Genomic DNA, 115,343 nt, shown 5'->3' on the forward strand with positions numbered 1-115,343 from the left:
AGCCGGTCGCTATCAAGTTATTATGGATACTGATGATACGCACTACACTGGCAGTGGTTATGCTCAAATTAAAGAGTACAGCACCGAGTTTTCTGTTAGCCACGGTCGTAATCAAAGCATTGAGCTGCAAGTACCACCACTTTCTGGTGTACTGTTAAAATGGCTGGGCGAATCTTAAAAGCAACACTAAGCAACCGTAACCCGAATAGCATCTAGAGGTCTTCATGAACCAAGCGTACCAAGTTTCCAATGGCTCTTCTTTTCCTTTAGGTGCAACGGTCACTGAGCATGGCATTAATTTCGCTGTTGTGTCTGAAGATGCTCATCAACTGTATCTATGCTTATTTGCCCCAGACGGCAAAGAACAAGAACCACTACCATTTATCAATAAGCACAAAGGCATTTGGCACATGGAAGTACTTGGTTTAAAGGAAGGTCAACAGTATGGGCTAAGAGCCAAAGGTGACTTCAAACCAGAACAGCAGCTGCTATACAATGAACAAAAGCTACTGATTGATCCTTATGCAAAAGAGCTTAGCGCAAAGCTCATCTGGCACGAAGACCAAGCCGCGATCACCAAAGAGGGCCAAGTACACCAAAGCGATTCCGCCCATTGCGTACCTAAATCCATTGTACGAGATATCAAACCTCTGTCGGAGCGCCCTGCTCGCGTCAATGTCACCCCTTCTAGCCGCGCCTTGTATGAATTGCATGTCAAAGGATTCAGCAAAAACCTGCCGATTGAAAGCGAACTACAAGGGACTTATTTAGGCGTTATCTCCTCGGCTGGTATTGAGCATTTAAAAAAGCTAAATATCACCACCATCCAGCTGATGCCGTGCTTTAGCTTTATGACAGAGCGTCACCTTCAGCAATTAGGGCTCAACAATTATTGGGGATATAACCCGATTAGTTTTTTTGCAGTGGAGCCCAGTTACGCAATAAAAGACCCTATTACTGAATTCCAACAAATGATAGACGGACTTAGACAAGCGGGTTTTGAAGTGATTTTAGACGTGGTTTACAACCACACAGCGGAAAGCGAACTTGACCAATCTAGCGTATGCTATCGCGGTTTAGACAATGCTCGGTATTATCGACATAAAGACGGGCAATATCTGAATTACACCGGCTGTGGCAATTGTGTTGATACTTATAGCCCCACAAGCATCCGTTTGATTTGCGACAGTATGCGTTATTGGGTTGAGATAATGGGTGTGGATGGTTTCCGCTTTGATCTAGGCGTTGACCTGGGCCGAACTGACCATGAATTTTCAGCAAAATCCCCCTTGCTACAAGCCATTCTGCAAGACCCTGTTTTAAGCGAAACCTGCTTGGTAATGGAACCTTGGGATATTGGTCCAAATGGCTATCAAGTAGGGCAATTTCCACGAGGTTTTCTGGAATGTAACGATCAATATCGGGATTCTGTTCGCCGTTTTTGGCGTGGTGACCGTGGCTCCGTTCCTGAATTCGCTACTCGCCTAATGGGATCAAGAGACTACTTTCATAAAGGCCAAAAAAGCGCGCTTAATTCGGTCAATTACATCACCTACCATGACGGCTATACAATGAAAGATTTAGTGTCTTATCATCACCGTCGCAACCTCGCCAATATGGAAGAAAACCGTGATGGTCATGGCGATAATATTAGCCAGAACTTTGGCGCGGAAGGCGAAACAGATGATAAAGAGATTCAAGAAAAACGCCTAAATCAGCAGCTTTGCTATATGGCAACATTATTGTTGAGCCAAGGCACTCCGCATATTTTGGGTGGTGACGAGTTATCTCATACGCAGCAAGGCAATAACAACGCTTATTGCCAAGATAACGAGATCACTTGGCAACATTGGCAGGACGCTAACAGCGAAATAACGGATGCTAGAAAAGTGATTCAAGACACCATATCAACCTTAATGACCTTGCGCAAAACCTACCCAATCTTGGCGGAAATACGCTTAGAAGACGACCCACTTTATCAGCATACATCAGCAGACAAGATTCACTGGCTCAACGAACACAGCGAAGCAATGTCGATCGAAAACTGGGCTGACGATCAGCGTCGCTTTATTGCGCTCACACTGACACCTTCTGATCACTCAAATACATTCTGGATCGTATTCTATAATGATGATTCACCGCTTAGCGTGCCATTCCCAGACGCAAACAGCGACCTAAAAGTGCTTTATCAGACACCGGGGTTATCCATCGCGAGCAATGAACTTCATTGCGCCTATCGCGGTGTATTTATCGGCCGATTTTAAAGAGCCTATAAGCCTCAAGGCTCAGGCTTAAATCCCATTCTAAAACCACCCCAGTGTTTTCCATTTACAAAAATAGGCACAGAGAGGTCGTGGAGGATTTCACCGGTATCGCGTTTATAGGTTTGCAGTAAGAAGCTGTCTGTATGAGCGCCGCATCGACTGCCAGTCGCATCATTAAAAATACGCTTAGAACGGTTGTTCACTAAATCTTTTTCATAATCACCGGTTAATGGCTGATTGAACTTTTGATTATGAGTTGGAAAATAGCCATTCACATCCACCGCTCCTGCAAACATAACGTGCTGATATTTTTCTAATAAGGCCTCTTGCACCGTAGGGAAAAACTGATCACTAAATGCATCATAAGGTGTACTGTACTTTTGTGGGTTCGTATTACTAATAGGTTGATAATCTCTGGAAAACACGGCTTGCTGAGTCAATTCACCTTTTTCAATCGCCTCTTCAAATAGACGGCCAATGGCTTGCGCTGCTGCTTTGGCTTCATTAAGCAATGTGGAAAAAAACAAAGATTGATCCACTTTATCTAATTCCCGAAAAACCACTTCTGCGCCATTACTTAAACTTGAAGCTTCTTTAGATAATCGATCACTGCGTTCTGAAATATCATGCAAGGAGGCACTAATACGGGAAATAGATCCATTAATTTGCGTACTGGTCGCTCCCAACTCTTCACCTGCACTTTCCACTTCAGATAGCACTAAAGAGGCATGCTGTACTTCTTCTGTTAACGAAATAAAGCGCTGAGTTTCCCCTAAGAGCGTTGTAGATAATGATTCAGTCAGTTCTTTTAATGAAGACATTTCATTGTTTGTTAATTGGCTATTTTGACGAACATCGCTCAATAATCGTGATATTTGCTCTGAAGCATCGGCACTTTTACCCGCCAATGCTCGTACTTCATCTGCCACAACAGCGAAACCTCGACCTTGCTCGCCTGCCCGAGCTGCTTCAATTGCGGCGTTAAGCGCCAACAAATTGGTTTGCTCTGAAACCGCTTTTATAACAGCTGTAATACTGTCTATGTCATCGGCGCTTTTAGTTAAAAGAGCCAGCTGCTCACTGGCTGTTTGTACTTTTTCAGTAAGCTCATGAATCTGTTCGGCACTTTGCGACAAGGCATTTTGGGCTATATGGCTGGATTTAGCGGTTTCAGTCATGGTGACAGCCAGCTGCCCCAGATTGGTTGATAAGGTTAATCCGGTTTCTGAAAGAGTGACTACGGCTTGTGTGATCTGTTCGCTGTCATCGCTAGTAAGATGGATGTCTTTACTTAAAGTATCAACAAAGTAAGAAACTTCAGCGGCTCCCATCGCCATTTTAGAGGTGGCATGAGTTACTTTTTGGCTCATATCTGAAAATACTACCTCAGATGTATTTACCTCTTCGCCCGATTCATTAGCATGACGATTAGACATTTTACGACCACGCACAAGATTCGGGACAAACACAAAAATGGATAAAATAATTCCAACTAGAGCTAAGTCTTGCGGTATAGAGCCTTGTGAATAGCCGAAAACAAACAGAACCAAAAGCCCCAATGCTCCGCCAAATTGGAAATAAATCATTATCTTCCCTTATTCTAATTTTTATATTATCTAGTGTTTAACGGCAGCAAATTAAGGTCAACACAAAACAAGGATCATAAGACTAAAGTCGTAGCCTAAAATTCAGCATAAATAGCTACCCTTTTCGCACGTTAGAGCTAAACTTAAAAAGTCGCCCACAAAGCGGTCTTACAATAATAACGTTGCGCACGATCTGCCAACGACTGTAATGAGGACAACACTATGATGACTAATAAATTCATTACTGAGCCTTTCTATCTTGAGCTTGGGCAGCTTAGCCCTGATAGCGTTAACCACCTCACTCCTTCTTTTGAACGGTTACCACCCAATCCATACGCAGATGGCGAGTTTCGCCTACGTCGTTATTCACGCTTTACCGTTGAAAAAGGTTCTCTACAGCGCCTTCCTGCACAAGCGTTTGTCCAAGATGAAAGTATTAATCACTTTCAGGGCAATGTTGTGCGTCAATATGAAGAGATAGACGACAAGACCGTAGTCGATCCTGCATTTATTGAGTTGTTTCACTATTTTCAGAAAATGGCCAGTGTTTCCGATAGTACGCCAATTGAGGTTCACCAGTTACGTATTTTTGCCGACCATAAAAGCGCAGAAGTTGCCCCTGAAGGTATCCACCAAGATGGCTTTGACAGAATTGGTATTTACGTCATGCAGCGCCACAACATTAAAGGTGGAAACATCAATGTTCACCTAAAGAAAAACAGCCCAGCATTGATAAGTCATAGCTTTGATCATGGCGAATTTGTAGTCCTGAACGACCGTAAATTCTTCCATAGCGCGCAAGCTATTCAACCAATTAATGGCGAATTGGGGTATATGGATATCTTCGTCCTAACGGCAAACCTAGTTCATTAGACAGTACTTCTTTTTTAATAGCCCTCCAAACACTGGCTTTTTTGCTCTATAAAGTCAGTGTTTTTCTAATGCATTCTAAAAGACGATTAATTATCCTCTACTAGCTAACTCTTTACATCTATTTGATAAGTAAGGGGAATATTAGCATTTTTCTAAACTGGTTAAATTTGATACAAAAAATAAGACTTACTACTCAGAAATCCTTCATGCTATAACTGAAGACAGGTTAAGTGACTATTCACTATATAGCGTAAGGATGTCGTGTTGTCAGATGTAGCAACCTTAGATTCCAAAAATACAAATGCCATTCCCCATGATCGGATCGATAAGTCTCATAAACGCGTATTGATCATAGAAGATCTTGGTGAAATGAGGCTTATGCTGAAGTCTTACATGACTTCTTTAGGATTTAACAATATTGATGTAGAACCTTCTGGGCAATCGGCTATAAAGCGTATTTTAGAAAAGCACTATGATGTTGTGTTATCTGACTACAATTTAGGTGGCAGTATTGATGGACAACAGATCCTAGAAACCTCCCGTAAAAATCACTCCCAAGACCATTCAACTATTTTCATCATGATCACTGCTGACACAGCCTATGAAAGTGTTGTTAATGTTTTGGAATATCAACCTGACAGCTACCTAGTAAAACCCTTTCCTCCTGCCGCTTTTTTCCGACGTTTTGAACGAGTTCAAAAGCAAAAGGAAGTGTTTGAAGGTATAAATGCTGCACGAAAAAATAAAGACTTCGATGGTATGGAGTTACAAGCCAAAGCCATCATGCAACAGTCCCCAAACCTTGCGAGCCAATGTTTAAAAATCATTGGAGAGTCACTCTACGCAAAAGGTCGTTACAAAGACGCTAAAAGTCACTACATGCTTATCGTACAGAAAAACAAAAAGCTGGCTTGGGCACATTATGGTATTGCTTTATGTGAGTTAAAAATAGGAGCAATCACTGCAGCAATAACTAAGCTAGAACAAACAATTGATTTAAGTCGACACTTCTTATCCGCTTATGACCTACTCACAGACGCTCACGAAGAGCTGGGAAACCTAAATGATGCTCAATTAGTAATGAGTAAAGTATTAGAAGTGTCTCCCCGATCTACGGATCGCGCCGTTCGACTTGCACAAATCAGTATGCAACTAAATGACTGGGGAACCGCTGAACAAGCTTATTCTCGTGTTATTCGACTCACTCGCGACACAAGCTACGAGAAAGTAGAACATTATTACGAATATTTAAAATGCCTAACGAATCTTATGTCGAGCGGTGCCGATAATTCAAAATATGCAGACAAATTTAAACGCGCTCTGATTCGCCTTCGATCATTCGGGAAAACCAACCCATCCGCCTTATCAAACTCATTCCGTATCGAAATACAGCAATATTTAACTCGAGATCATACAGGTGAAGCCATCAAATCTTGGAAGCAATGGAACCGCCTAATTAAATCTGGACAAGCCTCAGCGCTTTCAAATGCACAAAAACACACGCTAAAAAAACGCCTCGGCTTGCTATAATTCGAACACATCGTTATGGTCATCGACATTTCTTTTTTTAGCATTAGAGTACTCCTTTATGACGGCAACCCATTCTTTCTCGACTCTTGTTCCGGATGCCATTTTAGATGCAGTGGAATCCACTGGCTTGTGGAGTGATTCGCGCATTTACCCACTAAATAGTTACGAGAACCGCGTCTACCAAATTGGTATCGAAGATAGCTCCCCCGTCATTGCAAAATTTTATCGGCCTGAACGATGGAACGAAGCACAAATTCAGGAAGAACACCAAACCCTACTCAAACTGAAAGCGGCCGGTGTTCCAGTAGTGGCGCCACTAGAGTTTAATGGTGCCAGCTTATTTCAACATAATGACATGCATTTTTGCTTATACCCAAGATTGGTTGGACAACACCCTGAAGCAGACAATCTAGATCAGCTATACCAACTTGGCGAACTGATTGGACAACTACATCAAACGCTATCAACAAGGCCATTTCTAGAGCGAATAAACGTTTCTCCTCTATCTCAAATGGATGCAGCAACCAATCAAATTTTAACAGGCAACACGCTTCTCAAAGCCCCTTTACCAAAAGCGCTGCAGTTACCTGAAAAGCTTAAGCCCCTGTATATAAAACAAATAGCCAAACTAAGAGAATTAAGCGAGGCCAGAATCCAAACATATTGGCCAACTCAGCTTAGGCCAATACATGGCGACAGCCACCGCAGCAACCTCATGCTTCATGAAGGACAATTTCACCTATTGGATTTTGATGATTGCCAAAATGGCGTTGCAGTACAAGACCTCTGGCTACACATCACGCAAACTGAAAACCCCAGACAGCAGTTAAGCGAAATAATTGAAGGTTATGAATCTTATCTACCTTTTGAAACGCGCGAATTGGATTTGATTGATGTCTTTAAAAGTGTACGTGTAATCAGCTATGCTGCCTGGCTACAGAGCCGCTGGCATGATCCGGCATTCGTCAAAGCGTTTTCATGGTTTGGTTCTGAAGAGTATTGGATAAATCATTTAAACGAATTAAAAAGTTGCGAATTAGAATGGGGGCAAATTTCTCGATGATCTCTCTAGAACAAAACCTACATTCACTTTTTGGCTTTGGTGAGTTCCGTGAGGGACAACAGCAAACAATAGAGCAGCTCCTATCTGGGCACTCTTCTCTGGCGGTTTTTCCGACAGGATCAGGTAAATCCTTATGCTACCAATTTACAGCGACACAACTACCTAACTTAACCTTGGTTATCTCACCATTAATTGCCCTAATGCATGATCAATTGGCTTTTCTAACATCAAAAGGTATCAATGCTGCCTGTTTAGATTCCAGCCAAAACAAAGACGAAAGCCAGGCTGTCATGTCCGGCGTTCAAGACGGATCGATTAAAATTTTAATGATCTCTGTGGAACGCTTTAAGAATGAGCGTTTTCGCCGCTTTATTAAACATATCCCTATTTCTATGTTGGTTGTTGATGAAGCACACTGTATTTCTGAATGGGGTCATAACTTTAGACCGGATTATCTAAAGCTGCCCTCTTACCAACAAGAGCTAGCGATTCCTCTGGTGCTTTTATTGACCGCAACCGCAACACGTCGAGTTCAACGAGATATGGCACAAAAATTTGCCATCCGACCGGAACACATAGTGCAAACGGGGTTCTACCGTCCAAATTTAGATATCGATCTAATTCCTATCCAAAGAAGCAATAAGCTTGATACCTTAAAAAACCTAATCGACGATACCCAAGGCGCAGGGATAGTTTATGTGACCCAACAGAAAACGGCAGAAGATGTAGCTCGCCATTTACAAGCCAGCGGTTACTCTGCCACGGCTTATCATGCAGGGTTAGACAGTGATACGCGACGCATTATTCAAGCCGATTTTATGGCTGACAGAACTCGCATCATTGTCGCAACCATCGCGTTTGGTATGGGCATAGACAAAGCGGATATCCGGCTCGTTGTGCATTTTGATTTACCAAAATCCATTGAAAACTACAGCCAAGAAATTGGCCGTGCTGGTCGAGATCGCCAGCCTAGCCGCTGCGCACTACTCGCCAGTCTTGAAGGCCTAAGTACACTCGAAAACTTTGTCTATGGAGATACACCAGAACCACAAGACATAGACAAACTCCTCAGCAGTATTACAGAACAGACCACCCAACCCACGTCTTCATACAATGATGTGAACTCACTATGGGAAACTCAGTCTTATAGTTTATCTATGCAGACCAACATCAGAGCTTTGCCATTAAAAACACTATTGGTACAGCTAGAGCTGCTCAATGTCCTTACTGCAAAATACACCTATTACTCTGACGTCCGACTAAAATGGGAAGGCGATCGAACCGCGTTTGCTAACCGTATTCCCGATGAATGGCAAGCCGCCTACCAAGCATTATTGAAAGGGGTTCAATATAAAAAAATCTGGGGCACACCTGATTTTGACAAGCTATTTAACGAAGCGGGATTATCTCGAGACGATGTACTAGAAATATTAGAATTTGCGGCAGATAACAACGTCCTTACTCTAGAAAGTAAAGGCTTAACCGACGTCTATGAAGTGCATACAGAGCATTTTCATCACCAGACTTTGGCTAACCAGTTGCATCAATATGTTGATGAAAAACAAAACACGGAAGTAGAGCGAATCGCCACCATGATTCGCTTTTTCCAACTAGATCGCTGTTTGAATAACAATTTGGCTCGATACTTTGGTGATCAGCATTCACCCGAGCACTGCGGCCATTGTTCGGTTTGCAGAGGAAAGGTTCTGGTGTTTGCACAACCAACGGATGAGCAAGACTCAACCGCTTGGCAAAGTGATATCGCAGAATACGCCAGAGAATTTGCCCAACAACTTAGTAGCAAAAGTCCAACGACACAGATTACTGCTGTGTTAATCACTCGTTTTCTAACAGGATTAACACAACCTATTTTTACTAAGATGAAAGCTCGCCAACTAAGTGGATTTGGCATTTATGAGGAAAGGAGTTATTCATCGGTTCTAGAGGCGGTTACTCAGCTTCTTGATCATCGCTAAGTGGCTCTTCATAGACACTAACTTCAATCAGGTTGTTATCTAGATCGTTAAAATAAACAGACTGGATTGGCCCTTGTGCACCGGATTTAGACACAGGGCCTTCAAGAATCATGACCTTATTGGCTTTTAGATGAGCAACCACCTCTTCCAACGTCCAGCTTGTTATAAGGCACACATCACCAGCACCTTCCATTGCATGATTTCTTAGCTCTTGACCGAGCACTTGAAAATTAATTTTTTGCTGACCAAAACGCACAGCCTTTCTGCCATTGGCGAAGGTGAATGACTCAAGCTTAAGCACGGATTCGTAAAAAGCGACCGCTCTATCTATATCTGCAACGGTTAATACTATGTGGTCAATGTGACTAATCATAGTCCCTTGCCTCCCTATGAAAGCACTACAAATGACATAACATGCTACGAATGATCCCTTAGAAAAACAAGCTAAGAAAACACGCTTTATTCATCTGTTTTGGGCTGTAAAGCAGCAAGCTCGATACCACCATCAATTAGACTTAATTTTTGCCGGCGATTCAGCTTTTTGACTCGACATTCTAGAATCAATGCCTCGCTCTTAGAACCTACGGACTGGGACCAAACTAGTTCTAGCGGCCCCTTTCCTCTAAGATACCGAGCAGCACGTTTACTGCTGCCAGAATGCTCTTTAAAGCGACGCTCCACATCGGTACTGATACCAGTATAAAGCGTGTTTAAACGAGTCTTTATCATATAAAGACTCCATTGAGATTCTCTCAAAGACGCTTTCTGCTCTTGATTTTCTATCACCTTAATACCTTTTCAGCACTTAATAACCCACAATTAAAAACAGTGTTGATGCTGTCGCTATGCCCATCGTCAGATTAAATAATCGCTGCCGTTTTCCATCTGTCAGCCATTGGCGAATTTTTATACCTGCCCAAGCCCACACAGAAATAGCCGGAAAACCTACTGCTGCAAACAGAACAATAATCCAAAAGCCGGACAAAGCATACAAATCACCTGCTATGGCAAAGGTGCTTACACAGCCAATTGCCATCATCCAAGCCTTAGGGTTCACATATTGGAACAACAAAGCTTGCCACCAGCGCATTGGTATCGCTTTAGGCTTTTTATCTTCTTGCTTACTTTCTAGGCTCCCAACCGGCGCACTGCCTATTTTCCATGACAACCACAACAGATACGCACAGCCGACCCATTTGAGCACACCGTAAAGCGGAGGATATAAGGTAAACAATGCCCCTAACCCCAACAATGTAGAAAGCAATAAGCAGGCTACACCCAATACAATACCAAACATATGCGGGAGCGTTCGACGAAAACCGAAGTTCGCGCCAGACGCCAGCAACATTATGTTATTAGGCCCTGGCGTAACAGAAGTAACAAACGCAAACATGGCAAGCGCCAAGAAAAAAGAGGAATCAATCATTGGGCCCTCCTGTTGCTTTTCATCAACAAAACAATATCACGTAGTAGCTTTAGAACGGTTGCCTGAGACACTTCTACTTGTTGACGTTCTTTGGTCATGCCAATGTCATTCAGTTGCTCTGCAGTGAGTTTTGCAAGTGTTTTACGTGTTTGAAAGCGTTCGACACTTTGCTGAATACAAACAAATAAGCTAACGATTAACATAACCTTCTCCTTCTAAATCGCACCATGATTTGTTTCATGAGTGCTGTGTGTATGAATAACTACTTTAAGAGAAGGGAGAAAACCAATACAGCCTCAGAAAACCACTTTAATAAACATACAGATCTCCATTCAATCCACCTGTATGGCAAAATAAACTCAAATCTGTATGGTAATCTACGGCTATTTATCCTTATATAATCCATACAGACACAGCTAAAAAGACAAAAAAGAGCCTCAAAGGAAAGACAATGACCCTGTATCAAAAGCTTGCGACCCGCTTACGCGAACACATACAGCATGACTTTTATAAGTCTGGCGATAAATTACCTTCGGTACGACAATTGGCGCAAGAACATGGCGTCAGCATTTCTACCGTACAAGAAGCGTATCGACAGCTTGAGCAAGAACAGCTAGTGGAAGCACGTCCAAAGTCTGGCTACTTTGTCTGCGTGCCCAAAAAGGACAATTTACCCAGTATTTCTCGACCACCTCAGCGCCCTTTGGAAGTCTCCCAATGGGAAGAAGTACTCAACATGTTAATGAATCGTAGCGGCAACAAAGGCGTACAACTGCAGCACGCCATGCCAGATATGAAAGCCTCGACCTTAAAACCTTTGCTAAAAACATTATCTGACTTAACAAAACAGAAACCAGAACTGGGGTTAGGTTATGCGGACGTTCGAGGATCAGAGGAACTGCGCGTACAACTTTGCCGCCTTGCTGTAGCCTCTGGCTGCCAACTTCACCCAGACGATATTGTTGTCACATCTGGCTGCCAAGAGGCGCTGTCTGTCTGTCTACGAGCTGTCACACAACCTGGCGATATTATTGCCATAGAATCACCAAGCTTTTACGGCTCCATGCAGGCGATCAAAGCGGCAAATCTTAAAGCGATGGAGATCCCAACACACCCAGAAACAGGCATTAGTTTAGAAGCCCTAGAGTTGGCACTCGATCAATGGCCCATTAAGGCAATTTTTGTAACTCCAACTTGTAATAATCCAATGGGTTACACAATGCCAGAAGACAAAAAAGAACAGCTCTATAGGCTAGCCCAAAGCTACGATATTGCCATCATTGAAGACGATATTTATGGCGACATTTCTTATCAGTTCCCTCGCCCAAAAACGATCAAATCCTTTGATACTGACGGGCGTGTTTTACTGTGTTCATCCTTTTCCAAAAGTATTGCCCCAGGCATGCGCGTCGGCTGGATTGCACCTGGACGCTATCGGGATAAAGTCACCCATATAAAATACGTCAGCAGTTCTATGTGTCCTGTACTTCCGCAACTAGCGATCGCAAAATTTATCCGCTTAGGTGGCTATGCCAAACACATACGTCAAATGAGACATAACTACGAGCAACAACGTGACCACTTGCTCAATGCAATCAAAATACATCTCCCCAATGACACCAGAGTCAGCTTCCCTGTTGGTAGTTTTATTTTGTGGGTTGAACTCCATCCAAGTATCGATACGATGAAATTAGTCGAACGTTGTCGCGAAGAAGGTGTGGGCTTTGCCCCAGGGCCGTTATTTTCAGCAACTGGCAAATATCGAAACTGCTTTAGGTTGAATTTCAGCGAGCAAAATCAGGAAAAAAGAGAATGGGCAATCAAGGCATTAGCGGCTATTTTGCGTAGTTTCGACAGTAGGATAAAACGCAGTGAATCAGAGATCTCTGTTTTGACATAAGATCCAATGTAAAGAAACGCAAATACTCTTAAGGCATTAATTTAAAGACGACATAATCCTAAAACGCATTCACTGGATATATCAAACTAGCGTATAAATACAACACCAACTAGTCCCTTTTCACTAGGATAACTTTAATGCTCAAACGGTCTTTCTTAAACATCACAATACTAAGCCTCAGCTTGGTATTAGCAGCCTGTAGCAGTTCACAGCAACGTGAAGATTATGCTGACAGAGCGCAGCAAGAACTAGACTCAGTGAGCAAATCGACAAGCTCTCAATGGCAATCAATGGACAACGTCGCTCCAACCAGTTATTTGACCGATTTGATAACCGATACACAACTCGACGAGCTAATAAACAAAGCACTAGAGGCAAATCCAAGTTTGCAGAAAACCCAACTCACTTTACAAGCCAGCTTATGGAGTATAAAAAGCCAGCAAGGCAATTCACTTCCTAGCGTCGAAGCTGGTTTTTCAGGCAACAGAGCTGAAGGCAGTGACACCTCATATAAAGCCAACATAGGGATAAGTTGGGAAGTAGATTTATGGCAAAAGCTCGCTCAGTCAGAGCAAGCTGCTGAAAAATCTCTCGCCAGTGATGAAGCACTCTATCAAGCCAGCCGCGATACATTAGTGGCGAATGTTATTAAGTCTTGGCTCTCAATTACCGCCAAACAGCATGCAATAGATATCGAACAAAAACGCTTGGCCTTATTGGAGTCAAATGAAAAACTGATTTTAAAACGCTTTCGAAATGGTTTAGGCACGCTAGAAGAAATGGATGAATCCCGCACTTCTACTTCTCAATCCAAAGCAGATTTAGCCGAATACAAAGAAGACCTTGCAATTGAAAAGCGTAATTTGCAGCTGTATTTGGGAGAAAGCAGCCTTCCAAGCTTTGTAGCCAATTCACAATATCTCAACGTTATAATGAGCCTAAGCGAACTCCCACAGCAGAATTTGCAGCGTCGTCCAGACTTGAAAGCCGCCTACCTGGCCATTGAAGCCGCTGATTTAAACACTTCGGTAGCGTATAAAGACATGCTTCCTAGCATCAGCTTGAGCGCGACATTAAGTGACACAGCATCATCACCCAGTGCCGCTTTATTTGGCTCTCCCATTTGGTCTTTACTCGCTCAAATTACCCAACCACTCTATCAGGGGGGTCAACTTAAAGCCGCGGCAGAAATTGCTAAGTTGGAAACAGCTCAAGCTTATCAAGATTACCGCGAAACACTGCTTACCGCAGTCAATGAAATTGAAAATACCCTAGGGCAAGAACGCGTGTTAGCGCAACAAGTACTGCACATAAAAGATGCCCTGAGTAGTGGCAAAAAGAACTTAACTCAGTATGAAAAAAAATACCGCTCAGGCTTAGTTGAACTAAGTGATTTAATCAATGCCCAAACCACAGCATTTAATTTAGAAGCGCAGTTAGACAACTTAATTTATCAGCAACTATCAAATAGAGTCGATTTAGGGCTCGCACTCGGGCTTGGAGTAAAACCTTAATGAAACATCTTTCACAGTGGATCACGTTATTATTAGCTGGCGCTGCGATTGCTGGCGTGTATCTGTATGTCACCAGCGCCATGGATGCACAAAAAAATAGAGTACAAACACCGAGACCTGCCACACCAGAGCAAGCCCTTGAGATCACCACCCTCACGGCCAAAGCAGACAGCTACGCTGCCACTATTAAGGCTTCAGGCATCGTAAAACCAAGATATGCGTTGATGATGACCAGTCAAGTCAGCGGCGAAATCACCCGCTTATCAAATCAATTTGAAGCAGGGCAAGTCATTAGTAAAGGCCATGTGTTAGCTCAACTGCAAAACACGGAACTAAACAGCAATGTTGCCAGCGCAGAAAATTCGCTAGCGGCCGCGAATCTGGCGTTGAAAGAAGAAATGCGTCAAGGCGAGCAAGCCAGAGCTGAATGGGAAGCCGCTGGCTTTAATGGTGACCCCGATTCTGACCTCGTTTTAAGAATGCCACAACTTGCTGCAGCAGAAACTGAGCTTGATGCAGCAAAAGCCGAATTAAACAATGCAAAATCTAAACTGCAACACACAAAACTGACTGCTCCCTTTAATGCCTTAGTCGTAGCTCGCGAAGTTTCACTTGGCTCATTCATTAGTTCTGGCAGTGAAATAGGTACGCTTTACAGCACCGACCGAGCAGACATAAAAATCGACTTATCCAATAACGATTGGATGAAACTCCCCGACATGCAAACTCTGTTAAACAATAACTGGCCCGTACAAATTTCAAGTATGGATAAACAAGACTCTTGGCAAGGCAGGATTCTTAGTGTCAATCAACATATTGATGAAACCACTCGGATGCGAAGCCTATTAGTTAGTCTTGATAACCCTTTGAGCCAAACACCTATTTTACTGCCAGGGGCGTTTGTTGAAGTTTCTATTCAAGGAAAACAACTCGATAACCTGTGGAAATTACCCAACACCGCACTTAGCCAAAAAAGTGAAATCTGGTATATCGACGAAAACAGTCGCCTTGCCGCTTTTGAAACCACGCCACGTTTTGTCGATTCAAAATACGTTTATATCCAAGTTCCGACCAATATGCTTAGCAACGCTTACCAAGTGATTGTTCAGCCCTACAACAGCTATTTAAAAGGCACCCTCGTCAAGTCATTGACCGTACCAGTAAATAAAGGCGCGAAACAATGACTCCTATTGATCAACCCAAAGGGATTATTCCATGGTTTGCCAATAACCCTGTTGCTGCCAATTTACTACTCATTTTAGTCATTAGCCTAGGCGTTCTAAACATGGGCTCCATCAATAAAGAGGCCTTTCCCAGCTTAACGCCAAACAGAATTGCTATTTCGGTGAGTAACGACAGTGGCTCAGCAAAAGAAAACGAAGAAGGCATCGCCATTCCCTTAGAAACAGCCTTGCAAGGTGTATCTGGCATTAAAAACATCACCACATCTTCCACCGCCAGCGCCACCAGCACCACTGTAGAAATGCTAGATGGCTATGACATCGACACACTGTTTGACGATGTAAAAGACAAAGTCGCCCAAATTTCATCCTTCCCTGATGAAGCGGATCCAGCTGTTGTCAGTAAGGCGACTCGAGAAGAGCACGCTATTTGGATTCAACTATATGGTGACGCGGATCGTCGCACGCTCCAAAAACTGATTGACGAGCTGGAATCGGATTTATTGGCGAACGAGAACATTAGCTCAACGTCTATTTCTGGTTGGTTAGACCCAACCATCATGATTGATCTCGACAAGAACGCCTTAGAAGCCTATGGGCTTACTTTGTCTGATATAGCGACAGCCATCAATGCAGAATCATCACCAGCCCAAGTAGCCACACTACGTGATGAAGAAATCTACCTCACCATTAGCGCTTCCGAGCAAGCCTATATGAAAAGCGAATTTGCTCGTATTCCAGTGCAATATAATAGCTCGGGTGGGAAGCTATTATTAGGAGATATTGCCACTATACGCGATGCTTTCGATGAAGATGAATACGTACTATCGCGTTTTAACCGTCAAAACAGCTTAGGCATTCAGGTTTTAACCACGGGAAAAAACGACATATCCAATTCGGTTATCGGTGCCAAGGCGGTTATTCAGGATTGGGAAGACAGCGGACGATTACCGGCCAATGTAACGCTTGGCACTTGGTATGATCGCAGTAAATCCATTAATCAACGTCTTGACTTAATGATAGGAAACGCCGTCACCGGCGTATTGCTAGTATTCATTTTATTAGCAATTTTTCTAAATGTTACCGTGGCATTTTGGGTTGCTATGGGGCTGCCTTTTATTTTCTTCGGTACTCTATTTTTCATGGGAACAGAGAATGTCGGCCTAACGTTAAACATGTTCACCACGTTCGGTTTTATTATGGCATTGGGCATAGTCGTCGATGATGCTGTTGTCGTGGGGGAAAGCGTGTATACCGTTCGCTCCAAAGAAGGCGACACTATAGGCAACACGATTAAAGGCACCATGATGGTAGCGGTGCCCACACTTTTTGGGGTTTTTACCACCGTTGCTGCTTTTTGGGCGTTGTCCAATATCGAAGGTCGTTTAGGCCAACTCTATGCTCAGTTCGCAACCGTGGTGGCTATTTGTTTAATCCTATCAGTCATTGAATCCAAGCTTATTTTGCCTGCTCACCTTGCCCACATAAACACCCAAAAATCGACTAAAACCAATCCACTATCTAGAGCATGGGCCATGGTTCAACATGGAGCAGATTCCGGCTTACAGTGGTTCAGTAATCGCATTTATAGCCCAACCATAGAACTAGCGCTCAATTATAGATACGCGGTGTGCCTGCTTTTTATAGCTGTCTTTATATTGGTCATTTCTATGCCATTTACTGGCGCGATTCGTATGAGCTTCTTCCCTCAAATTCCAGGAGATACAGTTCGCGGTACATTGACCATGTACAACGATGTCAGCTATGGGCAGACTAACAAAACCTTATTCGAACTAGAGCAAAAAGCCTATCAAGCAGACATTGCCTTACGCAGTACGCCAAAAAACACAAAACCAAGCAACTCAGAAATAAGCAAAGAAGCCCAAAAAACCAAGGGCGATGTTGCTATCAAGAACATCCAAGTCACCGCAAGCGATGATCAGTCCGGTAACATTCGCATAGAGCTCGACGAAAATAGGCCCTATACCTCAGCGCAATTCGCCAGCAAATGGCAGCAGTTTGCAGGCATGCCTGAAGGCGTAAAAAACCTCCGTATTCGCAGCGCTCGTGAAACCGTCGATGCATTGAAAATTGAGCTGCGTGGCAATGATACCAGTGTCCTAGATGGCGCTATGGAAGAATTATTAAAGCAGCTAGCCGCTCTTCCTGCCGTCACTGGAATTGAGCAAAATAACACCCCTACCGAATCTAGGCTAATTTTAAATCTGACAGATCAAGGGCGCTTATTAGGTTTATCCACCAGTGGCCTCGCCACTCAAGTCGCACGGAATTTTGATGGTCAAGTCGTACAAAAATACCAGCGAGATAACTCAGAGGTAGAGGTTCGCCTTGGTTATCCCAACGACCAAAAAGAATCCCCCGCTGCGGTCATGAATACCAAGATTGTTTTGGATGACGGTACGCGGGTTCCTCTTTCTGCTGTCGCCACATTGTCTCAACAAGATGCTGAAACACGTATTATTCGCATTGATGGTAAACGCTCTTTGTATTTATCTGCCGAAGTCGATAAAGACACCATGTCATCAACTGAAGTAGTTGAGTACTTGCGAAGTGCCGTGGTGCCACAGATGAAGCGTCAATTTGCCGGTGTTTCTATCTTTTTCTCTGGTGAAGCAGAGCAAAGAGAAAAAACACAATCATCTATGTCTGAAATGTTCCTTATCGCACTTTTAATTATATATGGGCTATTGGCGATACCATTAAAATCTTACTCGCAGCCACTTATCATTATGATGGCGATTCCATTTGGGATAATTGGTGCCTTGTTAGGCCACTGGATGAACAACTTAGCTCTGGGAATTTTTTCTCTGAATGGCATACTTGCGCTAAGCGGTGTTGTGGTAAATGATAGTCTATTATTAGTGTCGCGATTCAACGACCTACGCTACGAAACGAGTCACGTTAAAAAAGCCATTAGCCTTGCCTGTCGAAGCCGCTTGCGCGCAGTATTGCTGACATCTTTTACCACTTTTGCGGGCTTGATTCCCATTCTGTGGGAAACCTCAAGGCAAGCACAGATGCTGATTCCTGCCGCAGTTTCTCTCGCTTACGGCATCATGTTTGCCACTGTCATTACACTGATTTTGATCCCTGTTTTATTGATGATCAAAGAAGATATTCATCTGCTCATTTATCGACTAAAAAATAAGGCTGTAGAAGTGTTAGAGCCGATTAGAGAAAACTAAGAATAGTAAAAAAAGACTCCCTATCTTAATAAGACAGGGAGTCTTTACGTTTATTTAATGAAATATGATCCTAAGCAACTTCATCCCACTCAGGAAAAGGGTCAGGTAATGTAGCCCATACTGCCTTACCTGCGAGAAGCTCTTGTTCGCTTAACAAACACGCATCCAGCGCTTCTATCACAGCTTCTTTATTCAGATTCTGACCAATAAACACCAGCTCCTGACGCATGTCACCGAAAGGCTCGACCCATTGATTGGCTATCGATTCAAGGTATTCTGGATCTTGTGGCCATTTGTCTTTGGGAACCGCCTTCCAAAACATGCCAGCAAAACCATAATGCGCAATACCACCCGCCTGACTCCATTGCCCAGCAAACTCGGGACGAGTTGCTAACCAAAAGAATCCTTTCGAACGCAACAGCTTTCCATAAGCTTCTGTTCCATGAAGAAAGTCAAAAAATCGCTGGGGATGAAAAGGTCGTCGAGCCAAGTAGGAAAAACTGCCAATGCCATACTCTTCTGTTTCGGGCACATGCTCACCACGCATTTCTTTTAGCCAGCCAGCTGCTTGCTGTGCTTTTTCAAAGCTAAATTTACCCGTGCCTAACAAGCGCTTAGGCTCTATTTTGCCTTGATCAATGGGGATAATTTCCGCTTCTGTATTGAAACTACGGAGGATGGATTCTAATTGTCGCAATTCTGCTTCGCTTACCAAATCGGTTTTACTGATCAAAATCATGTCAGCGAACTCGACTTGATCAATCAGCAAATCCGCCACACTACGCTCATCTTCCTCGCCAAGCGATTCACCTGTTTTCTGCAAGGAAATAGCCGCTTCATAATCCTTCATGAAATTCACCGCGTCCACGACGGTAACCATGGTATCTAGGCGAGCAATATCCGATAAGCTCACGCCATCCTCATCCGCAAAAGTAAAGGTTTCTGCCACAGGTAAAGGTTCAGAAATACCGGTTGATTCAATAACTAAATAATCAAAGCTATTCGCCTCGGCAAGCTTTCGAACCTCTATTAATAAGTCTTCTCTTAGCGTGCAGCAGATGCAGCCGTTGCTCATTTCTACTAATTTTTCTTCACTGCGGTTTAACGATACTTCTTGTTTAATTGTCGCTGCATCGATATTGATTTCACTCATATCATTCACAATCACCGCGACTCTCAAACCATCGCGATTATTTAATATGTGACTTAATACCGTCGTCTTTCCTGCACCTAAAAAACCAGATAACACCGTCACCGGCAATTTGCTTTGTATAGCTGTCATGAATCTCTCCCACAAGAATCTATTGAAATGTTATGATATAACATCTCAATAGATTGAGATAGATGCCTTTTTAATGGAACATTCACAATAAAATAATGAACTAAGAAATAGACTTAAAACAGTCCTCTATTAGAGGGCTTACATAGAGGGTCAGAGCGATACACAGGAATAGATAATAAGCCGTTCAATCAGCGGTATTTGAAAGTAAATCAGGGTTGGTTATTAAATTTCTCACACCGTGTGCGTGATCTTCTTTGTAGACATTTTCACTGTCGCACCAATCACCTACAGATTGAATATCAACCTTCGCGATTTTAGGACGAACATTCCATGTAACTTGAAAGGGTGAGGCTTTTGTACTGTAACTAGGACCTGTCGTTGACCCTGCATAAGTGACAGGGTCACCAGTATTATTAGGAACTCCCGTTGCTTGATACAAACTATTTCGAACATCGTGGGCTGTCAAAGCATTAAATTTCAGTGCCTGATCATCATTGACCACAACATACACTTGAGCTTCTACTCGCAACTTAGGCACAGCTTCCCCCTTGACGACACAAGCAGCTAAAGTCGGCCCAGGTTGAACCTCAGCGCTGGAATACACATAGTGCACCTCAAGAGTATCACCGGGAAAAAGCTCACTATGTTTGCCTTTGCAGATAGTACTGCCCTTAACTGGCTTCAGCTCTTCCTGAGTAAGCTGACCAGAATAAACATAACCCGTTTGAAACCCTTGCCCGTCACCATTCCCAGCATACTGAGTAAAGTCTCCGCCCTTGTGTTCAGCATTTTTGTGAAAATGAATATTACATAGATTCATCTTGTTCGATGCTGATGCTTGCGCGAAGGTTTGAGGGTTGCGTCCGAAGAGCTTATCTATATCCCTTGGAGATTGTGGCCCAACATCTCGTCCTATTGCGCTTTCTTGTAGTGCTTGGCGCTGCTTCAAAATAACGTCATCTGGCACAGCACCTTGATACGCAGCAAAGACAACACCTGAAACTAAAGTTAAACCGATACCGCGAACAACATTAATCGCTTTCATAAATATCCTTAAATAGAAAATCCCTAATACATTTTTAACGCAGCGTTGAGACCACAAAGCCCAAAGAACATTCAATCCAAGCCTTTCATTGCTAATTTTTTGCACTTAACACCGCCTTAATTTACTTTCTCCTTAAATAATTCAAATTAATACGATATTTTTTCGCACCAAATAAAAAATGAGATTCCGCTATCTAGCATGGCGAAAGGATGAGATTGCAGATGACAAGAAAAAACACGACAATAAGAAATATTTTTCTAAAAACAAAACAAAAAAGAGAACAAAATGCACTTAGATGATATAGATTTGCAACTGCTTGCCTTAATTCAAAGTGATGATAGTATTTCCACAGAGTCTATGGCTCAGCAAGTTGGCTTATCCAAAACCCCTTGCTGGCGACGCGTTCAAAAGCTAGAAAACGCTGGTTTTATCAAACGCCGTGTCGCGCTGTTAGACGCAGACAAACTTGGGCTTGGCGTATCCGTTTTTGTACAAGTGAAAACCAACCAACACGATGCAAGTTGGGCAGAAGAATTTGCCCGCGTCGTGGCAGAATTTCCTGAGGTGGTTGAGTTTTACCGCATGGCGGGAGAGTACGATTACTTATTACGAGTGCTGGTCAAAGACATTCCAGCGTATGACAAATTTTATAAACGATTAATTAGTGCCACCGCATTAACCGACGTCACCTCAAACTTCGCCATGGAGCAGATCAAGTGGACAACTCAGTTGCCCTTGCCTAACCCAAAAGAGTAAGCGGTGAACGAAAAAGTGTATTGATGCGACCAGCCAAATGAGGAAAGAGTTATGTCCATTGCTGCCGCGGAAAAAAGCGTAATACCAAAGACTAAAGAACAAACTGATGCAGAGGCCCTACTTGCCCATATTCGCGACGGCATCATAGGTAAAGACACGCAAATAGACACGCCATTTGGCAAAAGAACACTCACTTACGCCGACTACACGGCATCGGGTCGCAGTCTCGATTTTATCGAAGACGCCATTCGCAATCATGTGTTGCCGCTTTACGCCAACACGCATACAGAAGCCAACGCTACCGGCCAGCAGACCACCACTTTTCGTGAACAAGCTCGTCAGCAAATTCGAGAGGCGGTTAACGCATCGGTAGACGACTTGGTGATATTCTGCGGCAGCGGTGCCACCAGTGCGATTAACACCTTAATTAGCCAATTAGGCTTACGCCAACTTAGTACCGAAGAAAAAGCCCAAGCGACGGTCTTCATTGGACCTTATGAACATCACTCCAATGAACTGCCTTGGCGCGAATTAGGTATTGAAGTGATTAGAATTCCTGAATCAAAAGACGGCGGCGTATGCTTAGTCACCCTAGAAAATCAATTACAGGCGAATCAAGATAAACGTCTGATTGGTAGCTTCAGTGCTGCTTCTAACGTCACTGGTATTTTATGCGATCAAGATGCCATCACAACCTTGTTGCATCGTTATAGCGCGCTGGCTTTTTGGGATTTTGCGGCCGCTGCGCCTTACGTCAAATTGGATATGAACCCAAGTTCAGACCCAGCACGAGCCAAAGATGCGATATTTTTCTCTACTCATAAATTCATCGGTGGCCCTGGTACACCTGGAATTCTAGTCGTCAAAAAAGCCATCATCGACAACCAAACACCAAGCATCGTGGGCGGTGGAACCGTGTCTTTTGTGACACCGGACGATCATACATTTTTGCCCGTTGGCGAGCGCAGAGAAGAAGGCGGTACGCCAAGTATCATTGAATCGATTCGCGCTGGATTAGTTTTCCAACTCAAACAAGCGGTTGGCGAAAAAACCATCGAAGCACGTGAGCACGAACTCGTGCAACTGATCGATAAACATTGGCACCAGCATCCAAGTATAGAACGTCTTGGTCACGCTGAAGCAGAACGCTTATCGATCACTGCGTTTCGTATCAAAACCGAATTGGGTTATTTACATCATGGCTTTGTCACAGCCCTATTAAATGACATATTTGGTATTCAAGTTCGCGGCGGTTGCTCCTGTGCTGGCCCATATGGTCACCAGCTTTTAGGCATAGACAAAACCGAATCTGAGCGCATTCAATTAGCATTGAAACAAGGTGAAAAACTTGTAAAACCGGGTTGGGTTCGCTTCAATTTGAATTATTTCTTAGACGATGCTGAAGCGACATTCATTCTAGACGCTATCGATTTTGTCGCCAAACACGGCACCACACTGTTGCCTTACTACGCTTATGATCAAACTACGGATTTATGGCGCTTCCAAGGACAATCCAACACGCCTAAGTCGCTTAACGAGCTATTGTTCTCGCAAACAAAAGTGCAACAACCAACAGCAGAACACAGCACAAGTTCAACTGAAGATAGAGATACTTATTTAACGAAAGCAAAAGAGATAGTCAAAGACTGCATGGCTGGAAAATACACCGCGCAACCACAACCTTTTGATAAAGAGTTTAGTGATATTAAACGCTTTGTATTAGCTGAGGATTTTGTCTAACTAGTACGGACTAGACATAGATATAAAAAGATCCAGATAAAGGACTATTTAGAATTTTCCTATTTAGTGCTTTTCTGGATCAAATTAAATTGCATGCCTGTTCTTAATATTCCAGTACTTAAAACATTGGCTCTTAAACCACCACGATGCAGCCAGGCTCTTACCACTTGCGGTGATGATATAGAATCGTTGGTAAGAGACTTTCCTAACGAGCCACAGGGCTCACACAATTCGACACCATAAAAGCGAACATCGCCAATAGAGAATTCTTGCCCAACCAACTGGTTCAATCGTACTCCTTGGGTCACTATGTTTCTTCTGGTCGCTGAAAGGCCAATATTTTGTGCGAAGTTAGCATTAAAGGCGGCTATCTCTTCACTTTCGACAAAAGTAATATTTGGACCATCTGTGCCTTTCTTACCGTAGTATCGGTCACCTACTATGCCTTTACCGGCATCCACTTTGACGGCATCAATCCCTATCTGTGATTGTTTGGACTTTTTCGATACGAAAATTGCTTGAATCACCCATTGTCTCCTAAGACAAGTCTGCCATTGGTCGATTATGACATACCAATGATTAAAAACCTTCCCCAAAAGATCGGTTATTAAGAAGGTTACTCTTCTTGAATTAGGCTATGCACTACAAATTTAATTGAGCCACTCCAATCCGCCATAGGGTTTGACTTTTAATGAATCCAGACGCGAAGCAAGAGAACCGGAATGCAATTCTAATTTATGACCGTCTGGGTCTTCAATGTACAAGGAATCGCCTTCACTGCTGTTAAGTTGCCACTGTCTCGCAGCCTTAAAAGCCGTTTTTTGTTGAATCTGAGTCATAGCGTCTAAATCATAAGTAAACGCGAAATGCGTGTAATCCTGACTGGGTTTTGCTTTACCTAAAGATAAACAAAGCCAGCAGTTTCCGTATGACAAATAGGCGCCAGTATTCCAACGCACTTCGCCTTGAAAGCCCAGCAGGCCACCATAGAATTCAAGTGATGCGTCAAGATTAGACACACTCAAGGTCAGATGGTTAAAGCCATTATGCTGTGCTGCTGTCGAATTCGGGTAAGCTGAAGTATCGTCTAATGAAGCCACCATAGCGTAAATCTTAGTCGCTTTTTCGAAGTGATTAAGTTGGTGTTCTTCTATCCACCAGCGCGCAACGGTCATCAAGGTAACAGGGTCATCGTTTTTATTCGCAAAGAACGCATAAAAGGACACCTGCACACCATCGCCTTTTTGTTTTATTTTCTCGGAACAAACCGAAAGAATCTTTTGTTTGATATTGGCATTCACGTTTCTTCATCTCTTTTGGTAAACAATCGTGCAAGAATCCCGCACAAGCATATATCGATTAAAAAGCAGGCTATGCGACTAAAGTCTGACTTCTTATCTATCGACTGCCTGCTAAATTAACAGGGCGTATAAAAATAATTATAAGGAGATCTACCATGTCAGATCATAACATTAATGCAGAAAAATACTGGCAAGCAAACCTCAGGCTGATACTAGGCAGCTTGGTGGTTTGGGCATTGGCGTCTTACGGTTGTGCCATCCTACTTCGTCCTATGCTCTCAGGCATCCATATCGGAGGAACAGATTTAGGGTTCTGGTTTGCTCAGCAAGGTTCCATTCTCGTATTCATCGCTTTGACTTTCCACTACGCGTGGAAAATGAACAAGCTTGATGAAGAATTTGGCCTTCAGGAGTAAGTCGTATGGATCAGTTTACTATCAATTTACTTTTCGTCGGCGGTTCTTTCGCGCTTTACTTCGGTATTGCCTTCTGGGCACGCGCTGGATCAACGAAAGAGTTTTATGTCGCAGGTGGTGGTGTTCACCCAGTATTAAACGGGATGGCAACAGCAGCAGACTGGATGTCAGCGGCATCCTTCATTTCTATGGCGGGTTTGATCGCAGCAGGCGGTTACGCTAACTCTACCTTCTTAATGGGTTGGACTGGTGGTTACGTATTGCTTGCAATGCTTCTCGCACCTTATCTACGTAAGTTCGGTAAGTTCACTGTGCCTGACTTTATCGGTGACCGCTTTTATAGCAAAACGGCTCGATTAGTTGCAGTAGCATGTTTGATCATTGCGTCTGTTACTTACGTTATCGGTCAAATGACAGGTGCTGGCGTTGCCTTCTCCCGCTTCTTAGAAGTAGAAAGCAATACTGGCCTAATGATTGCTGCGGTTGTTGTATTCTTCTATGCGGTATTGGGTGGTATGAAAGGCATCACTTATACGCAAGTTGCACAGTACGTTGTATTGATCATTGCATATACTATCCCTGCTATTTTCATCTCGTTGCAATTAACGGATACCTTCATACCGGCTATAGGTCTTTTCTCAACTCACACCGAATCTGGTATGCCATTGTTGCAAAAACTGGATGAAGTAGTACGAGAACTGGGCTTCCAAGATTACACCGCGGACGTAGATAACAAACTAAACATGGTTCTGTTCACACTGTCATTGATGATAGGTACAGCAGGTCTACCACACGTTATCATTCGCTTCTTCACCGTTCCTAAAGTAGCGGATGCACGTTGGTCTGCTGGTTGGGCATTAGTTTTTATCGCTTTGCTATATCTAACAGCGCCTGCTGTTGCGTCTATGGCTCGTTTAAATCTAATGACCACTATCTATCCTTCAGGTCCAACAGAAGCGCCTATTGAGTACGCTGAGCGTCCTGATTGGGTACAAACTTGGGAAACAACAGGTTTAATCAAGTTTGAAGATAAAAACGGTGACGGTCGAGTTCAATTCTACAACGATGTGCCTGCATTCCAAGAAGAAGCAACAGCACGTGGTTGGGAAGGTAATGAGTTAGTCGTTAACCGAGACATTCTAGTCTTGGCAAACCCAGAAATTGCAAACCTTCCAGGTTGGGTTATTGGTCTGATTGCTGCTGGTGGTCTTGCCGCTGCACTATCAACCGCAGCCGGTCTGCTCTTAGCAATCTCATCTGCAATAAGTCATGACTTAATAAAAGGGTCGATAAACCCTAATATTAGTGACAAAGGAGAACTAACCGTTGCAAGGATATCCATGTTCGTTGCGATTATTGTTGCCACCTATCTCGGTATGAATCCACCCGGATTCGCCGCGCAGGTAGTAGCATTGGCCTTTGGTATTGCGGCAGCATCTATCTTCCCTGCACTCATGATGGGTATCTTCTCTAAGCGCGTGAACAGCACAGGCGCGGTTGCTGGCATGTTGGCTGGGTTAATCTCAACCTTGGTTTACATCTTCTTATTCCTTGGTTGGTTCTTTATTCCAGGCACAGCTTCTTTAGCAAATACGCCAGACAATTGGTTGTTCGGGATCTCACCATTGTCATTCGGTGCCATTGGCGCGGTGATTAACTTTGTGGTTGCATTCACTGTGTCTTCAATGACAGCACCACCACCAAAAGAAATCCAAGACCTTGTTGAAAGCGTTCGTTACCCTCAAGGTGCTGGCGGTGCAGTTGACCACTAAGGTTTAACAAAGCACTTGCTATCAAGTGGGCCTCACTTCTTTGTGAGGCCCACTTTCCCTATAATAAGATTCCATACAAAATCAAAAAAGAGAGCACTTATGTTTTGGGAACTCATAGCTACCGTTTTTGCCGGTATTGGCGGCGCAGGTATTGCACTGTTGTTAAGAAAGATAACCAAGCAAATCGCTCCGAAATGGCTGGTTCCTGTATTTGCCGGTGTTGCCATGCTTGGCTTTCAAATCCAAGGAGAATACGATTGGTACGACCATCAAACTAGCTTGTTACCAGAGGGTGTTGTCGTTGTAAAAACCGTCCAAGAAGAAGCCCCATGGCGTCCTTGGAGCTACGTATTTCCACAAACGCTTCGTTTTATCGCTGCCGACGTAGCCAACTCTGCAAAAAATAAAATAGACCCGAATCTTGTTCTCGTTGACTTATACTTTTTCGAACGTCGCAGCATGGCGAAGCGTGTCCCACAAATAGTCGATTGTGTGCAAGGCGCCAGAACCGACTTTACTCAATCATTTAGCGCTTCATCAAGCTCGAAAAAACAATCCTCTTCAACGTGGTATCCGCTTGAAAACGATGACTTATTACTAAAAGCGGTTTGCAGTGATCAAGTCTAAAAAAGTCTCTTTAACCTAAATTTTCCTCATTAGCATAAAACACTATAACGCCTCATAATATCGATTTACCCAATAGCGAAAGTCGATATTATGAACATCACTCCAGCAGAACGCGACGCGGTTTACAAAACCATATTTTCCCGCCGAGATGTGCGACGAGAATTCAAACCAGATCCAATTCCAAATGATGTTTTAGAACGCGTTTTACTGGCTGCACACCATGCACCGAGTGTCGGTTTTATGCAGCCTTGGGACTTCATTCTTGTCTCTAAGCCAGAATCCAAAACACAAATTAAACAAGGTTTTCTAAAAGCACACGCAGAAGCCGCCGAGCTATTTGAAGGCGAACGCAAGGAGCAATACAAAAGCTTCAAACTAGAAGGCATTGAAGAAGCACCATTGGGTATTTGCGTGACTTGTGATCGCAGTCGAACAGGTTCCGTCGTACTAGGACGCACAGCCAAACCAGAAATGGATTTATTCAGCTCTGTTTGCGCGGTACAAAACCTATGGCTAGCCGCAAGAGCAGAAAACCTCGGCGTTGGCTGGGTCAGTATTGTTCATGACAAGGTAATACGCGATACGCTCAACATTCCTGAATCCATCGATATCATTGCCTATTTATGCGTGGGTTATGTCGAAGAATTTCATGACACACCAGATCTTGAAAGAGCTGGCTGGTTACCAAGACGAGATGCTAGTTCTGCAATCCATTATGATTCCTGGCCGGAGCCAACTAAAGAATAATTCACTCTAAAAAACCAGCGAGAGCAGAGACTAAACCTGCCCTCGCACTCGCTCTATGAGAGCGCTTTATCTAAAGCCTCGATCAACTGATCCATTTCTTCGTCATTGGTATAATGTACAAATGACAAACGAACTACGCCCGTATTTACATCCACTCCCATGGCTTCTAACAAACGTACGGCGTAAAAGTGCCCTGCGCCACAAATAATGCCTTGATCCACCAACTTCTGCGCCAGCTCTTGAGGCGTTTGTCCTTTAGGAATAATAGATACCGTTGCCGCTTTATTGGCAGGATCGGCCGTTCCAAGTAAGGTCAATTTGGGATGTTGGTCAACAAAATTAAGTAACCTAGCCAATAAGACTTGCTCGGCATCATGCAACAAATTTCGCACACGTTGGGCTTTTTCGGTAACAGAATCCGTCGCATCAAAGTGATGATCGTGCAAGGCATCAAAATAATCCAATACTCCACGGCTCGCTGCCACTTGAGCATGATCAGGCCCAGCTGGCACAAACCATTTTTGACGATAAGCTTTGTTAAAATAATGCGCTTGATTGCCCAATTCATCCGCCATAGCATCGCGAATAACCATGACACCAAGATGTGTTCCGTAGGCTTTATAAAGCGAGAACAAGTAAATGTCAGCGCCAAGAGAACCCACATCTGGCAAGCCATGGCCCGCAAAGGACACACCATCCACCAAAGTTGCCACACCCGCTGCTTTCGCTCGTGCGCAAATATCCGCTACTGGATTAATTTCTGCCACAATATTTGAGCAATGAGTAAAGGCTAAAAGCTTGGTTCGCTCAGTAAAAAGCGTTTCTAAATCTTTTATATCTAACGACCCTGTCTTTGCATTCACTTGCCATTCTTTAATCACGACCCCACGCGATTCCAGCGCACGCCAAACACCAATATTTGCTTCATGGTCTTGATTGGTCACTATGATTTCATCACCAGCTTCTAAGATCTTGCCGAAGGCTTGTGCCAAAACATAAGTATTCTGAGACGTCGAAGGACCAAGGTGCACTTCACTAGTATCTACATTCAAATAAGACGCTAAGCGTTCATACGTTAGGTCCATCTGAGCTCCCGCTTTTTGTGCCGCAGGATGAAGATGATAAGGTTGTAGTTTCGTCTCTCGATAATATTGATCTAAATGATCAATCACCGCCTGACAAGCATAAGACCCACCAGCATTATCAAAAAAGGCCTGACCCGCTAAAGAAGGTTCGTTAAAAGCTGGGAATTGGGAGCGAGCAAACGCTAAATCTAATCTAGGTGCCATCACTTTATCTCCATATTAAAAGCTATTCACTGTCTTTATTAATCACACATTATCTTAGTCAAAGGTATAGCTAACCAACATAGCAGCCCTAACTGCCTCTGTGAATAGGCTGACAGAAAGCACAACACTCATTGATTAGTTTTTTTCACCTATGGCTGTATTTTTTATCGTTTGTCTTATTTACACAGAGTTTCTACTATATAAGCATCAAAACGAAGTTTGTTTTGGCCCTAATTTAAACAACGAACTGATAAGGATTACATCATGAAAAACACTCAAACTATTGCAGACCTTCTACAAAACGTTAACACTTCTTATTTAACTGACGCTGAAAAATACGAAGCTATTGCTCGTGCTGAACGCGCTGAATACATCGTTGCTGGTTTTTCATCTGCAGTTCAAGCGGTTAAAAAAGCAGTACTAAAATTGAAAACGACATTCGTTTCATCTTCTGCTCAGCACGCTTAATAAAACAAAGAGTCGAACTATTTTGGAGAAGCATCCACTTTCATAAGTAGATACTTTGGCTTACTCCAACAGACTTTTTGAACAGGAAATGGCGCTAGAATAAAAACATTAAGCGCTTCCCCTGCTCACACCTCTCTTTATATCTCCTTTTCTTCTTGAATAAACACTTTCCTTTTACTTCCTCACACTAGTATGCCGAAATGCTATTTGATTAAGACAATTTGCTTCTCATTCGACTATCGCTTAAACATTATGCACTTTAGCGTTAGAATATTGCGATTTTCAACAGGGCAAGAAGCAGCATGAAACTATTTATCAAACTTATTCGTAATTTACTGGGCCTTATCATTGCAACACTGGATGTTTTAACACGAGGAACAAAGCTCAAGCGATCACTAGAAGAACAGCAGCAAGTAAATGTTCAGGCTGCTAATTTAGCGCTTTATCAGTTTTTTGCTTGTCCATTCTGCATTAAAACACGTCGAGCTATCTACAAGCTGAACCTTCCTATTGAAAAACGCAATGCCCAAGAAGGATCACCGCATCGTGAAGCCTTATTGCAAGGTGGAGGAAAGGTAAAAGTTCCCTGCCTACGCATAGAAGAAGAAGGCAAAGTCGAATGGCTGTACGAATCATCTGAGATCATTCGATACCTTGAAAAGCGCTTTGCTTAGTACATAAGCCAATTGAATTTTTCCATTAATAAAACATAGGAAACAATATGATCTGGCATTGCCAAGCGTTTAATGAGCTAACCACTCACACCTTATACGCTATTCTCAAGCTTCGTAGTGACGTCTTTGTTGTCGAACAAAATTGTGTTTTTCCGGATTTGGATGATGTCGATACCCTGCCAGATACCCGACATATTTACGCCCTAAAAGACAATCAAATCGTCGCATATGCTCGACTGCTAGCAAAAGACGTTTCTTACTCTGGCTACACCAGCATAGGACGAGTCGTTGTCGCACAAGAAAGCCGTAAAGATAAAATTGGCCACGTACTAATGACAAATGCGATTAAAGCCACTCTGAAACTTTGGCCAGACAGCCCGATTAAAATTGGGGCGCAGTCTCACCTTGAGCGCTTCTACCAATCCCACGGTTTTATTACTGTGTCCGATCCCTATATGGAAGATGGCATAGAACATTACCTCATGACGAGGATGACTGACGTAAACAGTTAACCCGCGATTTTAGCTCAGGCAAAACTTCTGCTTCAAACCAAGGGTTTTGCTTGAGCCAGCGGTTATTCCTTGGGCTTGGGTGAGGTAATACTAATTTACCTTGCTCCATCCAATACTGCCACTGCCTCACCTGCTCCGTCACGTTTCCTGACTTACCTAAATGATACGTTTGCGCATAAGCTCCCAGTACAATAGTTAATTCAATATGCTTCAGCTGACTAAGTACAGCCTCTCGCCATTTAATAGCGCATTCAGGGAGTGGTGGTAAATCACCGGACTTTCTCCCAGCTGATGGTCCATTTTTATGAAAGCTATTCCCAGGAAAGCAAAAACCCATGGGAACAATAGCCACTTGCTGCTCATCGTAAAATTCATCTACTGACAATCCAAGCCAATCACGCAAGCGGTCTCCACTTAAATCATCAAAGGGACGACCAATATCATGGGTCTTTTGACCTGGCGCTTGCCCGGCAATTAATAGCTTAGCGTTTGGGTGAATTTGCAGAATAGGCTTCGGGGGATAAGGCAAAACATCGGCACAGTACTGACAGCCAAGAATGTCCTGCTTCAATTTGATAAAGGCATCTGCCATTGTTATTTATCCGTTATATAATTAATCTGAAATCAAATCCTCAGTTAAATTAATCCACTCTTCAAGCTTAGCATCGAGCTTTAATTTTTGTTTTTGGGTAAAAGTGCGGTTGAGCTCTGCCAACATGTGAGCATACAAACGTACGTTATGATCTAACTTTTCTTGATATGAAGAGGTTTTGAACTGGTCTGGGTTGCGAATAACTTGGGTAAGTTGCTGCTTAAACTCTAGACTATCTGGATTCGCAAAAATGTCTCTTACCACATCTTGTAAGCGAGTTTGATAGGCCGTTTGCTCACTAGATATTGAGATAAATGTCGGTGCATACTGCTTGATAACATTATTCTGTTGCTGGCTTAGCTTACCTACATTATCTTCAACGAACTCAGTTAAACGCTTCTCTCGACGAGTTAACCGCTCCTTCTCTGTTCGCTTTTCAAATTCAGACTGGCGTTCTTGTATTTTCTTATGCCATGAAGTTAGTAAGCCTTCTACCTGCTCTGTAGATAATTTTTGCGCAATATCTGCCAGCTCTGGTGCAATTTTCGTTCGAAAGCGATTCAGGTGTTGCTGTGCTTCATCGAATTCACTCAGCCATTGCTCTCCAGTGAGAATCCCAGAATTTAACTTAGCTCTCAGGCTTTTGAGCTGAATTTGATACCTTTCAAGTTCTGTAGAACGATGCCAGCTTTGCCATGAAGCAATGCGCTCGTCCAACGCAGACTCTTGATCCGCCGATAAATCTATATAGTCGTCGACATACCAATAAAGCAGCCAATCAATATTGTTGTACACAAAAGATGATGAACAGGCGCTCAAAAGAAAACTAAACAATACTACTATAGGAAACTTAGCCTTCTTCATTTGCGATCCCACTCCTTAAGTCACGTAATATAAATTAATTTTATATTTATCCTGTACGAGCACATCAATCAAACGGATTACTTTAATAGGGGTAAGGAAGAATTTATATGATAATAAAGCCTTCCCTACCATTTCTAACACATAAAAAAGCGGCTTCTGCTTGTCATTATAACAGTCAGAAGCCGCTTACTTTATATTCTGCTATTTCTAAGAAATAGGCTTAGTGCTGATGACCGCCTTCACCGTGGACATGTCCGTGCTCTAGCTCTTCTTCAGAAGCAGCACGTACATCGATGATCTCTACATCAAAGCTCAATGTTTTGCCTGCTAAAGGATGGTTACCATCTAGCATAACGCCATCTTCTTCAACTGCGATAACAGTTACTGGCTGTTGACCACCAGGAGTCTGAGCCATGAATTGCATGCCAACTTGGATTTCATCAACGCCTTGGAAATTTTCAGTTGGTACTTTTTGGATCAACTCTTGATGAACTGCACCGTAACCATCTTCAGGTGCAACAGACACAGCAAGTTTATCACCAGCTGCTTTACCTTGAAGGGCTTTGTCTAGACCATCAATGATATTTTGCGCGCCACTTAGAAATACTAAAGGGTCTTGACCTACAGAAGAATCAAGCTCTTGGCCTTGTTCATCAGTTAATGTGTAGTGCATGCTAACAACGGCGTTTTCTGTGATTTGCATTGTATTCTCCTAATGAGTAAATAATTAATAATGAGGGAACGAGAGCTTGATACAAGCAAACCTTACATTTCAACAATAAGCGTTACACCGCCACAACACGAACCCAAACAATAGTTGCTGACATTATGATAACGTCCCATAAACGCAATAACTACCGTATAAGCGTAGAAGTTTGGTACGTTCGACGATTTTTAAAGGGATGTTTACCCAATAATTAGAAAAAAAATCAAAAAAATTTCATATTGATCAATTTTAAAACAATATTTGAGCTCTTTTTCAGGTATGCAAAGCTAGTTGAGTGATTATACAAAGTGCTCGATTTGAAAAACTGATTGCGTTTTTGCGCTAGAGAAACCTAATGCAGAATAAAAAGTTTTTGCACCTTCACGGATATCATTAGTGCGAACTCGTAAACAAACCTGCTCATCTGTCGCCCACTCTTTCGCCATTTCTACCAAAGAGCGCCCTACACCTTTTAGCCGTGCTTGATCAGATACAGACAAACCAAGAATTTCAATAAAATCTGTCGAAGCCGCTCGAAAAGCGTGCTGGGCATGGAGCCAGCCAATCAACTGGCCATTCAACTCCGCCACCCAAACTTGGTCATTACAGGAGTTTATCAATCGATTAAGACGTTTTACGGCTAAGGTTTCTGAACTGCTACTTTGATAACCCAAAGCCGAAGCGATATCGGCTATCGCCTTAGCATCTTGTAACTGAGCCTTTCGAATTTTCATACTTTCCAGCCCCCACCCACTCATTAACTATTTTAAAAACACTACTGTCTAGAGGAAGTAAATTGAGAGATATCAAGCTCATAAGCGTTTCCTAGCCAGCTAATACCCTGCGTATGATCCACATACTCATCCCCAGTAATAGGGTGCACAAAAACATCCAGTGATTGGCGATTAAGCATTAACCATGGAATTATCTTACCAAAAGTCTCAGCTGTGAATGAAAGCTGACAACTCCATACAGGATGTGGGCCGACCGGTTTCAGATGAAAACGTCCAATACGAATTTCAAATAATTCGTCTGCTTGCTCTGCTACCTGTTTAGCGATTTCAACGCCCGCTTCATCATTGTAATAAAGGTGAGCATGAAACGCCTTGATGTTCTTATATGAAGGAAGTGTGCTCATTTTTACTCCAAACCTTGTAGGTATATATCGTTAATTTCTTGATATTGATTCTAGCATTAGTCAGCATTTCAAAAGAGCTTGTTGTAGTAAAAGCAGTATTTCTAGATCAGAAACAATGCTCCCATACATTACGCTACCTTAGTCGTAGAGGATTCTTTAAGAAGCTGTGTTACATTTAATTCATACAACAATAATCTCTCAGCCTATATTCAGGTATCGAATTAAATGACTGTTTTCTGGGTTCTGTTAGCTATCCTTTATGTTTTAGGTCTGTTCTGGATCGCTATTTGGGGCGATAAAGAAAGTCCAACGGCCAAAAAGCTGACTCGCCACCCCTTGGTCTACAGCCTTTCTCTAGCTATTTATTGTACGGCATGGACATTCTATGGATCGATTGGTGAGGCCTCTCGCTCTGGCTGGAGTTACCTGCCCATTTTGCTAGGACCAATTCTCTTATATTTGCTTGCTTTCCCGATGCTGCGAAAAATGATCACTGTAAGCCGCAAGCAAAACATTACTTCAATCGCAGATTTTATCTCTTCTCGATATGGCAAACGCCCAATGACGGCCCCTTTAGTCATATTAATCAGTATGCTTGCTGTAATTCCTTATATTGCCTTGCAACTAAAAGCCATCGGTTCAAATTTTGCTCTATTTGTTAACCAAGACGAATCCTCTACGGGATTTGTCGTTTTGTTCGCGACGATATTAATTGGTATCTTTGCGATGTTATTTGGTACACGTAAAGTTGAAGTGACGGAATATCGTTCAGGTATGATGCTCGCCATAGGAACAGAATCATTATTCAAGCTCATTGCCATTGTTGCGGTTGGTTTAGTCGCCATATTAATGACACAAGAACTTTCACTCGATGAAATGAGTCAGAATGTCGACTTTACTGTGTGGCACCCAGAGCAATTTTTGTCGTTTCCGTTTCTAATGCAAACCTTCATGTCTGCTGCTGCCGTTATCTGTTTACCGCGCCAATTCCATGTCACCGTGGTTGATCATCAAAATGATAAACAATCCAATACAGCACGCTGGCTCTTTCCTCTTTATCTATTAATTTTTGCCGCTATTATTCCCCCCATCGCCATTGCCGGACAAAGCCTTTTTTCTGCCGACATTAATCCAGACACTTACGTTATTCAGTTTGCACTAGTCTCAGACAACTTACCGCTGCAGATGTTGATATTTCTGGGCGGAATGTCAGCCACCACCGCGATGATCATTATTGCCACCTTCGCTCTAAGTATAATGATCAGTAATGATGTAATTTTGCCTCTAATGCTGGCGCGTGCCAGCGCTCAGCAACAAGCGCTACCACTTTATCGGCGCCGTATATTAATGATCCGTCGCTTGGCGATGATAGGAATTTTAGCGCTATCTTTTTTGTATTATCAGAACATGGCCAATGCAGAGTCATTAGCGAGCACTGGTATACTGGCCTTTTCGCTAGTTTTACAACTTATGCCCGCGGTGCTTGGCGGTCTATATTGGAAACGCGCTCACGCCCATGGCGTTTATGCGGGCCTAACATTGGGATTTCTATCCTGGATGTTACTAATGATGCTGCCACTAACAGGCAACATGGATTGGACTCTCTACAGTGCGCAATCACGCTCTGAACTTATCAGCTACGGGGCTTTTATCAGCCTACTCGCTAATATTTTTGGCTATATCACCGGTTCTTTATTATCCACAGAGCGCCTAATTGACCGCATTCAAGCAACAGCTTTTGTCAGCCCAACAACCGAACTAGAAAAAGGCTTCTTTAAACCTAAAAGCAAAGCGACTAACAGTGATTTTTTTGTTTTGTTAGAAACTTTTTTAGGAAAGCAAAAATGCCAACAAGTCCTATCCAGTTTTGAACAAGATTACAGCCAAACACTGCAAAATAATGCATCACCAAATCGACTTTTTGTTGATTACTGTGAACGTATTTTAGGTGGTGTCTTAGGAGGCTCTTCGGCACGCACCATTATCAATTCCATCCTAGTTGATAAACAAATCAAAGTAGAAGAAATGGTAACCTACCTGGATGAAACAACCCAAGCCATTCAGTTCAGCCAAAACCTCTTATTTGTTTCCATGGACAATTTAGACCAAGGCATCAGCGTCGTCGATAAAGAACTACGAATAGTCGCTTGGAACAAGACTTATCTATCGCTCTACCCATACCCAGAAGGCATGCTGACCGTCGGATTGCCTGTTGAAGAATTGATTCGCTTTAATGCCGAACGTGGAGAGTGTGGCGTTGGCGAGATAGAAGAGCTCGTTAATAAGCGATTAGAACATCTAAGGAAAGGCACAACGCACCGCTTTTTACGTCGTCGTGGCAGTGGTCGCGTTATCGAAATGGTGGGCAATCCACTCCCTGACGGTGGCTTTGTCACCAGTTTTACCGACGTCACCGAGCATATTGAAAGTCAGCAAGCGCTCAAAGAAGCCAACATAGATTTAGAAAAACGCGTTGAAGCTCGTACAGAAGAAGTTCAAGGCGTCAACAATGAGTTAATGCAAGAAATTGAGCGCCGTAATCAAGCTGAAAAAGCACTAATTAGTGCCAAAGCCGAAGCCGAAAAAGCCAACGCCTCAAAAACCGAGTTTCTTGCACTTGCTAGCCACGATATCCTACAGCCATTAAACGCGGCCAAGCTTTACATGGGGATTTTACAGTCCACCCAGCTACCAAATGATACCAACCAAGTCATTGGTAAATTATCCGACTCCTTAGAGTCCACAGAAGCCTTGATTTCAACCCTATTGGAAATCGCTCGACTGGACCAAGGCGCTATTCAACCCAAGTTAATCGACTGTTGTTTACAGGATATTTTAGCGCCTATCATCGCCGAATTCGGTGTAATTGCCGAAAGTAAAAACCTAAAACTAACCACACATTTGCGCCCATTCAGAGTTCATACAGACCCAATCTATTTACGTCGTATTATCCAAAACTTTGTCTCTAACGCCGTAAAATACACACAACACGGCCGAGTACTCTTAAGTGTTCGCCCCAAAGGCAGTGCAGTATATCTACAAGTCTGGGACACTGGCGTCGGCATTCCCGCTTCCGAGCAAAAGAAGATATTTGATGATTTCTACCGTTGGGAAAACACCCAAGAACCGGGTATGGGATTAGGGCTTGGACTGGTACGTCGTATGCAAAAGCAATTGGGCTTGGCGACGAAAATACATTCCACTCCGGGACGCGGAAGCTGCTTCAGCATTGGTATTCCTTTAGCTAAAAGTAATGATATTGTCGACCTCGCAAGACCACAAACAGCAAGTACGGAGCCAGAAAAGCTGGCACATTGTTATGTTTGGTGTATCGACGATGAAAAGAACAATCTAACGGCAATGAACACCCTCCTCACCCATTGGCAGTGTGATTGTAGGACCTTTAATCGTTTCCAAGATGCGCTAGAAGCTGAAGGTGAAGCAGAATTGCTGTTAGTAGATTATCACCTTGATGATAATAAAGATGGTTTGTCCCTAATCAAAGAACTCAGAAACCGAGCAGGAAAAACCATACCTGCGGTTTTGATTACCGCTCTGCGCGATCCGGAACTGGTTGAACAATGTAAACAACACAATATTACCTACATGGCAAAACCAGCAAAGCCCGCAAAATTACGGGCTTTGGTACAACACATTCATCAACTAAGAGAAGATGAGAAGTAATAGCGCTTAGCTTGCAGTCGGTAAAGTTAGACCACAACCAGCTAGAATAATACCGCTAACGGTATCACCAATGCGGTGTAGATCTTCATCTCCCAATGATTCTATGCCACTCAGCGCCAAAACCTGCGCCTCAAAGTCGGCATAATGCTGCGTCGTTGACCAAATCATGTAGATAACACTAGCAGGATCACATTGGCGCATTTTGCCCGCATCCATCCAACCTTGTAGCAGTTCAGTACGCGATTTAAACCAAGGTCTAAGCTCTTCTTTAAGATAGTCACCGATATGCAATGCACCACCAATAACTTCCATCGCAAATAGTCGCGACGTGCCAGGGTTATCAAAGCTTTGTTTTAGTTTTACTCGTATAAAACTGTCCAGTACCACAGCAGGATCATCGTCCAAAGTGGCACGATCAAATAGGTCGTTCCACCCCATCAATGTTTGATCAAGTACTTGCTTGTACAAATTGGCTTTAGACTGAAAATAATAAATGATATTGGGTTTAGGCAAGCCTGCCCGCTCAGCAATGTGCTGCAAGCTAGCGCCGCTGTAACCTTTAAGCCCGAACTCCATTTCAGCGGCTTCTAAGATTTTGACAAAGACTTCTTCACGGTGATTTTGACGTTTGCTCATGGGGGAGTTGAGTCCTTAATTGTATTTTTTGCGAACAGCACTGAAGCAAGACATAAACTCTCCCAACCTCCCCCTTGGGAGGGAGAGAAGCAAGCTAATTTCCTTACCTCACCTTGTGTCTTTGAAGGGGAGGATTAGGGAGGGGTTATTTTTTATATTAAGCAAGTAAATCCGTTAACTCTTGCGCTGTCGATAACTTACCTTCGTCTTCAATGTTTGGAAAAACGGCAACGGTAATATTGTCTAATGCAAGGCTTGGTAACCACTCACCCTTAAACGTCTCTAGGGAAACTGAAACAGGTTCACAGTCATCCCAATCTTCAATCGCCCACTGGCTGGCAAATTCCGCATCAGGCCAAACCATTACGCAATCACCATCGTCAGTTTCAACCATGACGAAGCCTTCTTCGTTGCTTAGGCTCCAAACCAATTCCGTCGCTTTTGCTTGTTCAATAAAATACGCCAAACGCTCGCTATCTGGGGCGATTAACAACTGAACGCGTTCTTCCATCGATAATTCTTTCATTCTTCAATCTCTTATTAAAAGTAAGCTACTTCTGCATCAGTCAATTGACGGAATTCACCTGCCTCTAGGTCGGCATCCAACGAAAGTGGGCCTATTTGATCGCGGTGAAGTTCTTCTACTTTATTGCCAACTGCCGCTAACATTCTTTTTACTTGGTGATATTTACCTTCTTGAATCGTTAAATAAATATCACACTCGCTAATTCGCTCAGCAGTAGCGGGTAAGGTTGGTTGTGCCTCGCCATTCAACATAACCCCTTCCTCCAACTGCTTTAAATCACTATCGTTAATAGGGTCTGCCAACATCATACGGTAGCGTTTATTACAAGCATTACGTGGTGACGTAATACGATGCAGCCATTGTCCATCAGTGGTTAATAGCAATAAACCTGTGGTGTCTTTATCCAAGCGGCCCACAATTTTTAGCTCTTGCCCTAAATGTGAAGGCAGTAAATCCAATACGGTAGGATGATCAGGGTCTTGAGTTGCGCAGACGTAGCCTGCAGGTTTATACATCAAATAATACCCTTCAGATGGCCACGCTAAAAGGGTGTCATCTAGGCAAACCTTATCCCCTTCCTGCACGGTGTAGTTGGCTTTCTTAACCACCTCTCCATTAACCGTAACACGGCCTTTAGATGCCGCTATTTTTGCTGCTTTACGTGCCAATTCAGTCACATGGGATATATAAAAATCAAGTCTCAAGGGAGTCGCCTATGGCTTTGTTTAAATTAAGAGAATACTTCGTGAGTGGTTTCAATTTCTTTGTAGAAAAATGTGGCATTGTGCAGCATACCGCTTGCACTGCGCGTGTAACCAGGAACTTCACCAAACGGAATATAGCCCATATTGACATACATGTCGTGAGCAATATCATCGCTTCTCACTTCCAGTATCAACAGTTGCCTTTGCATCGCTGCGGCGACACGCTCTACCCCTTGCATTAGGGTACTTCCTAAACCGTGCTCTCGTGCTTGCGTATGAACCATCAGCTTTTCGACATCACAACGATGCAACGCGTTCGCTTTTGGAGACATAGCGATCTGCACACTTCCAACAACTTTGTCGTCTTCACGAACCAACAAAACTTGTCGAGCATTGGCCTGCAGATCATCGTTTACGATCTGCCAATACGCTTTTGCTTCGGATTCGCTCATTGGTGGTAAAAAACCAATTGGCGCACCTGAATCCACCGCATCACACAAGAGCTCAATTAGATCATCCAGATAGGGATTAAGGTTGTCTACTTTAAGTAATTCCAAACGCTTTTCCTCGCACTTTTGGTTGAGGTAATAATACCTGAGCGTAGCTCTGTTAGGAAACGCCTACCTACGAGTTCAACATCAAGACAGAAAAAAAGACGACCTAAGTCGCCTTTTTAATATTTTTTCTCGCGTGCGGTTAGCTATAACTACACATTACCCATGTAGCGGCCAGGCTTATGGTTTACTGCAATAATCATATTTAATGCAACAGCACCAACAACCGAGATAAGAATTAACGTGTAATCAACAACAAACACAGACAGTAGTACAATCATACAATCAACTGCCATCTGGAATTTCCCCATGGAGATTCCATATTTTTCAGCCAAATAGCGTGCCAGAATATTAAGTCCGCCCAGACTAGCGTTATGACGAAATAACATTAAAAAACCCACGCCCATCAAAAAACCACCAGCAATACTGGCATACAACGGATTAACTTCATTGAAGTTGACTAACATCGGAGTCACATCAGCAAAGACCGACAAGCAAAATACAGAAAGAAAAGTCTTAATAGTGAATTCCCAACCAAAATGTATAATCGCTAAAACATAAAATGGCAGGTTGATTAAGAAAAATGCCTGACCAAAAGTCAAAGGCGTTGCATACTTCATTAGAAAAGCCAACCCAGCAGACCCTCCGGTTAACAGGCCAGCATGAGTATAAAGGTTCACACCTAACGCAATAATTAAGGTACCAAGAATCACAGCTTGGACATCTTCAAGGCGTGTGTGTTTTTTCACTGTTGGTAGCTCGGCAGTTGACATGGTTTTCTCACTGAATAAATGATTAAGGTTGATATGCGTGGATTCTAGAGAAAAAAATGCTCTAGACCAACATCAGACTCGTAAACCGTTTTATCAGCTTTTAGGAAACCGTCTAGATTTCTGTACACCTTTTATGATGCACATATCTGACTGATAACTTTTCCAATGACGCGCCTAGGTGATACCCAACCAATGCGTTCGGATTGCAGGCTTTTGTTTGCTTCACCACCAAGCCAGAGCTGACCATCGGGTGCAATATGCAGGATTTTTTTAATAATCAAACCATAGAAAGCATGGTCCACAACCACAATATGACCAGCACTCAACTTGCGATACCATCGGCTGATGCAAACAAAATCGCCATCGTGTAAATGCGGGGCCATACTTTCCCCCTGCACTTTTATTAAGTGGAACATAATCACACCTATATAATGCTATTCGCTATTTAATTGTTCACAAGACGCTTTTGCGACTTTAAAAGATATCACTTTATCCAAGATCTTCATCAGATTATGCATCATGATGTTCGCCCTCCTCTTGCTGTCGTGTTTTTCGATGACGAATCCACTGCTTATAAACAAGGCTTCCAACAATAGCAAAAAGACCAGAACCAACCGCAAGAAGGTGAAGTAGCCCGTTAACTCCCCATGCAGAATCGACTTGACCTGAACTTGCCTGCAAATAGGAACTCAGCATCATGCCCGCTAATAATTGCAGTTTAATAGCTAATGGCATACGTAAGCATTTGGCGCTGTAATCGCGCTGGATAAAGCCTGCATCAACGTCTTGCTTTGCGCCGACACATCTTTTTGATAAGACTGCGTAAAAAGATCCCATTCAAAGCGAATATGAGTAGCAGTGCGCATGATCAAGCTGCGTTGCTCATTGTTCATATCTGGACGAGATATAACAGTTTGTAAAAAATGGACAGCGCGTTCAAATTGCGTATTTGCCGAAATAAAATCACCCAGCGCAGTGTATGACTCGGCAATATTAAGAAAGCTAACAGCCGCCGCAGCCACGGCAGACTCAGCATCCCGAAAAAAGTCTTCATCAAACGAACGCTCTGCTTCGCACAAAGCTTGCCGATTCAGATCGACAGCATCAGTAAAAGCATTGTTTGAATACGCTCGATTTGCCTGTCTAGTTAAACGCTCCCAATCCTGCATTGTCTTCTCCACGATTTGTTATGATACATATTAAAATCTAATGAGAATCATTATCGTAAAAGAAGTAGAATAAATCCAGCTATATTGAGAATTAATCTCATTTATTTTTTAAAACTAATACCTGAGAATAAAATAAAGCACTGAAGGAAACGGAAGGAAGATGGAAAAAGAAAAAAGCAGCTCGCAATGCGAGCTACCATTCGATACCTATTTGAGCTTTAACACCATTCGCAAAAGCATGCCGCTCGTTGCCAATTTTACTGTGTGTATCAACGCTATCTAACAATACTCTTGGCGCAGTTCGGCCTGTCATCATCACATTTTGGTGAGCTGGACGAGCAGCCAAAGCAGCGATCAAATCGTCTTCGTTTAAATAGCCATACTTATACATATAAGTAATTTCATCTAGCAAAACAAAATGCACGCTAGAATCAGCCAACACACTTTTAGCCAGTTCCCATGCTTGCTCTGCGGCTTCTTTTTCCAACTCAGGGTTACGTGTTTCCCATGTAAAACCATGACCCATTACATGAAAATCAACCAAAGGATGGGAGCCAAAGAACAGCTGCTCACCCGTTGCTTTACGGCCTTTTATAAACTGAATAACCGCACTTTTTTGGCCATGCCCTAAAGCACGCGCCATGGTACCAAACGCACTAGAACTTTTGCCTTTACCATTACCCGTTAGCAAAATGGTCACACCACGCTCTTCCGTTGCCGCTGCGATGCGCTGATCGACCACTGCCTTTTTCTTCAATAAGCGAGCTTCATTCTTCTCGGCCAGTTCGTCTTTTTGTTGGCTTTTTTTACCTAGGGAAAGATCCGTCATAATTTATCTCTTTTTTTATACTGTTTTTTTCACGCTATTTTGTTCCGTACTACCTTTTTTTGTACAACAGCCAACTTGGGTAATACAAATCTTTATGTATCGCGAACACCCTTAGTATAAAGACTAAAGACACCGCGTAAATCGAGTTAAACTCATGGGTCGGCACGTTTTTTTCAAGTAGCACCAATAACAAAGCGCCCAAAAACGCAGGTGTCGCATAAAACTCTCGCCCCAACACTAAAGGAGGGCGATGACTTAATACATCACGAATAATGCCACCAGCTACACCCGTAATAATTCCCATAGTAATCGCGATGGTGGGCGAGAAACCTAAATCTAAAACTTTTTCTGTTGCCACAACAGTAAACAAGGCCAGACCAAAAGAATCAGCATAATGAAACACTGTCTGCCTATCTTCAATAAACCTAACCGTAAAAAAAGCCAATGCCGATGACAAAAATGCCACCCATAAATAAGATGTATCCTCGACCCAGTAAACCGTTTCAACAGATAAAACTGTATCTCTAATCGTGCCACCACCTAAGGAAGTCACCATACCAAGAAACACGACACTAAACAGATCCATGTCTTTTTTACCGGATGAAATAACCCCTGTTACTGCAAACGCAGCAATACCAAACATCCCCAAAAAATATAGCAACATTATTTATTTACTCGATAAGCCTAAGCAGAAACCCAATCACCCGCACCCAATCGCTTCAACATGACAAAATCTCCCTGTACAGAGAGCTCTGTCACACTGCTAAAGCCGACATCAATTCGGTGGCATTGATCCAAGGGCCATTGGCAAAGCATGCTGACAAACACCTTGATAACACCAGAATGAGCAACCAACACACAATTTTCCATCGGCGCATCTTTCACAGAAAGCCACCATTGCCACACACGATCTGCGACAACCTGCAATGACTCACCACGATAAGGTGAGGCATGGACAATATCCTCAGCCCACAAGTCTATTTCTTGCTTTGGAATATCCTGCCAGCGGCGTCCTTCCCAATCACCAAAATCCAGCTCCTTCAAAGCAGAAGCAACATGAGAGCGCCCATCAGAAATATGCTCAGCCAATTGGGCAGCGCGAGTTAATGGGCTGTGAAAACATACGTTGGCTTCACCATCGAAATCAATTGATAAAGCATTTTTCAGCGCCTTTGCCCCCTTTTCCCATCCATCGGCAAGTGGCACATCCATATCACCATAGCAAAGGCCTTTCTCAACCTCAGGCCTTGGATGACGAATCAAATACAGCTTCACGAATAAGAAACCAGCAGACAAAAAATAACCAAAATCTCACCCAGTTGCTCGCTTGCTCCTAACGTATCACCATTAAAACCATCAATTTTTTTGCGTAAATAATGGCGAATCAAAAAGACCAAAATAACCGACAAAACAAGGGTAAAAACCAAATACAATAAGTTGAAAGCCAATACGCCAATCAATAAACAAGGTACCAACGCAATACACCATTCAATTGGGCCCAGCTTAGCAATCATATTAGAAGCCTTACTTTGCCCAAGGCTCACATACTTGAGCGTATGCATTAATAGCAAAGGGATAAAGCGTGCAATCACATGCACTACACACCAAGCACTTAGCGTATAAATAAAGCCTAAAAACGAATCGGGAATAGCTTGTAGAAGTTCATTCAGCAGTAGCCATTTTAGCGACATAGAAAACCAAATAGACAAGGCAGCATAACTACCAATACGCGAGTCCTTCATAATAGTTAGACGTTGCTCTTTATCCCAACCTCCCACTAAGCCATCACAACTGTCCATCAAACCATCTTCATGAAAACCACCCGTAATTAATACTGCAGTTAACAACATCAACAAGGCTTGCAAGGAAGACGACCAGTCAAACCACAAAGACCAAGCACTCAACAAACCAACCACTAGACCAATCCATGGTAAAAAGCACACCGCCGGGGTGTGCTTTACGTCATCGCTCCAATCCACTTTTAATGGGATCCGAGTGTAGGTCACCAAGCTGCGTTTAAAGCCTTGCCAATAAGGAGCAATCACCACGCCTTTCATATTCATTATTACCTAATAAAGAGTTTAGAGAAGACTACTTAGAATCGCTTACACCAGCGCTTTCAAAACTCGCCATTTTTTTCAAAAATACACAGGCACTTTGAATCAAAGGGTAAGCCAATATCGCACCGGACCCCTCACCCAAACGCAGATCCAAAGACAAAATAGGCTCGGCATTCAAATGATCGAGTAATATTTTATGGGCCTTTTCATTCGACTGATGGGCAAAAATGGCATATTCACGCACATCAGGCGCGACTTTCTGGGCAAATAACAAAGCCACAGAGCAGATAAAACCATCCACTACAAACGCCGTTTGCCGCTGAGCCGATTGCAGCATAGCGCCCGCCATGGCGAGAATTTCAAAACCGCCAATTTGCTCTGCAAGTGTTTGAGCACTCCAGTCAGAAATTATCTGGCCAGTTTCTTGTTCAGCACGCTTTAAAGATAGCTCAATAATTTTTGCTTTGTGGGATACACCAGCAACATCCAACCCCGTACCACGTCCAGCACTGTCGTTAGCATTCACACCCATTAACGCTGTCATCATGCAAGAGGACACACAAGTATTGCCAATACCCATTTCGCCAAACATCAACAGGTTCACGCCATCATCAATGGCAAGGTTAGCCTCATCGACACCCGCTTGAATCGCTTTATCTAACTGCTCAGATGTCATTGCTGCTTGCTGGCTGAAGTCCTTAGAAGCAAACGCCACTTTACGATCACCTAATAGCGGATGCGCTTCTAACTTTGCGTTGACGCCCACATCCACAATTCGCAATGGCACCTTATGCTGATCACAGAAAACACTGACCGCTGCGCCGCCCATCAAGAAATTCATCACCATTTGTGGCGTCACTTCTTGTGGGAACAAACTAATACCTTGTGCCACCACACCATGGTCGGCGGCAAAGATAATCATTTTGGGTTTGGACACATCTGGCGACAACGACTGCTGAATTTTGCCAAGTTGAAAAGCAATATTTTCCAACTCACCTAACGCGCCTAACGGTTTCGTTTTCGTGTCGATTTTCTGTTGTAATTCGGCTGAGATTTCAGCCGATGGAGCCTGAATACTAAATTGCTTAAACAAGGCTTTTTTGCCCCTTTAACCTTTGGCCTTCACCGCGCGTTGACGCACCGCTTCGTAGAGACAAACACCTGTCGCTACAGACACATTCAAACTAGAAACCACACCAGCCATAGGCAGTTTCACTAGGTAATCACACTGTTCACGAGTCAAACGGCGCATGCCATCGCCTTCTGCCCCCATTACAATCGCCGTTGGAATAGATAAATCTTGCTCGTAAATGGTTTGCGTTGCTTCACCCGCTGTACCAAAAATCCACACACCTTGGTCTTGCAGCTTTTTCATGGTGCGAGCTAGGTTAGTCACCGCGTAAACAGGAATGCTTTCCGCTGCGCCGCACGCCACTTTGCTAACCGTTGCATTTAAGGGGGCTGAATTGTCTTTCGGCATAACAACAGCATGAGCACCAGCGGCATCGGCACTACGCAAGCACGCGCCTAAATTATGCGGATCAGTCACACCGTCTAAAATAATAATCAATGGAGTTTCATCTAAACCCGCTACCAAAGTATGCAAGTCAGCTTCACTGCCTGCTTTGTTCATTGTGGTATAAGCCACAACGCCTTGGTGAACTGCACGCTCTTTGTTCTTGGTAAAAAGCTGATCCAACTCTTTACGTGGTACCACGCTGTAGCGCACTTTGTTGGCTTTACAAAGCTGTACTAGTCGCTGGTTTTTCTTGTCGTCACGGCCTTCTTGAAAGCGCACTTCTTTGACGCGTTCTGGCTGTTGAGTCAATGCGTTTTCCACGGCATGAATGCCGTATATCCATTCTAAATCTGACATTATCTACTCTATTAATTTGGGGGCCTAGGCCCCCATTTTCATTCATCTAGAAAGTAATTTATCTAGAAAGTTATTCATCTAAAAAGCTCGAATCAGAGCTTCAGATCAATCTTTTGCTTTTGGCTTAGCATTGCTCTTTTTCGGTTTCTTAGGCTTTTTCGGTTTTTTGGTAGCCGCCGTAGTTGGCTTACCATTTGCCGACACAGTACCCGACTTTTTCTGTCTGATACGTTTGCCTTTAGAGGCAGGTGACCGACGCTTTTTCTTCGCCTTACCATCCGACTCTTTGCCATCTTTCGATGACTTAGCGTCTTTCGACTTATCACCTTCTACTTTGGCAGCTGACTTGGGTTTAGAGCGACCACCCAATTCAACCGGTGGCAACTGAGCCAATTGCATTTCTAGCTCGGTTTGGTCGGTACGTTCGACTTTTTTGCGTGCTGGACGAGCACTGCTTTGATCCAAGCTCAAATCAATCTTACGTTGCTCCAAGTTCACATTAGACACGCGAACTTTTAACGTATCGCCAAGGCGGAACACACGACCTGTGCGCTCACCAACAATCGCTTGATGTTCCATATCATGAACAAAGTAATCCTGCCCAAGACCAGAAATGTGTACCAAGCCATCAACGAATAAACCTTGTAGCTCAACGAACAAACCAAACGAGGTCACAGCGGTCACAACACCGTCAAAGGGTTCGCCCAAATGCTGCTCAACGTATTGGCATTTCAACCAAGCTTCAACATCACGCGTAGCTTCGTCTGCACGACGTTCGGTCACGGAACAAGAATCCCCTAAACCATCCATATCGGCGTGGTTGTAACCGTAGATTTTGCGTTCTTTCAGCTCTGGGCTACCTGCCACACGATGCGCCTGACGCACAGTCGGACGACCTTCGCCACGAATCAAATAACGAATCGCACGATGAACTAACAAATCTGGGTAACGACGAATTGGCGACGTGAAGTGCGTATAAGCGTCATAATTCAAACCGAAATGGCCCATATTATCCGCTTGATATACCGCCTGAGACATAGAACGCAGCATCATAGTCTGAATACTACGAGCATCCGCTCGGTCTTTAATCGCTTCAGAAAGTGCCGCGTAATCCGTCGGCGTTGGTTTAGTGCCGCCCGTCAGTTCTAAACCTAACAAACCAAGATAGGTACGCAAGGTTAACAAACGGTCGTCTTTTGGCCCTTCGTGAACACGGAACAAAGCCGGCAAATCCGCCTTAATCAATAGCTCTGCCGCGGCGACGTTGGCACACAACATACATTCTTCGATTAGCTTATGGGCATCATTACGTTCTACAGGAACAATGTGCTCAATCTTAGAATTTTCGTCGAACACCATGCGAGTTTCGATAGTATCGAATTCCATCGCACCGCGCTCATCACGAGCACCTTTAAGGACGTGATACAAACCGTTTAAATCATCAATGTGTGACACGATAGACGCGTAACGCTCACGCAACTCAATACCTTGCTCTTCCGGCTCATCCGCGATCATTTTCGCGACTTTGCTGTAAGTTAAGCGCGCATGAGAGCGGATAATGCCTTCATAAAACTTAAAGCCACGCATCTTGCCTTTGGATGTCAAAGAGATCTCAGCAACCATAGCCAAACGGTCAACATCTGGGTTCAATGAACACAAGCCGTTCGACAGTACTTCTGGCAACATAGGAATAACGCGACCAGGGAAATAAACCGAGTTACCACGAACAATGGCTTCTTCATCTAACGCCGTGTCTTTTTTCACATAATGAGAAACATCGGCAATGGCAACAAACAGCTTCCAGCCACCCGGTGTTTTTTCACAATATACGGCGTCATCAAAATCACGCGCATCTTCGCCATCAATAGTAACAAACGGAGTGTCACGCAAATCAACACGATGCGCTTTATCTTCTTCTGCCACTTCTGTGCTGAAGTTTTTAACTTGTTTTTCAACCGCTGCAGGCCACTCGTTAGGAATTTCATAACGGTGCATCGCCACTTCTATTTCAACGCCCGGCGCCATAAAGTCGCCAAGAATTTTCTTCACTAAACCCTGAGCTGGTTTACCGCGCTCAGCGTAGCTAACAATTTCCGCCAACACATATTGACCATGAGCCGGCGTTAAACCCGATTCTGTAGTGATCAAGATATCTTGTGCGATACGCGGGTTTTCTGGTGTCACGAAAGCCGTGCGACTTTCTTCATAATATCGGCCTACAAGTTGCGTGTGCTTACGCTCTAGCACTTCAACCACGACACCATCTAAGCGACCTTTAACACTACGTCCAGAAAGACGTGCTTTTACCTTGTCGCCATCCATCACGTTCTGCATTTGACGGGCAGATAGGAAAATATCGTCATCGCTTTGACGCAACAAGAAACCATGACCTTCTTTATTGCCTTGGACATAACCTTCAATCAGGTCACTCTCTAAAATCGGCGAGTATTCGTCATTTTGATTGCTGGTCATTTGATTGTCTCGGCACATAGCGATGAGACGGCGACGGAGGGCTTCAATTTCATCTTCGCCAGTCAGCGAAAATTCTTTGCATAACTCTAGATGACCCATGCTTTTATTCTGGGTGGCAAGAAACTCTAAAATGAATTCACGGCTTGGTACGGGGTTATCGTACTTAGACGCTTCTCGCTGCTTGTGGGGATCGTTAACTTTTTTATTACTCAATGTATTTTTATCCTTGGTTTTTTTAATAAGATATCCCTTTTATAAGATAGAAATATGAACATCTCAGTATTCAGAGCGCTCGGAGCTCGTTTGTCACACAGTTTAAATCACGAATGCGCTCAATTAATCGTCATTATAGAGCATATTCACTAAATACTCTCCCAGTTAGCGACGCTCTTAACATTATCTTCACAGTCTATTGCAGTGTTTTTTGTAATAACACAACAAACAAACGAAAATGCAGGGTATTTCAGATCAATTATTCAACATTTGTAATGCTATTTTGGCCTAAGGGAAATATTTTTATGCTTTTTTTGTCTGTTTTTCGTGCAAAAACAGTGAACCCATCGAATTATTCGATCACTTAATGGGTCGTTTTTACTGTCGGTGACGCACCAAATTCATTTCCGCCATCACTTTGGTGGAAATTTCTTCCACAGACAGTTTTGTCGAATTCAAATATGGAATGCGTTCTTGGCGATATAAGGACTCGACTTCCTCCAATTCGTAGCGGCATTGGCGAGCAGAAGCATACTTACTTGCGGCCATTCTGCCAGTACGAATTTCGTGCAACCGCATGGCATCTATAGTTAATCCAAAGAGCTTTTTCTTGTGGTCTTTTAATACTTTAGGCAAGCCCGGAGAGGAAAAATCATCTTCGGTAATTGGGTAGTTTGCTGCCTTGATACCGTACTGCATGGCTAAATATAAACTGGTTGGTGTTTTACCGGAGCGAGACACACCCAACAAGATAATATCCGCCTCAGCAAAATTCTTCACCGATGCCCCGTCATCGTTCGCCAACGCATAGTTTATGGCGTCTATCCGTCCATCATAAACACCCTCTTTCATGCCGTGGGCTTTCTGTGCCGTTGGCTGCGCTTTCACGCCTAAAGCTTGCTCAATGGGTGACAATAAATCACCGAACAAGTTGTAACAATGGCAATCGCATGACTCAATAATGTCACGAATAGACGCATCAGAAATCGTATAAAAAACCAGCAAAGCAACACCGCTGTTCAGCTCCAAATTAATTTGCTGCTTCAACCCTTCTGCCTGATCTTTGGTAGTCAAAAAAGGCACACTTTTTGTCTCTACCGCCACATCAAAAAACGACAACATGGCCGATCCAAACACCTCAGCGGTAATCGCTGTTCCATCAGAGACAAAATACACTTTCATTCAATATTTACCTATTTTGTTGTTATCTAACGACATTCGTTTTTTCGATTGAAATAAAACTACATCGAATAATCGATTTTATTCAAAGCGACTCACCTACATACAATGAACCCAGATCAAGTGCTTTGACAAGTGCCTGACATACTAGGAAAAACTGGCTAAGAACTATTCCTACCATTAATTTATATAAAAACTGGAGTCTCTTGTGAGCAAGTTTATTAAGTGGTTTAAAGATCTTCATATGGAAGATGTCGGCGAAGTTGGCGGTAAAAACGCCTCTTTAGGTGAAATGATTTCTAACCTGACAGACCTTGGCATTCAAGTGCCAAACGGTTTCGCAACCACTTCCTATGCTTATCAAAGCTTCATTACTGAAAGCGGCCTAGACGAAAAAATCCATCAAGCACTAGACGCATTGGATGTAGACGATGTTCACGCCCTTGCTGAAACAGGCGTTAAAATTCGCCAATGGATTGAAGACGCTTCTTTCTCTGCTGAGTTTGACCGTGAAATCGAAGCCGCCTTCGCAACACTTTGCGACGACAACTCAGAGGAAACCTCTTTTGCCGTTCGCTCTTCTGCCACGGCAGAAGATTTACCAGATGCCTCTTTCGCAGGCCAGCAAGAAACTTTCTTAAACGTGAAAGGCTTAGCAGACATCAAGGCATCAATTAAACGCGTGTTTGCTTCTCTCTTTAACGATCGTGCGATTTCTTACCGCGTTCACCAAGGTTTTGAACACCAAGGCGTGTCATTATCCGCAGGTATTCAAAAAATGGTACGCAGTGACATTGGTGCTTCTGGCGTTTTGTTCACCCTAGACACGGAATCAGGCTTTGACGAAGTGGTTTTCATCACCGCCGCTTACGGCCTTGGTGAAATGGTCGTACAAGGTACCGTTAACCCAGACGAATACTATGTTCACAAGCCAACACTGGCAGCGAACCGTCCAGCAGTGGTTCGCAAAAGCCTAGGCAGCAAAGCACAAAAAATGGAATACGCCGAAGCAGAGAGCGATGACGAATTCGTCAAAATCGTCCCAGTGGCTTTGGATGACCAAAACCGTTTTGCACTGACAAACGACGAGGTTCAAGACCTTGCTCGCCAAGCCTGCATCATTGAAAAACATTACCAACGTCCAATGGACATTGAGTGGGCGAAAGACGGCATCGACGGCAAAATCTACATTGTTCAAGCGCGTCCAGAAACCGTTCGTAGCCAAGCCAATGCCCAAAGCATGGAACGTTACAACCTGAAGAAAACCTCTCAGGTGATGATCACTGGCCGCGCCATTGGTCACAAAATCGGCACAGGCGCTGTAAAAGTCTTGTCTTCTATTACCGAGATGGACCGCATCCAACCAGGCGACGTTCTGGTTACCGACATTACCGATCCGGATTGGGAACCTATCATGAAGCGTGCTTCTGCGATTGTCACCAACCGTGGCGGTCGTACTTGTCACGCGGCGATTATTGCTCGTGAGCTGGGCATTCCAGCGGTCGTTGGTTGTGGCGACGCAACCGACGTATTGCAAGATGGTCAAATCGTCACCGTATCTTGCGCACAAGGCGACATGGGCTTTGTTTACCAAGGCGAATTGCCATTCGACATCATCACCTCTGAAGTCGGCAACATGCCTGAACTGCCAGTAAAAATCATGATGAACGTGGGTAACCCAAACCGCGCTTTCGACTTTGCTATGCTACCAAACGCCGGCATTGGCTTGGCTCGCTTAGAATTCATCATCAACCGCATGATCGGCATCCACCCGAAAGCCTTGCTGAACTACGCAGACATGACGCCCGCGTTGCAAGAAGAGATCAACCACCGCATCGCCGGCTACAACAGCCCAGTGGAATTCTACGTCGACAAACTGGTCGAAGGCGTCGCAACATTGGCGTGCTCTTTCTCTCAAAAACCAGTCATCGTGCGATTATCTGACTTCAAATCAAACGAATACCACAACCTTGTTGGTGGTCCATTGTTTGAACCAGATGAAGAAAACCCAATGCTTGGCTTCCGTGGCGCAGCGCGCTACATCGACGACTCGTTCCGCGATTGCTTCGCCCTAGAATGTGAAGCCATCCGCCGCGTTCGTAACGACATGGGCTTAACCAACGTACAAATTATGATCCCATTTGTTCGTACCTTGGAAGAAGCACAACAAGTCACCGAACTGCTTGCAGAACAAGGCTTGGCCCGTGGCGAAAACGGCCTGAAAGTCATCATGATGTGCGAACTACCGTCCAACGCCCTACTGGCTGACGAGTTCCTACAATACTTCGACGGCTTCTCAATCGGTTCAAACGATTTAACCCAGCTAACACTCGGACTAGACCGCGACTCAGGATTGATCGCCGACAAATTCGACGAACGTAACCCAGCAGTCAAAAAACTGCTAAAAATGGCAATCACCGCTTGTCGCGAAAAAGGCAAATACGTCGGCATCTGTGGCCAAGGCCCATCCGACCACGCTGACTTCGCCGACTGGCTCGTCGCCCAAGGCATCGAAAGCATGTCTCTTAACCCAGACACCGTGATCGAAACTTGGCTACACCTTGATGAAGTATTGAAAAATACCGAATTGAACAACAAAGCCATTTAAAGAAATATTCCCGTTACCTCGCAGTAATACTAGACATGGCGTAACGGGAAAACAGTCTGCGTTTGGTGATGTATTTTTTAATGCAGCGCCAAATCAGAATGCTGTGTCAAAGCAGCGCGTGACCTTATCGTAGTCACTCCCTAGTTTTATAACCCCGCTTTGCGGGGCTTTTTTTTGGACTTCATCCGGAAATTCAATAATGGAAACCAAAGACCGTAGGGCATCATTAGCGAAGCGTAATGTGCCGCTGAAAGCGAAGCTTTCATTGTGAAGTAGGTCGCGGCTTCAGCCCGACGCGGAATTGACGTTCCATTCAAACGCCTTGCATTCCCAACCTTTTATTCCGCCCTGCTGAGCGGGTAACTTTTTGCTAGCGCCCAAAAAGTAACCAAAAATTCGCTTTGTCGGGCTATCGCCCAAACGTCTCATTCACTTTGTTTATTATAAGTTTGGCAAGACGATTTTTGTCGAAAGGCATAGATTAATTACTCAGTGGAAAATGGCTTGTCAAACAATGACCCTAAAACTCCATAGGTCGCGCAACTTCTTCGTCGCGTCGAACGGACTTCATCATAGAGGCTAGATTTTCGTAGGGCATCATGAGCGCAGCGTAATGTGCCGCTGAAAGCGAAGCTTTCATTGTTTCCACTAAAAGCCCCTACGTAGACACGTCACTTCCCACAAGTGGACAAGCGCCCGCCAAGGCGGGAATCAAGCTCTTATGGTCTAGGATCTCGGCTTTAGCCCGACGCGGAATTCGTGTTGCATTCAAACGCAAAAGGTTAAGTTTACTAAGCACCAAGTCCCTTCCCCTTTTGTCTTCCAAGGGGAAGGCGGAGGATGGGGTTAATCTCTTGCTCAGACTCGATTCAAGTGCCTTACTCAACTGCTCTTTTTTGAACCAAAAATCAAAACACAATTTATGGGTAGATATACAGTTTATTTTTGAAGTAGACGCATTTTTGCGCGTTTAGCCATTTTAAATAAACCAATTATGCACGTTTGTACTAGTAGAAAGTAAAAAAGTCTTCTAATATCAATGAATAAGGATTCACAGAGCAGAAATAACGCGCTGTGGATAAATGAAATAACACGCACGCTCGCTTTTCCAGTTTTAAATTTTGTTAGTATCTCTATTAATGGCTTTAGAGTCAGTGACTTATAGTGATAATAAGGAAGTTTCTGAAATGTGTAAACGCGCATGCGCATTAACAAAATGTTATACGTAAGGAAAGTTGATGTTCATCCCTGGATTTATATCAGTACTGATAGTCATCGTCGTTTCCATTCTCACCCATAGGATGAATCAACTTGGTTTAGATGAAAAAGAATTTTTCAGTTTGGCTATTAGTGCCTGGGCTAGCGCTGGCGCACTGATCTCTGCGACTTTCGTGGTCTATGGATATCTGTTGAATGTTCGGGCTTTCGCAGAAGCAAATAAACCTAAGCTATTGGTTTTCGTTGAAAATGCCCAAGTCACTCTAATTCCAATAGGACAAAATGTGCACCAAACTCGGATCTGTTATCGGAATATTGGTGGTGTTGAGGCGGAAAATTTCTCTCTGTTCGCCCAGTTGGTGGGGAGTAATGAGACGCTAGAGATTCCCAGGCTGTTCAATGAAGCAATCGATCTCCAGATTGGCGACTCCAGAGTTAGAGATTTTCCTACGGAGAGGTACCTCATAGACAATGGCATTCCACTTGCTGTGGTCCAGAATCTCGAGAAATATAAGCTGCGAGTTGGGTATAGTGTCCGGTCTTTAGGCAAAAGCGTGAAGCGATCCTATGATTACTCGTGGGAATCTAGTACCCAAAGCTGGAACATCGTATAACCAAGCCATGCACCGGATGTCAAAACCTCCGCTTCGCTGCGGTTTTGTCACCGGTGATGGCGGGCGTTAAATGAAGTATAGAGAAAACGATGAATAATGAATCATTACTAGACTTTCGAGAAAGACTAGATAGTAATACTGGATTAGTTTCCAAACGTAGAATACTGGTTACACTGTCATTGTTACTTCTTGCGATACAATTTACTGGTGCTGTCTTTAAAGAAGCTAATACATTTATCTTTAAAATTGAGTTCATCAATCAAAGCGGGCTAAGTGTATTTTTGCTCTTAGCTGTCGTCATTTTGATGGTTCGTTATTACAGCTATGCACATGAGTATCATCAAGAGCTATTCAAACTCATGGCTGAAAGAATGATGTCTAACTATAAAATATTTAGATTTAACCGCCACACTGAAAACATATCAGGTTTGCTTGGAGACGGAATTGGTCTTTTTGGTGGTGATGAACCAGGATTACAAGACGCCAAGTACGAAACTGACGGTTTTTTGAGACGTAAAATCGTCTACCAAAAGAAATATCGTAACAAAGATGGTAGCGAGCTGTTAGGCGAGGACGTCTCATTAAACAGATACAATGAAAAATGGACTCGATGGGACTTTTTCATGCTTTATTCTTATGAATTGAGGTACCGTTTGGAAGCATTATTGAAATATAGAGAAAACCTTGATCTTTGGGGGCCTTACTTTCTAGGCTCTACAGCTATAGCTCTTACTTTGATAAAGCTGGATATCGAAACAATTCAAAACCTATGGTTGGCAATAACAACATAACAAAGCGTTTAAGACAGATTCACAACGTTCGGTATTTTCAGTTTGATTCAGCTTTAGTGTTTACGGCACAATGTTTAAGTTCGGTGTTGGCGTTGCTCACTAATTAACGCGGCGTTATATCCCTACAAGGAGGGTCTTATGCAACATACATTTACCAAGCGAGTAGCCTCCTATGTCGAGGCGGAGTTATCAAGTGCTAGGGAGGCAAGGTCAGCAGGTAATGCTAAGCAAGAATTTAGTCATTTGGAACGGGCGCATGTGCTTGGGCAAGAGTCAACGTATTGGCACGTTAGGGTCCATGTGCTGATGTTGGCATGGGCTATCCGCAATGGCTCAACCCGGGAAGCACTGGGTCAGCTATTTCGTATTGTTGGCGCTGCGACTAAAACCGCTTTTGGCTTAGTGCCGCAAGGTAATACCGGTGGCGCAAATGTTAGCCCTTTTAAAAAAATGCCTATTAATCATGACTTGGCCACTTTGATTCAAAAGGCTAAGTCCGGTATATAACCTTACGCGTCACACTGATGCCCTCTACGTTAGGACGATGCCGCCATTACCATTATCTCGAGTCGATATCATTGCTAAAAAAGTAGCCGATAAATACCAATTATGATCAGATGAAAATTAACCATATTTGTCTAACCATAATACCCAACGGCGCATCACGCTTCGCTCATGACTCCCTACGTTTTTGTTCCCCATTCAATACAGTCTGTTCAACGCGTTTTATGTTGGTGAGCTGATTGCGCCAAACTATGGGGCTTCAATACCAATCTCTCCTCCCCACTACATCAAAAGCAGTCTATGCCGTCACTTCATATCTACTCAAACGATATTTTTCACATCACGGTAAAAGTTTTCATGACTACCTAACGCCATGAGTTCGAGTGTAACGGTGCCACCTTCATAGCTGTAACCAAGCAATGTAAGCTGTTTCACCATGTTAAATTTATAGACACGGAGGAAGGATAAATCACCTTTCTTCTGCAGCCCTAGAAGCGGATCTTCAATCAATTCTCTGATTGCATTATCTAGATCAACTTTTTGGTTTTTATGCAGTTTTTTGACCGCTTTTTTAAAGGTGGTTGTTTGAAGAACCTGAGTAATGTTAGCCAAAGCTATAGGCCTCAAGTTTTCCGGCTTCTTTTTCAGCCTTGGCAATGATGGCTTGTTTTACGAACTCATAAGGTAAATCAGGGTTATCTTCCATCATTTCACCGATTTTCGCCCAATGCTCAATTTGCTTGGGCGTTGTTCTGTTTAAGGCTTTCGCCATGATGGCCGCTTTATCAACCAGTTCTTGATCAAGTCGAATACTTGCAGTAGACATAATAAAACCTCCTAAGTGTCATATAAGAACTGTAGCAAATAGCCACAGGTGCAGCAATGCGCATCAACTCCATCACATCCCTAAAGAACAATTAAGCTAGGAACAATTATAGGCAGATAAAAATTAAACTTCTGAGTCAAGCTTACATCAAGGCCATTCATTGACCGACGACCTGTTTAAGGACTATATTTGGTCATAATGCAGAGGTATTTATGAAACTATCAGATCAAATCAAACCGATTAGCTATTTGAAATCACACGCTGCTGAAGTCGTGCGTAACCTGTCTACAAACATGCAACCGATGGTGATCACTCAAAACGGTGAGGCTAAAGCGGTTATACAAGACATCAAAAGCTATGAGCAAACCCAAGAAACTATGGCGTTACTTAAAATGTTAGCTTTAGGTCAGCGCCAAATAGAAGAAGGTAAAGTTCAGCCCGCTGGTGACGTTGTCGCCAAGCTTCGTAATCGGAGTAAAAGTCGCTAATGAGCTATCAGGTATTTCTCACTGATGATGCCGCTTATGATATTGAGGCTCTATACGAGTATATCGAAACTCATGATGCTCTAGAAAACGCAGATTACGTTCTAGACAACATTGAAGAGGCATTTTTAAGTCTTGCTGATAATCCCGAGCGTGGGACTTACCCAAATGAGTTGCTAGCTATCGGCCTACGGGAGTATCGAGAAATCTATTTCAAGCCCTATCGTATTATTTATCGAATCAGTTCGCAGTCTGTTTATGTAATGTTAATAGCGGATGGTCGTCGTGATATGCAATCACTTCTTGAACGTCGCTTATACCAAGCCTAAGAAACATTCGAACAATCTTTTCCCTTAAGAAAAGGAGAAGAAACTAAGACCTTAATGAAACCAACGCCCTCTCCACACATATAGCAGAATGCGCGTCATTCGCCGCATAAAGTATCTGGTTTTCTTTAAGAGGATACGCGCCCCAGTTGGATTTTTGGGCGCCTTTGCCAAGGCGTTTTCCCAGTACCATGGCGACGGCAGCGCGGGCGCCGATGCTGTTTTTCTCTCCGGCGAGTTGCTTTAAGGTGACAGACAAGTCTTGGGTGTTGGTGATCTCGATGTTGAGCTTATTACGCAGTTCTTTGTTGTCGTCTTTAATACCAAAGCCAATTTTTTTGATTTTTGGGTTTTCTAGTATTTCCTTCGCTGCCGCCACAGCACTAAGAAATCGAACAGGAAACAGAAACGCTTTTGACTCGGTGGCAAGCTGAATGAGCGATGGACCTGGGCTGACTTGGCCTTTTTGGAAAATCGGTTTGCTTTCGGTGTCGAATCCAATAGACGTTTCGTTTTTGAGTGCTGTTATGGCTTGTGCGGCATCAAGTTCGTTTTCAACGATGATGATGTCACGAAGACCAAGGCCAATATACAAGGGTAATTGGCTAATCTGCTCCTTGGTAGGACGTTCCATTCTGTTTCTCTTGTTTCTTTAAGCTTTTTTCAGATCAAACAATACGTCGTGAATTTCTGCTTTTAGCTCTTTATCGATGATTTTATTGCTGTGTATTTTAGCTTGTTCTAGATACTCAATAGCAGCGGCGTTGTCGCCAAGTTCTAGTTTCAGTTGAGCGGCCGCGAAGCCGATGGAGGAAAGGTAATCTTTGGAGTTTATAGCGGCGGCTTTTTCTAAGGCTTTGTCATAGATAACAATCGCCTGTTCTAGGTCGTCGGTAAAGTCGCCTAGGGTTTCCCATTGTACTGGGTGGTCTTTGTCTGTGCCGTCGTTGTCATCACAAATGGCTTTCAATTCCGCATAATAGGCATCAAAACCCGCTTGGTCTTTTTTGTTGGCGCAAGTCATGAGCTCTTTGGCTAGATACAGTACTTCTTTGTATATTTTGGTGTTCATATTTTACTCTGTTTGAGGCATTCAATTATGCAATAGCGAGTATGGTAATTTTAATGGACCATTTATGACAGCTTTTCGCTGGGTTCTTCACAAATAATAGGAGTTATCTAAATGCAAGTTCACGAATGTGTCTCTTTTATATTGCTAAAGGACAATCAGGTATTGTTAGAAAAACGCGCCAAGGACAAAGAATATGATCCAAGTCTGATTGCGATTCCTGGCGGTCACATAGAGCTAGGAGAAACAAAGGAACAGGCTTTGTTACGAGAGCTAAAAGAAGAGCTAGATATCGTCCCGACGTCTTATGTCCACTTGTGCTCTCTTTATCATCCAACAGGTGAGCTTCAACTCATTCACTATTACGTCGTCAATCGTTGGGAAGGTAAAATATTGTCTCTAGAGGCAGACGAAGTGACTTGGTATTTTCTTGATTCTAATCCTCTAGAAGTTGAGGCTGATAAAGTGGCATTGGCAGAATACCGTAGACTTAGCTCGTCATTAGATATGACATAAATCCGCTACAACAACTTAATAATAACCAAACATATGATATTTTTATGAAGCCAATTATACCTGTTCTCCTTATCGCTCTTTCAGGCTATGTCAGTGCTGCGAACTTACAACCATGCGCATTCACGCCAAAGCAAACAGAACAAAACCCCTACCCTGAAATTGAGGTATTTCATCACTGTGCCTCTTATCAAAACAAACATCTAGAAATAACGGATAAACACTGGCGTAAGTTAAACTTCAACGAAAACCAACTAACGACTCTATTTACTCAAGGCCAGTATTTTTATCTTAAACCCGATAGAAGCTACCTGCCTGTTATCACTTACGACAATGGAGCGGATTACTTTCAAGAGGGTCTAACTAGGTCTTTATTAAACGGCAAAATAGCCTTCTACAATCATGACTTTGATTTAGTTTTGGAAACTGATTTTGATTGGGCTTGGCCATTCCAAGATGGAGTAGCCAGAGTGTGTCGCGGTTGTGTCGTTACTCAAGTTAATGAAGAGCACACTGGATTAACTGGCGGTGTCTGGGGCTATATTGATAAACAAGGGAATATGATAGAGCCGCTAAATTAAAAGCTAATTCAGATACACTTTATCGGTTTATGAATAGCGACTCTGTGTAGCTTGCTTGTTATGGCTTCGAATCAAGCTCACTTCAGCCAATACAACTATTCCCAATACTAACCACGATCCTATGATGACTCCTGTCCAGCCATCCGCTTGCCAGAATGGGTCAAGGTAAAACCCGCCTAGACTAGCACCAAGATAATAAAACACTAGGTATAAGGAAGAGGCACTGGCTTTAGCGTGCTTAGCATTTCGGCTGACAAAACCGCTGGCTGTTGAATGACATAAGAAAAAGCCAAAACTGTTTATTAATAATCCCACAATGATAGCCAATAAAGAGTCGCCGAGGGTGACTAACGAGCCAAACATAAAAATACAAGTGCCGAGCACCATAATATTGGGCTGGCTCCAACGTTTGGCAAGCTTACCAGAAATCGCCGAACCCAAGGTACCTGACAGATAAGTTAAGAAGAGCAGTCCCACGTATTTCGCGGTGAGATTGTATGGCTCGGCTTCTAACACGAAGGTCACGTAGCTGTATTGGTTAATAAAAATAAAGAAGCTAAAGCCACCAATGAAGTAACTGGTTAATAAACGACGGTTCTGCAAATGACTTTTCATGTTCGTCAGGATATGACCAACATGCAAAGGTTTTGCTTCAAAGTGCTGTGATTTTGGCAGTAGGAAGAAAAAGGCCAATAAACAAATCAGGCTAATCGCACTCATCACACCAAAGGTCGCTGATCGACCCAGCCACTCCCCCACAAATCCACCGATAAGACGGCCGCCGATGCCACCTAGGGTGTTTCCGCTGATGTACAAACCAACCGCCACCATCAAGGCTTCAGGCGTGTATTCATCCCCCAAATACGCAACAGCAATCGCCGGCAACCCCGCCAAGAAAAACCCTTGTAGGCCGCGCAGCACTAACAAGGCTTCATAACTTTGTACTAATGATAAGCAAAAAGTGGTTAAGGTAATGCCGACCATGGTCATCACCATAATCCCTTTACGACCTAATGCGTCTGAAATTGGACCGTAAAAAAGTAAAGAGATGCCCAATGTCAAAGTTGTAATAGTAAAACTACCGCTGGCTTGCAGTGGCGTAATGGAAAATTCGTTGGCAATCATTGGCAGCAGCGGCTGAGTCACATAAACGTTGGCAAAAATCATAAAAGAGCCAATGATGAGTGCCACTGTGCCTCGCCAAAAAACAGAACTACCCACTTCTATCACAAACATTCTCCTACTATCGCAGCAGCATCAAACGGGAATGACGCCCGAATAAAACAATAAATTATCGTGACACTATACGCTTAGGAAAATAATCAATAAAATATATCCATCTTATTCAATCCATAAGGATTATTGATGGACATTAAACCGCTGCGCTACTTCATTGCCATTGCAAAAACCGAGAGCTTCACCAGAGCCGCGCAACAGCTTGGCGTTGCACAACCAGCGGTCAGTATGGCGATCAAGAAACTAGAGGCGGATTTGGGTTTGACCTTAATCCATCGAGCAGATCGCAATATCGGACTCACAGACGAAGGCAAAAAGCTGCTGCCCCATGCTGAAAAAATCATCCAAGCCACCGATGATGCCCTATTGGAAATGAGTGAGCTAAAAGGATTGAGCCAAGGCGAAGTGCGTGTAGGTATTCCAAGCATGCTCGGCTCCTATTACTTCCCGCCTATTCTAATGGCATTTCGCCATAAGTACCCCAGCATTACCTTAAAAGTCATTGAGGGAGGAACTTGGCAGTTGCAAAAGATGCTCGAAAATGGTGAATTAGATCTTAGTGTCATCGTCGCGGAAACGCTTCCAGATAGCTTAGAAACGCAAGCGCTGATTCGAGAAGAAATGCTGGTAACCATTGCGACGGATCATCCTTTTAGCCAATTAGAGCGCATCTCACCAGAAGCGTTTTTCGATGAAGAGTTAGTCATGTTCAAAGAAGGCTACTTTCACCGCCGTATTGTCGACAAGCTAGCGAAACAATGCAAAAAGACGCCTAAAATTGGTTTTGAGACCAACTTGATTCCACTAATCAAATCCATCACTCAGCAAGGCTTCGGCATATCCACCCTACTTGCCATGGTGATTGAAGAAGACGACGACTTAATTACTCGCTCTTTTGATCCGCCAATCTGGCTAGATCTCGGTATTGCGTGGCGCAAAGACAGCTATCTATCGAAAGCCAACCGCGCTTTTTTAGAGTTTGTCAGTGAACACGGACAATATAAACGCTGAACCAATAAAAATGCCCGCCCCACACGAAGGCAGGACAGGCATTTAGCAACATTCAAAGCGATTTAGTAGAATAAGCGTGCTTCAAACAAAGATGAGCTCTTAAAGCGATGCAAGCTTTTCGCACCGGCTAATACGGCAAGATCAAGTACTGGTTCTAACAATACAACGCTCATATACGCCATACCAAACGTCGCCACAGAGGCTAAGTTTTCAGCGCCGAAGCCTTGCCCATAAAACGCCCAAAAAGCGACCCAAGCGACAATGCCACCTTGGTAAGTTAAGGACAGTTTCAGCGCTTGCTTGTAGCTGATATCTACATAAGCGGTATTATCGGCAATCGTACGACGAGCAACGACAGACATAGCAAACAGAGGCAACAACAAGGTGGTGACGTTCATGCCATATTGAGGTAAGTCAAATGGAGCAAATAATATCCCTTGCGCTAATAGACCTAATATCAAGCCAATAGACGCGGCCGCCGGGCCAAAGATTAAAAACAGCGTGGAGCCTAATATAAGATGAACCTCGGACACACCAACAGCGTGATGAGGCAAGAGTTCAAAAAAGGCAAAGACAAAAAGTGTGGTTAACACACTACGACTGATTAAAGACATTAGACCGTCTTTCTTGATCATATCGATAGACGCTTTTGCAGAAAAGCCAAAGGCGGCCAACGCGGTAGCGTAACTCAAAACGATTTTTGCGCCGTCAACGACGCCAGGTTCAATATGCACTATGTGCCTCCAAAATATGCTTCATACTCACCCGTATGATTCAAATTAGCGGACTTTTACATGGCACAATTTGCCCATAGAAAAAGCCCTGATCAATGAAGGCCGGTCTCCGGACTGATAAGTGTTTGGTCGATCTGTATTTCTAAGTCTCTTATTCCTTCCCGTCTAAAAGACAGTGGAAGTAAGAAGAAATACACCACTTATTTACCGTTGCGGGGGCAGTACAGGCTTTGCTTTTTGAAAAACTCACCTGTTTCCCGTTTCACCCATTAGGGCACCTTCACAAGAACTGCGAAATTGATTCTTAAATCAATTCACAGAGATTTGCAGCGTACGTTTATAAAATATTTAAAGCAACTAACGAATTGCAAAGCGCACTTAGGAAGACTTACGACCCGATAAAGAACTACGAGCATTCATTCTAGACTCGATGTTCTTTAAAAGAGAAGTACGATGAAAAATAGTACCGCCAATAATCCCAATCGCACTACCAATAGAAATGTCGACCAGCCGATGCTCCAGCAAGACCATAGTACTCATATTCGCACTGGTGATCTCAGCCATAATAACCGTTAAAGGCGTGATAAATATCACCGCCGCACCGTAGTTTTTAACGATTAATATTTCCACAACGAATTGAAAAAAAATCATGCTTAATGCCAACACCCAATAGTTAGGGTGAAACGAAAACAGTAAGTATGCCACGCCCATACCCAGTGCAGTTCCTACAATTCGATGAATATTTCGGTGCCAGATCATTCGATAAGTAGCACCTTGTAAAATAGCAGCACAGGAAATAGGTACCCAAAGCGCATTAGGCAAGGCTAACAACACCGCCAATAAATAAGAGAAAGCGATAAAGAAAGCCACTAATGCGCCCTCTAAAATAATCGCATTCACCTGAGTATCCGTTTCAATTTTTGTCGCAGGTAAATCATTTGCGCCAGTCATCAGGCTATAAATAAACGCCAAACCACACGATAGCATTCCACCCAAGGCAACCATGCCAATATTGGACGACCATTTCCCCAAATCAAACGGCAAATAAATCGCCAATGCAGAAACGAGAATAAAGAAAAAGCTACCTGGAGGCGGTAGGCAATAATATCGAGTAATCACAATCGCTCCGAAAGACAACAACCCAAGAGCAAGCGCCGCAACGTAAGGGTTAAAGCTGGACAGAGAACCAATAGTAAAGCAGATCATAAAACCAAAAGAACACATAGCGAGCGTCACCATGCGATGCGCCGTTCGAGTTTTGGGCAAATATAAAATAACCATCGCACCTAAACTAGACAGGGTTGCCAAGGCGAATTGATCTGTTGCTGCACCAATCAAGGCAGGAATACCAACACAAACAGCAGCAAGGACAGCCAGATGCCAGGGGCGCTTGACATCACTCCATGCAAAAAGGCCTTTTAATTGAGTTAATAATACGTTGAACAAGAAAATACTCCGCTAAAAATGTTTAGTATTAAAACAGTATATCATTTTTGTAAATCTTCAACGGAAGAAAAACACACTCAATTTAATAATCTTGCCTAAGACAATAAAAGCGACCTTTCTAGAGGATTTTTAAAAATATACATATTCCTTTCTGCTATAAAAAAATATAATCTCTATGTAATGTTTTGTAACTGACCACCAAAATACAACAATTTCTACAAGGACACAGATTATGAACCTGATACGGACTCTTTTATCCTTTCTCATGAAGGACAAAATCATTGCATCCCCAAACTTTAACCGCTGGTTAGTTCCCCCTGCCTCCATTGCTATTCATTTATGTATAGGCTCCGTGTATGCATGGAGTATTTTCAATCCAGCACTAACAACTGAATTTGGTGTTGTTACTAGCGCAGCAGAAGACTGGAGCCTAAGCAGTGTGGTGTGGATCTTCTCTGTGGCCATTGTATTTCTTGGTCTATCTGCAGCAATTGCAGGTAAATGGCTTGAGGAAGTAGGCCCTCGTTGTGTTGGTGTAACAGCAGCATTTCTTTGGGGCGGCGGTTTCATTATCGGTAGCGTAGGGATATCAACACACCAATTATGGCTGGTGTATTTGGGCTATGGCGTTTTGGGGGGTTGTGGCTTAGGCCTTGGTTATGTATCCCCTGTTTCGACTCTACTGCGCTGGTTTCCTGATAAGCGCGGTATGGCAACAGGTATGGCGATAATGGGTTTTGGTGGTGGCGCTATGATTGGCGCCCCTTTGAAGTCTTTTTTATTAGAAAAATTCGCGATTGCACCAACTTACCTTGGACCTGAATCAGCTGTAAATCTAATTACTGAAGGCGGAAAGCGCTTTGCAGAAATGGCCAGTGGCAAATTAGAGGTTGTTATTGCCAGCGCTTCTGAAGCGGCAAAGCTGCCGACTCCTGGTGAAGCGGGTGTTTATGTTGTTGGTACAGGTGACACTGGTGCTTCCAGCGTATTTTTAACACTGGGAATTGTCTACTTTATTATCATGATCATTGCTGCCTTCGCTTATCGTGTTCCACCTAAAGATTGGAAACCGGAAGGTTGGACACCACCAGAAAAAGATGTAGCAAACACCATGATCAGCCGCAATAATGTACACATTGATCAGGCCTTAAAAACGCCTCAATTTTGGCTGTTATGGGTCGTATTGTGTTTTAACGTAACCGCTGGTATCGGTGTAATCGGTATTGCAAAAACCATGATGACGGAGATATTTGGTTCTACTCTTCCCACTGTCGCTACTGCAACATTTGCTGGCACATACGTATTGATGATTTCTGTGTTTAATATGTGTGGTCGATTCTTTTGGGCATCTACTTCCGACTTCATTGGACGCAAAAATACCTATCACTGCTTCTTTGTCCTTGGCACGCTTTTATACCTTTCCATTCCTTATGCAGCTTCTGCGGTAAGCGCGGACCCTTCTGTAACTTGGTTAGTGATGTTCTACGCAGCAACCATGATTATCTTCACTATGTACGGCGGTGGCTTTGCCACTATACCTGCTTACTTAGCGGATATTTTTGGCACGCTACACGTTGGTGGCATACATGGCCGATTGCTAACTGCATGGGCAACAGCTGGTGTTCTAGGGCCTTTCGTTATCACCTACCTAAGAAATCTTTCGGTTGAAAATGCGATTACCGACTTGGTTAACAAAATAGACCCGGCCGCGTTCGAACAAAAATTTAACGCGTCCGTTTCCCAGCTAAATGAGCTAATCGCAGCTAAGTCAGTGACCGTCGCCAAATTGATGGAAATCGCTCCAGCCGGGACTATCGACCCAACGTCTAGCCTCTACAACACAACTATGTATGTTATGGCTGGATTGTTGGTCGTTGGCTTCTTCGCGAACTTAATGGTCCGTCCAGTAAAAGAAAAGCACCATGTAGAAAACACACACCCGAACCTCTAGTCGTTAACATAAACGTACAGTCGGTGACAAAATGTAAAGGCAACAAGACAAATCATGTCTTGTTGCCTTTTCTAGAAAATGTTCCGATCAATCGAACAAGTTCACACTACTTTTCGGAGTGTTCGAATTTTAAAAGCTCGTTCTCAGTCATTGTGGAGCAACAAAAATAAAGACAACTATAATAATAAAAGCTTTATCAAATGCTGTACCCATCTGATTAGAAGCATACTTTAATAGAAGGAACAACTTCATGATTAAGCGTATAAAATCCATGCCTATCACACATCAACTAGGTGTTGCTGTGTTCACGGTTTCTATTCTCTGTTTTAGTGCATTGAGCTGGTTAGCATCTAATAAATCCTACGACGGTTTTATGACCAGCATCGACCACGAACTACAAACTAGCGCTAACCAAGGCAGTATGTTGCTTGATTTTTATTATGAAAATCTAGAAAGCAATACAGACAGATTAGCCGATATATTTTTCACACTTTTCCCCAATGGAATCACAGTAAGTGATTCAGAAACGGTAAAAATTGGCGAATACGACAGCCCTTTGGCAACCAACTCAGGCGAAACCATTAATTTAAACTTTGATAAGCCAGACCAGTTTACAAAAATGACAGGCGGCACAGCGACGGTTTTCATTCGCTACGGTGATGACTTTCTTCGCGTCAGCACATCCTTGAAAAAAGAAAATGGTGACCGTGCTTTCGGCACTTTATTAGGCAAAGGTCACCCTGGTTATCAAACACTTATCCAAGGTAAAACATACTCTGGTCCGGCAGCACTATTTGGCCGCAACTACATGACAAAGTACGTTCCCTTTAAAGATGCCGCAGGTAAAGTAGCTGGTATTCTTTATATTGGTTTTGATTACACTGAAGGGCTAAAAAGCTTAGAACAAGAAATCAATACCCTATCCTTTGGAGAAACAGGCAAAGCCACTGTTATCAGTTTAAAAGAAGGCAAAGACTTCGGCAGAGTCGTTATTGATTCCAAGAATAAAGGTAAGCTATTTAGTGAAATAGGCCTAGCCAATGCAGAAAAACACTTAGAGTTAATGAAAAAACAAGGTACTGGCACATTTTTCACCCAACAAACCGTCAATGGTGCCACTAAAGAAAACATCATGTCATTTCGTCATGCCGAAAACTGGAATTGGGCGCTATTAACAGGAGGTCCGGTAAATGAATTCACAGTGGTCGCTAACTCTGTTCGTAATAGCTTAATCATCATCTCACTCATTTGTGCGACCATTCTTGTAGCTCTGATTGCCTTTATTACTCAGCGCATTCTTTCCCCTTTAAAACGTGTTGGTCAAGACTTGCAAGAGCTAGGTAATGGAAACCTTTCAACACATCTTTTTGAAAATGGGCACAATAACCAGATTCATAGTCGCAATGAAATAGCTATTCTGTTCGAACACGGACGAAATACCATCAAACAATTACGCTCCATGCAAATGGAAGTAAGAAGCAGCATGGAATTACTTGCCAGCTCCAGCCAGAAAGTACAAAAAACCGCCTCACAGGCTTCAAAAGGTATGACCAAACAGCAAGTTGAAACAGACTTGGTTGCTACCGCCATGAACCAGATGGTTATTGCCGTTGAAGATGTGTCAAAAAATATCACAGAGACAACGAATGAAACTCATAAAGCCGACGAAGAAACTCGAGCAGGTACTCAGGTAGTTAATAATGTTGCTACCGATATGCAAGCGCTAGCTAAGGTCATTGGCCATGCCTCTTCCGTTATGCAAGAAGTTGAAAAAGAAAGTGTAAACATTGGTTCCGTACTTGATGTTATTCGCAGCATTGCGGAGCAAACCAATCTGCTCGCCCTTAATGCTGCCATTGAGGCCGCTCGCGCAGGTGAACAAGGCCGAGGTTTTGCCGTTGTTGCTGACGAAGTAAGAACGCTGGCAACTAGAACTCAAGATGCGACATCTGAAATTGAAGGTATGATCGACCAACTGCAAAAACTGTCTAAAACAGCTTCTATTGAAGTTATCAGTGGTCGTGACCAGGCAGCAGGAAATGCGGAAAAAGCGATTGAAGCAAGCAAAGGATTAATGAAGGTTACAGAGTCTGTTAGCTTAATAAACTCTATGTCTATTAACATCGCCAGCTCAATTACAGAACAATCTGCCGTGGCTGTCAGTGTTAATGAAAACATATCGAACATTCGCCACGTATCAAATGAAACTGCTGATGGCGTAAAAGAAATGATGGCAACAACCCAGACTCTTTCTGAGGTATTAGAAAAATTGAAGATTTCAGTAAATAGATTCTCTCTGTAACTTCAGCCCTGAAACACTTAGTTTGTTTGCAAAAAAGGGAACAGCCAATGGCTTGTTCCCTTTTTCATGAGCTTAAAAAGTCTTGTAAAATCTATTTAAAAATTTTATCAGACCAAACCGTCAAACCTGCCGCCACACTACCAAAGTGGTCACCATCCAATACAGGAATGTCACCGATATTCGCTTGAATTGCATCGCGAATAACTGGCGATTTAGCCGAGCCACCCGTCATATAAATGAGGTCTGGTTTCTCACCCGCCTGTTCAATGGCTGCTTTCATTAAATTCAGCATTTTCTCTAATGGAGAAGCAATCGATTTCGCCAATTGTTCGCGGGTAACATCAGCACCTAAAGCGGCTTCAATATAGTCCAGTGAAGCAAAATAGTTCTGGGCGTCGGACAACGCAATCTTCGCCTCTTCCGCACTGCGAACAATATGATAGTTATGCTTTTCTTCACGCATTCGCAAGAAACGCTCAATCAATTTTGGTTCTGCCGCATCCACTCGTAGCTGATGCATTTGGTTCTTCGTTTCCATACTATTGAAGGTCGCAATGGCTGAAACATCATTGGTTGTAATGGCATTCCAATAAAGCTGCGTCGGCATTGGCAAGCCTGTTTTTAACAATGACTCCATACCAAAAAGCGGCATTAAATGCTTACCTGCAATCTGTATATCTAAATCATTACCGCCAATCCGCTCACCGGTATGCGCTAAAAAATCACCACGACGATCTTCTTTTTGAAGATAATCAGGGCCCATACGAACCATGGCACAGTCCGTAGTGCCGCCACCGATATCCACAACCAATACCGTTTTATTTTCGGTAAGCTTAACTTCAAAATCCAAACCAGCCGCAATTGGCTCATAAAGAAACTCGATTTCTTTAAACCCAGCTCGCTTGCCTGCTGTTGTTAAAATCTCTAGCGCTTGGCGGTTACTGACTTCTGCATCAAGGCCTTGGAAGTTAACAGGACGGCCAATAACAGTGTGAGTAATGTCAGCGCCCAAGCTTTTTTCAGCACGCTGTTTGATGTTCTGCATCATCACAGTGACTACATCTTCAAAAAAATGTATATGCTCGGAGCGCAGTCCTGCACCGCCTAGAAATGACTTAGGTGATTTTACGAAGTAACCTTCTTCAGGCCATTGGAAATATTCGTCAAATGCCGCACGGCCAAAAAATAACGTTTGATCTTCATCCGCAATATCTTCTTCATAACGAGCTCGTTTTGCTCTTGTTAACGCGTTCATTCGCAATTCTGCAAACGCTTGCCTTGACTGAATATCTGGCAGCCCTCTTCCGACCGCTTCAGTAATTAAATCTCTATCTAAAGCGTATAAAGTAGAGGGTAAAAATGCATGCTCTCCTTCTAAAGCGACCAAACGCACAGCAGAATCCTGAACTATGCCTAATGCACAATTTGATGTTCCGTAATCAAATCCACAAATCATCTAAAATTACCTGTTATCGCTAATAGGAAAGGGCCGCGGACGATAGCAGAAAGATCCAAAAGTATCAAAGCCATCGATAACACCAAGAAAACATTTATGAGACACACAAAAAGCTGCAATGAAATAACAGTGAATAATATAGAATATGCCCTATATTTATAATTGCATTTACCACTAAGCTCAGGAGATATTAAATGTATCTTTCGTTACAGACTAAAATAACCCTTCAGTCCATTATTGTGGCTGTGATTATTGCTATCGGTGTTGGCGGTGTTTCCTTCTATGCCTTCAAAACAGACAGTGATGCTCGCATAAAATCAGAAGCAAGCTCTCAAGCCAATGCTATTTCAACTTATATCAACAGCTGGTCTGATGATCGCAGCAGCACCATGCAAGCCATCAAACAAAAAATAGAAGCTTCTTTACAAGACAATCCTGATCTAAACGAAAAAGACATTCTTAATATCCTCCAACAAGCTCAAGCCAGTCTCGGGTTTGGTATGACTTTTTTAGGGATGGAAAATGGCGCAATGTACCGCCATGATCCATCACTCAACAGTGCTGATTACGACCCGCGTAAACGCAGCTGGTACATTGATGCCAAACAGAAAAATAACGCTTATGTCACTGCACCTTATATCTCAGCCTCTACTAAAAAGCTTTCAATGACATTTGTAGAGCCCATTACCGTTAACGGGAAGTTTATAGGTGCCATTGGTGGTCTGGTATTTTTAGATAGCATACTAGACAGTATTCTAGCGATGAAAGTCGCTGGTAACGGCTATAGCGTATTATTCGATGGCGACGGTAAAATCATTGCTCACCCCAACACAGATCGTATTTTGAAGGATGCTACGGACTTATCCCCGATATTAAACAACGACTTTTTCAAAGGTGTTGGCTCTAAAGCTAAATTTACCGAGCTAAATATAGATGACAAAGATATTGATATGTATGCAAGCAACATCAAAGGCAGCCCTTGGGTGTTAGGGTTAATGATGAACAAAGACGTTCTGAATGCCCCACTTGTTAGCTTGGGAACAAACATTATTATCGCCGTCTTTATTTTGCTTTCGATTGCCATATTGGTCGTTGTTCAAGTGACACGATTCCTATTAAAAGATTTACGTCGCGTTTCTGACAGCATGGCGCAAATTGCCCAAGGTGACGGAGATCTAACACAACGTCTAACCGCCAGTTCTAAAGATGAAATCGCGGTATTGGTAGACAACTTTAACAAGTTCGTCGCCCTGCTACATGGCACCGTGTCACATCTCAAAAAAATTGGCCATGAATTATCAGGCCAAGCCAGTGCGTCACACACATCCTCTAGAAACAGCTCTCTGAAACTAGAAGAGCAGCAACACAATATTTCAATGGTAGCGACGGCCATTCATCAAATGGCACAGGCGACACAAGAAATCGCTAGCAACGCGACCAACACTGCAATCAATGCTGATGAGACAGTTGCAGCCAGCAACATTGGTCAATCACAAGTACTGAAAAGCCAAGAAAGCATTAGAACTCTCGCAGAAGATATCCAAGGTGTTGCTGGTGTCATTAATGACCTTAGTAAAAACGCCGATGGTATTAATACTATCTTAACGACGATCTCAGGTATTGCTGAGCAAACTAACTTATTAGCCCTAAATGCAGCAATCGAAGCGGCACGTGCTGGCGAGCAAGGACGAGGCTTTGCCGTAGTGGCTGATGAAGTTCGAGTGTTGTCACAACGTACTTATAGCTCAATTGAAGAAATTCAAAAAATGATTGAATCTCTACAGAAAATCACCAAGGATGCGGTGAATAAAATTCAATTAAGCCATACCAGAGCAAATAGTAGCGTTGAAGACGTTAATCAGGCCAGAGAGAGCCTAGATAAGATTCAACAGTCTGTCACCACCATTAACGACCGGGCAGCACAAATAGCAACAGCAACTGAAGAGCAAACTAGTGTTACTGCAGAAGTGAATCAGAACACAGCTGACATACAACAAGGCTCGACAGAGCTTGTGGCAATTGCAGCAGAAAGTGCAGCTCGTGCCGAAGAGTTAAAAGTGCTAGCGGATGACTTGATCAAAAACATCAATCACTTCAGAACATAATAACCGGATATCAATAAAAACGGCCTATCAGATGTACCTGATAGGCCGTTTTTATTTCTCTAACTATTATGCTTTCGCAACAGGTTACACTAGTGGTGAAACGCCAATAATCGCTTGATGAAGATAAAAAACGATAGCAAACCACGATACCATAGCAAAAACAAAGGCAATCAAGTTCGTTGGCACAGTGGATTCTTCCGAGGTTTTATAAACAACGCCAGCCTTACGATCTCGACGACGATATACGGCAAAACTCACAATAGACCAAACCAAGAAGCTTCCGAAGATAATCAGATCCGCTAAAGTGCCGTTACTGATTAAATGCGCGAAAGCCCATAGCTTCACCGCAATTAACATTGGGTAGCCCACTTTATTTTTCATCGTTGTATTCGGCACTAACGCAGAACCAACGAAGAAAAGTGCAACCAGTACCAATAAGCCAGCTAAATGACGAGACCAAACAGGAGGAAACCACAACCACACAGGCTCAAGGCGAACTTGCATATAACCCATTACAATAAAAGCAGTGGCAATCAAGGTCACCATGCCAAAACGCATCTTCCAGCGCATTGCGCCATGCCTTGCCATACTTGTCTCACGCCATTGAGGTGCAACCAAGCGAATGGAATGCAACACAAAGAAAATGACTAACCCAACAACTAAAATCAACATACTAGGATGTTCCTCATACACTTTAAAAATCTTCCAACTATCGCGGCTCGGCTATTCTTGAAATCTAAGCACCACGTTAAATTTATAGCGCAGGATTATAGAGGGAAATAAGCAGGAGGCCTATAATTCATTACAAACTACTAACGAATCACGAAATAGCCTTAATTCTTTCTTCGTTTATTTCACAACCCCCCACGGTCATTAGATGGGCATAGGACAAAAACCAATAGAAGTCGTTAAAATGTCATAAAAAGCCCTGTAAAATACCTTTATTGAGCTAGAAAAAGCCCCCTCCTTTGCACTAGAATACACCGTTTTGACTAACGGCAGGTTGCCATGATCAAGACACCTTATTACCTCATTGATAAAGCTGCTCTTCTTAAGAACCTAGAGAAGATCGCTTATGTGCGCCAAGAGTCCGGAGCCAAGTCTTTATTAGCTCTTAAATGCTTTGCGACGTGGTCTGTATTTGACTTAATGCAAGACTACATGGATGGCACCACGTCCTCTTCCTTGTACGAAGTCAAGCTGGGAAAAACCAAATTTAAAGGTGAAACACATGCTTACAGCGTCGCCTATTCTGACGATGAAATTGCTGAAGTGCTGGATCACTCAGACAAAATCATTTTCAACTCCATTGGCCAATTCAATCGTTTTAAAGAAGCCAGTAAAGACAAGACTCGTGGTTTACGCGTTAACCCACAAGTCAGCACCTCTGAATTTTTGATCGCCGATCCCGCCAGACCTTTTAGTCGTCTTGGCGAATGGGATCCTGAAAAAATCGCCACGGTGATTAACGATATCTCTGGTTTTATGTTCCACAATAATTGTGAGAACAACAGTTTTGAACGCTTTGACGAGATGTTAAACCTAATCGAAGAGCGTTTTGGCCACCTGATTCAGCAGGTAAAATGGGTCAGCCTTGGTGGCGGCATTCACTTTACTGGTGATGACTACCCAATTGATAAATTCTGCCAGCGTTTAAAAACGTTTGCCGAAAAATACGACATTCAGGTCTATTTAGAACCAGGTGAAGCCAGTATCACCAAAAGCACCACATTAGAAGTGACCGTACTAGACACATTATTCAACGGTAAAAATTTAGCGGTCGTTGATAGCTCTATCGAAGCTCACATGCTGGATCTGCTGATCTATCGTGAAAATGCTAAAATGACACCTTGTGATGGCGAACATGAATACATGATTTGCGGAAAATCCTGCTTAGCTGGTGATATTTTCGGTGAATTCAAATTTGATAAAACACTGCAAGTGGGTGACCGCCTGTCTTTCCAAGACGCAGCAGGTTATACCATGGTGAAGAAGAACTGGTTTAACGGTGTTAAGATGCCGTCTATTGCCATACGCCAATTGGATGGCAGCATCGAACTTGTTAGGGAATTCGGTTACCACGATTTTGAGCAGAACTTGTCTTAATTCTGCTTCGATTACTACTTTGGAGAAAGCACTACCATGAAAAAAAATGTTCTCATTATTGGCGGCGGAGGCGTGGCACAAGTTGTGGCACACAAATGCGCCCAACACAATGACACACTGGGCAATATCGCAATTGCTTCACGCAGCGTTTCGAAATGCGACGATATTGTATCCAGTGTCCTCGACAAAGGCAGCATGAAAGTAGAGGGCCGCATTCAAGCATTCGCCCTAAACGCTCTTGACGTGCCAGCAACCGTTAAACTGATTCAAGAAACGGAATCCCAGATTGTTATTAACGTTGGTTCAGCGTTTATCAATATGTCTGTGCTTGAAGCTTGCATGGAAACGGGGGCAGCTTACTTAGATACAGCAATCCACGAAGATCCAGCAAAAATCTGTGAAACACCACCTTGGTACGCAAACTACGAATGGAAGCGTCGTGACGCCTGTAAAGAAAAAGGTATCACCGCCATTCTAGGTGTTGGTTTTGATCCAGGTGTTGTAAATGCCTACGCAGCACTTGCGTACAACCATTACTTCGACAGCGTAACAGATATCGATATCATTGATATTAACGCGGGTAGCCATGGTAAATATTTCGCGACTAACTTCGACCCAGAGATCAACTTCCGTGAATTTACCGGTGTTGTGTATTCTTGGCAGAATCGCGAATGGAACGTCAACAAGATGTTTGAAGTAAGTCGTACAGATGATCTACCAATAGTAGGAAAACAAACCTCCTACATGAGTGGGCATGACGAAGTACACTCTATTTCTCAAAACTTAGATGTGCCTAACGTACGTTTTTGGATGGGTTTTGGTGAACATTACATCAACGTATTCACCGTATTACAAAGCCTAGGCCTGCTGTCTGAGCAGCCTGTTAAAACGGCAGAAGGCTTAGAAGTTGTGCCGCTTAAAGTCGTTAAAGCAGTGCTTCCTGATCCATCCTCTCTTGCTCCTGAATACACCGGTAAGACTTGTATCGGTGATGTTGTTAAAGGCATCAAAGACGGCAAAGAAAGAGAAGTATTTATCTACAACGTAGCGGACCACAAAGACGCTTACAATGAAGTGGGCAGCCAAGGTATCTCTTACACCGCTGGCGTTCCACCAGTTGCTGCAGCCATCCTAGTTGCCAATGGCACTTGGGATGCAAAAGAAATGCGCAACGTAGAGCAACTTGACCCAAGACCTTTCTTAGGTTTATTAAACGAAATGGGCTTGCCGACTCGCATTAAAGACGAAACGGGCGACCACCCTTTCACGTTTTAATAATTGATTAAATTTAGTGATCAATATAAAAAAACCAGAGCATGAGCTCTGGTTTTTTTGTGTTTAAAACAAGATCCATTATCTATGAGCAAATGCTGTCTTCGTGCAATCTCCGTCGATTTTGTCTTTCTCTTCTTCCAAAATTTCATCAGTAAACTGCCCCATAAAGCAGCAACAAACCCCTTCTCCAATCATGGTACGCGGCCCCATTGGATGACCAATGTGTTTATAAACGCCATGGCTATGCCCATGGGAATGATCATGAGAGTGGCTATGACCATGGGGATGCCCGTGACTGTGATCATGTCCATGGGAATGACCATTTGGATTCAATACTGATGAATGCCCATGATCTGCCGACTGGATCACACTCGTGAAGTGCTTAGCATCGGATTCCGACAATCCTTGCGTATCGTCTTGAGGGTCAACAAATTCGGCATGGTGATGATGAACATCCACTTCGCCTGCAGCAAGACGACGCTTGAAGGAATTCATCAAGCTTTCTTCGCCAGTTTGTAATTCACCCTGCATGATTTCTTCTACACGGTTCTGGAAAGCATCAATAACACGAGGGTGATCATTCAAGTAAGGCGTTTGAATAAACTCAATCGCTTGGTTCTCTTGAGCAACCTTATCAACATAGCCCTGAATACGCTTGATCAATCGACCCGTAAACAAAAAGTACGGAGCAACAACAATGCGTTTAAAGCCAAGCTTCATTAACTTTTCAAGACCGACACCAACAGACGGATAAGTCACGCCAGAATACACAGTGTCCGCCCAACCAAAGCCCATGTTCTCATTAACAATACGTGTTAGCTTCGCCGCTTCGGCATTGGCAGAGGTATCAGATGTACCACGACCAACCACCACCAACATGGTGTCATAAAGGTTTTCTGGTGGATTTTCTGGATCTAAGCCAAGGGATTCATAAATGCGCGCTTGAAAGGCGTCAATCATGTCATCTTGCAGGCCTAATTCACGCCCATAAGTGATCTTTAAACCTGGATGTTTTTCTTCGTAAGTGGTTAATACAGAAGGAATATCATTCTTTGCATGCGTCGCAGCAAAGAGCATTCCCGGCACGGCATAGATTTCTTCAACACCTTGGTCAACCAAGCTGTTTAAACCCATATGAATGTTTGGAGCAGAAAACTCTAGAAAGCCGTACTCCACCGGAAGATCGGGATAGCGCGCTTTAAGTCCTTTCGCCACTAGGCCAAATTCACGTTCAGCATCTTTATCACGGCTGCCGTGACCACAAATCATAATGCCCTTTTTGGCCTGTTCTCTATTACTCATCATTTCTCTCTACTTTATTCATCTCAGCTAGTCATTAGTCTAAATACAACTAGCAAGGTTACAAGCGATCTTCTGCCCAAGATCACTGACGTTGTTCTTGTTGCTGATCTAAATCAAGCAACAAGGATTGTATTTTTTCACGGTGTGCATCGGCGTTCTGCCACATGCCTCGCTGGATGGCTTCTAATAAGCGCTCACCCATTTCTTCTAGCGCGTGAGGGTTATTATCGCGCATAAAGGCTTGGTTGTCTGGATCCAGCAATAACCGATCAGTTACTTGCTCATATTGATAATCCGCCACCAGATCTGTCGTCGCATCGTAGGCAAACAAATAATCTACGGTCGCCGTCATTTCAAACGCACCTTTATAACCGTGAGTTTGCATAGCGTCGATCCATTTGGGGTTCAGCACCCGCGAACGCACCACACGATTCAGCTCTTCTTTTAAGGTACGAATTTTTGGCGAACTCGGATTGGAATGATCGCTATGATAAACACTCGGCGCTTGGCCGCTAAACTCTGTTACCGCATTGGTCATGCCACCTTGGAATTGATAATAATCGTCCGAGTCAAGAATATCGTGCTCACGGTTATCTTGGTTTTGCACGACGGCATCTAATTGAGACAAACGCTCAACAAAGGCGGACTTAGCCTCTACTCCGTCTTGTTTACCATTGTAATTATTACCATCATAGGCATAACCGCCCCAGTTCACATAAGCTTCCGCCAAATCCGCTTTGGTGTCCCAACAACGCTCATCAATCAAGCCCTGTAAACCAGCGCCATAAGCGCCAGGTTTGCTACCAAAAACACGATAAGTGGCTTGACGATTTGACTCAGTTTCACTCATACCTTGAGCAAGCAATTTACTTTTGCGCGCTTCCACATTGGCGCGAATCACATTGCCTGTGCCAGGCTCTTGATAATCTGCAATAGCCTGCACTGCCGCATCATAGAGTCGCATAACGTTGGCGAAAGCATCACGAAAGAAGCCAGAAACACGCAGGGTAACATCCACTCGTGGACGACCTAATTGCATGCAAGAAAGGATTTCAAAATCAGTCACACGGTTTGATCCCGGCGCCCAAATAGGACGAACCCCCATCAAAGCAAACGCTTGGGCAATATCATCGCCGCCAGTTCGCATAGTGGCCGTTCCCCATACGGACAAACCTAAATCTTTCGGATAATCACCATGCTCTTGCAAGTGGCGCTGAATAAGCGCTTCGGCTGACTGCTGACCTATTGCCCAGGCTGCAGGCGAAGGAATAGCACGATTATCCACAGAGAAAAAGTTTCGGCCAGTAGGCAAGGTATCGAGTCGGCCACGTGTCGGTGCACCACTTGGGCCTGGGGGAATAAAGCCACCAGTCAATCCTGTTATTAACGCCTGAATTTCATCATGAGCACTTTGTTGCAAAGCAACCAATAAGCGTTTTTTACTGTGCGCCAATAACACGGCGGTTTGAGGGAGTTTTGTTGCCAACTCATCAGTGAAGCCTTCTCCAATCAAATGGCTCAAAACCAGCTCTTTGGCAAATAGTTCCAAGCGTTCCTTGGTGTCAGCATGAGTCCGCCACGTTAGTTCGCTTACTGATTGTAAAAACTCAGGTTTATTGCCGAACCAAGGTGTTCGCTCACTTTTCATCGGATCAAAATCGTCTTGTTCCAGCGACAAGTCTTTAACCAAGACGTGTAGAATGCCTTGACTGGAAACCTCACTACCGCGAGGCAAACGCAACAAAGCTACTAGCGTATCGGCAAGTTTATCGTCTTCGGGCAATTCTCCTAGACGATGCAAACCATGGCGGATTTGCGCTTCTTTTATCTCACATAAATAGGTATCTAACCCTTCCAGTACAGAGTCATCATTGTCCGCTTGCACTCCTGCCAGCTCTTCAAGCAGATGCGTGGTTTGGACCTTTTCAAGAATCTGCTCACGTAGCCAGGTTTCACGGCGTACATCCATGCCCATGGCTTGGTAATATTCATCGACTAAATTTTCTAGCTCGGCCATGTCGCCATAGGTTTCAGCACGGGTCATGGGCGGCATCAGATGATCGATAATCACTGCTTGCGTGCGGCGTTTGGCTTGCGCTCCTTCCCCCGGATCATTGACGATAAAGGGATAAAAGTGTGGCATTGGCCCAAGAGCAATATCAGGCCAGCAAGAAGCTGACAAAGCAGTGCCTTTGCCCGGTAACCATTCAAGGTTGCCATGTTTCCCCACATGAACAAAGGCATCGACTTTGTAGACGTGACGCAACCAAAAGTAAAAAGCCAAATAGCTGTGAGGCGGAATCAAATCTGGGTCATGATAATTCGCTGCCAAATCTAAATTAAAACCACGGGCCGGCTGAATACCAACAAAGGTTTCCCCTAAGCGAATGCCTGCCAACATGATGCGTCTCTGGCCATTTTGCTCGCGGCATTTATCATCGTCTTCTGGCGGCCCCCAGCGATCCCAAACCGCGTTCTGGCATTCCAACGGCAACTGATAGAAATAATGTAAGTAGTCTTCTAAAACGAGGCTTTGCCAGCAACCGCGCTCATGCAAGGTGTTGGGATTATTGGTCACAGCGCCGAGCAATTCTTCAATCAAGGCGTTGCCATGATCGGGAATGTTGTCGATAGGATAACCTGCGGCTTCTAAGGCTTTTAGTAGATTCACTGCCGAGGCTGGCGTATCCAAACCAACGCCGTTACCAATACGACCATCTTTGGTTGGGTAGTTTGCTAACACAAAGGCGATGCGTTTTTCATGATTTGGCTTACTGGCTAAATTGGCAAAACGCTTGGCAAGCTGAGCGACAAAACGCGCACGCTCTTCCTGTAATTCGTAACGCACCAAATCCACTTGAGCAATGTCATTGTAATGACTCAAAGCCTTGAAGCTCACAGCTCGCGTGATAATACGCCCGTCCATCTCTGGTAGGACGATTTGCATAGCGACATCACGGCTGCGCAAGCCTTGAGTTTGCGCTTGCCAATCTTCTTCGGTACTACCAGAAAGAATCAACTGTAAAACAGGAATGGGCGAAGCAAAGGCTGATTGAAAATCCGTTGGCTCAGAAGCTAGATCAGGACTTCCCACGCGATTGGCAGCGAAACCCGTGGTATTTAAAATCACCTTGGCTTGTGTGCGTTCCACTAACGACTCGATCAAGCCCACCGATACATCGTCTTTGAGGGAGCTCACTGCTACAGCAAGCGGCACTAGACCTTCTTGCTTTAATATCTCGATAAGACCATCAAACATCGCAGTGTTACCGCTTTGTAGATGGGAACGATAAAACGCCAAGATAGCAACAGGCGAGCCTTGCGCTAATTCATCGGAATAATGGTTTTGCCACTGGGCAAAACTAGAGGAATGACTAGCATGATAAATAAGCGCACTTGGCAAAGGGGCTGGCTCTTGCCAGTGGCAAGGCGTGCCGAAGTAGTGATCCGTGAGGAAATAGAACAATTGCTGAGAGTTTGCTTGGCCACTTTCACGTAGATAACGCCACACTCGATGGCAGTCTTCTGGCTTTGCGGTAGAGACTCTTGTTAACGAAGGATCTTGTGAATCGTCCCCAGGCACCACAATCAGTGTTCGGCCAGCTTTGGCTCTCGCCCACTCTTGTAGTCGCTGGAAACCATATTCCCAATAATGCTCGCCACCCAATAGTGAGACAATAACGACCTTGGCATGATCAAGCACCTTGTGCTCGTACAAATCGTAAGCAGCCGGTTTGACCAACTGCATCCAATTGGCAAGGCGAACACTCGGTAATCGGACGTCGTTCAATCCATCATGGGGACGATTGAGAGAAGCGACTTGATCAAGTGCACTGCCAAGTGCACCGAGTACACTATCCGCCGCCGCCAAAATCACTAAGTCTGCTGGGGTTTGTCCAAGATCGACAATCCCTTCGTCGTCAACAAAGCCACCCGGTTTGGCTGCTAATAAGTGCACGGTTTCTCCAATTACGTTCTTTTACTAAATCAATCTAGTTATTAGGTTATTCGACACTTATTCACGGTGTTACGAGCGAAGCCAAGACGAGGCGAAAATAGACGAGAAAGCGGAGTTTATAGTTATAAATGAGCAATTCGAGTCTATTTTTAACAAAGTATTGGCAAGCGCAGTAGCCGTGATCAAGCACTCAAAGCATCATGTAATACATTCTCAACCTGCTCTTTACTAATGCCTTTACCAATAAACACCAACTGAGTTTTACGCACTTCTTCTGGTTGCCATAATCGGTCAAAATAACGATCCAAACGCGTTCCAACCACTTGAAACACTTGGCGCATAGGTTTGCCATGAACCGCTGCAAAGCCTTTTACACGAAAGATATTATGCTCTTCAACCAACTGAGTTAAAGTGTCTTGTAAAAGATCAGATTGCACTTCGCCCAAAGTAACCACAAAAGAATCAAAATGATCATGCGCATGATCATGATGCTCGCCATGGGCGTGATGATGATCGTGATGGTTGTGAACTTCATCGATTCGACTTTCCGTTGCTGCGTCGATGCCCAACAAAACATCCAGAGCCGCTTCACCATTTTCGATATAAACGGTTTTGACTGTGCTTGGCACTTCGTGAGCAATAATCGCCTGCACGCGAGCACGTTCTTCGTCATTGAGTAAGTCGTTTTTACTAACCACCACCAAGTCTGCCGCACTTAGCTGATCATCTAATAATTCCTGCAAGCTAGGATCGTGATCCAGACTTTCATCAGCTAGGCGCTGGGCTTGTACCTTACCTTCATCATGAGCAAAACGGCCTGCAGCCACCGCCGCACCATCAACCACGGTAATCACCGCATCGACCGTGCAATGCTCTTTGATGCCCGGCCAGTTGAAGGCTTGCACCAAAGGTTTTGGCAACGCCAAACCGCTGGTTTCAATCAGGATATGATCTATATCATCACGGCGAGCAACAAGCTGCTGCATGACAGGTAAAAACTCTTCTTCTACCGTGCAGCAAATACAGCCGTTCGCCAATTCGTAAAAGCCGTCGTCACTGCGCTGGTTTCCCTCTTCCACCCCTTCTGGGCAATCAAGTGGACAAGAGCGCAATAGATCGGAATCTATGTCTAGCTCGCCAAATTCGTTAACGATCACGGCGATACGTTTGCCTGCCGCTTGCTTTAGCACATTGGATAATAAGGTTGTTTTACCACTGCCCAAAAAGCCAGTCACAATTGTTGTTGGAATTTTATTCAACTGCATGATTCATCCTTCTTACTTTAAGGGATAATATTTTAAAATTATGTTTTCTTAGACTTATGTATCTTACGAAAGATGTGTGCCTGTCCTTTGTCGTATAAATAGGAGTCTGCAAAATCTTCTGTGTCTAATACCTTCCCGACCAATATCAAACTGGTGCGAGTGAATTTTTTCTCTCTTACTTTGGCAACAATATCCGCTAAAGTTCCCACCACATAGTCTTGATCTGGCCAACTAGTGCGATAACACACAGCAACGGGGCAATCTTCACCATAATGAGGAATCAGTTCTTCGACGATTTTATGGATACGAGTAATTCCAAGATGAATAGCTAACGTCGCACCACTTTGTGCTAAAGCAGGCAAACGCTCTCGTTCTGGGAAAGGTGTTTTGCCTTCATAGCGCGTCATAATAACGGTTTGAGAGACACCTGATAAGGTCAATTCTTTGCGTAGTAACGCAGCCGATGCCGCCACAGCACTAACACCAGGAATGACTTCATAATCAATATCTAATTCTTCTAAACGACGAATTTGCTCGCCAATCGCACCATATAAAGCAGGGTCACCAGACTGTAAACGAGCAACGTCTTTGCCTTCTTGAGCCGCTTTTTCGATGACTGCTGTGGTTTCATCTAGATTCATTTCGGCCGTATCGTAAATCGCTTCGGCAGTACCACGGACACTATCGATCACCTGTGGTGGAATCAAGGAACCAGCATAAAGAACAATCGGGCAGCGCTCCATGGTTTTGACCGCTTTCACTGTCATCAAATCAGGATCACCAGGGCCGGCGCCAATAAAATACACTGTCATTTTTTCACTTACCTTTTATAAAGAGCTAAAGCTTTTTAGAATAGCCGCGCGGCGTATAAATCCATTTTTTCTCACCATTAACAATGTGTTTGGTGTCAGAGTTCCCAACGCTAACCATGGTGAACATATCCACGTCTTTTGCGTCTAATTCACCCAGTGTCGTAAAGGTAATCTCTTCTTCAGGGCGAGTTAATTGACGCCCAATCATCACAGGTGTGCTGGCGGGACGATATTGTAATAGGACATCTCGAGCGTGGTTAAGCTGCCAATCTCTTTTCTTTGAAACAGGGTTATAAAACGACACGACAAAATCACCCGCACCACAAGCGTGCAAGCGTTTATCGATGGTTTCCCAAGGGGTTAATAAATCGGAAAGTGAAATAGTACAGAAATCGTGGCCCAGCATGGCACCCACTCGGCTAGCGCCGGCTTGCATGGCTGAAATACCGGGGATAACTTCAATATCCACATCTAGCCATTCAGGGTGATTTTCTTTGCCTTGCAGTTGCATATCCAGCAATTCAAACACTAACGTCGCCATGGCATATATGCCAATGTCACCACTGGAAATTAATGCGGTAGTTTTGCCTTGTGCGGCCAAATCAAGGGCTAAGCGCGCACGACCTATTTCTTCACCTAAAGGCAGGTTATGAAAGGTTTTACCGTCACTAAGCTCACCCAATAAATCCAAATAATAACCATAAGCCACCCAATCGCTACAAGCGGCCAATGCTTGCGTTGCTTTGGGTGCAACCAACCCTAAATCACCAGGGCCCATGCCCATTACAAATAGCTTGTTCATACGTTCTCTACAATGAAATCAAGCGCCATAGGGCGCGAATGAAACCATTGTACACGTATTGCTAATTTGACGGGATGAAAACCCCACGGTTTAAAGTGAAGACAACTCAGGTGATGAGTTAAAGCTACGACTCGACTTTAACAAGACGACATTTTGTCGCCATAGTTCCTACTTCTAACTCGGCTGTTTCTCCATGAATCCAGAAAGAAAGGCCTTCCCCAAGATAAAATGAGCCAGATGCGCTAACAGCTTGAGTCAACATGTACTCTTTATCATTCCAAGTAAGTTGCGCATCTTCAGCATGAAAGAAAACATGTAAAGGTGAAGCATTGCATAGATAAGTAGCTGAGTTAGTCTGTGAAATATCCCCCATTTCATCAACCTCGTTAGTCGATGAGGAGTCTTTAGTAATCGAACTACACGCAGTCAAAGAGAGCAAAGACGCACAGACGAAGATTTTTTGTAAGCGTGATTTTTTTATATCCACAATGCATGACTCCATTCAAAATCAATATTCCAAACTAGCTTTTAAAAATAGCCGCTATTGCAACAAAACAATAAATCGATTTATCACTATATTTTATATCGGTCTGGGTATAAAGCTCTACTCATAGTGCCATGATTATTGGTTACTTTTTGTTACTCAGAGAATTATCACAAAATCGCCACATTTTCCGTAGAACACTCTTTGACAGCCTACAATGAAAACAAGTAGTATTTATTTCGTCGGATTTATCCGACTTCGTTCTCGGGGCGGGGTGTAATTCCCCACCGGCGGTAAAGAATCTATTTCTAAGCCCGCGAGCGCCTAGTAGATTTTTATTCTAGGGTCAGCAGATCTGGTGTAATTCCAGAGCCGACGGTTATAGTCCGGATGATAGAGAGCGCGTCAGACAAGACCTTTAGTGGTGTCGTATTTTGCGACGCCTCAGGTATGCCATTTTTACCATGGTATATTTGCCTGCCCGTTCGCCCTGATTCACCTTATATTTTTTTAGGATTAACAAATGAATCAGAGCTCAACGAATAACATTGAATTTACTCCAGCCAACAAACGTATTGCTATTCTTCATGCCTCTTGGCACGAAGATATCGTTATGAATTGCGTTGAAGGCTTTAAAAAAGAACTCGTCTCTCGCGGCTATGATGCTTCTTTGATTGACATCATCCCAGTTCCTGGCGGCTATGAAATCCCATTACAAGCAAAACTACTGGCGAAAAGTGGACAATACTCAGCTATAGCTGGAACAGCATTGGTTGTAGATGGAGGCATATACCGTCACGACTTTGTCGCTCAAGCGATTTGCAACGCGTTAATGCAAGTACAACTGGAAACGGAGGTCCCCGTTCTTACGGCGGTACTAACACCTCATAATTTCCATGAGCACGATGAGCATAAAGAATATTTCAGCCGTCATTTTGTTAAGAAAGGTATTGAGCTTGCGAATGCTTGCGATCAAACCATGCGCTTAACAGAAAAAGCGAAGCAAATGCTATAAGCCAAAAAACCAGACGTGACATATAAAACGCGCTAGGTTTACAAAAAATGCCCCGCTTCTCAAAGCGAGGCATTTTTTTCGTCCAAATATTAAGCATTGCAATTCAAGTAAAGGCCTTACTTCGAAGCGATTGATAAACAGCAGTACTTTTATCCCTTTCGGTACACAAGCCCAGCATATCATCCACAAAAAAGCCCAACGCCCTTCGCTCTATTTGCTCAATGCCCTGCTGCTGTTGCAGCGATAAATTGGTATATTTTGATGCCGCACCAAAGTCACCAAACAAGACATGTCCATCCTCACTAATCAAAGTATTGTGAGCATAAAGGTCACCATGGCTGACTCTTTTTTCACAAAAATGAGTAACCAGACGCTCTAATTGCTCAACAATCTTGGCGATTTTTTCTATCGGAAACACTTGTTCCACTGGAAATGTATCTCGGGTGCAAGACACCAAACTCGGTGGCAAGCCTAAATTCGTGTAATGAGCAGGAATTAATTCCATCACCAAAGCAGAACAATCAGCCTCAGCTACTTTCGCTAGAGGGCGAACCAAGTTGTCATGGTTACCAACCGCCAAACACGCATCTAACTCATCCTCAGGATAACCATCACTAGTCACCTCACCTTTGAAAACTTTAACCGCTACTGATTCAGAAAAGCCAAAGGGATTTTTTTGCCACGTTGCAACAGAAATAACCCCAGATGCGCCTTGCCCCAATACTTGATGTAGCTCTAGATCGCGAAAGTTTACGGTTTTAAATTCGTCATGGGAGTCACGTTCCGCGCAAAATGGGTTGCCAGAGAATGCCAACCAGGCTAGACGTGGCAACTCCAGTAACGCATCAGGAAAAGCCTCCAACTGATTAGCCGACAGACGAACCAGCTCTAAATGACGACAGCCCATGATAGAGTCAGGCAGAGCCCTTAAACGGTTACCAGCCAAAGCCAGTTTTTGCACTCGGGTCAATCGTCCAAAATCATCTGGGAGAGAGGTTATTTTATTGTCCGTGAGAATGAGCCAACGCGTTTGTGTCGGTAACGATTCAGACGACACAGTAGAAATTTGATTGCTTTTAAAGCCAATCATTTCCAACGTCTCGCATTGCCCTAAGACGTCGGGTAGATGAGTAAACTGATTATTCGAACAGAAAAGTATACGGAGTTTTTTTAGACGTAATAAATCCTCTGGCAGATCACTTAGATTGTTATTAGACAAATCAAGAACTTCTAGGCTATCCGCTAGATCAAAAATAGCGTTAGGAAAACGAGTTAAATTCTCAGAGAGTTGTAGACGAACAACGCCCTTCAACTCCCCGCGATTAAGTTGGTCAAGTGTGTGCAAACTAGAACTCTTTCTACATAAAATTTACATGCATTATAACTAATTACATACGAGGAATGGTGGTTATCAAGTCAGTTACACCAACATCCACTCCCATTTGGGAAAGCAAGGTCGTTATTTGGCCTCGATGATGTGTCTGATGATTAAAAAAATGTTGTAGCGTAAAACCAAATTTTTGTGAGTGCTCGACCCCTTTCATATTTTTATACACAAGCGCCGAGTTAAGCATTTCATCTGTTGCCTCAGCCATCATCGCAATAATTAACTTATCTAAGTCAAAACGCTGGCTCTGCAATAAACTCAAATTATCAAACAACAGAGTATCTAGCGCCGCTGGTCGCTGTATCGTTCGAACAGGATCGAGACTGGAGAACTCAGAAAAATGATCAGCGAAACGCTTCAACCAAATAATATCCGCTACAAGGTTATGGTTTAAGGTACCAATAACTGAACCAAAAAAGGCGCCTTTGTCTTCGACCAAGTCGCTATGATTCAATTCACCAACAGCCTTATAAACAGCCTGATTCATCCATTGATTATAAGATGCCATCAGCTGCATATTGTCTTTTACTGACATGATAGCTCCATGATTCATAATCCATTAAGCGGCAAGTAGCACAGAAATTAAAGCAATTAAACTAGGAACTCCCTGCACAAACAAAATCTTCTTATTGGCACTAACTGCGCCATAAACCCCAGCCACAATCACACATAACAAGAAGAAGACAGTCACCTGAAAACCCTCGACACCAAGCCATAACCCCCACAACAACCCTGCAGCCAAAAAGCCATTATAAAGTCCTTGGTTCGCCGCCATCACTTTCGTCGCTTTTGCGAAATCTGGCTTTAGACCAAAAACCTTCATACCTTGAGGCTTATCCCAAAGAAACATCTCGATATACATAATATACAAATGTAAAAGAGCGACCAACGTCGTGGCAACCACTGAAAATAACATCATAAATACAACCTCTTATTTTTATATTTTGTTGGCAGAATAGCTATCTGAGTAAAACATCAAGAAACTATTTTAGATTCTCTTGATCTACTACTTTAGAAACTTTTTGGTTTTCATCATTTGGTGAGATCTTTCCATTGAAGTCTCTTAATACAATGGTCAACGCATCTACTACCACTTGTGGCTCAATGTCATTACTTTCTAGTAACTCAATAAGATCTACAGCCAGTTTCACGTGGTCTGGCGCAAGTTCTAAAGACATATAGGGCTCCCTGTTAAAGTTGATCTAATTTAAATGCAGAATACGTAAAGAGACAATGATAAATCTTTTTTGCTGTCTATAATGGCGCTTACAGCTAAAAATTATTCAATAGAGAAACATTTCATACACTAAAATATAAATACGCCACATTGAACGAGGTTATCGTGATTACAAATGAATTTTGGTTGGATCGTTGGAAGACTGGACGCATTGGTTTTCATCAAGAAGGCATTAACCCTAAGCTCGTAGAGTTTTGGCCAGCCTTACCGAAAAACAGTCGTGTGCTTGTGCCTTTATGTGGTAAATCGAACGATATGATGTGGCTTGCAGAACAAGGCTATGAAGTCACTGGTGTTGAGCTTTCTTCACTTGCTGTCATTCAATTTTTAGGAGACAACGATTTAACGTATGACACACACCAAGAAGGCGATTTAAAAATACATACGGTAAATGGAGGATTATCACTACGTATTATTGAAGGTGACTACTTCCAATTCAGCGAAGATAACTTTGATGCCTGTTACGATCGTGCCGCTATGGTTGCCATGCCAGATTCAAAGCGTGCAGAGTATGTTGCTCACACACTAAAGCGCTTGTCCCCGTCTGCCTGTGTGCTATTAATCTCATTACAATACGATGGTGATACTCAGGGCCCACCATTCTCAATCGAAGAAGATAGCGTCCCTTTGCTTTGGGGAAACCATATTCAAAAAATTGCCTCAGAGAATCTAGCTCAAACCAACCTGCAGTATAAAGAACAAGGACACAGTACATTTGACGAAAGTGTTTGGCGAATTCAGCCTTAAAGAGGATATGACGGAATAGACTTAGATTTGGCTGTCTACCCTAGAGATTTTCTGGGATAATACTGCAGAGTTTTCCACAGACAATCCATGTATCCTCGTAATAGCAAAGAATAGTCATTCACTATTTTCACCGATACCAAGAGTAGACAATGATCAAACGACATAAAACCGCCAAACAACTTTTCTCTTACCCATTATATTGGGCAGAGTGTTATGGCGTCTCCCCCTTCCTACCAACTACTAGGGAAGAAATGGACGCTCTTGGCTGGGATAGCTGCGATGTCATCATTGTTTCGGGCGATGCTTATGTGGATCACCCCAGCTTTGGTATGGCGGTATTGGGTCGCTTATTAGAAGCTCAAGGTTACCGTGTCGGTATTATCGATCAACCAGATTGGCGTAACACAGAAGACTTCATGCGCCTTGGTCGCCCCAACTTATACTTTGGTGTGACCGCTGGCAATATGGACTCCCTGATCAACCGCTACACAGCTGACTTAAAAGTACGTAATGACGATGCCTATACGCCTTACGGCGTTGGTGGAAAACGTCCGGACCGTGCGGTTATCGTTTACTCTCAGCGCTGTAAAGAAGCTTTCCATGATATTCCAGTAATGATTGGTGGCATTGAAGCCAGTCTGCGTCGAATTGCTCAATACGATTATTGGAGTGATGAAGTTCGCCGCTCGGTGTTAATCGACTCTACCGCAGATATCCTGCTTTATGGTAATGCTGAGCGCGCCATGATTGAAGTGACCCATCAAATGGCTATGGGTAAAACACTTGATGAACTTACAGATATTCGTGGCACAACGATTGTCCGTAACACACCACCTGGTGGCTACACTGAAATCGATTCAACCCGTGTAGATTGGCCTGGCAAAGTCGACCAGATTTACAGCCCTTACGAATACATCCCGGAAGGCAAGTGCCAAACTAAAGACGAAGAAGAGTCCGACGTCATGCCTATTCGTGTGATTCCCGCCCCACTTCGCCGTGGCGAAAAGCTTGATCCGGAAAACACCTATATCCGTTTACCGTCTTTTGAGAAAGTCTCGAAAGATCCTGTTCTATACGCCCATACATCACGTATTTTGCACCTTGAATCCAACCCACACAACGCACGTGCTCTAATTCAAAAGCATGGCAAGAAAGAGATCTGGGTAAACCCACCGCCAATTCCGTTGGAAACACCAGAAATGGATGGCGTGTTTGATTTACCTTATGCACGAGTGCCCCACCCAAAATACAAAAAAGCCCGAATTCCGGCTTATGACATGATCAAGACATCAATCAATATCATGCGTGGTTGTTTTGGTGGCTGTACTTTTTGCTCTATCACTGAGCATGAAGGACGTGTCATTCAATCCCGCTCACACGAATCGATTTTGAATGAAATTGAAGATATTAAAGCCAAAGTCCCGGGCTTCACTGGGCATATTTCAGACCTTGGCGGGCCGACTTCTAACATGTACACGCTGAACTGTAACGATGATGAAGTACAAGCGTCGTGCCGCAAACTTTCCTGCGTTTACCCGACCATCTGCTCTAATTTGAATACAGATCACAGCCCTACAACTCAGCTATATAGAAAAACTCGAGCAGTTGAAGGTATTCATACTGTATCGATAGCTTCTGGTTTACGCTATGACCTTGCCGTAGAAGATCCAGAGTACGTTCGTGAGCTTGTTACCCATCACGTGGGTGGCTTACTAAAAATCGCGCCTGAGCATTCAGAGAAAGATACTTTGTCGAAAATGATGAAACCAGGTATGGGAACTTACGATCGCTTCAAGCGCATGTTTGATAAATACTCTAAAGAAGCGGGCAAGAAACAGCATTTGATTCCTTACTTTATTGCCGCACATCCAGGCAGCTCAGATGAAGACATGCTTAACCTTGCTGTATGGTTGAAAACCAACGATTTCAAACCAGACCAAGTACAAACCTTTTATCCTTCGCCCATGTCATTAGCAACAGCCATGTACCACTCTGGCAAGAACCCACTAAAACCGGTTACCTATAAGAGTGAAGACGTTTACACGCCAAAAGACGCCAAGCAGCGAACAGTACAAAAAGGCTTCTTACGCTACCATGATCCTAGCAACTGGCAGGATCTACGCAATAGCCTAATAAAAATGGGCCGCCCAGATCTAATTGGCCATGGCGATAACAAATTAGTGCCAGCGGCAGAAAAAGATAAGCAAATCCATCGACGTCCTCAGAAAGCCAAACCAGGGCAAGCGACTGGCGCGTCACATACGTCAAATAGACCAACCATAGAGAAAAACGTAGCAGCAGAAAAGGCTCGTAATAAAAGTACTCCGAAACCGACTAATCACCGCACTAACACTGGGGGGGCGACGCCAACAAAACGCCGCAAGACAAAAGTAAAATCGCGCCAACAATAAAAGTGAAATAACAGATATAAAAAAGCGCTAAGTTAATAACTTGGCGCTTTTTTTATTTGAATAAATACTAACTATGCTCTGTCTTTGCCAGCGTCTGTCTTCTTCGGCAAGCAAGAACCAACTCAATGGCCGATATTAAGATCAAAGTATAACCTAACGTCTCAATTCCCTCTTCGACGATATTTTTAACCAGTCGCATATAGGAATCCCCCATAACAGCCTGCCAAAAAGAACCACGTCCCATTAAGCGAGAAAATGCCATAATAGTGACAAAGCCAGCGAGAAATGTGCCAAAACTAGGCTGTTGTGAGTATTCCTTTAATGAAGCATAAATAGAAGAAAAACGCCCCCATAGGTAAATAACTACACAAACAAAAATCACACTTACAATTGTCTGCCAAGCGCCATCAAATACATAACTATCGAGCAAAGAGTCTGACTCACGAACAAACATCATAGCTGACAAAGCACCTAATAATGTTGCCGCTATATTTAATTTTTTATCCAATCGCGCTGCATACAAAAACAATATACAACTAAAGAAAGACATAAAATCCTGCATATGCTCTGTTAGAGTTTGCTCGCTGTATTCAGCAGCAGTCTGAAATTGGTATCCTTCCAAAGAAATAAGTTGCGCAACTCCGGCTACAGCAAAAAGGTAAATAAAACCACGAAGAATAAACATGAAAAAACCTCAATTTTTGGAATCGAGATTTTAGTGAAAAAAAGATGAAATAACGACATAGCACAATGAGATGACACTATCATTACTCACTTTTTGCTTATGTAATGACATTTGCAATGCAAATGTCATTAATGAAGACTCTAAGATGATTTGTAATCAATAAGGTTTAGAGAAGCCTCACTGTCCATCAGCTCATCCTGCATACTTTCCACATGCCCTGCCACTTCATCTGGGGATGAAAAATGGGCAATATGATACATAGCGTCACCCTCTTGAACCAAAGGAATGTTTTGCTTACCTATAATGATCCCGCCATTTTTACACAGCACCTTATCTAAAACATCGCCATAAGGATCTTTAATCTCAGCCAATACATCACCAGCTTCAACAAGATCACCTAGCTCTTTTATGTGAGTCGTAAAACCACTATCTGTGGCTCTTATCCAGCTACTGCTTCGGGCAATTCTCGGTTCAGAAAGCGATTTTTTGCTACGGGATTTTGGCAACATACTTAAGTGCCGCATTACACCAACTATGCCTTTAACACCTGCACGTATAGACAGCTCATCAAAACGTAATGCTTCACCCGCTTCATACAATATTACCTTTGCACCAACATCATTAGCGCACTCTCGTAGCGATCCATCACGAAGGTTTGAATTCATTAAAACAGGCACGCCAAAGGCTTTAGCAATAGATAATGTTTCAGGATCATCCAAATTTGCCCTTACCTGAGGAAGATTTGTACGGTGCAAGCTACCAGTATGGAGATCAATGCCGTAGTCGGCTTTAGAGACTATTTCGTTTAAAAATCGATCTGCAACACGACCCGCTAGAGAGCCGCGTTTAGAACCTGGGAAAGAACGATTTAAATCTCGCCGGTCGGGTAAATAGCGGCTTTGGTTCAATACACCATAACCATTAACAATCGGCACCGCGATCAAGGTGCCTTTTAGGTTTTCAAGATATTTGCTTTGAATAATTCGGCTAATAATCTCAATACCGTTAAGCTCATCACCATGAATTGCGGCACTCAGAAACAACGTCGGCCCTGAGCGTTTACCACGTTTAACAAACACAGGCATCGACATATTTGTGTCAGTGTACAACTTTACCATCGGCAGTTTTATTCGAGCTGTACCACCCAATGGAATATCAACACCGCCAATTGTTAAAGCTGTTTTCCCCATTAACCTTTCCCTTTTGTTTTTGTATTACTTAAGAACGCTGTTTTTTCAATGTGCTGAATGATCATCGCAGCCACGTCTTTACCTGTCGCAGATTCAATGCCCTCCAAGCCAGGCGAAGAGTTCACTTCCATAATAAGTGGGCCATTATTGGAGCGCAGAATATCCACACCACACATATTCAAACCCATTACCTTTGCAGCTTCTACCGCCGTACGTCTTTCTTCTGGTGACAATCTAATTAAAGAAGCAGTACCACCACGGTGAAGGTTTGAGCGGAACTCACCTTCCGCACCTTGGCGCTTCATTGCGGCAATAACTTTTCCACCAACAACCAAACAACGGATATCAGCTCCACCCGCTTCTTTAATATACTCTTGCACTAAAATGTTGGCTTTCAATCCCATGAAAGCTTCAATAATAGATTCGGCGGTCTTATTTGACTCAGCCAAAACAACACCAATCCCCTGAGTTCCCTCTAAAAGTTTAATAACAACAGGTGCACCGCCAACATTTTTTAGGAGATCACCAATTTTATCTGGATGATGCGCAAAACCAGTTTTTGGTAACCCCAGACCTTTACGAGACATAAGTTGTAGAGATCTTAATTTATCCCGTGAGCGGCTAATCGCAACAGATTCATTAATACTGTAAGTTCCCATCATCTCAAACTGCCTAACAACAGCGGTTCCATAGAAGGTCACTGAAGCACCAATTCTCGGAATAACTGCGTCGTATTTAGGTAATGGCTTACCATCGTAGCGCACAGAAGGATTACTACTTGTTATGTCCATATAACAATGCATCGTATCAATGACATCCACTTCATGACCAAGCTTTTCACCAGCCTCAACTAATCTACGGGTAGAATAAAGTCGAGGGTTACGAGAGAGAATTGCAATTTTCATAGATGTCCTTTGAACAAAAAAGAAAGCAGATGATGCTTAAAAGGTTAATGCCAATGGCGCGAGAATAGTGAATAACCTTACATTTAGGAAGCTATTTTATTCATTTTACCTAAAAAAAATCTCCGATCACCTTTAAAATCTAAAAGCGATCGGAGACTCTTGTTAGCGATAAAGAATAATACTTATTTTTTCGGTGCGTACGGATTTTCGGAGGATTTGAATTCGAAAATAATAGGCGTACCTGTAATATTCAACACGGTTCTGAATTTGTTCTCAAGGTAACGTTTATAGCTTCCAGGTAAAGAATCCGTCTGGTTACCATGCACGACAATACGCGGAGGATTTGACCCCCCTTGGTGGGCATAGCGCAGCTTGATACGGCGACTATTCACCATTGGAGGCTGGTGCTCGGCGATAGAATCTTCAAGAATACGAGTCAATCGGTTTGTTGACCACTTGGCATAACAAGACTCGTAAGTGCTTTCAATCGTATCGTACAAATCGCCAACGCCAGTACCATGCAAAGCTGATATATAATGAACTTTCGCATATGGCACAAAACCCAAGCGGCGTTCAACTTCGCTTTTAATATGCTCTCTATCGTCTTTCTTTAGTCCATCCCATTTATTTATAGCCAGCACCACACCACGACCTGCATCTAATACATAACCGATCATGTGAAGATCTTGTTCAACCAAGTCTTCATGGGAATCAATGACAACAATAACTACGTTAGCGTCTTGGATAGCCTGTAAAGTCTTAACAATAGAAAATTTTTCTACTGCTTCCTTCACATGCTTACGACGGCGCACCCCTGCAGTATCAATAAGAGTATATTCTTTATCATGACGTACATAAGGAATGTAAACGCTGTCGCGGGTAGTACCGGGCATGTCATAAACAACAACACGATCCTCGCCTAGCATTCGGTTTACCAATGTAGATTTACCCACATTTGGACGGCCAACTACACCGATGCGAATACCACGTGACGCTAGATTAATTTGGTTCTTCGCTTCTTCCACACGTTCTGCATACGGCAACATAACCTTATCAATAAGGACATGAACACCTTTACCATGAGAAGCAGCAATAGGATGTAACTCACCCATACCTAGGGAATAGAAGTCTGCCAAAGCAATATCTTCATTAATACCATCGGTTTTATTGACAACAAGAGTGATTGGCTTATTCGATCGACGCAAATGATTCGCTATCATTTCATCGGCAGGATTCAAACCATGACGACCATCGACAATAAATAAAACAGTATCGGCTTCTTCTATCGCTAATAGCGACTGTCTAGCCATTCTTTCATCAATACCTTGTTCATCGCCACTGATACCACCAGTATCAATAACAATAAATTCATGCTCACCAAGCTTACCATCACCGTATTTACGGTCACGAGTTAGGCCGGGGTAATCGGCAACCAAAGCATCACGTGATCTCGTCAACTGATTGAAGAGAGTTGATTTGCCAACATTGGGTCTACCTACCAATGCAATAACTGGAATCATTTTTTTACCTATAAAAATACAAAGTGGCCACCACCTCTATGAATGAGATGGCAGCCGCTTTAAAAATTCGCTAACACAAAATCAAAACTGATTTTAATAGCTCAATGCCGTCACATTAGAGTTCGGCGTTAAAATAAACATTTTCTTGTCATTTGAGACCATTCGACTACCAGGCGGAACCTTACCATCGGCTAATCTTTGTGCAGCAACCTCACCAGTTACCAGGTCAAGTAAATGAACATATCCACCACGATCCATCACAGCGACGTAATCGCGAAAAAACTCAGGAGTGATTAAGTCACGCTCCTCAAGATCAGAGTTCTTCCACACCTCAGTACCGTTTTTAGCATTTAGAGCAATAACATTACTCTTCATATCAACAGCAACAAGCAGCTCACCTTTCACCGCGACACCAACCGAACTGGATATGTTACGCTGCCATAAAGGTCGACCGCTCTCAATAGAAAGCGCGACAAGCGTCCCATTATAGGCAACAGCATAAACAACGCCATTATCTACAACTAAACGGCCATTGATATCACTTAAACGTTCAATCTCGTAACGACCTTCTGGCTTACCGACATCATACGACCAAGCTAAGCTACCAGTCTGTAATTCGTAAGCTTTCAACTTACCGTTTGCAAAACCAACGATTACTTTGCCATTTTCAATAACAGGCGCGCTTGTACCACGTACTGTTAACGATGGCAAATCTTCTTTTGCTCGCCACTGAGTTTCCCCAGTACTTGCATCCAGCACACTAATCCAACCATCCGCGGTTTGAATTGCTAACTTTCCAGCAGCATAAGCAGCCTCAGACAACACCTCTGAGCTTAGTGTTTTCTCCCATAACACAGTCTTAGTTGCCAACGAAGCAGCAACAAGCTGAGCGTCATAGGTACCGAAATACAAAACATCTTCGTGACGAGTTACACCTGAACTGGCTTTATACTCTGTCGGAAAAATACGCTTCTCTTTTCCGCGATTCTGCCCAAGCTCGTAAAGTGTGCCCTTATCAGTGACAAAGAACAAAGAAGCGTCATCTAGGACAAGGTTAAATCGTTCACTAGACTCACCAAAATTACCATCGACACCAGAGCGCCAATCTGTCCCTAAATCCACTTTATTCTTAAGGGGAGGAAGATCAGCTAAAGCTGGACGTGAATTAGAACAACCTTGAAGCACAAGTGCCGCAAGTAATGTGATGAATATAGTAGACTTACGCATAGTTAACCTTTCACCAAATCCTTCAGTTTTATTTCTAGTAGCGGATGATTTACACCCGTACCAATGGCTTCACTTGCTTTTTGGTAAGCAAGACGAGCCTCGTCACGCTTTCCTTGCTGCATAAAAATATCACCAATCAACTCTTGCTTCTGCGCTTCAAACTCTTCATCAGACACTTTGTCAGCGCGCGTCATTGCGGCAGAAAAGTCTTCTTTCTGAAGCAATAGTTGCGCGACTCGCAAATCAGCAATGGCAACAAAAGAAGCATCACTTGTTTTAGAAATAGCATTCTCTAAAGCTGCAATCGCCTCATCGTAGTTACCATTTTCAGCATCTACTCGAGCCAAAAACAACTGACCAAACATGGCATAACCAGTATCACCATAATCGTCTGAAAGTTGCTTAGCGATAAAAGTTACCGTCTTTTGATTATTTTCATCACTTAAATCTGCAGAAGCTTGAACCAAATTTTGGTACAGAGCAGATGCCTCACTAATATAGTTAGCTTGATTGTTTTTCCAAGCTTGCCAACCAAAATACCCACCTACAGAAGCTGCGACAACAATGACCAATACTAGACCATTCTTTTTCCACCATGTCTTAAACGCTTCAATTTGTTCTTCTTCAGTCTTTAATTCAGACACTTTCTCTTCCTCATGCAAGGTATACAACCAATTTTTGGTAGGCGCACACTATTCAATCAAATTACAACTTGGCATTAATATATGCAGAAACACCGTCAAGAGAGTAAGCTTGCTGCTCACCCGTTAACATGTCTTTAACCTGACAAATACCTTGCTCAATCTCATCTTGGCCTAAAATAATCGTAAAGCGAGCTTCGGACTTATCAGCTTTCTTCATCTGATTTTTGAAACTTCCACCGCCACAATGACGTAACACGACTAAGTTGGCGTTCCCCTCGCGTAAACTCTCCGCCAATACAAAAGAAGCGACTTCCGCTGCCTCCCCCATGCTTATAACAAAAACGTCTGTCGAGAATTTAGCGCCTGCCGGTATCAAATCTAACGTTTCAAGTAAAAGCACCAAACGTTCGATCCCCATTGCAAAACCAACGGCTGGAGTAGACTTTCCACCCAACTGTTCCACCAAACCATCATAACGACCGCCAGCGCACACTGTTGCCTGTGAACCTAAATGCGTTGTTACCCACTCAAAAACTGTTTTTCCGTAATAATCTAAACCACGTACCAAACGACGGTTAATGACATACGAGATACCATTAGCTTTCAAGATAGCCTGCAGAAGGTCAAAGTGAGCTTGTGACTCTTCACCAATAAAATCTTCTAAGTTCGGCGCATCTTTCAACACAGCCTGAGTTGGCTCATCTTTAGAATCTAATATTCTTAATGGATTAGTATCTAAACGGCGTTGACTATCTTCGTCTAGCTGACCTTTATATTGTGTCAAATACTCAACCAAAGCCGCTTTATAAGCTTCACGCTCAGAGGCCAAGCCTATGGTGTTTAACTGCAACTCAACGTGCTCAAGCAGCCCAAGTTCTTTCCATAACCGAGCCGACAAAATAATCAACTCTGCATCAATATCAGCCGTTCCCATTCCGAACGACTCCACACCGATCTGATGAAACTGACGATAACGCCCTTTCTGCGGTCGCTCGTAACGGAACATTGGCCCGGTGTACCATAAACGCTGAACTTGATTAAACAACAAGCCAGCCTGGTCAGCAGCTCGCACACAACTTGCGGTGCCCTCTGGTCGTAAAGTAAGAGACTCACCATTACGATCATCAAACGTGTACATTTCTTTTTCAACGATATCTGTTGTTTCACCGACACCGCGTTTAAACAAATCCGTATTTTCAACAATTGGGAAACGGATTTGTTGATACCCATAGGATTTAACAACACTCGCTACTGTTTTTTCTAGATATAACCAAACAGAAGACTGATCAGGCAAAATATCGTTCATTCCCCTGATTGCTTGAATTTTACGAGCCACAATGGATCCTTAATTTTTTACAATAATATTGGCGATTTCACGTTCTTTTAGAACCGCCTTTTTTCGAATCATTTCTTCCAAGTCATCAACAAGTGTTGCGTTTTTCGTTTTGCTACTTGGCTTACCGTCTTGATAGATCAAATTATTTGGCGATCCACCAGCCAAACCGATATCGGCTTCTTTTGCTTCACCAGGTCCATTAACCACACAACCAATGACAGCAACGTCCATCGGAATAGTAATGTCTTCTAATCGCTCTTCTAGCTCATTCATTGTTTTAATAACATCGAAGTTCTGACGTGAGCAGCTTGGACAAGCAATGAAGTTAATGCCGCGATTACGCAACTTTAAGCTACGCAACATATCCCAACCGACTTTAATTTCTTGCACTGGATCAGCTGCAAGAGACACGCGAATGGTATCACCAATGCCATCCATCAAAAGCAAACCAAGCCCAATAGAGGATTTCACAGTACCTGAACGCAAGCCCCCAGCTTCTGTAATGCCAAGGTGTAAAGGGTTATCGATCTGGCTAGCAATTTTTCGATATGCCTCAACCGTCATAAAAATATCAGACGCTTTCAGGCTTAATTTGTATTCGTGAAAGTCTAATTCATCGAAGTACTGAATTTGGCGAAAAGCCGATTCAACCAGCGCATCTGGCGTTGGCTCACCGTACTTTTTCTGAAGGTCCTTTTCTAAGGAACCAGCATTCACGCCAATACGAATAGGGATATTTTTGTCTCTTGCACAATCAACAACAGCGCGAACACGGTCTTTATTACCTATATTGCCGGGGTTAATACGTAAACAATCCACTCCGTATTCAGCGACTTTTAACGCAATTTTATAGTCAAAATGAATATCAGCTACAAGTGGAATTGATACTTCGGCCCGTATTTTCTTAAATGCTTCAGCGGCATCCATGGATGGAATAGAAACACGAACGATATCTGCACCAGCGTCGGCTATCGCACGGATTTGCGCAACCGTTGCATCAACATCGCACGTTTCAGTATTTGTCATACTTTGGACACTAATTGGCGCACCTCCGCCAACGGGAACATTCCCAACCATAATCTGTCGAGAGTGACGTCGTTTAATAGGTGATTCAAAATGCATAAGGGTCTCTACTTGAGCTCAAAACGAGCCAAATCTTTACGTGTAAAAGAAGAAAAATCGAAGTCGTTGCCTTTGTAGGTCAAAGATGACACGCCTTTGGCATATCCCAAGACCACACGGTAAGGTGCCTTACCTGTTAAGGATAACTCACTGCCAGCAGACTTAACGCCTGAAAACAAAATTTTTCCAGTCGCATCTCTCACTTCAGTCCAGCAGTCAGCATCAAAAGCAATCACAACTTCATCAGAATAAGTAGGCAATACTGGCTCAGGGGACACTTCAGTAGGTACTTCAGAGGTTGCTCTTACTACCTCGTCAGGATTAACACCAGCCTCTTCTAGAATAGCCATTGTTTCAGCAGACAAACCAGTTACTACATCGCCATCATCTGCGACATCTTCAGCTGCCGTCATTTCAGGAGTGCTTTCTGATAAATCTTGAGACTCCTCTGTGGCGTTATTAACATCCACCTCTGGCTCACTAGGTGTTTCTTCGACAGCGGCCTGCTCGGAGCTCTGAGCGCTTTCTTCTACAATGCTCACATCATCTGCAGATTGCGCCGGCCACCAAAAAACTAAAAACACTAAAACGGCGACAATAACTACCGATATAAACATAACGATAGGGTCACCCAAATGACTCTGTCTATTCACTTTATCAACAGGCTTGATTGTCGACTCGGCATCAGCACGCTCTGCATCAAATGCGTTCAACATTTCTGATGTTTCTATGCTCAATAATCGGCAATAACTTTTAAGAAAGCCACGAGCAAAGGTACTAGAACGAAAATATTTAAAATTATTCGCTTCAAGTGCTCGTACTTGGTCAATGGGGATTTTTAACTCTGTAGCAACATATCTTTCATCAAACTCTAGCTCAAGTCTCTTCGCTTTAAGTCGCTTACCAATATTAATCGTATCTATATTCGTTTTACTTACAGGAGCATCAGTTTGAAATTCAGTTGTCATGTCAATACCTTGAGCCATTCAGGCATGTAAAATTACTCGCAGATGAGGACAGTGTAGGGTCAGTCTCGCGTGCAATTAGATGCCGCGACAGACAGTTGTACTCATCAAAATGCACCGATCCTCGGGCAATTTGTTTATTAGCCTGGATATTATTAAAAATTAAGCGAGCTTTGTCATTACTACCTTGTATTAAAACAAGATTGAGCTCCGTCATCAAACCAATCAGAGGTAAATCAGCAATTTCTTTTGCCTGTTTTAGATAGATTCCAGCTAAATTTACTTGATTCTGACGTATTGCACATCTGGATAGGTTAATTTGCACTGTCTGGCGCCTATTAGGGCTATTTTTATCTGCATTTTCAAATGCCTTACAAGCAAGCTCCCAACGCTCCTCCACCCCTAACAGCACGCCATAGTTATTCAACAAAAAACCGTCATTTGGGTATTCACTTAGTGCCCTTTCGTGAACCGCTATAGCTTCACTGTACTCTTCAACACTCAACCAATATAACCCAAGCAAACGCCAATACTCCCTAAATTGCTCCGAGGAACCCACCTGATCTAGCTGCCTCTTTGCCAATGGCCACTGACCCAGTAAAAGATGCGCTTGTATCATTGAGAGGCGCTTTGAGTCAGATATAGGAGGTCGCTGAGGGGAAACAGCTTGATAAGCACAAGAGGAAATCAACAAGCAACACAATAAAAAAGGCAGTAACCATAAGCGCATACAGACATCCTTGTCATATACAATTTTTTTGAACAATAAGTTAGTTTTTTACTTCTCGCAACTCAATATACTTCTGACTACGGCGAGTTTTGTCATGAAAATCCCCCACTAATTGACCACAAGCAGCGTCGATATCATCACCACGAGTCGTTCGAACTGTCACTGTATAACCTGCATCAGCTAGGATTTTCTGGAATCGACGAGTACGGTTATTAGATGGTTTTTCATAACCCGAATGAGGGAACGGATTAAATGGAATCAAGTTGATTTTACATTCCAATACTTTAAGAAGCTCAGCCAATTCATGGGCCTGCTCTTCGTTGTCATTCACACCAGACATCAAGGTGTATTCAATCGTAATATGGCGCTTATCTGGTAAATTTGCCAAGTAGTGCTGGCAAGATTCGATTAACTCAGCAATCGGGTATTTTTTATTAATAGGAACAAGCTCATTACGCAAAGCGTCATTTGGCGCATGCAATGAAATAGCCAAAGACACATCAGTACGTTTTACCAACTCATAAATCTTAGGCACAACACCTGAAGTACTCAATGTGACACGGCGCTTAGACAATCCATAAGCATGGTCATGCATCATTAGAATCATAGCATCAACTACAGGCTCAAAATTCATCAATGGCTCACCCATACCCATCATCACAACATTGGTAACGCGACGAGGACCATTCGGGTCCATAGGGCCAAAAGACTTAATCGCAATCCACACTTGCCCAATAATTTCAGCGGGCGTTAAATTACGGTTAAAACCTTGCTTACCTGTTGAACAAAAGCTGCAATCCAAAGAACAACCCACTTGAGATGACACACACAAGGTCGCGCGATCACCATCAGGAATCAGTACGGTTTCAACACAATCGTTCTTGCCGCCTTCAGTTCGGATAATCCATTTACGTGTACCGTCAGTTGAGATATTTTGCGACACCACTTCCGGCCCACGAATCTCACAAATTTGCTCTAATTTAGCACGCAAAGCCTTGCTGACATCCGTCATTTCATCGAAGCTTTCCGCTCCCTTTTGATGGATCCATTTAATCACCTGAGTGGCACGGAATTTCTTCTCGCCAATGGATTCAAAAAACTCGATCAATTTCTCAGGGGATAAACCCAACAGGTTTACTTTTTTGGTGTCAGTCATAATTCAATGTCGCTTGCTATGGTTAGCATTAAGTGTAAACGAAAAAAGCCTCTGAAAAGAAAAGTCTTTTCAGAAGCCTCTGTAAAAAAGCGGGCTGACGCCCGCCCTTTCAAAACAGATCGGACATAAAGGTCCTAGCTGTCAATTACTTACCGAAGAAGTAAGCAATTTCACGTGCTGCAGATTCAACAGAATCAGAACCGTGAACAGCATTTGCATCGATAGACGTTGCGTAATCTGCACGCAAAGTACCAGCAGTTGCCTCTTTAGGGTTAGTTGCCCCCATAAGCTCACGGTGACGAAGAACTGCGCCTTCACCTTCAAGAACAGAAACAACAACAGGACCAGAAGTCATGAAAGCAACCAAATCTTTGTAGAAAGGACGCTCTTTGTGCTCTGCGTAAAAACCGCCAGCCAATTCGTCGTCTAGTTGAATCATTTTAGCTTCAACGATTTTAAAACCAGCACGCTCGAAACGAGTGTAGATTTCGCCGATTACGTTTTTAGCAACAGCATCTGGCTTGATGATTGATAGAGTGCGTTCTAACGCCATGGTATAACTCCAAATAAAATTTAAAGGGCGATGCCTTTTGCATGGCCCGGGACTTAAAAGTTCAGCGCGCGTATTATACGCAGCAATTTATTAAAATTGTATGATCAAACGAACATTATTTATTCAAACCAGAATAAAAGTACAAATTCTTACAACTAAGCTACAGACCTAAGGCGACTCACTGCGGTTTTAATCGTCTCAGCAGCAAAATCCACCTCTTCCTCTGTACTAAAACGCCCTACAGAAAGACGCAAGGAACTGTGCGCTAGATCATCAGCTAAACCAATCGCTCGTAAAACATAAGAAGGCTCCAAGCTTGCTGAAGTACAAGCCGAACCAGATGAAACAGCAATATCACTCAAAGACATCAACAAAACTTCGCCATCAACATCAGAGAAACCAACATTCAACACGCCGGCAACGCGGTTATCTGAATCACCATTGAGATGCACTCCAGATAGCTCAGTCAAAGAAACCCATAAACGCTCACGCAAGACTTTGATGCGAGTACAATCCTGTTCCATATCTTCACCAGCCAAACGAAACGCTTCCCCCATACCGACGATTTGATGAGTCGCCAAGGTACCAGAGCGCATACCGCGTTCATGGCCACCACCGTGAATTTGCGCCTCTAGCTTCACTTTTGGCGAACGTCTTACATATAAAGCACCAATCCCTTTTGGTCCATAAGTCTTATGAGCTGTAAGAGACATTAAATCCACTTTCATAGCATTAACGTCAATTTCAATTTTGCCTGAGGTTTGAGCTGCATCCACATGAAAGAATACTCCATGGGATCGCGTTAACTCACCAATAGCCGTAATGTCTGTCAAGACACCAAGCTCGTTATTCCCATGCATCAAAGACACTAAAATAGTGTCTTCACGCAACACTTCTGCAACCTGACTTGGTGAAATCACACCATGAATATCTGGCTGTAAATACGTTACTTCAAAGCCATCTTTTTCAAGCTGCTTACAAGGATCCAAAACCGCCTTATGCTCAATCATCGACGTAATAATATGTCGGCCTTTCTGACGATAAGCATGAGCAACACCCTTAAGAGCCAAGTTATTGGCTTCCGTCGCGCCCGACGTCCAAACAATTTCACGAGAATCGGCCTTAATCAAACTCGCAACTTGCAACCTAGCTTCCTCTACCGCTTCTTCAGCACGCCAACCAAATAGATGCGAGCGAGAAGCAGGATTACCAAAATTACCGTCCTGCGTTAAACACGCCATCATTTTTTCAGCCACTCTTGGGTCGACTGGCGTGGTAGCAGAATTATCTAGGTAAACAGGGGTGTTCATTTAACGCTCTCCAATATCAATTAAGCTGCTGCCTGTGCAATGCCTTTTATGCGCCCTACAATAGAGCGCAAACCATTGCCACGAGTTGGACTCAAATGCCTCTCAAGATCCAGCTCTTCAAAATAAGCCGTTATATCAAAATCTAAAATTTCTTGTGGTGTTTTATGATCCAATGCAGCCAAAACCAATCCCAGTAAACCACGCACTATAATGGCATCACTGTCTACGGCAAATGTCAGAACCTCACCTTTTGTCGCATCTTGCTCACTATCCGGCTGAATCCAAACACTGCTCTGACAGCCCTTTACCAAACGCTCTGAAGTGCGCCATGCATCATCAAATGCAGGTAAGGATTTACCCAAATCAATGATGTACTTGTACTTATCTTCCCAGTCGTCAAAAAACGACAGATCATCTACGATGTCTTCTGTACTAGGCAAAGCCATGACTACCCTCTTTTTTACATCAAGCCTATTAAAACAAAAACGGCATTAGCAAAGTGCCAAGGCCGTTTCATATTGTATTCGATTTTAATGAATGACCGAAGCCATCCCAGAAAGACATTAGAAGAAAAGGCCTGCCTCTAGTTGCGCCTCTTCACTCATCATTTCTCGTGACCATGGCGGATCAAATACCAACTCCACTTTCACCGTTTCGACATTAGGCACTTTCGCCACTCGATACTTAACATCACCCACTAACACTGGTCCCATTCCGCAACCCGGTGCCGTCAGTGTCATATCGATTAAAACAGACTTGCTGTCTTGATCTACTGTTACTTTATAAACCAAGCCTAAAGACACTAAACTAATCGGAATCTCTGGGTCATAGATTGTATCTAGAGCTTGCCAAACCTGTTCTTCACTTACTTCGCCAGTACCGAGATCTTCAAAATCTAGAACTTCAGGCTGCTGACCAATTGCTTCAGCGTCGGTTCCATCTATACGAAGCATATTACCTTGCCAAGTGACAGTGTAATTCCCCCCCAAACTCTGATTAATCGTTATAAACTGACCTTCAGGAATACTAACTGGCTCACCGCTTGGCACTCGTCGCGCAGGACAAGCACGGTTTGTAACTACCATTTTTTGCATGAAGTTAACTCACACTAAAGCTTTCGCCACAGCCACATTCTGCTACAACGTTAGGGTTTTTAAACTTCACAACTTCGTTAACGCCTTCGCGTACCAAGTCAATTTCCGTTCCTTGAAGCATGGAAGCAGATTGTGAATCTACCGCAAGAACAACATCACCAAACTCTAAAACGGTATCATTTTCCAATGCAGCATCAACGATATCTAATACATAGGAAAAACCGGTACACCCACTTTCCTTGGTACTCAATCGAATCAACTTACTTGGCTGTTTCACCAATTTAGAGGCAAAATATTTCTGTGCAGAAGCGGTTAAAGACACGCTAGAGACAGGATCAAACGTTGTTACTGTCATTGAAACCTCCTAAGCCAGCATTGTTCGCACTTTTTTCAGTGCCACAAACAAAGCGTCAACTTCTTCTAATGTATTATAAATCGCGAACGATGCTCGCGCGGTGCCAGGAACATTAAAACGTGCCATCAAAGGCTGCGCACAATGATCACCAGTACGAACCGCAACCCCCTGACGATCCAATAAAAAACCGATATCCGCAGGATGACCTTGGTCCATAACAAAACTCAATACGCCAATTTTTTCTTTGGCATTACCAATAATGGTTAGGCCTTCAAACTCTTCTGCTAGTTCAGTCGCACGATCTAGTAGCGCCTTTTCGTGGGCTGCTACCGCATCTTGATCCAAAGCGCTAAACCAACGAATTGCCTCACCCATAGCAATCGCATCCCCCACATTGGGCGTACCTGCCTCAAAACGATAAGGCAATACGTTCCAAGTAGCATCCTGCAAAGTTACGGTGGAAATCATCTCGCCGCCAGTGCGCCATACTGGCCAAGTCGACAATACTGATTCTTTACCCCACAACACTCCGACGCCCATTGGTCCGTAGATTTTATGTCCTGAAAAGGCATAAAAGTCACAGCCGATGTCTTGCACATCAGCATAGCCATGAGCAGCACCTTGAGCACCATCTACCAGTACCCAAGCTCCGACTTTTTTCGCTTTAGCCGTCATTTCTTTAATGGGATTTACGGTCCCCAACGCATTGGAAACATGCGGAAAAGCCACAAATTTAGTATGCTCGTTCAGCATGGCATCATAAGCCGCTTGATCTAATTCACCAGCATCTGTAACGGGAATCGTTCTTAAAGTAGCACCTGACGCTTTACAGGCTTGCTGCCAAGTAACGAGATTGGCATGATGGTCCATTCCAGTCGCGATAACTTCATCACCCGGCGACAACAAAGACCCCAAACCATTGGCGACTATATTAATCGCCTCGGTGGTGCCTGTTGTCCAAATCACTTCTTCGCGTTTCGGCGCATTGATAAAGTTTTTAACAATATCTCGTGCATCTTCAAAACGACGAGTTGCCTCGTCCGCAAGACGATGGGCACCACGATGCACATTGGAATTGCAAGTCGAGTAATAATCAACCAAAGCATCAATCACACACTGTGGCTTTTGCGTTGTCGCGGCATTATCGAGATAAACAAGTGGATTACCATCAATGACACGCTTTAAAATCGGAAATTGCTCGCGGATAGCCGCTACATCAAAACTCATTCGATTCTCGCTTACTTTACTTCCATTTGCGCAAAGCGCTCACGGATAATAGGACGAATCCACTCTGCTAACGCGGCGTTTGGCATCAAATCAATCAACTCATTAATAAAGCCAAAGTTAAGCATTACTTGCGCTTTTGAACGGCTTACACCGCGAGTCTGTAAGTAATACAAGGCCTGCTTATCAATCTGAGCAACCGTAGCACCATGGGCACATTTCACATCATCTGCGTAAATCTCTAACTCGGGCTTGGTGTTAATCTCGGCCTTATCAGATAACAGCAAATTGCGATTATTCAACTCTGCCAAGGTTTTCTGCGCATCACGGTATATATGAATACGGCCATTAAATACAGCACGAGAACGATCCGCGACGATACAACGAACGTTTTCTTCTGTTTTACCATTTGGCATAGCGTGCTCAACCGTTGCATGAAGATCAAACAACTCTTTACCATCCAGCAAATACATGGCATTTAACTTAGCATCAGCAAACTCACCCGCATGAATAATGTCTGTATCCAAACGAGACAACTCACTACCGAAACCAACGATTGTACTGTTCATTTTCGCATGGTCATGCAAATTAAAGTGACTACCGCCAATAGCAACATTACTTCCTGTTTGCAGGGCAAAACGGTAATGCTCTAGACGCGCATTAGTGCCTACATTGTATTCAACAAACGCCGTATTAAAGCTATCGCCTTGCGCTTGAACATCTTCAATGACGGTTAATCGCGAACCCGCTGCCAAAGAAACCTGAACGCGTGTATGAGATTCCGCGCCTGGGCTCAACAAAGAACTAATTCGGATAGGTTGAGTAATTTCAACACCTTCCGCAACAGACACAACGACAACATCTTGTGCTAGTGCATCGTTAACTAAACCAAAGATATGACGTTCTGGCTTAATCGTCGAAAACGTATTTAGTGCATCGGCTTGTTGTGCTGACTCCAAATCACCACCTAAGGCAATAGACAGACCTTCAGGCAAGGTATTGGCTAATTGAGCAGGATCAAACTGACCGTTTACAAACACCAATTCAATAGCAGATAAATCCGCAATAGCGACAGGCGATAAATCAACCTTGTCACTAATCATTTTAGCCGGTGTACGCTCTACTGGGCGAAGCGGCGTGTAACGCCACGCTTCCGTTTTACGCGTTGGCCATTTAGTTTTTGCTAAAAGATCCAGCGCATGAGCACGTTTTGGCGCCAACCAATCATGAATACCTTGCGCTCGAGTAATGGCGCTTTCTAACCATTCACTCATGCCTTACCCCTCAAGTTCGTCTTCAGTCGGCTCTTTCTGCAGCCAAGCGTAGCCTTGAGCTTCTAACTCAAGAGCAAGGGAAGCATCGCCGCTTTTAACGATTTTACCGTCAGACAATACATGCACGAAGTCAGGCTTAATGTAATCCAAAAGACGCTGGTAATGCGTTACAACAATAAAACTACGATCAGCAGAGCGCTGGCTGTTTACACCTTCAGCAACTACTTGCAAGGCATCGATATCCAAACCTGAATCGGTTTCATCTAGGATGCAAAGCTTTGGCTTAAGCAATAACATTTGCATTAGCTCATTACGCTTTTTCTCACCACCAGAGAAGCCTTCGTTAACGCCACGCTTTAAGAAAGCCACAGGTAAGTTAACTTGTTTACAAGCCGCTTTTGCTTCTTTTAAGAAGTCAGCAGACGTAATAGCGTCTTCACCACGCGCTTCTCGTTGCGCATCAACTGATGCTTTTAAAAACTCTAAATTGCTTACACCAGGAATTTCGACTGGGTATTGGAATGCCAAGAATAAACCCGCGCGAGCGCGGTCTTCTGTTTCCATTTCTAGCAAATCTTCACCACCAAGCGTCACACTACCGCTTTCGACACTGTAACCATCACGGCCAGACAAAACATAGCCTAGGGTACTTTTACCAGCACCATTTGGGCCCATGATCGCGTGTACTTCACCCGGTTTGATATCTAGATCTAACCCTTTGATGATTTGTTTTTCTTCAACGCTGGCGTGCAAATCTTTTATCGTCAACAAACTGTTCGTGTTCGACATCTTTAATAATTCCTTAACCTACTGAGCCTTCAAGGCTTATTTCTAGTAACTTGCCAGCTTCAACAGCAAATTCCATTGGTAATTCTTTAAATACTTCCTTACAGAAGCCATTCACAATCATGGATACGGCTTTTTCAGGATCAAGACCACGCTGACGACATAAGAACATCTGCTCGTCGCTGACTTTAGACGTCGTTGCTTCGTGCTCCACAATAGCGGACGGATTACGGCTTTCCACATAAGGGAAAGTATGCGCACCACACTGATCTCCGATCAGCAAAGAATCACACTGAGTGAAGTTACGTGCGCCCTCAGCGCCTGGGTTCATACGAACAAGCCCACGGTAACTATTGTTACTTCGGCCTGCCGAAATACCTTTGGAGATAATGGTAGACTTGGTGTTTTTACCAAGATGAATCATTTTGGTCCCCGTGTCTGCTTGCTGACGACCACGCGTCAAAGCAACCGAGTAAAACTCACCAACACTGTTATCACCTTTCAAAATACAGCTTGGATACTTCCAAGTAACAGAAGAACCGGTCTCTACTTGCGTCCAAGAAATTTTAGCGTTGGTATGACAAATACCGCGTTTCGTTACAAAGTTATAAATGCCACCTTTGCCGTTTTCATCGCCTGGATACCAGTTCTGCACAGTTGAGTATTTAATCTCGGCATTATCCAACGCAACCAATTCAACAACCGCTGCATGCAACTGATTTTCATCACGTTGTGGTGCAGTGCAGCCTTCCAGATAACTGACGTGACTGCCTTCATCAGCAACAATCAAAGTACGCTCGAACTGACCCGTATTTTGCTCATTGATACGGAAATAAGTAGACAACTCCATTGGGCAGCGGGTGCCTTTAGGAATATAAACAAAAGAACCATCGGTAAAGACGGCGCAGTTCAAGGCTGCATAGTAGTTGTCTTTCTTAGGAACAACACTGCCGATGTATTTTTTAACAAGGTCTGGATACTTATGAACCGCTTCAGAAATTGGGCAAAAGATAACGCCCGCTTCTTCTAGTTTTTCACGGAATGTAGTCACAACAGAAACAGAATCAAATACCGCGTCAACTGCGATACCAGCTAACATTTGCTGCTCAATTAGAGGAATACCAAGTTTCTCATAAGTACGCAGTAATTCAGGGTCAACTTCATCCAAAGATTTAGGCTTATCCTTCATACTCTTTGGTGCCGAATAGTAAGAAATGGACTGGAAATCAATTTTTGGATAATCAACTAACGCCCACTCTGGCTCTTCCATTTCTAGCCATTCACGAAATGCGCCTAGACGCCATTCGAGCATCCATTCAGGCTCGCCTTTCATTCCTGAAATACGACGAATAACATCTTCATTCAAACCTGGCTCGAATGTTTCTGATTCTACATCAGACACAAAGCCCGCTTCGTATTCCCGTGCCAGCGCCTTATCTATCTGCTCAGTCATATAAAAACTCACTCAATTATAGCCACCAACGCACTGTCAATCAGTGCATCAAGCTCTACTAATTTATTCTCTATTTAATCAACAATCGCCGCGCTAATTTTGTCATTTTCAAAACTACGCTGTCGGCTTTCAAGTTCTTGCCGCTCTGCGACTTGGCGGACATCATTTCGGCGCACCAATTGATCTAGGCTAATTTGATTTAAAAAATCATGTATTTGATCGCTTAAATCACACCATAAATGATGTGTCAGACAAGTGTTGCCACTCTGGCAATCACTTCGCCCCTTACAACCTGTTGCGTCAACCGATTCATTTACCGCATCCACTATTTGCGCAACAAAAATATCATTATTTGAACGACTCAAACGATATCCTCCACCAGGCCCCCTGACACTATTTACTAGTGACCGCTTACGGAGCTTGGAGAACAATTGCTCAAGATAAGATAACGATATCCCTTGTCGGCTTGAAATATCAGACAAGGACACAGGCCCTTTATCTGAGTGTAATGCCAAATCAAGCATGGCGGTTACCGCATAACGACCTTTTGTTGTCAGACGCATAAGCCATCCAATTTAGATTATTCTGTGAGAACAAATAGTACACAAAACCTACTGTTTTGATCAAGTATTTACCTGACTATTTTGGTAGGTTATTACTCTTATAAAATAATAAGCGCGTATTTTACGTGCACTAAAGGAAAAACTAAACTGCCGAATAGGGATATCAAGGATATGCTGGTTATAATCAGACACTGTTACGAAGAAATACAAATAGAAGATTGCGGCGAAAGCCAATAAGCATAATGATGATTAGATGACTCAAAGTAGTATTTCAAACCTTGAAGAACAGCACTAAAGCAAACAGAGGAGAATAAGATGCCACCTAAAACTCAGGTCGATAGCACCGTAGTAGAGACTCCCAAGAAAAAGCCAGTCATGCTAATTACTGCTTTTTTCTTATGCTTTATTTTTAGTGTTTTAGCGTCGTCAGGTGTGGCTTACATTATGCTTAAACCATCACCAGAAAACGCAAAAGCTGCAGACACAATAACTGAGCAGGGTAATCTAATCGCCACCATGGAACGAACACTTGCCCAGCAAAGCTCCAAAATAAAAACCATAGAAGAACAAAGCGAAGTACTAAAACTCTACCTGAGACACAGCAGTTCGACAGCCTTGAAAAACATTTTGATCGACCAAGAACGCAACATTCAGGCCTACCTAAAAGTCATGAAGTCTGCTATGAAAGACCTTTCCGCGTTGAGCCCAAGGACCACAGATTGGAATAACGAATATCAATACCAGCTAGACCTAGCCCTAAAAGGCAGCATTGAAAGAGAAGACCTGCTCAAGATACTTAAAACTGGCGAACCAAATGAGAAAAGTCAGTAGCCAACAAAGCCACTTAATAAACAGGGATAAATCAATTGCCATTATCAACAATCAAAAATACGAGCATTTTAAAAGCGTACGATGCGATTAAAACCAGCTTTTGGTTTACCCCCTGTCTTATTTTATCCCTGACCATTTTGGGCTGTATATCTTTGCTGCTCATTGACTTGTACGCAGGCCTAGATTCATTACCTTGGCTGAATTCTTTATACCACGCCAACGCGGATATCACCCGAGATCTTCTTACTACCGTCGCGAGCAGTGTAATGACTGTAGTCAGTATCACATTTTCTATTACCATCGTAGCGCTTACTAACGCCTCATCGCAATTTGGACCAAGGTTAATTCGTAACTTTATGGAAGACTCAAGCACTCAAATCGTGCTTGGCGTGTTTATCTCTCTATTTGTTTATTGTCTAGTATTGGTTCGTATGACTGATGACTTTGCTGATGGCGCTTTCCTACCAGGGCTCACTATTGCTGGTGCGATAGCAATGACACTGTTTGGTATTCTTCTGCTCATTTATTTCATCCACCATGTTTCCCTCAATTTGCAATCTGACAGCGTCATCGACAATGTTTACAGCGAGCTACAATCTAGTATCGAACAAATTTTTAAACAACAAAAAGAGGAAGAAGCAGACTCTTCAACGGATAAAAAACAAGTTCAGACGACAAAACAAGCTGACAAAAAACATGAGCAATTTCAATTCCAGAGCAAATCTTGTGGCTATATTCAGGCTATCAACTACGCAGACATAACAAATGTAATAAGTAAGCTAGATGGACATCTAGATATTTTGGTGAACCCAGGAGACTTTATCGTAAACCGAATGGTTGTGATGACAAGTAACATTGAAAGGTTTTCGGAAGAAGACAAACAAACATTGCACGAGTGCTTTACTCTAGGGCCAAAACGAACACCAATACAAGACCCTGAATTTGCGGTTCATCAATTGGTTGAAATTGCTTTAAGAGCCCTTTCTCCTGGTATCAACGACCCATATTCAGCCATAGCCTGTATTGATAAACTCACCGCTGCGGTTTGTGATTTAACTCAAAAAAGCTTCCCCGAAGGCGCTACCTATGATGATAATGACATAGAGAGAGTGACTTACAAGACGACATCTTTCGAAAACTTGGCCAATATTGCCTTCAACCAAATCCGCCAATACTCTCAATCATGCTTGGCAGTGCAATTACGTCAATTGGAAGGGGTTACCCGTATTGCAGAACAAGCGAACCATTCAACACATTGGTCTTTCGTATACCACCAGAAGCTCATGCTCGAACACGGACTAGAGCAGCAACAACTCGTCGATTTGGATAAAAAAGAAGTCTCTAGTCGGCTGCAAACCTTAACTAAGCTATTAGAAAAGGCTAAAACTCTAAAATCGTAAGCCACAAGGCAAACCATTACTCAGTAAGGCGAAGCGACAAACTAATCGGATAGTGGTCGGACGAGTAAACATCTGTATGCACATTCACATCAACCACATCCAGGCCGCGACAATAGATATGATCAAGATGACGTAGTAAGTGCCCCAACTTGGGCTGACGCGTAATCGGTACTTCTTTTAATAGACTGGACCTAGCCATCGCATCAAAATACGCCATTCGTTTACCATTCCAGGTATTAAAGTCGCCAGCCAATAATATAGGTCCATGATGATGATCAAATGCTTGGAAAGCTTGGTTCAAATGCGCCCTAAATTTCTCGAAAGAGACAAAGTTGATCATGTGAGTATTAATGACCAGCAAAGAGGACTCAAGTAAAGAATCAGACACACTCGCTAACGGATACTCGGTCGCCAACACCATTTTTTTTGTGTTAGAAATAGGCTCACTATGTTCAGAGACCGAAAAAAAGTGTCTGCTTGCTTCAGCTCTTGATCCTGTTTTAACACCCGTTTCAACATTGGATTTTATGCTTTTAAAACTACTGGCCATAATCCATTGATGTTGTGAAGAATGATGAAAAAGACTATCAAAGGGCGAGTTCAAAATAGCCTCTTGAAGCAAAATTAAGTCTTTACCTTCAATAAGAGAAATGAAATCACCTTGCCAGCCCTTTCTTTTGCATTTGAATACGTTCCACAACAGGACGTTAATATCTGGTCCTATTACCTGTTTCGATGCACTCCCCATGACCTTTAATGACTCAACAGCGCTAAAACGTTTTTTCATCATAATAAATGGCCTTACAAATAGGGCGAAAATAATCGAAACAAGTTATTACGAATCTTCTTGTACATAGCCAGGTTTGCCATATCTGCTTCTAAAACTTGCTCAGAATTAAGCTTTTTAGATTCATACAATGCTGTAAGCTGAGAGTTAAGATCGCCATCAAAGCATTCGAGGTTAATTTCGAAATTAAATTCCAAGCTCCTCGCATCCCAATTCGTAGAACCTATAAACGACCATACATCATCTATAAGCACGATTTTACTGTGATCAAAAGGTCGTTTGTTTTTATAAATTTCTATACCATGTTCGATAATTCTTAGATAGTTAGCTTCCATCACCCAATCCACAAAAAGAATATTGCTTCGCTCGGGCACAATAATTTCAACAGAAACACCACGCAAAGCCGCAGCATGAAGAGACGTCATTAACGTTTGGTCAGGAATAAAATATGGAGTAATGATCCTAACACTCTTTTGCGCACAAACAAGGGCGTTAATTAGTGTCCAGCGTATTCTATTGTGATGTTCATCAGG

113 protein-coding genes, 1 pseudogene and 2 riboswitches (2 of these 116 only partly in view) are annotated in these 115,343 nt (G+C 43.3%); of the genes and pseudogenes, 39 read left to right on the forward strand and 75 right to left on the reverse strand.

Features of this window, described 5'->3' with window-relative positions; genetic code table 11:
* Together glgB and glgX are read left to right on the forward strand one after the other, a co-directional pair.
* Positions 1–178 carry the final stretch of a 1,4-alpha-glucan branching protein GlgB gene (glgB, locus tag JSY38_RS03725; protein ID WP_205115316.1) on the forward strand. Its footprint begins 2,018 nt before the window's first position, so the window shows 178 of its 2,196 coding nt (coding positions 2,019–2,196); the start codon falls outside the window, past its left edge; it ends in the stop codon at positions 176–178.
* A 46-nt stretch (positions 179–224) separates the two neighbouring features.
* The gene (gene glgX / locus JSY38_RS03730; RefSeq protein WP_205115318.1) at positions 225–2,264 is read left to right on the forward strand and encodes a glycogen debranching protein GlgX; all 2,040 of its coding nucleotides are present in this window, start codon (positions 225–227) and stop codon (positions 2,262–2,264) included.
* Between the two features lie 14 nt (positions 2,265–2,278).
* Here glgX and JSY38_RS03735 read toward each other — a convergent pair whose 3' ends face one another.
* Positions 2,279–3,850 (reverse strand): methyl-accepting chemotaxis protein, encoded by a 1,572-nt coding sequence (locus JSY38_RS03735; RefSeq protein ID WP_205115320.1) that lies wholly within the window; start codon positions 3,848–3,850, stop codon positions 2,279–2,281.
* 222 nt (positions 3,851–4,072) lie between these two features.
* Between JSY38_RS03735 and JSY38_RS03740 the strand changes: the two genes are divergently transcribed.
* The 4 genes from JSY38_RS03740 (at position 4,073) to JSY38_RS03755 (ending at position 9,292) form a co-directional block, all read left to right on the forward strand.
* Positions 4,073–4,723 (forward strand): 2OG-Fe dioxygenase family protein, encoded by a 651-nt coding sequence (locus JSY38_RS03740; RefSeq protein WP_205115322.1) that lies wholly within the window; start codon positions 4,073–4,075, stop codon positions 4,721–4,723.
* Positions 4,724–4,984: 261 nt separating this feature from the next.
* Positions 4,985–6,253 (forward strand): response regulator, encoded by a 1,269-nt coding sequence (locus tag JSY38_RS03745; protein WP_239544310.1) that lies wholly within the window; start codon positions 4,985–4,987, stop codon positions 6,251–6,253.
* 58 nt (positions 6,254–6,311) lie between these two features.
* Entirely contained in the window at positions 6,312–7,316 is a 1,005-nt protein-coding gene (locus JSY38_RS03750) for a serine/threonine protein kinase (RefSeq protein ID WP_205115326.1), read from the forward strand.
* A complete protein-coding gene (locus JSY38_RS03755; RefSeq protein WP_205115340.1) occupies positions 7,313–9,292 on the forward strand; it encodes a RecQ family ATP-dependent DNA helicase in 1,980 nt (659 codons plus the stop codon). The genes JSY38_RS03750 and JSY38_RS03755 overlap by 4 nt, the downstream gene beginning before the upstream one ends.
* Here JSY38_RS03755 and JSY38_RS03760 read toward each other — a convergent pair.
* The 4 genes from JSY38_RS03760 to JSY38_RS03775 form a co-directional block, all read right to left on the reverse strand.
* Entirely contained in the window at positions 9,267–9,665 is a 399-nt protein-coding gene (locus JSY38_RS03760) for a VOC family protein (RefSeq protein WP_114411794.1), read from the reverse strand. The genes JSY38_RS03755 and JSY38_RS03760 overlap by 26 nt on opposite strands.
* A gap of 86 nt (positions 9,666–9,751) precedes the next feature.
* Positions 9,752–10,078, reverse strand: coding sequence for a GIY-YIG nuclease family protein (locus tag JSY38_RS03765; protein WP_114411793.1), 327 nt, complete (start codon positions 10,076–10,078; stop codon positions 9,752–9,754).
* A 19-nt stretch (positions 10,079–10,097) separates the two neighbouring features.
* Positions 10,098–10,718 (reverse strand): LysE family translocator, encoded by a 621-nt coding sequence (locus JSY38_RS03770; RefSeq protein ID WP_205115342.1) that lies wholly within the window; start codon positions 10,716–10,718, stop codon positions 10,098–10,100.
* Positions 10,715–10,921 (reverse strand): YjiS-like domain-containing protein, encoded by a 207-nt coding sequence (locus tag JSY38_RS03775; RefSeq protein ID WP_114411791.1) that lies wholly within the window; start codon positions 10,919–10,921, stop codon positions 10,715–10,717. Before JSY38_RS03775 ends, JSY38_RS03770 begins: the two co-directional genes overlap by 4 nt.
* Positions 10,922–11,169: 248 nt before the next feature.
* Here JSY38_RS03775 and JSY38_RS03780 point away from each other — a divergent pair, with 248 nt between their 5' ends.
* The 4 genes from JSY38_RS03780 to JSY38_RS03795 all read left to right on the forward strand — a co-directional run bounded on the left by JSY38_RS03780 (position 11,170) and on the right by JSY38_RS03795 (position 18,519).
* On the forward strand, positions 11,170–12,618 hold the full coding sequence (locus tag JSY38_RS03780; protein WP_205115344.1) for an aminotransferase-like domain-containing protein: 1,449 nt from the start codon (positions 11,170–11,172) through the stop codon (positions 12,616–12,618).
* 137 nt (positions 12,619–12,755) lie between these two features.
* Positions 12,756–14,132, forward strand: a complete 1,377-nt coding sequence (locus JSY38_RS03785; protein WP_205115350.1) for a TolC family protein — start codon at positions 12,756–12,758, stop codon at positions 14,130–14,132.
* Positions 14,132–15,316, forward strand: coding sequence for an efflux RND transporter periplasmic adaptor subunit (locus JSY38_RS03790; RefSeq protein ID WP_114411788.1), 1,185 nt, complete (start codon positions 14,132–14,134; stop codon positions 15,314–15,316). The genes JSY38_RS03785 and JSY38_RS03790 overlap by 1 nt, the downstream gene beginning before the upstream one ends.
* A complete protein-coding gene (locus tag JSY38_RS03795) occupies positions 15,313–18,519 on the forward strand; it encodes an efflux RND transporter permease subunit (protein WP_205115351.1) in 3,207 nt (1,068 codons plus the stop codon). The genes JSY38_RS03790 and JSY38_RS03795 overlap by 4 nt, the downstream gene beginning before the upstream one ends.
* 70 nt (positions 18,520–18,589) lie before the next feature.
* On the opposite strand, the gene zigA is transcribed toward JSY38_RS03795, so the two are convergent.
* On the reverse strand, positions 18,590–19,801 hold the full coding sequence (zigA, locus tag JSY38_RS03800) for a zinc metallochaperone GTPase ZigA (RefSeq protein ID WP_205115352.1): 1,212 nt from the start codon (positions 19,799–19,801) through the stop codon (positions 18,590–18,592).
* Between the two features lie 184 nt (positions 19,802–19,985).
* On the reverse strand, positions 19,986–20,846 hold the full coding sequence (locus JSY38_RS03805; RefSeq protein ID WP_205115353.1) for a delta-class carbonic anhydrase: 861 nt from the start codon (positions 20,844–20,846) through the stop codon (positions 19,986–19,988).
* A 285-nt stretch (positions 20,847–21,131) separates the two neighbouring features.
* Between JSY38_RS03805 and JSY38_RS03810 the strand changes: the two genes are divergently transcribed.
* The gene (locus JSY38_RS03810; protein ID WP_205115354.1) at positions 21,132–21,602 is read left to right on the forward strand and encodes an Lrp/AsnC family transcriptional regulator; all 471 of its coding nucleotides are present in this window, start codon (positions 21,132–21,134) and stop codon (positions 21,600–21,602) included.
* A gap of 51 nt (positions 21,603–21,653) precedes the next feature.
* Positions 21,654–23,342: an aminotransferase class V-fold PLP-dependent enzyme gene (locus JSY38_RS03815; RefSeq protein ID WP_205115355.1), complete on the forward strand. Its 1,689-nt coding sequence runs from the start codon at positions 21,654–21,656 to the stop codon at positions 23,340–23,342.
* Between the two features lie 59 nt (positions 23,343–23,401).
* Here JSY38_RS03815 and JSY38_RS03820 read toward each other — a convergent pair whose 3' ends face one another.
* From JSY38_RS03820 to JSY38_RS03830, 3 genes and pseudogenes are all read right to left on the reverse strand, one after another.
* Positions 23,402–23,869, reverse strand: a complete 468-nt coding sequence (locus tag JSY38_RS03820; protein ID WP_205115357.1) for an MOSC domain-containing protein — start codon at positions 23,867–23,869, stop codon at positions 23,402–23,404.
* 123 nt (positions 23,870–23,992) lie between these two features.
* Entirely contained in the window at positions 23,993–24,445 is a 453-nt protein-coding gene (locus tag JSY38_RS03825) for a VOC family protein (protein WP_205116670.1), read from the reverse strand.
* Between the two features lie 6 nt (positions 24,446–24,451).
* Positions 24,452–24,643 (reverse strand): annotated as a pseudogene (locus JSY38_RS03830) (DUF6500 family protein); the annotation flags it as partial.
* 155 nt (positions 24,644–24,798) lie between these two features.
* Here JSY38_RS03830 and JSY38_RS03835 point away from each other — a divergent pair.
* The 4 genes from JSY38_RS03835 (at position 24,799) to bluB (ending at position 28,205) form a co-directional block, all read left to right on the forward strand.
* On the forward strand, positions 24,799–25,059 hold the full coding sequence (locus tag JSY38_RS03835) for a DUF4212 domain-containing protein (RefSeq protein WP_205115358.1): 261 nt from the start codon (positions 24,799–24,801) through the stop codon (positions 25,057–25,059).
* Between the two features lie 5 nt (positions 25,060–25,064).
* Entirely contained in the window at positions 25,065–26,831 is a 1,767-nt protein-coding gene (locus JSY38_RS03840; protein WP_205115360.1) for a sodium:solute symporter family protein, read from the forward strand.
* A 99-nt stretch (positions 26,832–26,930) separates the two neighbouring features.
* A complete protein-coding gene (locus JSY38_RS03845; protein ID WP_205115361.1) occupies positions 26,931–27,458 on the forward strand; it encodes a hypothetical protein in 528 nt (175 codons plus the stop codon).
* A gap of 90 nt (positions 27,459–27,548) precedes the next feature.
* Complete coding sequence (gene bluB, locus JSY38_RS03850) at positions 27,549–28,205, forward strand: 5,6-dimethylbenzimidazole synthase (RefSeq protein WP_205115364.1); 657 nt, start codon at positions 27,549–27,551, stop codon at positions 28,203–28,205.
* Between the two features lie 53 nt (positions 28,206–28,258).
* Here bluB and JSY38_RS03855 read toward each other — a convergent pair whose 3' ends face one another.
* Entirely contained in the window at positions 28,259–29,494 is a 1,236-nt protein-coding gene (locus JSY38_RS03855; protein WP_205115366.1) for an aminotransferase class V-fold PLP-dependent enzyme, read from the reverse strand.
* Positions 29,495–29,758: 264 nt separating this feature from the next.
* On the opposite strand from JSY38_RS03855, the gene JSY38_RS03860 reads away from it, so the two are divergent.
* The 3 genes from JSY38_RS03860 to JSY38_RS03870 all read left to right on the forward strand — a co-directional run bounded on the left by JSY38_RS03860 (position 29,759) and on the right by JSY38_RS03870 (position 31,148).
* Positions 29,759–29,962 (forward strand): RSP_7527 family protein, encoded by a 204-nt coding sequence (locus JSY38_RS03860; RefSeq protein WP_114411662.1) that lies wholly within the window; start codon positions 29,759–29,761, stop codon positions 29,960–29,962.
* A 302-nt stretch (positions 29,963–30,264) separates the two neighbouring features.
* Positions 30,265–30,636, forward strand: a complete 372-nt coding sequence (locus tag JSY38_RS03865; RefSeq protein ID WP_205115368.1) for a glutathione S-transferase N-terminal domain-containing protein — start codon at positions 30,265–30,267, stop codon at positions 30,634–30,636.
* Positions 30,637–30,683: 47 nt separating this feature from the next.
* The gene (locus JSY38_RS03870; protein WP_114411660.1) at positions 30,684–31,148 is read left to right on the forward strand and encodes a GNAT family N-acetyltransferase; all 465 of its coding nucleotides are present in this window, start codon (positions 30,684–30,686) and stop codon (positions 31,146–31,148) included.
* On the opposite strand, the gene JSY38_RS03875 is transcribed toward JSY38_RS03870, so the two are convergent.
* From JSY38_RS03875 to JSY38_RS03895, 5 genes are all read right to left on the reverse strand, one after another.
* On the reverse strand, positions 31,117–31,740 hold the full coding sequence (locus JSY38_RS03875) for a uracil-DNA glycosylase family protein (RefSeq protein WP_205115370.1): 624 nt from the start codon (positions 31,738–31,740) through the stop codon (positions 31,117–31,119). The genes JSY38_RS03870 and JSY38_RS03875 overlap by 32 nt on opposite strands.
* A gap of 21 nt (positions 31,741–31,761) precedes the next feature.
* The gene (locus JSY38_RS03880) at positions 31,762–32,604 is read right to left on the reverse strand and encodes a DUF6279 family lipoprotein (protein WP_205115372.1); all 843 of its coding nucleotides are present in this window, start codon (positions 32,602–32,604) and stop codon (positions 31,762–31,764) included.
* 220 nt (positions 32,605–32,824) lie between these two features.
* Complete coding sequence (locus tag JSY38_RS03885; protein ID WP_205115374.1) at positions 32,825–33,307, reverse strand: FKBP-type peptidyl-prolyl cis-trans isomerase; 483 nt, start codon at positions 33,305–33,307, stop codon at positions 32,825–32,827.
* Between the two features lie 302 nt (positions 33,308–33,609).
* Positions 33,610–34,044: a GNAT family N-acetyltransferase gene (locus tag JSY38_RS03890; protein ID WP_205115375.1), complete on the reverse strand. Its 435-nt coding sequence runs from the start codon at positions 34,042–34,044 to the stop codon at positions 33,610–33,612.
* 41 nt (positions 34,045–34,085) lie between these two features.
* Positions 34,086–34,448 carry a DOPA 4,5-dioxygenase family protein gene (locus tag JSY38_RS03895; RefSeq protein WP_114411655.1) on the reverse strand — a complete coding sequence of 121 codons (363 nt, stop codon included), beginning with the start codon at positions 34,446–34,448 and terminating at the stop codon, positions 34,086–34,088.
* Between the two features lie 225 nt (positions 34,449–34,673).
* Between JSY38_RS03895 and JSY38_RS03900 the strand changes: the two genes are divergently transcribed.
* Positions 34,674–38,132, forward strand: a complete 3,459-nt coding sequence (locus tag JSY38_RS03900; RefSeq protein WP_205115376.1) for a PAS domain-containing hybrid sensor histidine kinase/response regulator — start codon at positions 34,674–34,676, stop codon at positions 38,130–38,132.
* Between the two features lie 6 nt (positions 38,133–38,138).
* On the opposite strand, the gene JSY38_RS03905 is transcribed toward JSY38_RS03900, so the two are convergent.
* From JSY38_RS03905 to JSY38_RS03980, 16 genes are all read right to left on the reverse strand, one after another.
* Positions 38,139–38,768, reverse strand: coding sequence for a TetR family transcriptional regulator C-terminal domain-containing protein (locus JSY38_RS03905; protein ID WP_205115377.1), 630 nt, complete (start codon positions 38,766–38,768; stop codon positions 38,139–38,141).
* Positions 38,769–38,925: 157 nt separating this feature from the next.
* The gene (locus JSY38_RS03910) at positions 38,926–39,294 is read right to left on the reverse strand and encodes a DUF2750 domain-containing protein (protein WP_114411652.1); all 369 of its coding nucleotides are present in this window, start codon (positions 39,292–39,294) and stop codon (positions 38,926–38,928) included.
* 14 nt (positions 39,295–39,308) lie between these two features.
* The gene (locus JSY38_RS03915) at positions 39,309–39,998 is read right to left on the reverse strand and encodes a pseudouridine synthase (RefSeq protein ID WP_205115379.1); all 690 of its coding nucleotides are present in this window, start codon (positions 39,996–39,998) and stop codon (positions 39,309–39,311) included.
* A 26-nt stretch (positions 39,999–40,024) separates the two neighbouring features.
* On the reverse strand, positions 40,025–40,555 hold the full coding sequence (locus JSY38_RS03920; protein ID WP_114411650.1) for a GNAT family N-acetyltransferase: 531 nt from the start codon (positions 40,553–40,555) through the stop codon (positions 40,025–40,027).
* Between the two features lie 149 nt (positions 40,556–40,704).
* Positions 40,705–41,325 carry a YitT family protein gene (locus JSY38_RS03925; RefSeq protein WP_114411649.1) on the reverse strand — a complete coding sequence of 207 codons (621 nt, stop codon included), beginning with the start codon at positions 41,323–41,325 and terminating at the stop codon, positions 40,705–40,707.
* Positions 41,326–41,456: 131 nt separating this feature from the next.
* Positions 41,457–41,741 (reverse strand): S24/S26 family peptidase, encoded by a 285-nt coding sequence (locus JSY38_RS03930; RefSeq protein WP_114411648.1) that lies wholly within the window; start codon positions 41,739–41,741, stop codon positions 41,457–41,459.
* Positions 41,742–41,835: 94 nt separating this feature from the next.
* Positions 41,836–42,060: a hypothetical protein gene (locus JSY38_RS03935; protein WP_205115381.1), complete on the reverse strand. Its 225-nt coding sequence runs from the start codon at positions 42,058–42,060 to the stop codon at positions 41,836–41,838.
* Positions 42,051–42,494 carry a tetratricopeptide repeat protein gene (locus JSY38_RS03940; RefSeq protein WP_205115383.1) on the reverse strand — a complete coding sequence of 148 codons (444 nt, stop codon included), beginning with the start codon at positions 42,492–42,494 and terminating at the stop codon, positions 42,051–42,053. The genes JSY38_RS03935 and JSY38_RS03940 overlap by 10 nt, the downstream gene beginning before the upstream one ends.
* A 193-nt stretch (positions 42,495–42,687) precedes the next feature.
* Complete coding sequence (gene cobO, locus JSY38_RS03945; RefSeq protein WP_205115385.1) at positions 42,688–43,323, reverse strand: cob(I)yrinic acid a,c-diamide adenosyltransferase; 636 nt, start codon at positions 43,321–43,323, stop codon at positions 42,688–42,690.
* 49 nt (positions 43,324–43,372) lie between these two features.
* A complete protein-coding gene (locus JSY38_RS03950; protein WP_114411645.1) occupies positions 43,373–43,987 on the reverse strand; it encodes a trimeric intracellular cation channel family protein in 615 nt (204 codons plus the stop codon).
* 20 nt (positions 43,988–44,007) lie between these two features.
* A complete protein-coding gene (locus JSY38_RS03955; protein ID WP_205115390.1) occupies positions 44,008–44,598 on the reverse strand; it encodes a histidine phosphatase family protein in 591 nt (196 codons plus the stop codon).
* Entirely contained in the window at positions 44,595–45,386 is a 792-nt protein-coding gene (gene cobS, locus JSY38_RS03960) for an adenosylcobinamide-GDP ribazoletransferase (protein ID WP_239544313.1), read from the reverse strand. The genes JSY38_RS03955 and cobS overlap by 4 nt, the downstream gene beginning before the upstream one ends.
* Before the next feature lie 28 nt (positions 45,387–45,414).
* The gene (cobT, locus tag JSY38_RS03965; RefSeq protein WP_205115399.1) at positions 45,415–46,476 is read right to left on the reverse strand and encodes a nicotinate-nucleotide--dimethylbenzimidazole phosphoribosyltransferase; all 1,062 of its coding nucleotides are present in this window, start codon (positions 46,474–46,476) and stop codon (positions 45,415–45,417) included.
* Positions 46,477–46,491: 15 nt separating this feature from the next.
* On the reverse strand, positions 46,492–47,259 hold the full coding sequence (rlmB, locus tag JSY38_RS03970; protein ID WP_114411642.1) for a 23S rRNA (guanosine(2251)-2'-O)-methyltransferase RlmB: 768 nt from the start codon (positions 47,257–47,259) through the stop codon (positions 46,492–46,494).
* Between the two features lie 105 nt (positions 47,260–47,364).
* Positions 47,365–49,944, reverse strand: coding sequence for a ribonuclease R (gene rnr, locus JSY38_RS03975; RefSeq protein WP_205115401.1), 2,580 nt, complete (start codon positions 49,942–49,944; stop codon positions 47,365–47,367).
* 378 nt (positions 49,945–50,322) lie between these two features.
* Positions 50,323–51,126 (reverse strand): pyruvate, water dikinase regulatory protein, encoded by an 804-nt coding sequence (locus JSY38_RS03980; RefSeq protein ID WP_114411640.1) that lies wholly within the window; start codon positions 51,124–51,126, stop codon positions 50,323–50,325.
* 205 nt (positions 51,127–51,331) lie between these two features.
* Here JSY38_RS03980 and ppsA point away from each other — a divergent pair, with 205 nt between their 5' ends.
* Complete coding sequence (gene ppsA, locus JSY38_RS03985; RefSeq protein WP_205115403.1) at positions 51,332–53,731, forward strand: phosphoenolpyruvate synthase; 2,400 nt, start codon at positions 51,332–51,334, stop codon at positions 53,729–53,731.
* A 520-nt stretch (positions 53,732–54,251) separates the two neighbouring features.
* On the opposite strand, the gene JSY38_RS18560 is transcribed toward ppsA, so the two are convergent.
* On the reverse strand, positions 54,252–54,380 hold the full coding sequence (locus tag JSY38_RS18560) for a hypothetical protein (protein WP_275586986.1): 129 nt from the start codon (positions 54,378–54,380) through the stop codon (positions 54,252–54,254).
* Positions 54,381–54,969: 589 nt separating this feature from the next.
* Between JSY38_RS18560 and JSY38_RS03990 the strand changes: the two genes are divergently transcribed.
* The 3 genes from JSY38_RS03990 (at position 54,970) to JSY38_RS04000 (ending at position 56,861) form a co-directional block, all read left to right on the forward strand.
* Entirely contained in the window at positions 54,970–55,563 is a 594-nt protein-coding gene (locus JSY38_RS03990; RefSeq protein WP_205115406.1) for a hypothetical protein, read from the forward strand.
* Between the two features lie 89 nt (positions 55,564–55,652).
* The gene (locus JSY38_RS03995) at positions 55,653–56,354 is read left to right on the forward strand and encodes a hypothetical protein (protein WP_205115407.1); all 702 of its coding nucleotides are present in this window, start codon (positions 55,653–55,655) and stop codon (positions 56,352–56,354) included.
* Positions 56,355–56,492: 138 nt separating this feature from the next.
* Complete coding sequence (locus JSY38_RS04000) at positions 56,493–56,861, forward strand: DUF3703 domain-containing protein (RefSeq protein WP_205115409.1); 369 nt, start codon at positions 56,493–56,495, stop codon at positions 56,859–56,861.
* 318 nt (positions 56,862–57,179) lie between these two features.
* On the opposite strand, the gene JSY38_RS04005 is transcribed toward JSY38_RS04000, so the two are convergent.
* Together JSY38_RS04005 and JSY38_RS04010 are read right to left on the reverse strand one after the other, a co-directional pair.
* Positions 57,180–57,470, reverse strand: a complete 291-nt coding sequence (locus JSY38_RS04005; RefSeq protein ID WP_205115410.1) for a type II toxin-antitoxin system RelE/ParE family toxin — start codon at positions 57,468–57,470, stop codon at positions 57,180–57,182.
* Positions 57,463–57,684, reverse strand: coding sequence for a TA system antitoxin ParD family protein (locus tag JSY38_RS04010; RefSeq protein WP_100188361.1), 222 nt, complete (start codon positions 57,682–57,684; stop codon positions 57,463–57,465). The genes JSY38_RS04005 and JSY38_RS04010 overlap by 8 nt, the downstream gene beginning before the upstream one ends.
* A gap of 212 nt (positions 57,685–57,896) precedes the next feature.
* Between JSY38_RS04010 and JSY38_RS04015 the strand changes: the two genes are divergently transcribed.
* Both JSY38_RS04015 and JSY38_RS04020 read left to right on the forward strand, forming a co-directional pair.
* Positions 57,897–58,172: a type II toxin-antitoxin system Phd/YefM family antitoxin gene (locus JSY38_RS04015; protein ID WP_205115411.1), complete on the forward strand. Its 276-nt coding sequence runs from the start codon at positions 57,897–57,899 to the stop codon at positions 58,170–58,172.
* Positions 58,172–58,498 (forward strand): type II toxin-antitoxin system RelE/ParE family toxin, encoded by a 327-nt coding sequence (locus tag JSY38_RS04020; protein ID WP_205115412.1) that lies wholly within the window; start codon positions 58,172–58,174, stop codon positions 58,496–58,498. Before JSY38_RS04015 ends, JSY38_RS04020 begins: the two co-directional genes overlap by 1 nt.
* 43 nt (positions 58,499–58,541) lie before the next feature.
* Here the strand turns inward: JSY38_RS04020 and JSY38_RS04025 are convergent, their stop codons facing one another.
* Together JSY38_RS04025 and JSY38_RS04030 are read right to left on the reverse strand one after the other, a co-directional pair.
* Entirely contained in the window at positions 58,542–59,129 is a 588-nt protein-coding gene (locus tag JSY38_RS04025; protein ID WP_205115413.1) for a 3'-5' exonuclease, read from the reverse strand.
* A gap of 18 nt (positions 59,130–59,147) precedes the next feature.
* Positions 59,148–59,567, reverse strand: a complete 420-nt coding sequence (locus JSY38_RS04030) for a tetratricopeptide repeat protein (RefSeq protein WP_205115414.1) — start codon at positions 59,565–59,567, stop codon at positions 59,148–59,150.
* A 111-nt stretch (positions 59,568–59,678) separates the two neighbouring features.
* Here JSY38_RS04030 and JSY38_RS04035 point away from each other — a divergent pair, with 111 nt between their 5' ends.
* Both JSY38_RS04035 and JSY38_RS04040 read left to right on the forward strand, forming a co-directional pair.
* Entirely contained in the window at positions 59,679–60,080 is a 402-nt protein-coding gene (locus JSY38_RS04035; protein WP_205115415.1) for an NUDIX hydrolase, read from the forward strand.
* A 44-nt stretch (positions 60,081–60,124) separates the two neighbouring features.
* A complete protein-coding gene (locus JSY38_RS04040) occupies positions 60,125–60,658 on the forward strand; it encodes a WG repeat-containing protein (protein ID WP_205115416.1) in 534 nt (177 codons plus the stop codon).
* A 27-nt stretch (positions 60,659–60,685) separates the two neighbouring features.
* Here the strand turns inward: JSY38_RS04040 and JSY38_RS04045 are convergent, their stop codons facing one another.
* Positions 60,686–61,888, reverse strand: a complete 1,203-nt coding sequence (locus JSY38_RS04045) for an MFS transporter (RefSeq protein ID WP_205115418.1) — start codon at positions 61,886–61,888, stop codon at positions 60,686–60,688.
* A 135-nt stretch (positions 61,889–62,023) separates the two neighbouring features.
* Here JSY38_RS04045 and JSY38_RS04050 point away from each other — a divergent pair, with 135 nt between their 5' ends.
* The gene (locus tag JSY38_RS04050) at positions 62,024–62,905 is read left to right on the forward strand and encodes a LysR family transcriptional regulator (protein WP_205115420.1); all 882 of its coding nucleotides are present in this window, start codon (positions 62,024–62,026) and stop codon (positions 62,903–62,905) included.
* 62 nt (positions 62,906–62,967) lie between these two features.
* On the opposite strand, the gene JSY38_RS04055 is transcribed toward JSY38_RS04050, so the two are convergent.
* Positions 62,968–63,639, reverse strand: coding sequence for an energy-coupling factor ABC transporter permease (locus tag JSY38_RS04055; RefSeq protein ID WP_205115425.1), 672 nt, complete (start codon positions 63,637–63,639; stop codon positions 62,968–62,970).
* Between the two features lie 83 nt (positions 63,640–63,722).
* Positions 63,723–63,936, reverse strand: a riboswitch (cobalamin riboswitch).
* A gap of 81 nt (positions 63,937–64,017) precedes the next feature.
* Entirely contained in the window at positions 64,018–65,085 is a 1,068-nt protein-coding gene (locus JSY38_RS04060) for an FUSC family protein (RefSeq protein ID WP_114411633.1), read from the reverse strand.
* 232 nt (positions 65,086–65,317) lie between these two features.
* On the opposite strand from JSY38_RS04060, the gene JSY38_RS04065 reads away from it, so the two are divergent.
* The gene (locus JSY38_RS04065) at positions 65,318–67,036 is read left to right on the forward strand and encodes an OFA family MFS transporter (protein WP_205115426.1); all 1,719 of its coding nucleotides are present in this window, start codon (positions 65,318–65,320) and stop codon (positions 67,034–67,036) included.
* A gap of 250 nt (positions 67,037–67,286) precedes the next feature.
* On the forward strand, positions 67,287–69,338 hold the full coding sequence (locus tag JSY38_RS04070) for a methyl-accepting chemotaxis protein (RefSeq protein WP_205115427.1): 2,052 nt from the start codon (positions 67,287–67,289) through the stop codon (positions 69,336–69,338).
* A 91-nt stretch (positions 69,339–69,429) separates the two neighbouring features.
* Here the strand turns inward: JSY38_RS04070 and yegD are convergent, their stop codons facing one another.
* Positions 69,430–70,794 carry a molecular chaperone gene (yegD, locus tag JSY38_RS04075; RefSeq protein WP_114411630.1) on the reverse strand — a complete coding sequence of 455 codons (1,365 nt, stop codon included), beginning with the start codon at positions 70,792–70,794 and terminating at the stop codon, positions 69,430–69,432.
* A gap of 194 nt (positions 70,795–70,988) precedes the next feature.
* Here yegD and JSY38_RS04080 point away from each other — a divergent pair, with 194 nt between their 5' ends.
* The gene (locus JSY38_RS04080) at positions 70,989–72,899 is read left to right on the forward strand and encodes a methyl-accepting chemotaxis protein (RefSeq protein WP_205115428.1); all 1,911 of its coding nucleotides are present in this window, start codon (positions 70,989–70,991) and stop codon (positions 72,897–72,899) included.
* Positions 72,900–72,983: 84 nt separating this feature from the next.
* Here the strand turns inward: JSY38_RS04080 and JSY38_RS04085 are convergent, their stop codons facing one another.
* Entirely contained in the window at positions 72,984–73,571 is a 588-nt protein-coding gene (locus JSY38_RS04085) for an NnrU family protein (RefSeq protein ID WP_114411628.1), read from the reverse strand.
* A 336-nt stretch (positions 73,572–73,907) separates the two neighbouring features.
* On the opposite strand from JSY38_RS04085, the gene nspC reads away from it, so the two are divergent.
* Positions 73,908–75,005: a carboxynorspermidine decarboxylase gene (gene nspC, locus JSY38_RS04090; RefSeq protein WP_205115429.1), complete on the forward strand. Its 1,098-nt coding sequence runs from the start codon at positions 73,908–73,910 to the stop codon at positions 75,003–75,005.
* Positions 75,006–75,041: 36 nt separating this feature from the next.
* A complete protein-coding gene (locus JSY38_RS04095) occupies positions 75,042–76,280 on the forward strand; it encodes a saccharopine dehydrogenase family protein (RefSeq protein WP_205115430.1) in 1,239 nt (412 codons plus the stop codon).
* Positions 76,281–76,358: 78 nt separating this feature from the next.
* Here JSY38_RS04095 and JSY38_RS04100 read toward each other — a convergent pair whose 3' ends face one another.
* From JSY38_RS04100 to JSY38_RS04125, 6 genes are all read right to left on the reverse strand, one after another.
* Positions 76,359–77,582, reverse strand: coding sequence for a sirohydrochlorin chelatase (locus JSY38_RS04100; protein ID WP_205116674.1), 1,224 nt, complete (start codon positions 77,580–77,582; stop codon positions 76,359–76,361).
* Between the two features lie 82 nt (positions 77,583–77,664).
* A complete protein-coding gene (gene cobN / locus JSY38_RS04105; RefSeq protein WP_205115432.1) occupies positions 77,665–81,540 on the reverse strand; it encodes a cobaltochelatase subunit CobN in 3,876 nt (1,291 codons plus the stop codon).
* Positions 81,541–81,722: 182 nt separating this feature from the next.
* Positions 81,723–82,805: a cobalamin biosynthesis protein CobW gene (gene cobW / locus JSY38_RS04110; RefSeq protein ID WP_205115434.1), complete on the reverse strand. Its 1,083-nt coding sequence runs from the start codon at positions 82,803–82,805 to the stop codon at positions 81,723–81,725.
* Between the two features lie 38 nt (positions 82,806–82,843).
* Complete coding sequence (gene cobM, locus JSY38_RS04115; protein WP_205115435.1) at positions 82,844–83,617, reverse strand: precorrin-4 C(11)-methyltransferase; 774 nt, start codon at positions 83,615–83,617, stop codon at positions 82,844–82,846.
* Positions 83,618–83,642: 25 nt separating this feature from the next.
* On the reverse strand, positions 83,643–84,419 hold the full coding sequence (gene cobJ / locus JSY38_RS04120) for a precorrin-3B C(17)-methyltransferase (RefSeq protein ID WP_205115436.1): 777 nt from the start codon (positions 84,417–84,419) through the stop codon (positions 83,643–83,645).
* 124 nt (positions 84,420–84,543) lie between these two features.
* Positions 84,544–84,906, reverse strand: coding sequence for an MliC family protein (locus JSY38_RS04125; protein ID WP_181858512.1), 363 nt, complete (start codon positions 84,904–84,906; stop codon positions 84,544–84,546).
* Between the two features lie 253 nt (positions 84,907–85,159).
* Positions 85,160–85,309, forward strand: a riboswitch (FMN riboswitch).
* Between the two features lie 117 nt (positions 85,310–85,426).
* On the opposite strand from JSY38_RS04125, the gene JSY38_RS04130 reads away from it, so the two are divergent.
* On the forward strand, positions 85,427–85,918 hold the full coding sequence (locus tag JSY38_RS04130) for a 6,7-dimethyl-8-ribityllumazine synthase (protein ID WP_114411619.1): 492 nt from the start codon (positions 85,427–85,429) through the stop codon (positions 85,916–85,918).
* 103 nt (positions 85,919–86,021) lie between these two features.
* On the opposite strand, the gene JSY38_RS04135 is transcribed toward JSY38_RS04130, so the two are convergent.
* The 4 genes from JSY38_RS04135 to JSY38_RS04150 all read right to left on the reverse strand — a co-directional run bounded on the left by JSY38_RS04135 (position 86,022) and on the right by JSY38_RS04150 (position 88,483).
* Positions 86,022–87,263, reverse strand: a complete 1,242-nt coding sequence (locus tag JSY38_RS04135) for a leucine-rich repeat-containing protein kinase family protein (protein ID WP_205115437.1) — start codon at positions 87,261–87,263, stop codon at positions 86,022–86,024.
* A gap of 43 nt (positions 87,264–87,306) precedes the next feature.
* A complete protein-coding gene (locus JSY38_RS04140) occupies positions 87,307–87,840 on the reverse strand; it encodes a DinB family protein (RefSeq protein ID WP_205115438.1) in 534 nt (177 codons plus the stop codon).
* 24 nt (positions 87,841–87,864) lie between these two features.
* The gene (locus tag JSY38_RS04145; RefSeq protein ID WP_205115439.1) at positions 87,865–88,224 is read right to left on the reverse strand and encodes a DUF1304 domain-containing protein; all 360 of its coding nucleotides are present in this window, start codon (positions 88,222–88,224) and stop codon (positions 87,865–87,867) included.
* A 64-nt stretch (positions 88,225–88,288) separates the two neighbouring features.
* Positions 88,289–88,483: a DUF2496 domain-containing protein gene (locus JSY38_RS04150; RefSeq protein ID WP_114411615.1), complete on the reverse strand. Its 195-nt coding sequence runs from the start codon at positions 88,481–88,483 to the stop codon at positions 88,289–88,291.
* 164 nt (positions 88,484–88,647) lie between these two features.
* Between JSY38_RS04150 and tmpT the strand changes: the two genes are divergently transcribed.
* The gene (tmpT, locus tag JSY38_RS04155) at positions 88,648–89,289 is read left to right on the forward strand and encodes a thiopurine S-methyltransferase (protein ID WP_205115440.1); all 642 of its coding nucleotides are present in this window, start codon (positions 88,648–88,650) and stop codon (positions 89,287–89,289) included.
* A gap of 149 nt (positions 89,290–89,438) precedes the next feature.
* Positions 89,439–91,700 carry a YgiQ family radical SAM protein gene (locus JSY38_RS04160; protein ID WP_205115442.1) on the forward strand — a complete coding sequence of 754 codons (2,262 nt, stop codon included), beginning with the start codon at positions 89,439–89,441 and terminating at the stop codon, positions 91,698–91,700.
* A gap of 67 nt (positions 91,701–91,767) precedes the next feature.
* Here the strand turns inward: JSY38_RS04160 and JSY38_RS04165 are convergent, their stop codons facing one another.
* The 21 genes from JSY38_RS04165 to iscR all read right to left on the reverse strand — a co-directional run bounded on the left by JSY38_RS04165 (position 91,768) and on the right by iscR (position 111,792).
* Complete coding sequence (locus JSY38_RS04165; protein WP_114411612.1) at positions 91,768–92,385, reverse strand: hypothetical protein; 618 nt, start codon at positions 92,383–92,385, stop codon at positions 91,768–91,770.
* 140 nt (positions 92,386–92,525) lie between these two features.
* Positions 92,526–93,575, reverse strand: coding sequence for a succinylglutamate desuccinylase/aspartoacylase family protein (locus JSY38_RS04170; RefSeq protein WP_114411611.1), 1,050 nt, complete (start codon positions 93,573–93,575; stop codon positions 92,526–92,528).
* Positions 93,575–94,480 (reverse strand): 30S ribosomal protein S6--L-glutamate ligase, encoded by a 906-nt coding sequence (gene rimK, locus JSY38_RS04175; RefSeq protein ID WP_205115444.1) that lies wholly within the window; start codon positions 94,478–94,480, stop codon positions 93,575–93,577. Before rimK ends, JSY38_RS04170 begins: the two co-directional genes overlap by 1 nt.
* 182 nt (positions 94,481–94,662) lie before the next feature.
* Positions 94,663–96,000, reverse strand: a complete 1,338-nt coding sequence (gene der, locus JSY38_RS04180; RefSeq protein WP_114411609.1) for a ribosome biogenesis GTPase Der — start codon at positions 95,998–96,000, stop codon at positions 94,663–94,665.
* Between the two features lie 93 nt (positions 96,001–96,093).
* Complete coding sequence (bamB, locus tag JSY38_RS04185; protein ID WP_114411608.1) at positions 96,094–97,227, reverse strand: outer membrane protein assembly factor BamB; 1,134 nt, start codon at positions 97,225–97,227, stop codon at positions 96,094–96,096.
* A 2-nt stretch (positions 97,228–97,229) separates the two neighbouring features.
* Positions 97,230–97,871 carry a YfgM family protein gene (locus JSY38_RS04190; protein WP_205115445.1) on the reverse strand — a complete coding sequence of 214 codons (642 nt, stop codon included), beginning with the start codon at positions 97,869–97,871 and terminating at the stop codon, positions 97,230–97,232.
* 61 nt (positions 97,872–97,932) lie between these two features.
* Positions 97,933–99,207 carry a histidine--tRNA ligase gene (gene hisS, locus JSY38_RS04195; RefSeq protein WP_114411606.1) on the reverse strand — a complete coding sequence of 425 codons (1,275 nt, stop codon included), beginning with the start codon at positions 99,205–99,207 and terminating at the stop codon, positions 97,933–97,935.
* A 9-nt stretch (positions 99,208–99,216) separates the two neighbouring features.
* On the reverse strand, positions 99,217–100,329 hold the full coding sequence (ispG, locus tag JSY38_RS04200) for a flavodoxin-dependent (E)-4-hydroxy-3-methylbut-2-enyl-diphosphate synthase (RefSeq protein WP_114411605.1): 1,113 nt from the start codon (positions 100,327–100,329) through the stop codon (positions 99,217–99,219).
* Between the two features lie 8 nt (positions 100,330–100,337).
* Positions 100,338–101,297: a RodZ domain-containing protein gene (locus tag JSY38_RS04205; protein WP_239544316.1), complete on the reverse strand. Its 960-nt coding sequence runs from the start codon at positions 101,295–101,297 to the stop codon at positions 100,338–100,340.
* Between the two features lies 1 nt (position 101,298).
* Positions 101,299–102,024 carry a hypothetical protein gene (locus JSY38_RS04210; protein ID WP_205115448.1) on the reverse strand — a complete coding sequence of 242 codons (726 nt, stop codon included), beginning with the start codon at positions 102,022–102,024 and terminating at the stop codon, positions 101,299–101,301.
* 40 nt (positions 102,025–102,064) lie between these two features.
* Entirely contained in the window at positions 102,065–103,180 is a 1,116-nt protein-coding gene (rlmN, locus tag JSY38_RS04215; RefSeq protein ID WP_205115454.1) for a dual-specificity RNA methyltransferase RlmN, read from the reverse strand.
* Positions 103,181–103,325: 145 nt separating this feature from the next.
* The gene (ndk, locus tag JSY38_RS04220; protein ID WP_114411601.1) at positions 103,326–103,733 is read right to left on the reverse strand and encodes a nucleoside-diphosphate kinase; all 408 of its coding nucleotides are present in this window, start codon (positions 103,731–103,733) and stop codon (positions 103,326–103,328) included.
* 155 nt (positions 103,734–103,888) lie between these two features.
* Positions 103,889–105,043, reverse strand: a complete 1,155-nt coding sequence (locus JSY38_RS04225; RefSeq protein ID WP_205115455.1) for an IscS subfamily cysteine desulfurase — start codon at positions 105,041–105,043, stop codon at positions 103,889–103,891.
* Between the two features lie 20 nt (positions 105,044–105,063).
* Positions 105,064–105,489 carry a SufE family protein gene (locus tag JSY38_RS04230; RefSeq protein WP_114411599.1) on the reverse strand — a complete coding sequence of 142 codons (426 nt, stop codon included), beginning with the start codon at positions 105,487–105,489 and terminating at the stop codon, positions 105,064–105,066.
* 117 nt (positions 105,490–105,606) lie between these two features.
* Complete coding sequence (sufT, locus tag JSY38_RS04235) at positions 105,607–106,137, reverse strand: putative Fe-S cluster assembly protein SufT (RefSeq protein WP_205115456.1); 531 nt, start codon at positions 106,135–106,137, stop codon at positions 105,607–105,609.
* Between the two features lie 4 nt (positions 106,138–106,141).
* Positions 106,142–106,492 carry a HesB/IscA family protein gene (locus JSY38_RS04240; RefSeq protein ID WP_205115457.1) on the reverse strand — a complete coding sequence of 117 codons (351 nt, stop codon included), beginning with the start codon at positions 106,490–106,492 and terminating at the stop codon, positions 106,142–106,144.
* 9 nt (positions 106,493–106,501) lie between these two features.
* Entirely contained in the window at positions 106,502–107,719 is a 1,218-nt protein-coding gene (locus JSY38_RS04245) for an aminotransferase class V-fold PLP-dependent enzyme (protein ID WP_205115458.1), read from the reverse strand.
* 11 nt (positions 107,720–107,730) lie between these two features.
* Entirely contained in the window at positions 107,731–108,990 is a 1,260-nt protein-coding gene (sufD, locus tag JSY38_RS04250; protein ID WP_205115460.1) for a Fe-S cluster assembly protein SufD, read from the reverse strand.
* A 3-nt stretch (positions 108,991–108,993) separates the two neighbouring features.
* The gene (sufC, locus tag JSY38_RS04255; protein ID WP_114411594.1) at positions 108,994–109,779 is read right to left on the reverse strand and encodes a Fe-S cluster assembly ATPase SufC; all 786 of its coding nucleotides are present in this window, start codon (positions 109,777–109,779) and stop codon (positions 108,994–108,996) included.
* A 13-nt stretch (positions 109,780–109,792) separates the two neighbouring features.
* Positions 109,793–111,229 (reverse strand): Fe-S cluster assembly protein SufB, encoded by a 1,437-nt coding sequence (gene sufB, locus JSY38_RS04260; RefSeq protein WP_114411593.1) that lies wholly within the window; start codon positions 111,227–111,229, stop codon positions 109,793–109,795.
* Positions 111,230–111,303: 74 nt separating this feature from the next.
* On the reverse strand, positions 111,304–111,792 hold the full coding sequence (iscR, locus tag JSY38_RS04265; RefSeq protein ID WP_114411592.1) for a Fe-S cluster assembly transcriptional regulator IscR: 489 nt from the start codon (positions 111,790–111,792) through the stop codon (positions 111,304–111,306).
* A 315-nt stretch (positions 111,793–112,107) separates the two neighbouring features.
* On the opposite strand from iscR, the gene JSY38_RS04270 reads away from it, so the two are divergent.
* Together JSY38_RS04270 and JSY38_RS04275 are read left to right on the forward strand one after the other, a co-directional pair.
* On the forward strand, positions 112,108–112,623 hold the full coding sequence (locus JSY38_RS04270; RefSeq protein WP_205115461.1) for a hypothetical protein: 516 nt from the start codon (positions 112,108–112,110) through the stop codon (positions 112,621–112,623).
* A gap of 35 nt (positions 112,624–112,658) precedes the next feature.
* A complete protein-coding gene (locus JSY38_RS04275) occupies positions 112,659–114,023 on the forward strand; it encodes a DUF2254 domain-containing protein (RefSeq protein WP_205115462.1) in 1,365 nt (454 codons plus the stop codon).
* Positions 114,024–114,039: 16 nt separating this feature from the next.
* On the opposite strand, the gene JSY38_RS04280 is transcribed toward JSY38_RS04275, so the two are convergent.
* Positions 114,040–114,813, reverse strand: a complete 774-nt coding sequence (locus JSY38_RS04280; RefSeq protein ID WP_205115463.1) for an endonuclease/exonuclease/phosphatase family protein — start codon at positions 114,811–114,813, stop codon at positions 114,040–114,042.
* 11 nt (positions 114,814–114,824) lie between these two features.
* Positions 114,825–115,343, reverse strand: the end of a protein-coding gene (locus JSY38_RS04285; protein WP_205115464.1) for a phospholipase D-like domain-containing protein. It continues 933 nt past the right edge of the window; the window shows 519 of its 1,452 coding nt (coding positions 934–1,452); its start codon lies beyond the right edge, outside the window; it ends in the stop codon at positions 114,825–114,827.

Origin of the sequence: Marinomonas foliarum (assembly GCF_016906065.1) — a bacterium.
Classification (GTDB): Bacteria; Pseudomonadota; Gammaproteobacteria; order Pseudomonadales; family Marinomonadaceae; genus Marinomonas; species Marinomonas foliarum.

Coding starts and splice junctions, on each gene's coding strand:
- JSY38_RS03935 (WP_205115381.1), bottom strand. CDS start 42,060: ATGCCATTAGCTATTAAACTGCAATTATTAGCGGGCATGATGCTGAGT.
- JSY38_RS03855 (WP_205115366.1), bottom strand. CDS start 29,494: ATGGCACCTAGATTAGATTTAGCGTTTGCTCGCTCCCAATTCCCAGCT.
- yegD (WP_114411630.1), bottom strand. CDS start 70,794: ATGATTTGTGGATTTGATTACGGAACATCAAATTGTGCATTAGGCATA.
- cobJ (WP_205115436.1), bottom strand. CDS start 84,419: ATGAACAAGCTATTTGTAATGGGCATGGGCCCTGGTGATTTAGGGTTG.
- JSY38_RS03940 (WP_205115383.1), bottom strand. CDS start 42,494: ATGCAGGATTGGGAGCGTTTAACTAGACAGGCAAATCGAGCGTATTCA.
- sufT (WP_205115456.1), bottom strand. CDS start 106,137: ATGCAAAAAATGGTAGTTACAAACCGTGCTTGTCCTGCGCGACGAGTG.
- JSY38_RS03740 (WP_205115322.1), top strand. CDS start 4,073: ATGATGACTAATAAATTCATTACTGAGCCTTTCTATCTTGAGCTTGGG.
- JSY38_RS03815 (WP_205115355.1), top strand. CDS start 21,654: ATGTCCATTGCTGCCGCGGAAAAAAGCGTAATACCAAAGACTAAAGAA.
- rimK (WP_205115444.1), bottom strand. CDS start 94,480: ATGAAAATTGCAATTCTCTCTCGTAACCCTCGACTTTATTCTACCCGT.
- JSY38_RS03735 (WP_205115320.1), bottom strand. CDS start 3,850: ATGATTTATTTCCAATTTGGCGGAGCATTGGGGCTTTTGGTTCTGTTT.
- JSY38_RS04245 (WP_205115458.1), bottom strand. CDS start 107,719: ATGAGTTTTGATGTAGCGGCTATCCGCGAGCAATTTCCGATTTTAAAG.
- JSY38_RS04130 (WP_114411619.1), top strand. CDS start 85,427: ATGAATCAGAGCTCAACGAATAACATTGAATTTACTCCAGCCAACAAA.
- JSY38_RS03825 (WP_205116670.1), bottom strand. CDS start 24,445: ATGGTGGCTTCATTAGACGATACTTCAGCTTACCCGAATTCGACAGCA.
- JSY38_RS04225 (WP_205115455.1), bottom strand. CDS start 105,043: ATGAACACCCCTGTTTACCTAGATAATTCTGCTACCACGCCAGTCGAC.
- JSY38_RS04240 (WP_205115457.1), bottom strand. CDS start 106,492: ATGACAGTAACAACGTTTGATCCTGTCTCTAGCGTGTCTTTAACCGCT.
- bamB (WP_114411608.1), bottom strand. CDS start 97,227: ATGCGTAAGTCTACTATATTCATCACATTACTTGCGGCACTTGTGCTT.
- zigA (WP_205115352.1), bottom strand. CDS start 19,801: ATGACAGCTATACAAAGCAAATTGCCGGTGACGGTGTTATCTGGTTTT.
- JSY38_RS03810 (WP_205115354.1), top strand. CDS start 21,132: ATGCACTTAGATGATATAGATTTGCAACTGCTTGCCTTAATTCAAAGT.
- JSY38_RS04010 (WP_100188361.1), bottom strand. CDS start 57,684: ATGTCTACTGCAAGTATTCGACTTGATCAAGAACTGGTTGATAAAGCG.
- JSY38_RS03980 (WP_114411640.1), bottom strand. CDS start 51,126: ATGAAAGTGTATTTTGTCTCTGATGGAACAGCGATTACCGCTGAGGTG.
- JSY38_RS04170 (WP_114411611.1), bottom strand. CDS start 93,575: ATGGGGAAAACAGCTTTAACAATTGGCGGTGTTGATATTCCATTGGGT.
- JSY38_RS03950 (WP_114411645.1), bottom strand. CDS start 43,987: ATGTTGCTATATTTTTTGGGGATGTTTGGTATTGCTGCGTTTGCAGTA.
- JSY38_RS03795 (WP_205115351.1), top strand. CDS start 15,313: ATGACTCCTATTGATCAACCCAAAGGGATTATTCCATGGTTTGCCAAT.
- JSY38_RS04025 (WP_205115413.1), bottom strand. CDS start 59,129: ATGGAACGTCCTACCAAGGAGCAGATTAGCCAATTACCCTTGTATATT.
- JSY38_RS03760 (WP_114411794.1), bottom strand. CDS start 9,665: ATGATTAGTCACATTGACCACATAGTATTAACCGTTGCAGATATAGAT.
- JSY38_RS04145 (WP_205115439.1), bottom strand. CDS start 88,224: ATGATGTTATTTTCAGTGGTTGCCACGACGTTGGTCGCTCTTTTACAT.
- JSY38_RS04035 (WP_205115415.1), top strand. CDS start 59,679: ATGCAAGTTCACGAATGTGTCTCTTTTATATTGCTAAAGGACAATCAG.
- JSY38_RS04080 (WP_205115428.1), top strand. CDS start 70,989: ATGTATCTTTCGTTACAGACTAAAATAACCCTTCAGTCCATTATTGTG.
- JSY38_RS04100 (WP_205116674.1), bottom strand. CDS start 77,582: ATGAGTAATAGAGAACAGGCCAAAAAGGGCATTATGATTTGTGGTCAC.
- ispG (WP_114411605.1), bottom strand. CDS start 100,329: ATGCATTTTGAATCACCTATTAAACGACGTCACTCTCGACAGATTATG.
- JSY38_RS03880 (WP_205115372.1), bottom strand. CDS start 32,604: ATGAAGAAGGCTAAGTTTCCTATAGTAGTATTGTTTAGTTTTCTTTTG.
- cobS (WP_239544313.1), bottom strand. CDS start 45,386: ATGAATATGAAAGGCGTGGTGATTGCTCCTTATTGGCAAGGCTTTAAA.
- JSY38_RS04230 (WP_114411599.1), bottom strand. CDS start 105,489: ATGGCTTTGCCTAGTACAGAAGACATCGTAGATGATCTGTCGTTTTTT.
- nspC (WP_205115429.1), top strand. CDS start 73,908: ATGATCAAGACACCTTATTACCTCATTGATAAAGCTGCTCTTCTTAAG.
- der (WP_114411609.1), bottom strand. CDS start 96,000: ATGATTCCAGTTATTGCATTGGTAGGTAGACCCAATGTTGGCAAATCA.
- sufC (WP_114411594.1), bottom strand. CDS start 109,779: ATGTCGAACACGAACAGTTTGTTGACGATAAAAGATTTGCACGCCAGC.
- JSY38_RS04020 (WP_205115412.1), top strand. CDS start 58,172: ATGAGCTATCAGGTATTTCTCACTGATGATGCCGCTTATGATATTGAG.
- rlmB (WP_114411642.1), bottom strand. CDS start 47,259: ATGTCAGATTTAGAATGGATATACGGCATTCATGCCGTGGAAAACGCA.
- JSY38_RS04050 (WP_205115420.1), top strand. CDS start 62,024: ATGGACATTAAACCGCTGCGCTACTTCATTGCCATTGCAAAAACCGAG.
- JSY38_RS04160 (WP_205115442.1), top strand. CDS start 89,439: ATGATCAAACGACATAAAACCGCCAAACAACTTTTCTCTTACCCATTA.
- JSY38_RS03890 (WP_205115375.1), bottom strand. CDS start 34,044: ATGAAAATTCGAAAGGCTCAGTTACAAGATGCTAAGGCGATAGCCGAT.
- JSY38_RS03775 (WP_114411791.1), bottom strand. CDS start 10,921: ATGTTAATCGTTAGCTTATTTGTTTGTATTCAGCAAAGTGTCGAACGC.
- JSY38_RS04070 (WP_205115427.1), top strand. CDS start 67,287: ATGATTAAGCGTATAAAATCCATGCCTATCACACATCAACTAGGTGTT.
- JSY38_RS03790 (WP_114411788.1), top strand. CDS start 14,132: ATGAAACATCTTTCACAGTGGATCACGTTATTATTAGCTGGCGCTGCG.
- glgX (WP_205115318.1), top strand. CDS start 225: ATGAACCAAGCGTACCAAGTTTCCAATGGCTCTTCTTTTCCTTTAGGT.
- JSY38_RS04095 (WP_205115430.1), top strand. CDS start 75,042: ATGAAAAAAAATGTTCTCATTATTGGCGGCGGAGGCGTGGCACAAGTT.
- cobO (WP_205115385.1), bottom strand. CDS start 43,323: ATGACGGATCTTTCCCTAGGTAAAAAAAGCCAACAAAAAGACGAACTG.
- JSY38_RS03895 (WP_114411655.1), bottom strand. CDS start 34,448: ATGAGCACACTTCCTTCATATAAGAACATCAAGGCGTTTCATGCTCAC.
- JSY38_RS03930 (WP_114411648.1), bottom strand. CDS start 41,741: ATGTTCCACTTAATAAAAGTGCAGGGGGAAAGTATGGCCCCGCATTTA.
- JSY38_RS04065 (WP_205115426.1), top strand. CDS start 65,318: ATGAACCTGATACGGACTCTTTTATCCTTTCTCATGAAGGACAAAATC.
- bluB (WP_205115364.1), top strand. CDS start 27,549: ATGAACATCACTCCAGCAGAACGCGACGCGGTTTACAAAACCATATTT.
- JSY38_RS03925 (WP_114411649.1), bottom strand. CDS start 41,325: ATGTCAACTGCCGAGCTACCAACAGTGAAAAAACACACACGCCTTGAA.
- cobW (WP_205115434.1), bottom strand. CDS start 82,805: ATGCAGTTGAATAAAATTCCAACAACAATTGTGACTGGCTTTTTGGGC.
- JSY38_RS04040 (WP_205115416.1), top strand. CDS start 60,125: ATGAAGCCAATTATACCTGTTCTCCTTATCGCTCTTTCAGGCTATGTC.
- JSY38_RS04000 (WP_205115409.1), top strand. CDS start 56,493: ATGCAACATACATTTACCAAGCGAGTAGCCTCCTATGTCGAGGCGGAG.
- JSY38_RS03780 (WP_205115344.1), top strand. CDS start 11,170: ATGACCCTGTATCAAAAGCTTGCGACCCGCTTACGCGAACACATACAG.
- JSY38_RS04205 (WP_239544316.1), bottom strand. CDS start 101,297: ATGACAACTGAATTTCAAACTGATGCTCCTGTAAGTAAAACGAATATA.
- JSY38_RS03840 (WP_205115360.1), top strand. CDS start 25,065: ATGGATCAGTTTACTATCAATTTACTTTTCGTCGGCGGTTCTTTCGCG.
- ndk (WP_114411601.1), bottom strand. CDS start 103,733: ATGGCGTTAGAACGCACTCTATCAATCATCAAGCCAGATGCTGTTGCT.
- sufB (WP_114411593.1), bottom strand. CDS start 111,229: ATGACTGAGCAGATAGATAAGGCGCTGGCACGGGAATACGAAGCGGGC.
- JSY38_RS03845 (WP_205115361.1), top strand. CDS start 26,931: ATGTTTTGGGAACTCATAGCTACCGTTTTTGCCGGTATTGGCGGCGCA.
- JSY38_RS04270 (WP_205115461.1), top strand. CDS start 112,108: ATGCCACCTAAAACTCAGGTCGATAGCACCGTAGTAGAGACTCCCAAG.
- JSY38_RS03905 (WP_205115377.1), bottom strand. CDS start 38,768: ATGAGCAAACGTCAAAATCACCGTGAAGAAGTCTTTGTCAAAATCTTA.
- JSY38_RS04165 (WP_114411612.1), bottom strand. CDS start 92,385: ATGTTTATTCTTCGTGGTTTTATTTACCTTTTTGCTGTAGCCGGAGTT.
- JSY38_RS03835 (WP_205115358.1), top strand. CDS start 24,799: ATGTCAGATCATAACATTAATGCAGAAAAATACTGGCAAGCAAACCTC.
- JSY38_RS03865 (WP_205115368.1), top strand. CDS start 30,265: ATGAAACTATTTATCAAACTTATTCGTAATTTACTGGGCCTTATCATT.
- JSY38_RS03900 (WP_205115376.1), top strand. CDS start 34,674: ATGACTGTTTTCTGGGTTCTGTTAGCTATCCTTTATGTTTTAGGTCTG.
- JSY38_RS03770 (WP_205115342.1), bottom strand. CDS start 10,718: ATGATTGATTCCTCTTTTTTCTTGGCGCTTGCCATGTTTGCGTTTGTT.
- JSY38_RS04030 (WP_205115414.1), bottom strand. CDS start 59,567: ATGAACACCAAAATATACAAAGAAGTACTGTATCTAGCCAAAGAGCTC.
- JSY38_RS03995 (WP_205115407.1), top strand. CDS start 55,653: ATGAATAATGAATCATTACTAGACTTTCGAGAAAGACTAGATAGTAAT.
- JSY38_RS03750 (WP_205115326.1), top strand. CDS start 6,312: ATGACGGCAACCCATTCTTTCTCGACTCTTGTTCCGGATGCCATTTTA.
- JSY38_RS03785 (WP_205115350.1), top strand. CDS start 12,756: ATGCTCAAACGGTCTTTCTTAAACATCACAATACTAAGCCTCAGCTTG.
- iscR (WP_114411592.1), bottom strand. CDS start 111,792: ATGCGTCTGACAACAAAAGGTCGTTATGCGGTAACCGCCATGCTTGAT.
- JSY38_RS03875 (WP_205115370.1), bottom strand. CDS start 31,740: ATGGCAGATGCCTTTATCAAATTGAAGCAGGACATTCTTGGCTGTCAG.
- JSY38_RS04280 (WP_205115463.1), bottom strand. CDS start 114,813: ATGATGAAAAAACGTTTTAGCGCTGTTGAGTCATTAAAGGTCATGGGG.
- JSY38_RS04140 (WP_205115438.1), bottom strand. CDS start 87,840: ATGTCAGTAAAAGACAATATGCAGCTGATGGCATCTTATAATCAATGG.
- cobM (WP_205115435.1), bottom strand. CDS start 83,617: ATGACAGTGTATTTTATTGGCGCCGGCCCTGGTGATCCTGATTTGATG.
- sufD (WP_205115460.1), bottom strand. CDS start 108,990: ATGAGTGAATGGTTAGAAAGCGCCATTACTCGAGCGCAAGGTATTCAT.
- JSY38_RS03885 (WP_205115374.1), bottom strand. CDS start 33,307: ATGCAAATCACAGAAAACGCCGTTGTTAGCATGCACTACACATTAACT.
- JSY38_RS04085 (WP_114411628.1), bottom strand. CDS start 73,571: ATGTTGATTTTAGTTGTTGGGTTAGTCATTTTCTTTGTGTTGCATTCC.
- JSY38_RS03860 (WP_114411662.1), top strand. CDS start 29,759: ATGAAAAACACTCAAACTATTGCAGACCTTCTACAAAACGTTAACACT.
- JSY38_RS03870 (WP_114411660.1), top strand. CDS start 30,684: ATGATCTGGCATTGCCAAGCGTTTAATGAGCTAACCACTCACACCTTA.
- JSY38_RS03805 (WP_205115353.1), bottom strand. CDS start 20,846: ATGAAAGCGATTAATGTTGTTCGCGGTATCGGTTTAACTTTAGTTTCA.
- JSY38_RS03990 (WP_205115406.1), top strand. CDS start 54,970: ATGTTCATCCCTGGATTTATATCAGTACTGATAGTCATCGTCGTTTCC.
- JSY38_RS04210 (WP_205115448.1), bottom strand. CDS start 102,024: ATGCGCTTATGGTTACTGCCTTTTTTATTGTGTTGCTTGTTGATTTCC.
- JSY38_RS04015 (WP_205115411.1), top strand. CDS start 57,897: ATGAAACTATCAGATCAAATCAAACCGATTAGCTATTTGAAATCACAC.
- JSY38_RS03755 (WP_205115340.1), top strand. CDS start 7,313: ATGATCTCTCTAGAACAAAACCTACATTCACTTTTTGGCTTTGGTGAG.
- JSY38_RS03910 (WP_114411652.1), bottom strand. CDS start 39,294: ATGAAAGAATTATCGATGGAAGAACGCGTTCAGTTGTTAATCGCCCCA.
- rlmN (WP_205115454.1), bottom strand. CDS start 103,180: ATGACTGACACCAAAAAAGTAAACCTGTTGGGTTTATCCCCTGAGAAA.
- JSY38_RS04150 (WP_114411615.1), bottom strand. CDS start 88,483: ATGTCTTTAGAACTTGCGCCAGACCACGTGAAACTGGCTGTAGATCTT.